Genomic DNA, 100,119 nt, shown 5'->3' with positions numbered 1-100,119 from the left:
GTGAACTTAGGGTCGGGAAATCCCGTGTAATGGGTAATGTCAGCCAAATCGTTGGCCGCAATCGATGCTAGCAGTTTATCATTGTATTGAGCTGAAGGTATGGCCATCGGTTCATATTCAATATTCAGTTTTTCCTCCATCGCTTTCCATACTTCCGTTTTCTTCGGAGGATTATTGTACAGCGGGTACATCATGCTGATTTTTTGCTTTTTCTCCGGTGTAGTTGTCGTTGTTGTTCCTTCTTTTGATGCCGTTTCTTCCTTTTTACCTGTACACCCCATCACCGAACCTGCGAGTAACACAACGGCAAGGATACCCGCCATCGTCTTGAATCGTTTCTTACTCATGTTCAACTTCCCCTTTGTCTATGTAGATTTTTTGAAATATAGACAAGAACGATATCATGGCGAACACCGTTCCATATCCTGAATCTGGATTGAACACGTCTGCTTAGCCTTTAACAGAACCAAGCATAACGCCTTGGGCGAAATGTTTTTGCAAGAACGGATAGACAATCAGAATCGGTACGGTAGATACGACGATGGCTGCCATTTGAATGGTTGTTGGTACGATTTCTACACCTGATATGATACCTGCTTGTCCAATTAAGTCCTGCGTGGAATCCTGAAATACTCTGAAAGAAATTTTTCAATATAATTAAATTAAAGGCGCTTATGGCGCCCGGTAATATGAGCGACCACATCATTTAAGCAGTACGGTCTGTTTACTTCCTCTCCTGTGGCGTAGCGGCACTTGGATTGTGCAAATCGTAATGTCTGTAACAGTGCTAAAGCATACTCCTGGGTAACCTCGTCCAACGTCAGAAACACATCGCTAAATTCAGCGATTTTATTCACCTGCTTCTCGGGTTGTGTCATTTCCTCAACCTTCTTTCGTTATTCGCGTTATTAACACAATTTATCACCTTTCCATTGAGTTGTCAACACTTATATCGAGAGACTTTTTGTGTTGACTTTGTGTCTTTTGTGTTATAAGGTAAGTGCATCTAAATATAAGGAGGTTTCTCGAGTTGTACGATCAGATTAAAACCTTAAGAGAACATTTAGGCTTGTCCCAAAGAGAGTTCGGCGAGAAGCTAGGCGTTAGTAGAGATGTCATCAGTAATCTGGAATATAATCGAGTTCAACCGAAAGAACTATTACTCAAGCACATTTGCGAACTGTACTCCGTACATGATCAATGGTTGCAAACAGGTGAAGGGGATATGTTTATAGAAGAAAGCCGTCAGAACAAGAAGCTTGATGAAGCCATTGCGATATTTAAGGATTTGCAACCAGAATTTCAAGATTACGCACTGGAACAGTTAAAAAAGCTGTCGGAGTTGCAGGCCAAGGTGCGAGGCTCCAATCATCACGAAAAACGTTCTTTGGAATATTAAATTGTCTCAGCTTGCAAGAATGTTGACATTTCGGGTAGCCAAAGCCGCTTGACCAGCGAATCTAAAACAAATGATCACGAAGGGCATGGTTGGATCCGAACATTTCTTGAAACTTCATTAAGGTCATCATTTCTTGTTGGGCCACAACTTTCATTTACGAACATTTGTTTGTGTTAATTATAGCAAACAAATGTTCGTATTCCAAGCACTTACTGAAGCAAATTGATATTCAAATTTAAAGCACAATGAACACGATATAAGGAATTCACGACCTTTTCGTTCTGCTCAAAATAGAGCATTAAATTCCAGCAAAATGGGCTATTCTCGTGATGCTTGGTTTAGTAAGTTATTTATCTTGTTTTAACTATGTTAGCAAGAGTTTGGAATTTATATAACTACTGTATAGTTGGCGAATTATAATACATGAACTTTACTTCCTAAAATAAGCGACATATAAGGCGTGAATTTGTAAAGTGGTAAGCTTTTGTGTTTTTGAGAATTTGGGCGGACGACTGGATAGACGAGAACCTCCCTAGACGAATACTAGATATTAAGCCATCCATTCTTATTAAATGGATTGAAATCGAATATAACAAAAAGAGCGAATATACAAATGAGGTCTCCCTCCTTATTTATTCGCTCTTTATTTTAATTCACCAATCTTCATCAGGTTGCTTGAAAGACACGGGGATTCAAGCCATCTTCGAATTTGCTAAACCTAAATCCTATATATGTTATTCTTCTTAATCTCTTAAAGATAATTTTGTAAAGCTTTGTTATATAATTATGGTTGTATGTTGGATATGTCAAATCATTTGGTAATCCCTTCATAAATCATCAACGCGGTTAGGTTCGCAGGATTGTCTGCTGAATCACTTCTCTAAATCGCTTCTTGCAGATCAAGGAGCGTCAGCGACATAGCGTGAATGCTGTGTTGAATGAAGTATCATGCTTCCTGAGATTCTTTCAAATTTTGGTTACTCTGGGGAAGTAAATATCTATTTGCTACCATCGAAAAGATTCCATAAATACTCATCAACAATATTAGCCCTAAAAATGAACCAGGAAAAAGCAGTATAAATTTTAGAAATCCACCTAATGATTCATAGTAGCTCTTGGATAATAACCATATATTATGGCTAATTTTCTGGTTAATTACGTATAAATATCCCAAAGTTATTATTGTCCATCTATAAATAAAACTCACTCTATCTAGTGAACCTCGGAAAAACCTATGATATGAAGATATGAAATATAGAGCACCTTCTCTATTCCATTTGTATCTGCTAGAATAAATCATTTCAATTGGTTTTTTTATTACTGTAATAAATAAAAAAATCCCTGAGACAACAATTGAATAGAACAACAAACTATATACAATAAACTCCAATATAATTTCAATACTTTTATACTTATCAAAAATCATTTTATGCAGTTCTCCGAATTTGTACGGATAAAATGATTTATAAAGAATTAATGGAATAAGTAGGATTACGAAAAACTCAAAAACTTGACCTTTGATGTTTTTAAAAAATTCTCCCATGAATTATCTCCTTTGTTTTTCCATTCAGTTTCGGTTTTTTGGACTAACGTTGTTGCATTCACGAACCATTACTGCCTTGAGCGAACAAAAGAGAGCGGTCGTGACGCAATTAGGCAGTGCAGGGTTGCCCCCTGAAATCCCTTCTCTGCTTCATGCTCCTCGGCGACCGAGAGCGCGATAGCAATCGATGCGGGAATGCGGTGTTATGTGATGGGGACGCCTTCGTTGAATTACAATACAAATCCTTTCTTATCTTCTTCAATACAATTATTTAACCAATTAATTAAAACACCATCGCTTGACATCTCTTTAATAAATTTTTTTTGGTTTTGTGATAGATGTGAAAGATGCCGATTCCTAAGTCTGATAAAACGGTTTGTAACAGAGGCTAAATAAATAATGGTAACTTCTAATGAAATGAACAAAAGATTATTCCAACTTAAATACGCAGGACTCGAGATACTATTTGTAAAGTTTCGAAGACCTAATGGAAAGGAATGTCCACTATTCGACAACATATTATATATTCCAGATTCAATGGTTTCATCTATAGGTTTAATAATGTTCTTAGCTCTGTCCTTAAAATAGTAAGCCCTCGAGCCTTCTCTTATCTTATTCTGCTTTTTATAATCCAGTGTCTTAAATTCTTCAGTATTAATAAAACGATTGAGAATACTATATTTAGCAATACATTCATACGAATTTATTATATGATCCGAGTCAGAGAATCCTAACTTCCTTAATATAGTGATATAATCATTAACACTATGATATTCCATTAATTTTATTCTAAAAGTTTGTTCATTCTTGGAGGTAAAAGGTTCACAAATATATTGGAAGATATCATGCAATTCAATAATATTTCTTGCAATGCTTGCCAGTGTACCAGCATCAATATTATCCTGCTTGTCTTACGATTCATAGAGAGGCCAAAGCCTAATAAAACTAATTGAATGTAGAGTGATCTTATTAAATAGTATATCAGCGATAACAATTCTTTCATTAGTTGAATTAGTACCTTTTGTAGCTTCCAATATTGTTTTGCAAATTGATGTCAGTTCCAATAAGTGTTGAGGTCTAAAATTATCCGCTTCCATGAAATCACCTTCGTATAATTATTATGTCCCTTTCACATAACGTTTTTGTATCTACGAATCCGTGAGGCTTTAGGGAGCGAATGCGGCTGGGTCCGACGGACTTTGCCTCGCAGGGGGTGTCTGCTAGAATCACTTCTTCGAAAAGCCTCTGGCAGACCAATGGACGTAAGTTCCGAAGCGTAGATACGGTGTTAAGCGATGTCCATGACTCCTTAGAAATACCAGAAATAAATTAATCTACTTGAAGAATTTGTTTCATTAAATCTTCTTTACTTATAAATCTAAATTTGTTACTTGAATTCAAATACGGTTCGTTACCTAAATAAAACATAGATTCATTGATTGGGTGAAATAAATACCATTTAACTCCACCATCTTCAAAATAAACTGGTTTATTGTTTTGAAGATTAGAATTTATTTTATCGAAATTCAAAAATCTGTATATAATTCTTGATATAGGGATCAATGTTGTATAAGTAATCATTCCATACATGATCAAAACAGCTATCAATACTCCAAACAATTCAGTTATTGATATATTTTCTCTATAAACTTCAGAATATATTTGTGTTCCAATAAAATAAATGGGTAATAAATAATATCCAAGTGAAGTTATAACACAACCAATAAAAATTATTATTTTTGATTTATTCGACAGATGGCCAAACAAATCAATAAATGTCTTTTCTTTTAATTCTAATAATGTCATTACAAACATTAATAGAACAATTAATAGTATCGTAATAGCTAAGGCAATCCAACCATAATATAAATTCTTATATTTAAATAAACTCTCAGTAATTAAGAACATTAAAATTACAGTAACTAACCCTTCGAGTAATAATTTAAAAACTTTGATTGAAAAAGCTTTTTCTTTCGATAATATTTTTTGTTCGATTGTTGACGATGTAAATAATGTGATTGGTTTTATTCTTATAACAAACAAAAATATGGATACTACTAAGCTAGGAATTCCAACTTTTGATAACAAATCACTCATTATTGTTTCCATCTTTTTCTCCTTCATTGGTTTTCATGGATTTCGCCTAACGTTCTTGTATCTATGAACCCGAGAGACTTAAGGGCGATCCGCGCCGGGTCCGACGGACTTAGCCTCGCAGGGATGTCTGCTTGGAATCGACTTCATCGAAAAGCCTCGAGCAGACCATGAGAGAATTATACGAAGCCACTTCCTTTATGATAATCTTCTCAATCAAATCAACCTCTCCTCACTTAAAAAATATTATCGTTACTATAACTTACAAAGATTCACTCGCTCTCAACAATTTTCCACATTAATATACATAATTCTACAGACCTATTCCCATCCCCTGCTAAAGAACTATCAAATATGGAGATAGATGGATCATAAAGCAAAAAAAGCCGCAAACGGATACTATCCGAAGCGACTTAATGCTATGTCTATGTTAATTTATCGCTTTCCCCACTACACTCGCCTTCAACAATCCACTAGCACTACTCGGCGTATCTTTCAAACATTGAAGCTCTCCGAATACAAAGAAGTGATCTTTCGCTCTGGACACGGCAACGTTCATGAGACTCTTGTTCATATCGATAAAGAAACAACCATCCTTTTCCCCATACACAGTTGATAATATAATGATATTGCGTTCAGCACCTTGAAAGGTATGAACCGTTCCAACGCTAATTTTTGATTGCAAGTTTGGGGCTCGCTTTCGAATTTCCGCTTGGATGCAACGAACCTGCGCCTTGAAAGGAGTAATGATTCCAATGAGATTTTTCTCAGCTTCGCTTGGATATGCCGCTTGAATATGTTCATAATGTTCGCTTAACCATTCTGCGATCTGAGAAGCCTCCTGACGATTGAATCTACTTGTCCCTTGCTTGCTGGAGTTCTCAGAATCAATCTGCCGATATCCCATTTGAGGCCATTCTTTCATAGCGCGCCCCTTATGTTCCACACCTTTGCCCCGCTTCGGCTCCAGATTCCCTTTGTAGACCAACTTGTTACAATAGTCAATAATTTCGTCATAACATCGGCGATGCTCCGATAGGAACAATCCCCTCTCTTCATATTTTTGATAATTACAACTTTTCGCAGCAACTTTCATTACGCTGGATCCGTATCCATTTAGTCCACACTGTTCCAATTGCTCATACTCGTTCAACTGTTTTATGACCTTACTGGATAGTGCTAACGCTTTATCCATAGCCCGATTTATCCCCCATACAGGCTCAATCTGATAGACATCCCCAACGATCACTGCTTTTTTCGCAAGAGAAAACGCCCCTGCAGCGATTTCTGGAGATACCTGACCCGCTTCATCCACAATAAGCAAATCAATATAGTTATAGAGGTAAAATCTACTTTGATCACCATACGCTAAAAATTGTTTGGGAAGCATGAAGAATGTCATAACCAAACAAGGTGTAATCATAGCTAGCCTACTATAGAACTTCTCTAAAACATTTTTGAAAGAAGTACCACATTGCTTCTCCGTTAATGCATCTTCTCCACTTGCCCATCTGCATTCGAAATAATGGACGGCTAGCCAGAAATCCACATAGCGAATCTTTTTATCTAACAAGTCATTCATTTTGCCTGTTGCAATATCATAGAGGGCTACTTCATCGTCATGCAATACGATTCCATGATCACTTAATAGCGCCAACTCGTTCTCGTACCGCTGGATCCATTTCTTTATCGCGGCTTGTTTATTCGTGAGTTCGGCAAATTTTCGATTCCCATCCGCATAACGAAGGCTATAGATATCCTCTATTTCTTTATACTTCATCGAATCCTTCAGAAATTCCAACTCTTCTACATTCATAAATAATCTGAATTTCGTTTGGACTCGTCTAGCGAACCATCTTAAGAAAAAAGGAATTTTCTTATAGTAATCGTGCCACTCTTTCAATCTCACCTGAATATCTTGATTCGCCTTATGTAGATTCTTAATTTCTACTTCCAGCACACTGAAATAGATATCGATTTGCTTTCCACTACATTCGAATTGATCGGCCTCTTCACACAAAGTAAGCAAGGCTTGTTTCCGCTCTTCGAAAAACATTAATTCATCGTGTAACCTTGCTTGGCAATCACTCAGCTGTACGTAATCTGTCCCAAAATACGTATTGCAACAATGCAATAGTTTGGCCATCGAATTTTCCAAGTTTTCCTTCGTCTCTACATCCGTAACAAAATTGTCTCCTCTGGAATTTGTGAATTGAAATCCATTGTTCCGAGCTTCTTTTATTTTTTGTCCTGAAGGGAAATACGTAGCAAAACTCTGTACCCCTTCAATCCATCGTTCCTCTAGATTGGAGATTCCAACTTTATTAATGTTCCCGAATGAAGCAATGATGTTCGTAACTGCTTGATTATTCGTCGAAGTCGCCACAATAAGAGGTGCTTTTTCTTTTAATAACGCCCTTTTTACGAATAAATCTGCGACAATAGATTGCAAGAGAGTCGTCTTTCCTGTACCTGGTGGACCATTTACAGCCAATATTTCTCCATCTTTCATTTGATTGAAATGGTTAACGGCCTCCCTTTGCGATGGAGACAACGAATATTCTCCACCCATCTGTCCCGCATGCAATTGCATTTTCGACGTACTATTTTCTATTAATGAACGTAGATTCGAGGGCTCGTTTGAAATAAACTGTTCATATAGTGCTTTAGGTTTATTTTCCTTCAGCAAATGATTGTACAAATTCATGATATGAAATGTGGAATTAACGGTGTTATCGATGAATAGATAAACGTTATTCTCCAACTCAAGCGGGGAATCCTCACCCTCTCGATTTGGTATCTCAATCCCCTCGAATGAAGCTCCAGTTATAGACTCATACAACGCTTTGAAAAATTCAACATAATCGGACCACGTCTTGAGTTGTTCCATACGATCCACATGATTGCTAATGAATTGGTCAACGTCATCCAGGTAACCAACAGACAATTTGGGTTCTACCATAGGCTGAAGATATTCTCTAGGGAACCAAGGTATTTTCTTATCATCCTTATCGTATGTAAGCTTTCCACCTCGATGAAGAATCGCTGGAATAAAGTACACTCCCGTCAATTCATCCACTTCGTCTTGGGTTTTCTCGTATGCATCGAAGATGGTTTTTACCGTTTTTGCGCTAATAATGACATTTAGAACGTTCTTCGGTAACTTGTTCTCCTCATCCGAGTTCTTCTTGATTGCTTCTGAAAAAACCTTTGCACTAATCTCTGCATCAATCTGTCCGTTGATTAATTCGGCTGAATCAAGGATATAAAATGGATCCGTCTTAAAATTAATTCCCGTATGCGTTTGCGCCGCGACTGCACTCCTGAAATATCGCGTAATTTTTTCGCCTATTTCCTTCATGTTAGTCTCCTAATCGTATGTATAGTCAATAAAAAAAGAAGGCTAAAAAACTGCCTTCCCTACGACTATCATAATACAATTTTTCCTTATTTTCCAATTAACACTTACTTCTTAGCTGTTCCTTCCATTGCTCATGAAATCCCAATCGTCTAATGTCCACTTCGCTATACTTTTCTATAATAGCCTCTAATTCTATAACCCATGTATTCCAAATTGAAGAATCTATAACAAGATACTTCAAGTTAAAGATCATAGCATATAACTGATGTTCATTAATACAATTAACTTTATCTGATTCCCTGAACTTTACGCTAACAGGAAGCTTTTGATTAAACAACCTACTATAATGCGCGCAACGATTTCTAATTATTGTTAAGACATGAAGCCAATTAGATATTTCTTCGTATCGTAAGTTATATTGCTTCGATATTTCTTTCTTGTCTTTATTCCTAAGATTCTTAAAAAGCTTGGAAAGCCAACTGAAGGTTAGCACCTCCACAGCTACCCATATAGGGAATTTCCCTGAATATTTTGCAATATGATGGACTACAAACGAATCTTTTTTCGATTTCGCTATGCATTTACCGAGTTCTTCATTAAATTCTTTACACCAAGCAGTATTAAAAAACATGATTTCATCTTTATAACCATCAGGACCGTAATTATGGGCAATCGTATATGCAGTATGTGTTCTAAATGCGATTTCAACATATTCAATCACTTTCATTAAGTGCTGTCTTAAAAGAGAATCAAATTCATAATGTCTATGTATCTGTTCAAAGGTTGTATTCGTAAAAAACACATCATCTTGTTTGAATGTTAGAGCATAGGCAGTAAATCGGTAATAGTTAACTCGCTTTAATACGGAGAGGGCGCTGGCTTCATCAGATATGACTAAGCCTCTAGAACGAAGTATTTCAATCTGTTTTTCATATGTAGTAGGAGGTTTCAATACGACAGCATTTGTGGTCATGAAAAATCACCCGTATTTAAAAATGTCCGGCCCTCTTTACGCTTCCATTGGAGAGGCGCGGGCCGGATCTGTTACCACAATGATATGACAGGTGCATGATAAAGTCAACAATCAGTTTACTTTTAATGGATTAAGGAAAGTAGAGAACTAACCCCAATTCATCCCAGTTATTGGTCTTTTCTTACCAACACCGTCACACTCTCCACATGTGTGGACTGCTCAATAAAGACTTAATTAAAGATGTGACAGTATTCGCTTATAATATTAGATTAAAATATGACTACACTAGTATAATTGGAATCAAAGCATCTTCCAATTATTCACTTTATTGAATTAGCTACTACAGCAACAGATGGTAAACCCAATGGAGTTTTAACCCTACATTATTAGATTCATCGAACATCTAACGCTATTTTTGTAATAGAATCTTCAATATCTTGAATTTGATTAGTCCATATGTTCTTTCTTTGCATTTCTGCTTTCATCACTTGATAGTCAGGCGCGTTTAACAATACTGTTGCAACTGTTGCACTGTATATACCTACTTCAGTACCCTTTTTTAACGTCGACTTTACTTTTCGAATAACTTTCGCTTTCTCTAAGGAATCATTTGCTGTTTCGATATAATTATCTATGATTACTAGAATCTCTTCTAACTTCTCATAAATCCCATTTCCGATCTGAAATCGTGGTGTTGCTATTTCAGTAGTGTTATTTAAATCTAATACTTCAACAGTCAATTTCCCAATTGTGTCTTTACCCAAAATACGATATTTATGAAAGAGTAAGTGATCTTTAGGATTTTTTATAGTTGGGTCAATTATTTCGTTTTCATATGTGTCATGATCTAACTTGTGTGTATTGCATCTTATACATATTGGCAAGAGATTACTCCAATCAACAACTTCATCTTCATAACTATTTTTGTGATGGAAATGCTCTACTTGCATATACTTTCCTTCCTCTACTAATTTACATTCACAAAAAGCACATTTTTCATATGACATTTTCAATAAAGGTTCAGTAATAAATTTTTTCTTCCAAACAGATTTTTTAGTTACCTTGTAATCATCTGTTAGTTCTTTCTTTCTTAGCTCGAGTTCTCTAGGACAGTCAGGGCGGCTTAATTTTATCATTCTTCATCTTCCTCTAAAAATTCTGATGCTTGGATTTTCAACAATGCTTGAAGAGGATTCCTGTAATAGAGCATTGCACTTAATGATTTAAAAGCTTCAACGACCTGATCTTTATCTTCTGTCGCGAGACCTCTTTCAAATATCACTAACTTTTCACGAAATAGCTTGGACATTGGACTACTCAAGCCCATTACATGAACAAGTATTTCTTCAATATTCCACCCTTGAAACCCATATTCAGAACTCTCTGGTAAATCTCTAACATAGACGTTTTTTTCACTGTCTACTCCAAGAGGAATAATCTCACCTGCTTGAGCAGATTGGATTACATGTGGACTATGAGTTGTCACTATGATTTGAGCCTTTGGTATTAACCATTTAATAATAGCAGTTATTTTAGTCTGCCATTCAGGATGGAGATGAAGATCAATTTCATCAATTAAGACAATACCTTCAAAATCTTGCACTTCATTATTTGTTTGCCTTTCTAACTGCCTTATCAGGTCAATTAATATAGTAAAACATGCTTTATAACCAGAAGAAAGGTATCCAATATCCATTATTCCGTATGGGGTTGACACAAGAACATCAACCGTTCTGTACTCTCGTTTATTATGTGAAGACAATTTACTTAAACGAGATGAAACTTTCACCTCCAGAAAAGACATGTTATTATCTATTCTATTAATGCAATCTTGAATCAAGTTTAAGTTAATGGATTTAACTTCCGTTACATCCCTAGGTTCAAAATAATTTCTGTATAACCATCTTTTCACTGCATCTAATGGAGACATAGGAGGCCTATCAATATCGTAATCATGATCAATACGTCGCGAACTACTTCTGTGAGATGTATTATAATAAATTAACTCTTCTTCAGAAATGCTTCTAATAGATTTTTCTGCGTAATCTGGTTGAATGTGTACTTTATTATGTAGTATTTCTCCATTGTTATTAATAAGTGTATTTATTTCACCAAAATCACACGATACTGAATTTCTGACATTAATCCTGCCATATATAGAACAAGCAATACATTCTAAAATTGTAGTTTTACCAACACCGTTTGTACCACATAAGATATTAAGCCCTTCATTGAATTTCAGTTTTAGATTAGATATAGAGTTAATATTATTTATCTCAATTTCATTTAGTCTTAGCAATACATTACCTCCATCTCTTGTAAGAAAAATTGCACTTTCCTATTATTATTTCCTATTAATATTCACTCTAATATAAAAATATATATTTACCGCTTAAAATTACTTTTTCCATCTTTCTGATATTTTATCGAAGTCAACCTCGAGCCACTGTTTTTTCCATTCTTGTAGGTAATCAATATCATTAGATGAAGGTTCGGGACTGCATCTTTCCATTAAGACCAAAGAAGGCATTATAATGGCATCACCAATAATTATAGCTTCACCTTCTCGTAAAGTAGGAAGCGACTCCGTTAGTGGTCCTAAATTGTCAGGTAACAGTCGACGCACGTAATTTTGGTCATCTGGATTAGTTAATCTCATAGATACAAAATTATTGCACTGTGAGAAAATTGATTCTGATATTTCGGAGGGTCTTTGGCTTACTATCATAGCAGTTACACCATATTTCCTACCCTCCTTTGCAATCCTCTCAATTGATATTCTAGACGAATTAAACTTAGCCGCTTGATTTTTCGGGACATATTTATGCGCTTCCTCGTAAACAAGTAACAAGGGAGTATGCGATTTCTTCGTTACTTCCATGTGCTTTTTATAATAATATCCGTATTCAAACATTAATCTTGAAATTAATGAAACAGTTATACTTAAAACTTCAAAGGGAACTCCGCTTAAATCGATAATGGTAACATTAGCATTCTCATTTTCTCTATGACCAAGGAGATGAATTAGTGTATCTTCAAAAGATACACCATTTACTTTTTCACCTAGAAGAAAATCAAGCCTTTTGTCTGTTAGCTTACTTTTGAGCCTTGAAATGAACTTTTCTAATGTTCCATCATTATAAGTCCCTTTGTTTATTGACTGTGCCTTAGTTTCTTCAAAATCAAATTCTTTTTCAAAATACAAATCAAACTTTTCTTCATCATTTGAAAATTCTTTTTCGCCTTCTTTGATGCACATTGATTTGGGATTCTTCGCATTTCTAGTTTCTTTACTTAGATTTACAATACAGTTTGCCACTTCATCTATAGAAAATTGCACGGGTGTATCAAACATTACTTTTTCAGATTCGGATTTTATTTGTTTATTTCTAGTTATAAGCCTTCTTAATAGTGAAGTTTGATTGTATGCTTGATTTTCTCCCGATTCCACTAACAATTCTTCTAATTCTTCACCATTCATTAACCAATAAGGTAGAACCAAACTATCGACGTCGATGTAATTAGCATCTGGAAAAGCTTGCTTGTACTCCGAATGAATATCAAAAATTATTATGTGGGAGTTATTTAGTCCCTCGTATTTCCCTTCTTTTACGACTGTTACCTCTTGAATAATCTTAGCAACAGTGTGCGATTTTCCTGAACCAGTAGAACCGACAACTGCAATATGTTTGTTGAAAAATTTATCACCATTAACAGGAATTTTAATAGAAGTATCTTGAGCTAATGATGAAAAACAAAACATCTTTTTATCTTCAATAGCATTATATATTGACTGAATTTCCTCTTTTTTAGCAGGTTGAACACCAGTAGGGGGAATAGCAATATTGTTACCGCCGCGAATAAACTTTTTATCGCTATCCAAAAAACCTATCGGCACAGCCTCAAGAATATATTGGCTCTTTTTTTCTTCATTTTTTTCAATCGTAAAATTTTCTATGATACAAATAAGAGCGCAGTCTTGACTATCAGACACCCTAAGATACGAGCCTACTGAAAAACTTTCTGTATTTTCTTTGAAAGCTTCAATGTCTGTCACTTGAATTTTAATTTTATTTGGTAAAACTGAAACAACTTGTGCAACTTCTTCTTTTGTAATTATAGTCGACACTTAAAATCCCCTTTACTAAAGTATATTCGTTATTTGTTGTGTTTCCTTAATCTGAATATGTATGTTCTTATACTCCGTTTCAATCTTATGTGGGGTGTCCATGAAGAAATGGTAATGTTCTTTAAATCTAACCCCACTACAAACTTCTTCAATTTGATCTTCATTTATTATCTTAACAACTACCTGATTTTCCTTAGTTGAGGGGCTAACTAAATAATCAAGTCTAAATCTATCACCATTAAAATAAGTTCCATCCGTAAAGGTAATTTCCAAGTCTATTAAATCTTGTTTAATTCGATTATATTGGAATAATGAAATATTCCTTAAGCAAATATAAGGTGCAGGAGATTTACCTAACTTAAAATATGTTGTAATTATTTTCCCTATAATTTTGTAAATATCGACCATATTTATTGTAGTGTCAACATCAATAACAAATAGCCTTTCAACATTACGTAAATTCACAGTTTTTTGAGTGAAAAATTCCCTTTTCAAAAGAGATTCATACTTAACATTTTCAAGATACTTTGAATAAGAGAGATAGAAAATTGTTTTATCAGTCGTGCTTATATATTCATCTAAATCGGCCTTTCTAAGAAATCTCTGCTCTCTCTCTTTTATAGCAAGTTGGAATAATCGAGTTCTAATAATTGAATGGTAGTAAATCGCTGAGTTTCTATCAGGCAAGGAATAAATCTCCTTAATAATTTCGATTACAGTTGAAAATTGTTCTTCATAATTATTTGAAAACTCAAGAATGAACTTTCCAATGAACTTTTCTTTAATTTGTAAAGTGTAATCGTTTTTTTTCGCACCTAATATTTTATCTAGTTCAGCAACATTTAAAACTTTTTGACATAATTCCATATCTTTAAAATGACAGTATAGAATAAACTTCTTATTTTGGTCTTTAGCAAATAAATCAATCAGTTGTAAAATAGGTTTTGAAATTTTACTATTATAAAATTCTTGTGTTTCCTTATGTTTTATTTGAATGACATAATCTTCATAATCAATATCTTGTGTTTGTTCGAATTTTATCTCGGAATCCGGATTGTTTAATATTTCAAGTATAGTTTTATCATATTGATACAAGAAACCTTTAACGGCATAATAGCCTCCATCTTCTTGGATAGTCTTTGTCGGCATTGTCTGCACTTGGTCACCCCCAGTAAACAATTACTATTAGGACAACTATAGCATGTAACTGAGTTCAATTGTATAAATTTGTAACAAAACGGCTGTATATGTCTGGTTTTAGGATTAATGAGCGAGAGGCTTACGTTTCATTTAGAGGACTGTACGTACAACCCAATTCAGAAAAATTTGGTACGCGGAATACGAGAGTAAACTCCACAGAGACAACAAGACGCGATTCATTCGTCACCCGGTATACCTCTGTAAGCCATTCTAAGGGCTTACAAAAGAAAAAATGTGCCACCTTATGAAGAAAGGAGACACAATTGTTAACAGTCCTTATAAAGCCCGTTGATGACACATAATCTCCTTGCAACATCATGCCTGATTGTTTTCAATCCCTGTATTTAGCGGTAGAGAGGAAATAAAAAAAGCGTCATCGAAGTTAGATGGACGCAATGGATTTAGTCTTGATAAAGCCATTCAATGGCTCTTAGTTTGTCTTCCTCTGTGGGCTTGGAGTAGCGCAATATCATGTCCGCTGAACTATGACCACTAAGAGATTGAATGACCGCTATATCTTGATTGGTTCTAACAAGCCCTGTAATAAACGTATGGCGGAGTTGGTGAGCGTGGAGGTCATGTTGCTCTAAAAGGTGCTGAACGCTCCTAACACTAATACGCTTGTCTCTGTTGCTGATAAATAGGGCTTCGTGGTCGTCCGTCCGTTCCTCAACATATTTTCTAATTGCCCACCTTGTATCAGCGTCTAGGGGTAATGTACGGGCTTTGTTTCCTTTACCTGCTCTAACCCTCAACTCGCCCTTACGTTCACTGAGATCTACGTCAGACTTGTCTAGGGCTATAAGTTCAGATACCCTTAATCCCGTATAAAGTAAAGTCTTGACAATAGCGTAATCACGCTTGTTGCCGCTTCTGTCTACCTCTCGCTCAAGCCGCTTCCGCTCAAGTTTATTTAGGGCTTTCGGGGCGGTCTGTTTGTAGTCGGGGGCTTTGATGATATGAACGTCCTCGATGCACTCCAACTTCTTAGCCCACCTACAGAACTTCTTAATGGCGTTATAGACCTTGTTAATTGTAGCGGCTGTCTTTTTCTTGCTTGCCATGTATGTAACGTACTGCTGAACGTCTGTGCGGCTGAAATGCTCAAGGGTAGTTCCACAACCGTCAAGCCACTTGCTGAACTGTTGAAGAGCGTGGCGGTAGGTCTTTACCGTAGCATCGCTCTTACCTCGTAAACCTTCACTAATGAACTTGTCTAACATACTCATCTCTCCCCGTAAAAAGGGCATAAATAATTCTACGCAATAATTTCAGCCCGTTATTTACCTGATTAGCCGTGATATGAGGCAACCAGTAGAGAAATAATAGCATAGAATTACTATTCTACGCCATAATTCCACGCAATATTTATTAAAGAAATTATAAGATTGGCAGGGCGGTGCGGCGCGAAAACGCCGTCTCTTTGTCAGAGAAACATATTAATCAATACTCAACCAAAAGGAAAGATTCTCTCACTTTATCTGCGAAGCACAGTTTATAAGCTTTATTTTATATCTTTATTTTTATTTATTTGTCATCTGAAAACCCTTACGGTACTTGGTATTTATCTATATTTCGATGTACACTAATTCATTTTCAATGTACATAGGGACATTTGATAATGAACTGTCGTTCACTTATTCATGTATTCGGGGGCAACACAAAACAGAAAAAAAGCGCATATTCTGCGCTTTTTAGATGGTGTAGATTTTTTTCTTTTGCGACTCTTCTCTTTCATACTCTGATTCAAGTACTCCATGTTTCATGTAGATTTGAACTTGATAGATATTCTCATCATTCCCAACAAGCATGACTTTAGGGGCATAATTGTCCTTCCCAGTGTACGCTTTGAAGAAAGCGTCAATATGTGCCCTTATTTTATCATCACTGTCATAATACTTTCTCAGCTTGTATACGCAATCCTCGGCAGTCTTCATCTTAATTCTTGGATGGGTTTCAGCTGTCATTTGCTGATATTTCATGAAGAAATAATCAACAAAGTTTCGGTCAGACCATCTGACGTTTTCCGGTGGGAGTCCACTTGCTTTCCGGGGTGACCTTTGAACGGTTTGGATATTGGCTAACCTCATAGTTATTATCTTATTAGCATCCTCTAAAGTTGAGACACTATTCAATACTTCCTCTTGAGTAATGCTGAATAGTATCTCCCATGCTTCGTTCTCCGACTTTTTTGTAAAGCGCTTTTCCTTTGGATTCAAGGCCTCCAAGACTGCACTTGTGTACAAGATTAATGGGTTAGCCTCCCATTTAGAAAGTTCTACGTAGTAATCATGGTTTGACTCTCCAAAGTTCTCGATAAACAACTTTGGTTTGAGTTTTTCATTGGCGATTTTGATTATTCCACGTGACTTCATCCCCATATACATTTGAAGTCTACCTTTACTAAGCGTAAATTCATTACTTTTAGAACGGTAGATGTTCTTTTGGTTTACTAAAAAACGGACAGTAATATTTTTTCCTGCTTCTCCAAGAATGGACACCCGAGTATCACCATAGGAATCTTTGCGTATGCATCGAACATTTTCATCTTTCTTTTACCCCTCCTTTAATAAAATAACCTTTGCGCCATAACCATCGTCGCGTGTAGATGTTTAGTTGCGAAGGGAAGTGCTTATAATAAAGGCACGTCCTTTCTTCAAGCCCCTGCCTTCACTCAGCAGGGGCTTTTTCTTTGTTCATTACCATCCGGGCGGCTAATCATTGTCAGGAAAGAGTCTGTCAAAGTCATATCCCATCTCGGTTAATACATCCTTCAAATGCGATTCCTGAACCCAATATGGATACTTGCCTACACCCCTGATATTCCCGGGGATTCGTTCGGCCTTCAACTTGCCTTGTCTTACCCATCCATAGACTGCATCCTCGCTTACCAGTCGGCTACGGCTGTGAACAGACAGTCTATGTGCGATTTGTGAGACAGTGTAGTTTCTCTCCATGATTAACGTCTCCCTTCTTCTAGTGCTTGCAGGATAAAGTAATTCAAGTCCTTCTCACGTATACGCCAAAGCGTACCGCCTAATTTCATCGCAGTTAGCTTGTCTTCTTTTACCCATCTATCAACGGTTTTACGGTCAACTTTTAGCATGTTGCTGACTTCGTCAATAGAGTAAAGCTTACCTAGCAATTCCATGTTACTGACCTCCTGAGGTGTTATTGAGAATAAAGTTCCTGAGACTTTCCTGAGGAATTCGAATCGAACCCCCAACTTTACAGCTTGGCAACCCTCCGTTGTTACACAGCCCGTAAACCGTTGTATAAGATAGCTGTAGAATGTCCATTGCTTCTTTGATTGTGAATAAGCGTTCCATGTAGACCGCCCCTTTCGGTTGTGAATTAGTTACATACACAATATAAGAATGAAATTTGTAAACTTAACAAAAAGGACGTAGAAATATCGTGAAATCTATAATTATCCGATAAGTACAGGCATTTGGTTCGGGAAGGGGGGAGGGAACGAAGGTCACCTTTTTCAAAGATAAAATGTGCGTTACGGTAACTTCATTGCTATTTAATCCATTGATTTCAACTGCACAAAATCAAAAATGCGGCTGTCATGTAATTGGAGGAATTAGGTTATACCAATTGCAGAAAAATATTAAGCACTCCACCGCAATTATTTAAGACCTTGGCACGATGATTACTGCGAAAACGCCAAGGGGGTAGACGTAATGAAAGTAACTTGTAAATTCTCCACCGAAAACAACATACAAAACCTTATACTTGAACTCTTGAAATCTCGTGTTGACACGTTGATCGAGCAGTCATACGATAATAAGCAAGCGAATACTGTCACATCTCAAAAACAGGACTCCAAAGGGGGAGAATGTGCATGAGATGTGCAATCTATGCAAGGGTAAGTACAGGACTAGATAGTCAGAAGGATAGCCTTGAAAGTCAGGTATCGTTCTTTGAAAACCATATAAAAGAAAAAGGTTGGGAACTTGTAGACGTTTATGCTGATGAAGGTATTACTGGAACAAGCACCGCCCAACGCGAGGAATTAAAACGCCTTATGAGGGATGCAGAACGAGGGCGCTTCGATGTAGTTCTTATAAAGGCATTGTCTAGGCTTTCAAGGGATACCTCGGATAGCTTGAACCTCGTTAGGACTCTCAACAGTTGCAACGTAAAGTTGTATTCTTCCAGAGAGGGCGAGATTAAAGATGAATTACAACTGACCGTTATTTCAGCCGTAAACCAACGGCAGAGTGAGGACACTTCTTACAATGTTAGTTGGGGAATTGCAGTGAAATCTCGCAACGGCATTTTTCACGGTACGCCGCCCTTCGGGTACGACAAAGTAAAACCGGGGAAATTAGTCCCCAATGTTACTCACACTCACACTATCCAGTTAATATTCGACCTCTATCTAAACAAAGGAATGGGCGTTCAAGCGATAGCCAATTACCTGAATGATGAACTGGGTGTACTTCCTTCAAGGAAGAACACTAAGAAGTGGTATGATTCCTCCATCCGCTTGATTCTAGCGAACCGTCATTATGTAGGCGATTTGGTTCAAGGGCGCTCTAAAGTTGATAGCAAGGATAAAATACATCTTCAAAAGAAGGGCTACAAGAAGTGGCATAAGATTGACGAGAATGACTGGATAGTCATTCCTAACCAACACGAACCGCTTATTACCCGTGAGCAGTTTGAAGCCGTTCAGGAGAAAATGAAACAAAAAGCTGTTCGCGTGTTCAGGGGTAGAGGGAAGAAGTCGTTATTCGCGAGGGTGGCGTTCTGTGCAGATTGCGGAGCAGGTATGAACTATAAGAATGACCGTCATTCTTACGTATGTTCAACGTATCAGAAAAACGGCTCAAAAAATTGTTCTTCTCATATCTTCAAGCATGATACTCTAAAGCATGTTGTCCTATCCAACCTGAAAGACCTGATTAATAATTCACTTAACATGCAATCATTAGTTGATGCAACCATCCAACGAGCAGGGATAAAGAAGAACACCGCTGTTAAGGAACTTGAAAAGGTAAAGCATGAAATTAGCAAACTAGATAAAGAACTTGTTCAGCTTACGAGGAAATGGACAAGCGACGATATTGATAAGGAGATGTTCAACGCTTGCTGTGGGGCGGTCAAGAACGAACGTCAATTATTAGAGGAAAGAACGGCTCGACTTCAAACTGAAATCGCTCAAGAACACGATACAGAATCACGAGTATCTGCGTTTAAGGCGGAGTTAATGAAGTTCGCCGCTCTAGACGTAAGTAACGAGGAAATTCTAAGGGATATGATTCACAAGATGATTAACCGTGTGGAAGTTCATAAAGACGGTTCAATCGAAATCAGTTACAACTTTCAAAACCCACTAAAACAAGGGGCGTAGCCTATTTAGGCTCGCCCCTCCATTCCATCAATAATACACACTCCACATGCAACGTATGCGGGAACATGTAGGGTTAATGGAGACTGTTTAGTTGGCTAATGGGGCTATCTCCCAAATCATCAGCCATCGATGGCAATTCACACTACATATAGGATTGTCTATGAGAGATCTCCCTTCTTAATAATGGTTCATTTTTCCACATTGAACATCATGTATAGTCTCACATTGGTATTTTACTTGAATGTAACAGATGTCAATCTTCTACTAAATAGCAACCACTAATTTTGAGTTTGAGCCTTAATATAATTATACAATTTATGCTCTACCGCATGCTCCATAATCATATCCATATGGACCACAGGAACTTCTTTATCGTTCTTGCCTGTCATGAAGGTTTGTTGAACTGATGATTTATTCGGAGTCGCGCAACCTAAATAGTAGAAATCGCTACCTTCATCGTCATCTTTTTTCACAAAAATATGAATATCGATGTTGTTTTCTTCCGCCATGATGATTTTCTGAACTTCTTCAGACTGTAGCGTTCGGTTACTTCTCGTAAACCATTTAAAAATAGAAGGCGATACAAACTCATCTCCATAAGCGATACTAGACTCGACCTCATCATGTTTATGATACGTTACAAATATAGGACAAGTATCATGTTTCGATTTATACCCATACATAGTCGAACTTTCATCACTTTCCCAATTTAGAAGCTTACAAGCGTCTTTACGAGTATATTTTTGATAGAGCGTCAGTGGACTATTTTTCACATAATCCTTTGCCTTTTCTCTTGCGCTCACGAGAAGATCAAGGACCAACTCTTTAAAATAGGCATTAGCATTCATACTTGTTGAGAGATCGCTATTTAATAAAATCATTTGGTTATCTTTCAGAATACAGATCGGTTGATCTCCATACTTTGCTCTCTGAGCATGTACAAAAAAAGATAAATCCATTACTCGAATAACGGAAGTGATTGTTTTTTCATCAGACATGTAATTCATTTGTTCTAGTGTACATCTATATTCCTCGTAGGAAGTTGACCCTTGATGAACCAACATATCTAGGAGTATCACTTCATGCTCCCTTTTACCCGCAAGCAACTCTGCCGACAACATAACTAATACCTTTTGTTCGTATAATGATAAGGTTGGCACATCTTCCTTAATTCGAATCAGAAATTCATAGTAACTCGGGAACGTTTTGGTAATCACAACGGGATCAATTGAATTGTGTACGATAAAATCAGATAACTGTGGGCTTCGACCTATTCTATTTTTCAGTTCAAAATATGCTTCTCTTAGCTTCTTCAGCTCTGTCAGATTGCTATCATTGATTGACTTGTAAATCTGTTCTTTCGCGATTTCCTCGAAGTTAATAGTTGATAAGCCATTGATATAGCTGTTATCTTTCATTTTTCTACGAATATTATCTTTATTCAGAGACTGATCCCCTGATAGAGCAATCGGAATTAAATAGTTATTCTTATAGTTACCAATGAAATCAATGATGGTTACGAACTCTTTATCATCATGTTTACGTAGACCACGGCCCAGCTGCTGTATGAATACGATACTTGATTGCGTTTGGCGTAGCATAACCACTTGGTTCACACTTGGAATATCAATACCCTCATTGAAAATATCTACCGTAATGATATATTCCAATTCCCCTTTTTCGAGAGCCTGAATCTGCACCTCTCTCTTGTCAACGGCGTCGTCACCTGTAAGAGCAACCGTACGATACCCTCTACCATTCAAAGCTGAAGATAACTGTTGAGCTTCTTCTTTTCGACTGCAAAAGATTAATCCCTTGACCTTACTGCCAGAGAATCCGTAGTATTCGATTTTATCAATTAGGTGGTCTACACGTTCATCTGTCAGTAGCTTAGCTAGTACCGTTGCATTATCAATAACTTCCCCATCGAGAACCAGGTCGGTTACGCCAAAATAGTGAAAAGGACAGAGCATGTCCTCCTCGAGTGCCGCTTGCAATCGAATCTCGTATGCCACGTTGTAATCAAATAATTGATAGATGTTAAACTCGTCTGTTCTTTCAGGCGTAGCTGTCATCCCTAGCAAAAATTTTGGTTTAAAGTAGTCGATGACTTTACGGTAAGAGTTCGCTCCTGCCTTATGTACTTCATCAATTAAAATATAATCAAATGCTTCTGGGTCGAATTGCGTCAACACATCATTTTTAGACATCATTTGAATAGTTGAGAACAAATATTTTGCGCTTGTTGTCTTTCCAGTACTGGATAATAGTCCGTAATCTGATTTATGCCCACCGATGACGTTAAAGTAATCAGATTTCGCCTTTAATAAGATTTGTTCGCGATGCGCAATAAATAACATTCGTGAGGGATTGTGGTTCTTTACATCAAACGCAGATAGGTATGTTTTCCCTGTTCCAGTTGCAGAGATCACAAGTGCTTTTTGTTGTTCGGCGAGCCGAACGCTCTCTAGGTTTTGCAGAGCATATTGTTGCATTTTATTCGGTTTAATGGCTGAGATGATAAGCTGTTCCGTTGGTTCCGATGTTAAAGCAGCTACCTCTTCCTCGATAATTTTTTTGGCTGTATATTGTACAAAGGTTTTCTCATAATTAGTGATCCACTCATTTGTTAACGAATTCGCGCTGTTCCATACTTCTTCGAACTGATTACGAATCTGAATCAAGAGCTTATCGTTTGGGTTAAGCATCAGCTTCACATTCCACTCATAATTCAACTTCAACGCTTGTGCGGTCAAGTTAGAACTTCCAATAATAAGTGCATGATGTTCATCGTTATTGAAAATATACCCTTTGGAATGGAATCCCTTCAAATCCGTGAGTCTAACATCCATATTTTCAATTTTTAAAAGTTCGCGAAATACTTTCGGATGATTAAAATATAAATACGTCGATGTGAGCAAACGCCCCCGAATACCTTTTCGTTTCAGATCATAAAAATGAGATTTTAGCGTCGCAAGACCACTTTCCGTCACGAAAGCTACAATAAACATGAAGGACTGACACTGCGATAATTGCTCCAAAACGGAGGAAAGAATATTTTCATTTTTTGAAGGATTATTGATTAAAAGTTGTGGGGAGTAATATATCAGATTCTCATCTAGTGAGGATAAATTACCGTTATATGTCGGAGGATCAAAATTAAGCGTTCCGTTTGTCATTTCAGTGCCACTCACCTTAATTTTTAGCCTAATTGTAGTATGACTGGATAGATAATACAATCAAATATCTGGAAAAAAACAAAGAAGGACAACCAGCACCATGTGCTGATTACCCCATTATGTTTGATCATATTTTGTTCTGGATGATGTTACACTCCACTGTTTTCGTGTTGATTCATAATTTTATGGATCGCTGGCACGTCAGCTGGAGCCCAATCAAGCGTGTCTAATTCCGAATGTGTTAACCACTGAATTGCTTCGTGCTCCGTTAACGTTGGCGTTCCTTCGATCAATTTGCAATAAAATGTCGTCAAATGCACGATACCAAAATCGTACTCGTGCGCTGTTGTCTCAATGTGCTCACCGATCTCAACGGTACAATGCATCTCTTCTTGAATCTCTCGTTGTAGTGCTTCTTGCGGTGTTTCACCCGCTTCTATTTTCCCACCCGGGAACTCCCACTTAAGAGCTAAGGAACTATTCGCACCTCGTTGTGCACAAAGGATCTTTCCGTCTTTCTTAATAACCGCACCAACAACATAAATATTTTTCTTCATAGCAACCACCTGTCCAAATGTTTTACTGATAATATCATACTTGGCGTGGAGGGACGGGGCAAGTTTTAGTCAATAAAATGAAATCCTTCTACTCCTTCCCCCTTCAACAACACACACTCTCCACTAGTGACGAGTAGATAGTGAGAATAAACATGGATATCCAATATTAGAAGGATTGCTTAGAACAGCAATCCCTTTTCAATCCCAATTTTGACAATGTTTCTATGCATTAGTCTTGGCTATGGTTGGTAACTACAAACCCCCTTAGTGGACTTTCACCATCTAATTAATCGCCATGCGTGGCATACAAAAAGGAATAGCTGTACTGTTGATCAGCTACTCCAAACGGCATTTATTTCTTTTGGAAAAATATATCACGCCAACAATTCCAATGATTACTACGATAAGTAATTTTGAAAACAGATAAGTAATAAAGAAGTACAATGTTTGCTATTCTTGCTAGTTTTGTATGTATTTGACCTACCCCTGTGTTTAGAAGACGTGTCCTTAACAAGATTGATGATAGGTCACTACCTTTCCTTCCCTCTGCCGACATTACTCAGTTTCATCGGTAGTACGCAGTGATCCGACTCCCTGTTCGTCATTTGACGTTCTTCCTTTTGATCGGTTGTTTGTCATACTCCCCATCGGGAGAACAGACACTTTCAGGCCTACTATCTGGCTGGCTACGCTTAACGTCTGAGATTACTCTCCGCCGTCCAAGCCCCCAAACTCGGTAATCGTAACTGGTTTGTTATATTTTAGACATTGTGAAATTAATCACTATATCAAGAGCGATAGTATATTAAAATGAAGTGAACCTAAAGAGGCTAACGATGCAGACCAGGGAGGTAACCGTGAAAGATATGAAGTTCGGAGCATAAAGGCGCATCTCACGCTTCTCCACTTCTAGTTTTCTCCATTACTCTCACCTTTTTTGTCTGGCTCTTAATGTTCATCTAAATAACAACATAGAATATCGGAGGGGTTAAACATGAAGAAGAAAGTTGCAGCAACGCTTATTCTCGTTCTCACTTTCATGCTCGTGATCGTAGGATGCGGCAGCGAGAACAAGAACCAGAGTCAGGACAATGCAAAAAAAGATGAGGCCAAAGAAACGGAAGCTGTTTCGGGAGCGTCTCAAACCAGCTATACACCGTTCGATCAACTACAAGATAAATATGATGTCATCATTGTCGGTGCAGGTGGTGCCGGTATGACTGCTGCACTTGAAGCCAAAGGAAAAGGCATGAACCCGGTTATTTTCGAAAAAATGCCGGTTGCCGGCGGGAATACATTAAAATCATCTTCGGGAATGAATGCTTCTGAAACCAAGTTCCAAAAAGAGCAAAGCATACAAGACAGCAATGATTTATTTTATGATGAGACCTTAAAAGGCGGTCATGATACAAACGACAAGGACATGCTTCGTTTCTTCGTTGACCATTCGGCAAGTGCGATTGATTGGCTGGATTCCAAAGGGATTCGCTTGAACAATATCACGATTACAGGCGGCATGAACGAGAAGCGCACACACCGTCCTGAAGATGGTTCAGCGGTAGGTCAATACCTTGTTAGCGGTTTGGTGAAAAATGTACAAGAACAAGAAATTCCGCTTTTTGTAAATGCTAACGTGAAGGAAATTACGGAAAAAGACGGCAAAGTAAACGGCGTCAAAGTCATCTTCAACGAGAAAGACGAGAAAAATATTGCAGCGGATGCCGTCATTGTGACAACCGGCGGTTTCGGCGCCAATATGGACTTGATTTCCGAAGTTAGACCCGATTTGAAAGGGTATGTAACAACGAACCAAGAAGGCAGCACCGGTGACGGCATTCAGATGATTGAACAACTCGGTGGTACAACGGTGGATATGGACCAAATCCAAGTTCACCCAACGGTGCAGCAAGAGAAATCCTATCTCATTGGAGAAGTTGTTCGTGGAGAAGGATCGATCCTCGTGTCCAGTGACGGCAAACGTTTCACCAACGAACTGAATACTCGTGACAATGTCACCGCCGCAATCAATAAACTTCCTGAAAAATCGGCTTATCTTGTATTCGATTCTGGCGTAAAATCCCGCGCGAAAGCGATCCAGCAATATGAGAAAATGGGCTTTGTCATTCAAGGGGATTCGATCGAGGCTTTAGCCAAAGAAATGGGCGTTCCGGCAGATCAGCTTACAACCACGCTGGATACATGGAACAGCGCAGTGAAGAATAAAAAGGATGCCGAATTCGGCAGAACAACAGCAATGGACAATGACTTGTCCAGCGCACCATACTATGCAATCAAAATCGGTCCAGGGATTCACTACACGATGGGTGGCGTGAAAATCAATACGAACACAGAAGTTCTAAATAAAGACGGCAAAGCTATTCCGGGACTGTTCGCAGCAGGCGAAGTTACAGGCGGATTGCACGGTCAGAACCGGATCGGCGGTAACTCCGTTGCGGAGATCGTTATTTTCGGTCACCAAGCTGGTATTAAATCGGCTGAATTCGTACAAGCACAATAAGGTATCAGCTTCCTCTCTTCACTCAACAAACAACAACGCTTGGGCTAATCATAGTCCAAGCGTTTGTTGTTTTATTTTGTTTCGCTCGCCCTAACCGCCTTCAGCGAAGGGCTTTTTGCGGTGGGGATACGCTTCCCGCTCCTTAGACCGGCCTCCTCCCCGACCTAGGTCCAGTCGCAAAAACCATCGCAGGTCCGATTTGAGAATCTGGGAATCACTTACAATAAGAACATAATGACAAGAGGAACAACGGAGACGATAAAACAAAAATGAAGGTAAACAGAGGCACCGGTCTCGCCTATCGTGTTCGGCAAGTTGTCCGGACTGAAAAATCGCGTCAATCCAAGCTTCAAAAATACGATACGAGGAGATGTAATACGTGAAAAAGTTAATCGAATTCAAAAAAGTAACGAAAGAATACAAAATAGGAGAAGTGACGATCAAGGCTCTTGATGGTGTTGATTTATCCATCTCAGAGGGAGAATTCGTCGTTATTTTGGGTGCAAGTGGTGCAGGTAAAAGTACGATTTTGAATATACTTGGCGGTATGGACACGGCTACCTCAGGTCAAGTGTTTGTTGGTGATCAAGAAATCACAAGATTGGGCGAAAAAAAATTAACAGAATATCGCGGTGAGAAAGTTGGCTTTGTATTTCAATTCTATAACTTAATTCCGAATTTAAATGCGCTAGAAAATGTTGAATTTGCCACGGAAGTATGTAAAAACCATCTGGATGCTAAAGATATTTTACATAAAGTTGGATTAGAAGATCGTATCAAAAACTTCCCTTCCCAGCTCTCTGGAGGAGAACAACAAAGAGTGGCTATCGCTAGAGCTGTTGCAAAAAATCCTTTACTTCTACTTTGTGATGAACCAACCGGAGCTTTGGATTATGTGACAGGCAAGTCCGTCTTAAAGCTTCTTCAAGATTTGAACAGGGACACGAAAAAATGCATCGTTTTGGTCACACATAACACCGCTATCGCTCCTATGGCTGATAAAGTGATTAAGGTTAAAAGCGGAATGATTGAAAGCGGAATGATGAATCATGAAAAACAAAGTGTTGAAGGGATTGAGTGGTGATTATGAAGCTTTTTTTGAAGCTACTGAGGGATATTAAACAATCGATCGGGCAATTTATAGCTTTAGTTCTGATTGTTGCAGTAGGAGCATTTTTCTATACGGGGCTGGTAACTTATACCGATAAGCTTAGTTCTTTTACGAAGGATTACTTTAGTGAACATCATTTAAGCGACTTGAATGTATATTACAGTCAAATTACCAAAGATGATGTGGCTGGATTAAGCGTAGTGGAAGGTATAAGGAAAATAGAAGGGCGGTATACCTTTGATGCCACGCAGGTCTTTGAAGATTATAAAGCTTCATTAAAAATCCATTCGATCCCTGAAAAAAATGAAATTAATACGCTTTCTATGATTGAGGGTCGTATCCCGACAAAAAAGGAAGAGATCTTAGTAGATTCCCATTATGCTAAGGAACATCATTATCGTGTCGGTGATCAAATCCGTATAAGTGCGAATGAAAGAAATTTTACGTTTACAATTAGCGGCTTGGGTGAAAATGTTGAACATGTTAAAAAGAACGAAACACAAGACCATAAAACCTACGGGGCAGCTTATATTGCCGAAGAGGCAATCCCCCAAATCGCAGACGGTTTTTCCTATAACGAAATCATCATTGATGCTAAAGAAGGCTACGATATTGACAAATTAGGTAAATCCATTGAGGCCCAATCCAAGCATCTTTCCTATTTGGATCAAGTAAGTAAAGAACGGAGCTTCGGTTACTCCAAACTCAAGCAAACGATCTATAATAATGGGATGATGAGTAAGGTTATCCCTTTCGTTCTCTTTTTGATTTCAGCTGTCATCCTGTTTCTTACCATGTCGATGATGATCGATTCGCAACGAAATCAAGTAGGGATTATGAAAGCTTTGGGTGTTAAGAATAGAAGCATTATGTTTCATTACATGGGATTCCCTATACTGGTAGGGATCATAGGCTCAATCCTAGGTTCTGTCATTGCTGCAGCTGTATTTATTCCATTTGTAACCGTGTCGAGTGCAAGATCCTTCTCTCTGCCAGACGTAACCTACTCACTTTCATTATTTTCGATCATTCCTCCCATCCTTATCTCAAGCGCTTTTGGAGTCCTGTCCTGTTATTTAAGCGGTAGAAATATATTAAAAGAACGAGCAGCTCAGGCTATGCGCCCTAAACCGCCAAAGACGATGAAAAAGCTATTCATAGAAAAAATCCCGGGTTTATGGAGTCATATTTCCTATAGTTACAAGCTCATTTTGAGAAATATATTTTTAAATAAACAAAAAGCAATAGCGAGCTCAATTGGTGTTGTTGTAAGCGCGAGTTTATTGATAACCGCTTTGGGTACTCAATCATCCTTGCTCAAAGTAGCTAGCCAAGTTGAAGATGTTTTTACCTATGATTTACGAATAGATTATACGATGGGAATGTCTTCTGATGCGATAAAATTACCAACCGGTATTAAACATAGTTATGATTTATCCTCCTTGCCTGTTGAATTCATAAAAGACGATAAAAAAGAAAATGCCACATTAGTGGTTACCGAAAAAGACAACAATCTCATTCATTTCTTTGACGAAAATGACACCAGGATATCACTGGAAAACGATGGTGTGCTGGTACCCAAATCTTACGCCGACACCCATCAGATTTCAGAAGGGGATATCATTCAACTAAAGTTCACAGCACCCGAGTTTATGAATAAATCTGTACACATGAAGGTTTCAAAAATATCTACACAGTATTCGAATCCCTCGATTTATATCACACCAACGTATTTAAAAAGCTTTGACATCGACTACAGTCCAACCTCACTTTTAGTTGAAGCCAACAGCTCTGCGGATCTGATAAACATTCGCAGCTTCTTTGAACAAGATCAACATGTAGAGACAATTGCAGATAAGACGGATCTAAGGAAAGAAGCTCAATATATTGTGAAACAAAATAGTTTTGTATTTATTATGTTTATCATTTGCGCCATCATACTCTCCTTTGGCGCCATTTATACCATATCATCCATAAACATTTATGAAAGGAATCGTGAGCTTGCCACACTCAAGGTATTAGGCTATCAAAAAAATAAAATAAACCGACTTATATTTTTTGAAAATATCATCCTAACCACATTTGCGGTACTAGTAGCTTTACCGTTAAGTGGCTATATGTTTTCGATGATTGTAAAGGCGTTGTCCAGTGCTCATCAACAAATCCCCGACAAATTAAGTATTTTTGTAATATTGATATCCGTTATTCTTGCATTTTTACTTACCATTCTATCTAACCTACTGCTTCGAAGAAAAGTAACCAAAATCAATATGATTGAATCATTAAAAAGTATAGACTAATGGAGAAATAGCCTTAAGTTCTTGGAACTTAAGGCTTTGTTTTCTTCCTTCAGACACCGATTTATTGTTCTTCGTATTTCGCCAATATTCTTCGAATATAGTTTTGAAAAGCTTCTCGAATTTCGGAAGGCTCTATGATCTCGCATTTATCTCCAAACCTCAAAAGTACATCATAACCGGATTCATTATTGATAATTGGAAATGTAGCCAGACAGCTATTCCCTTCTACACGAATAATGTTCTCCTCGCCGTATCTTTCAATCACTTTATCCTTTATAGATAAGGCAATTCGGATCGTGACTGGGACCCATTCCCGACTCATCCAATCTGATCCATCCATTGCAAGAGGAGAAAAGTCGCGGGGCACAAACGTTTCTGGCAACACATCAAGCTTGCTTATCCGAGCCAATTTAAATATTCGGTAATCCTCTTTTAAGGTGCAGAAAGCTTGCAGATACCAACTGCTTTCTTTAAAAACTACTTGATACGGCTCTATTTTTCTGGAGGTAATATTCCCGTCCTTATCGATATAATCAAAAACCATATATCGCTCTTTGTTTATGGCGGTTTCTATGCTGCTTAAAAGAGAACGCAAAGATCGATTCCCTTGATTTAAGGATAAATCGACAGCGTATCTGCTTTCTTTTTCAGATTGCCCGCCTTCACGTCTTATACCGTTTAGCTTTTCCAGAACATGAACGATTTCTTTATGATTGTATAACTGTCTGTAGCTTTCTAGACTCGTTGACAGTGTTTGAACATCCTTGAGCGTGAACAGTCTTTTATCGATTTTATATGACTTCATTAAACCGACTCCACCTGCAACTCCTTGTGTGGTGAAAATTGGCAGGCCCGCCATCGTTAAGGTATCGATATCTCTATAAATGGTTCTATTGCTGACCTCAAGTTTTTTGGCAAGTGCTCCGGCATTTATAACTTCGTTCTCCAAAAGAATCATGATCATGGCGATCAGACGATCGATTTTCATAACGTCACCTCAGCTCTAAGTATGCCATACTGTTGTCATATTTAGTATGCTAAGTTATTTATGTATCGACAAAAAAATATGCAGGAGGAAATTGAAATGAGTAACTTTAGAGTTGAAAGAAAAGAAAGTTTCCGTTTGGTTGGTTATAAAACGGCTTTAGAGGGATCGAGCAACGCACATTCCCCTCAATTTACCAAACAAAAAACGACATTTTTCATAAGAGCCATTGAAAATGGGCAAATGGCGCTCCTTCGTCCACTTGCTGAAGGTTCGTATGGCTATGCCGCGATAGCTGTGGAAAAAGGGAATGTCTTCTATTATGCGGGAGTCAAAACGTCGCAGCCTTCATTGGATCAAACCGAAGAGGTTCTGTTTCCGGAAAGCGATTATCTAGTCCTTACAGGAAACGGCGGATTGTCGCGTTTAGCCTTTGACAGGTTGGAGGATCAGGCATTTAACGATCTGTTAAATGAAGATTATGAATGGATCTATACAGGTGCTCCTATCGCTGAAATTCTACTGAATGGAAATCCGTCCGATGCCCAGGTTGAAGTATGGGTACCCGTAAAGAAACGAAATGACCGTTAAAGAGAAGCGCACCGATAAACTGGACAAGCGAGCATGACCAGTATGGAGTTCTGGGACAACTTGGTGGATGCATTTACTCAAATAATGAACGACGAACAACAGCCCTTCACCACCTTATTCCGTGGTGAAGGGCTGTTGTTAAGGGAATCTTTCGTTCATGTTACGTCGTTACCGATCTATGTAACCAGCTTCGTCTGGGAGCCTCCCCTAGCTTCTAAGATTACCCCGTTTACTTCAAGCCATATCGAAGAATAGGAAGGATTAAAGACGAAATCCATCGATGCCGAAAATCGTAAGCGCCGATAGCCGTTCACGTAGTCCGCGATTTCCATGTTCGTCGCATACCATATGTCATCGCGGCCGCCGATCGTCTCGCAAAAGCTTTCGATGAGTCCCCAATTGTTATCCCGATCGAACTCATAACTGTGGCCCCAAACATACATCAAATAAAGATATTGTCTTTTGTTCAGTCCTTTGAAGGTCTCCGCCAGTTCCAACAGGTTTCCGTTATGATGGCAGGTCGGACGCCACTCCATGAAATCGTCCGGCATGCGGAAGTCTCCATGACTCTCGACCGTTCTGGCATATTCGATGCCGAGAAACGGCAGCATCTCTTTGATTTGCCGGTTGAAGGAACCGTTCGGATAAGAAAATCCTCTGACCGAATACCCGACGGCGCTCTCCAATCGTTTCCTGTCGCCTATGATTTCTTCGATGATTTGCTCCTTGGAACATCTCGCCATGGTCGGGTGAGTAACCGTATGAGCAGATACTTCATGGTCAAGAAAGATGTCCGCCATTTCCTCCAACGGTATTCGATCGCCCTGACCGGCCAGTCCGGAGTTAACATGGAACGTCCCTTTAATGCCGTGTTCGTTAAACAATCCGATCAATCTTCTGTCTGCCGCTCTTCCGTCGTCATAGCTCATGGTCAACGCTTTATGCTTCCCTCCGGGAAACGTCAACAGTACATTCGACATCTTACTTATCCTCTCCTATCCTTGATCGCAAGCGAAAGCAATATTAGCGTCAACCCTTGCCCGTAAAGCGTCGGATAACATTGTCGACTGTCCTCTCTGCTATTGAATGGCTCAATAAGATATTTGGTCTAGTGGCAGTTTGCTGTCCTCGCTTCCTGCAGCAACTTCCCTGACTGGGGTCAAAACTGGTCCTGATCCTATTTCAATAGGACTTTTATTAATAGTTACTAATATGCTGGCAGTAAAGGGGCCATATGATACTTGGATCACTGCACTACCTTCGTTAATTGCCCGCATATCGCCATTAGTGGTTACAGTAGCGACTGATGAATTAGATGTTGTCCATGTTACATTTTCCAACAAATCCACTGATCCGTTCGAGATCAAGCCTTTCGCTCGCAAAGACTGCGTTTGTCCCACTGTCATAAATATTTGCTGAGCGACTGCTTCTATTCCATTCAGCATCCATAGTTTACCGTATTCAGAAGGTTTTTTTTCTTTGCCGATCCCGCTGCTCCATTCCAGCCAGCCAATTCGTCCGTTGCCATTATTGTTATTCACTAGCAGAGACAATCTAAGCGGAGCTTTTGGATCATGCACGTACGGATACAGCTCAGAAGAATCAACATGTATATAATAAGTAGTTTCACCTGATACAGATTGGTCCATTTTGACGAAACCATATTGGACTACACTGCTCCTGGGAGTCCAATTCGTTGGGATGTCCCCTCCAACATACGGCGCTAAATGTTTATAAAGCACGGGTCCCTGAGAAGTTTTGGATGCCTGAAATTCCACCTGGTCCGACGGAAAGCCTTGACCAAAGGTATCAATTGCGAACTGCACACTATCCCCTTGCCAGAAACTGTCCGGCTGATTATTCTGAAAAAACGTTTCGTCCTTCACTCTTATAACGAGATCTAATCCAGCATCAGAATATCCAGCCGCAAATGCAGCTTCGAAATCATCAGGCTTTGTCAGCTGATCAGCGCTTTGAAAATTCCAATTATCCGCGATCCACGATGCTCCTTCTGCAACCTCCAAGGTAGAAGGATTGAACAATTCCCCGCTATATCCCTTTGCCTCTGCAACAGACTGATTATCAACATTACGGTCAAAATCAGATACAAGAAATGGTTGTGACAGCGGCAAGGCTTGAACAGCCCGTTCATCTGCCCCGCTTATCCAATACACCTTTCCTGGCTCAATAGTCAAGTCATTGACGACATTCAACGGTTTTCCTTCCCAATCCGTAATAATAGTCTCTGTAGAGAATACTGCAGCAAGACGGGCATCCATCGCCGCTTCGTTAGCTTCATCCGTCCATAGCGCTATTAACGGCTCTCCGTCGTTATCAAAAACAACTGCTTTCTGTCCATTATCAAGAGCATGCTCCCCTTTGTATTGAATAGATTGGCCTGCCAGATTCAAAAAGTTATGCATAACTGATGCGGCTAGCCTTGGCTCAATTCGCGGTTTAGAGCGGAACAAGCCCGCAGCGTGTGTAAATTTTCCTATACTTTTTGCGTATGGCAAAGTTTCTGCTTCAGATAAATTTAACATATGAAAAAAAGCTATTTTTTCAGCTTTCCATTTGATTTGCTTCATAAAATCGATGATCATTCGTTTTGCAAGCTCTGACTCTGATGGAATCGTTGCTGAATTGGAGCTAACCAAAAGAGCGTGACTTTCCGAGTTAACCCATAGTTTAGAGGGTTTCCCAACGATTTGGTCAATACGCTCATACTCTCGCGGATCAGCATCATAACCATGTATCGCAAGTTTGTCATAATAAGAGTCGGCTCCCAAATTGAGTATTTCTTTATAAAAAGACAGATAATTACGTCCTGCCAGCCCTCCAACCCATACTTCCGAATCGGTCTGCTCCGCTTTGATCGTCTGATAGGCGGTCTTTAACAGTTCAACAAATCGTTTTGGCGTATCCATCCAAAAAGCACTTATTTTCGGTATGTTTGGTTCATTCCAAATTTCCCATGTCTTTATTTGATTTCCATAGCGCGTGACTACTGCTCGAACGAAATTTTCCCAATCCGTCATATTTTCGGGCGCATAAGCGGAATATTGCAAAATACTTATATTCGTTTGCGTTTCTTCTGGATGAAGAGACGCCCATTGCGGTGTAAATAACAGATTGCCAACCATATCAAATCCATATTGTTCAAGCAGATTGATCTGATTATCAAATTTGGTCCATTGATAATCTCCCCGCGAAGGTTCAATTGCCCAGCTGGAATCTCTGAAGAGGGGCCCCCATGATAATGCATGTATTCTTGCAAATTGAAATCCTATCAAATCCGCCATCTTTATTGAGGTCTCGCCTTCATTCGGTTGAAAACTAAAGCCAGCAGTTTTCCATCTTTCTGAAATCGGTTTTGTTGGTCCAGGACTTACAACGATTGAATAACGTTCTCGCAAAAACTCTTTTAAATCTGTCTGCGAATACGTATATTTAACAGGCAAGTCTGTTAATTCTGATCCACTCTGCTGGTAGGCAAAAGCGACCTCGTAATACCCGGGTTCTCCCGGGGTCCATATCCAGCCTTGATCTAAAAATGTGTGCCGCGGCACTATTACTTGTTCAACCACCTCATTCTCGGAATTGTATACGCTGCCAATTACATTCGTGACTGATTCCGGGACTGCACCTTTATCAAGTTGAAAAGTTACAATCTCCCCCATTTTCCACCAATTCGCAAACTTTGTACCTTTTAGTGAAAAAGCAATGGGAGCAAACGATTCGTCAGAGGCTTCAATTTTCACATCATCATAATACAAGGTACCGCTTACATTAGCGGCTGAAGATACTTTCGTTGTTGTCAAATTTAAAACCACTTTGTTCGTGCCTGCTGGAAATTGGCTTCGATCTACGATAAATGATACCTCGTGCCAATCCTCAATAATAAGACCTTCTGTTTTGTCTGTTGTAAATTGTCCCAAAAAAGATCCATTATTATAATACGTAAGAAATATCCGCGGTTTATTTCCTTTGTAATCTAATGACGACTTGACCTTAGAAGTGATTTTGAATGAGGACATTTCTGAAGGAAGGGCTACCCCTTCCGACACCCAGCCTGCGGAACCGGCATTGACGCTTTTAATATACACCGATCTCTCTCCGTCACTTTTTTCATCTTCAGAATACCCTGCTAGGGTAGGCGGATCACCTGCCGGCTTCTCCCACCAAAAGGTACTCCATTCCTTCGGAGCAAGGACACCGTTTTTTTCAACCAACGTCTCAAAGCTCTGGTTTCTAACCGTTAGTTCCTGTACGTTTGCTGCATAACCTGTTCTTTCATCCATAACCATAAAAAGAATAATCAAACTGAACAAACATATTAGTACCCTATACCTTCTCATTATTTCCCCTCCAAAGAGTTAAATGGTTTCTCACCATCATCATAAAAAAAACTCTCTGGCCATATAACCCCCTAAACTACATATTTACTGGAAATAGCTATACAAATGGCAATATAACATCAAATTGCGTGCCAAAATTCAGCTTGTATACAGTCAAACCATATTCCGCCCCAAAATAAAGCTTAATCCTCTCATTCACATTACGAATTCCAAATTGAGAGTTGTTGTTAGCGTGTACGGATTGTTCAAGTAATTTTGAAACATAATCAAAATCCAGATTGCGCCCATTATCAATAATAGAAATAATCGTTCGATCATCCTTTGTGCGGTGGCCCGCGATTTCGATCCGATTTCCTCCAGACTGCCGATTCATGCCATGCATAATCGCATTCTCAACAAGCGGCTGAAGTGAAACTTTTACAATACTTTGTTGCAATACTTCCTCTGAAATGTTGATATGTATGGAAAACTGATCCTGATAACGTATTTTTTGCAAATCGATATAGCTTTTCAAATGCTTCAATTCCTCTTCTATCGTTACGATATCCTGTTGATTTAAGCCATGCCTTAAAAAGAAGCTTAAATTCCGAATCATTTCACTCAGCTCTTTATCTCTATGCTCGACTGCTTTCCATTGTATTGAGTCGAGTGAATTATAAAGAAAATGAGGATTAATCTGATATTGCAGCATACGCAGCCGATACTCCTGCTTCTGGATCTGCTCCAGCTTTATTTCATGCAGCAAATCACGAATCCCATCGTATAAGAAACGAATTTCATCATTGCGTTTCAAACGCGGGATCACAATATCTGCTCCTTGGTTTTTCTTTTTAAAGATAAGTGACGCAAGAAATTGGATGGGACGAGAGAAGCTTCTTGCAAGCCATATCGCCAAGCAGGAGGTTAGAACAATTTGTCCAATCGTAATTAACATCGTCCACCTTTGTAAATTTTTAAGCGGCGACAAAATTTCTGCTTTTGGAATTTCTCCTATGAGTGTCCAATCTTCGCCAATTTGCCGATGATAATAAGATATATCCAGAGCTGAAGCTGGCTGTTCCATCGCTTGTCCAATGTACTCGGCTTTTGGATGAATGATATAGGTCCCATTTCCATCTACCATGGACAATTGCATATGGCCTCCATCATTCATAATTTTATCGATTGAGCTGAAAGGAACTTGTATAACGAGCAACCCTATCGACCTTCGATTAACGATATCGCCTAGCGGAACAATCCACTGCAATACGCGGCTGCCATTTCTTTCAGCAACAAAGAACAAGCGTTGAAACCGGCCACCTCCTTTTTCCATCACCTGCTTTATGAAAGGCTGGTTTACCTTAACAGGCAAGCCATAAGCTGAAAAATAGTGAGGTTCTGTGACAAACACCGTTACATTGACATTTGAATTAATATATTTGACATTCCCTAAAAAAGTATAAAAACGGTTGGACGCTTCAATTTGTGTAAGGATACGATCCGTCGGTACATTTAATTTTCCAAGAAGACCTTCATTTTTCAAAAACTGATTTTCTACGGTTTCTAAATCCTGATATAATTTCTCCGCCTGATTAGCCGTTTGAGCAAATAGTCTTTCGGCCCCTTGCTCCAGTTGATTGGACATAAGCTTGGAAGTTAGCAGCATGTTTACGACGCCAACAGTAACAGCAGGCAAAAACATTAGAAAGACCAATATAAGAATCAGCTTATGATGCAAATGCCGGAACGCAAATGAGGTACCAACGGTGCCAAAACGCTTCATCTTTACACGACAGCTCCCCTATATTCTGATGGTGTCATACCATAATATTTCTTAAACAGCTTAACGAAATGCTCAACTTTATTGTAGCCTACGAGATAAGAAACCTCATAAACTTTAACAGTAGGATCTTTCAGCTTTTCCGCAGCTTCCGTCATCCGAATACGCATAACGTATTCTCGAAAAGTTATGTTTGTTTCCTTCTTGAACAGCTCGCTCAAATACACCGTCGAAATCCCTAATTCTTCGGCTACACTGGAGAGCTTAATATCCTGATCATATTTATGTTGAATAATTTCCTTCGCCTTTTTAATTGAATGATGAGTGATATCCCCATTTCGTAGTCTTATAATTTGATGGAGCTGCTGATTGAAGTATTGCAGCAGCTCCTTGTTCTGATATTGACCCATAATTTGCGCGCGCAATTGATGGCGGATTTCTACAGATTCTTCTTTGGCTGCCTGCTGTGGAAGCATATGATCTCTCAGGGAGATTAGCCATTCGAAACACCAGCGCCTTGCGGATGTCAGATCCCAGTTCAAAAAAGCCTTTTCCATCTGGCCCTGCCACTGATAGATCTGCTGCATCTCCCCTTGAGCGATCCAGTCCATCAACTCCTGCATCGGCTTCAGCCAGCGGTCATAAGCCACGTCCTTATCAGCACGGGTTATAAAACGGATTGGACAGTTCGTATCCTGTCCCTCGTATTCAGCTGTTTTTTCTACCTCCCAGTACAATTTGCTGCATTCTAGATAATGGTCACCTAATTCAGATACGGTAATATGTAAAGAGACCTTTGTATTCAGAATAACAATGTCAAACAAACTGCGTGTAAACTCTTGTAATTCCTTGTCCATAAGTTGATTGCCAAGCGTCAATACCCATTTCCCCCTAGAAATGCGAACGAGACACATCGAATCATAACCTTCGATAGTCTCAATTAAAACATTTTGAATAGCAAACTGCATGACTTCCAAAGTTTTGCGGTCCTGATGAAGAAGGAGATGCGGCATAGAGATGTAAAACAATCTGATCCTTCCTGCCGCAATCCAGCTTAACCCTACATTCGCAGCTTCCTCCTCCCACCCGTAGCCCGGATGGTTACCTGCGAGCAGTTCAAGTATTGCCTGTGATCTCACTGTATCCAAGTGATTGTACAAATGCTGAATCTGAACTTGTGATTTGCGGGAATGTTCAAGCTCATCAATAATTCGCATCAGCGTTTGAAGCAATTCGTCTGGCTGAGTCGGTTTTAACAGATATTCTGTAACACCTAGCCTGATCGCTTCCCTAGCATACTCAAATTCTCCGAAACCGCTTAATATGATGATCTTAACATCCTGCTTCTGGCGCTGCATGGCCATAATCATTTCAAGACCTGTCATGCCGGGCATACGGATATCAGTAATTATGATATCCGGTTTAAGCTCTTCCAGCAGTTCCAACGCGCGTACCCCGTCCTCAGCTAACCCGACTACTTGCATCCCGTACTCCGCCCAAGGGATTGCTCCCTTCAGCCTCTCTCTAATAAAATTCTCGTCATCGACGATAAGTACCTTATATTTGGCCATTACCCTTTCACAGCTCCTTGTGATAAACCCTCGACAATCTGCCTATTCATAACTACAAAAACGATAAGCACTGGTATGATAGATATCGAAGAACCCGTCATCAATAAGTTCCAAGCCGCAGCTCCGTCTCCCATGCTTCTCATTTCAACAACCGCAACGGTAATTGTTTTAAGTTGCGGATTTCCGATTGTCATAACCAGCGGAAATATGTAGTTGTTCCACTCCGCTACAAATTCTATTATAAAGAATGTTGAAATAATAGGGATCATAAGAGGCAAGAAAATGCTAAAATAACGTTTATAATAACCTGCACCATCAACAACGGCAGCTTCATCTATTTCTCTGCCAAGCGATTTTATATAACCTTCATAAAGAAACAGACTCGCCCCCAAACCAGTCGCCGTTAAAAGTGGCAGCGTGAAAATGTTCGAATTGAGCCCCCAATTAACCGCCATTTCAAACTTTGGAAATAATGTCATTGGGCCTAAACTAATAAATAAAAGTCCGATCACAAGTGCATATAATAATCTTTTACCAGGAAAATCGGATCTCGCAAACACATATCCCCCCATCGATCCTAGCAAGGCAGACAATATGGCTGCAATACATGCAAATACAAACGAATTAAAGAAGTAGAAAGAAAAGTCCATTCCCCCCCATACTTCTGCATAGTTACTCACCATCCATTTTTTGGGTAGCAAGCCTCCACCCGCAATCAGTTCTTGATTTGTCTTAAACGATCCTAACACAACAAATAAAATTGGCCATATTGTCACAGTCGCTGCAATTGTTAAAAATATATACTTGAATACATTTACTATTTTCACCAAAACCAACTCACTCCAGTCTCTTGATAATGTCTAATGATAATCCATTCGTTTCGTCAAGCGGAAATAGATGATCGATACGATAAGCAAGAATACTGCCGTTACAACCGCAACTGTTGCACCGTACCCATAATTCACGCTTGATCTCCCGCCAAAAAACTGGTGGAATATGTACAGAAAGGTTACTTCAGTTGCATGATTCGGTCCTCCATCTGTTAAAACAAGATACGGGCCCATCGATTTCAACGTGTTCAACATGGATAAAAACAAAATAACTTGCAAAATCCGTCCCATCATAGGCAGCGCAATATACCGTACGCGTTTAAATCCAGTTGCTCCGTCTATATCTGCGCTTTCATATACGTCCTTAGGGATACTACTTAGACCAACAAGGAAGAACAGCATGTTTACACCAAAAAATTGCCAAGCGTCAATCATCATTCCACTAAGAAAAGCGAGTCGGTCATCTGTTAGAAACTGCACCGGTTTATCAATCCAGCCTAGCGACAGAAGCATACGATTGAGTTCTCCATTATATGGGTTTAGCAAAACGTAAAATATTAAGGCCATTGTTGAGCCTGGAATGATATAAGGCATAATAAAAATCGCACGAAAAAAGTTTTTACCACGCATCCGGGTATGGAGAATCAAGGCCAGCGTAAAGGCCAGCGGCAATTCTATAAAAATCTTAAGAGAGAATATGGCTTGCTTACCTAAGCTTTTCCAAAACACGGTATCATTTAGCAGTCGTTTAAAATTAGTCAAACCAGTATAATGAAGCTCGTATCCATCGTAGTAGTAAAAAACATATTTCAACGCCCAAATGACTGGATATACAGAGAACAACGCAAAAAATATAACCGGCACAAGCAACATTAAATAGGCGTGTCCATGCTTTTTAAAAAAACGAGGGGCGATTTGCGTCCAGCGCATTCGGTTTGGATCGTCACTTCTATTAGAAGCGGGTATAGCAGATGGTTTCATAAACAACAGCGACCTCCCATTACGGAATTAGTATTTTTATAAAGTATAAAATCAAGCACCAAATACCCACAACCCCCGTAACTTAAGGTTTATTGCACGATTCCGAAATGGTTAGCCAAGGGATTATTATAATAAAAGGCATACTCGCTATTTGGTTAATTGAAATTCAATAAATACTAAATTTGAGGGGTTACCCTTAATAATAGAAGCGGTTAGCATAATCATTGGAAAACAAAAATTGTTAAGGGGAGTCCATAAATGAACATGAAACAAAAAGGCAAGTCGGTGCTTATTTTATCCTGTCTTCTTCTAACGTTGGGAGGGATAGTAGGCTGTTCCAAACCAGATAATTCGCCGAAAGAACCAACCGTTTCACCTTCGGCATCAAAGGTCAAAATTGAGATTTGGAACAGTGCAAGGCATGATCAAGCTACTAGAGAAGCATTGATCAAGCAGTTTAATGAGACAAATAAGGATAATATCGAAATTGAGTACAAAGTATTTACAGATAATTATCCGGATCAACTCAGATTAGCTTTCAATGCAAATAAACTTCCGGATCTGATGTTCGAGCCCCCCCAGGAGCTTTATGCAGCCGGCTCGATTTTAAACATTAACGACATGATCACAGAGGAAACTAAGAAACGCTTTGTTGAACCAGCCTTCTATAAGCCTTCTTTCGCAAAGAAAGATGAATTCTATCAAATAAGAGAAAATGTAACTAACTATAAGCTTGTGTACAACAAAGATCTATTCGAGGCATCAGGCCTCGATCCTGAGAAACCACCTGCAACTTGGCAGGAAATGAGGGATTACGCCAAAACCATTACTGAAAAAGGCGACGGAAAAAAATACGGTCTGGGACTCCCAATCAAACAAACTGTATTCTGGCAATACTATGCTCTTATTCCTTCCGCTCGTTCTGGCGATTACTGGGGAGGCGGCGGTTGGGATGCCAAAGCAGGAAAATTCGATTATACACGTTACAGTAAGTACATCCAGTGGTGGCATGATGTGAACAAGGAAGGAAGTGTGTTCCCTGGAGTTGGTTCATATGATAATGATATGATTCGAGCACAGTTCTCGGAAGGCAACGTTGGCATGCTTAGTGCAGCAACATGGGATATTGGGGTGTTTAACGATCAATTCCCTGCCAAGATCAATTGGGGAGTAGCAGATTTCCCAACATGGGATGGTGAAGTAAAAGGCTCCTCACCTTACAATACCGGAAATGGAATAACTATTAATAAAAATACAAAGCATCTGAAGGAAACGAAAATAGTTTGGGAATTCTTCACCTCTGATGATATGTATACGGAATTAGCTAAAGCTGGACTGGGAAGCTTCACAAATATTGCCGCCCAGGACAAATCTCTGCCGCCTCAGGAACGGAAAGGATTGGCTGACTTTATCATCACGCAACCAGCCAAACAATATATAGCTGCACCATCGGTTGATTATAAGTTATTAAATCCTCCGCCTAAAATAGGTGATATTGATTTTGGCGGCGGTTATGGAGTCTGGGAAGTCTTCACTGACGCATTTACAAAAGGCGGCGAAGATATCGACAAACTGATGCAAGAACTTAGTGAAGTGCAAAACAAATTTTTCGAAGAATCAGTCAAAGCTGGGTCAGTAGATCTAGACCTGGTAAAAGTGCCTGATTTCAATCCTATGACCAACTAATTCAATCAATATAGAGCAAGGGTCAGGCATGCCTGGCCCTTGCTGTTATTTACATTGTAACAATTAAAATCATTTCTAAAAAAGGAGCAGGAAATTGAAAAAAAATTGGTCAGCCTCTTGGATTATGGATAAGGCATTTGAAGAATTACAACCTATCGAACCTTTTCACAAAGAAACAATAGTTAAGACATTGCCAGAGCACAAGGAAAATTTAATAAATCACCATATACTAGTAAGAAAAACATTTTGCTTAAACTCTGCTCATATTGAAAGAGCAATTCTGGATATCACAGCGGATGACTACTATAAGCTATATGTAAACGGTATTTTTGTCGGGCAAGGTCCAGCACAAGGCCCTTATGACCACTATCCCTATAACCAGTACGACGTTGCTGCATATTTAACAGAAGGATTAAACGTAATGGCTGTTCACGTCTATTATCAAGGGCTAATTTGCCGAGCCTTCAACAGCGGCGATTATCGCCAAGGTCTAATCGCCGAGCTAAGCGTGAACGGGAAATTGACAGCCGCAACTGATTCCAACTGGAAGTTGCACAGGGCACTTGAATACGGAAATGGCGGAATCATTGGATACAACACTCAGTTTTTAGAAAATATAGACAATCGCTTGAAGCAAAATGGCTGGAAAGAAGCTCTCTTTGATGACTCAGAATGGGATCACCCCGTTGTTCACCATTACAATGATCATCGATTATTTCTTCAGCCTACCCCTCCATTGTCGGTATACACTATTAAACCCAGTCGAATTATATCTATTGAAGGCGAGGGCTTTCTACTCGATTTTGGCAAAGAAATAACAGGCCAATTTACAATGAGAGCGCATGGTTCCGAAGGACAAACCATTGAGATTCGATGTGGTGAAGAACTGCAGGACAGCGGACGTGTTCGTTACGAGCTGCGATGCAATTGTATCTATAAGGAGATTTGGACTCTTTCCGGTCAGGAAGACGAACTGGATTTTTATGATTATAAAGCGTTTCGTTATGTTGAGGTATTGGCTCCACCAAGTATGACTCTGAATACGGACAGCTTCGCAGCATTAGTACGCCATTACCCGCTTGATGAGGAAGCTTGTCTGTTCGAATCTTCCGATCCCATGTTGAATGAAATTTGGTCCATTTGCCGCAACGGGGTCAAGTATGGCTCACAAGAAAATTATGTCGATTGTCCATCCCGTGAGAAAGGACAATATTTAGGAGACAATACGGTGATTGCCCATGCACACGTCTATTTGTCGGGCGATTTAAGGCTATTTCGCAAATCGCTTTATGATTTTTCCTTGTCTGCACGAACATGTCCAGGATTAATGGCAGTAGCTCCCGGCCATTTCATGCAGGAAATTGCTGACTATTCTCTGCAATGGCCGATGCAGCTTCTCGAATATTACAAGCAAAGCGGTGACAAAGCGTTTGTCAGTGAAATGTTACCAGTAGCAGCGGGCATTATTAGGCATTTTGACAAGTACCGCAGAAATGACGGCTTGCTTACACAAGTATCCGACAAATGGAACCTCGTCGATTGGCCAGAGGGACTGCGTGATGGTTACGATTTTCAGCTGGAAAATCCGCTTGGTCCAGGCTGTCATAACGTCATCAATGCATTCTATTATGGGGCAATGAGCGTTATTGGAGAGTTAGAGGATATACTTGGTTTAATAGAGAAAACAATATCTGAAGAGCGTTTAGCAGCATTTCGGAACGCCTTTCTCAAGGTATTCCGAAATGAAGAAACAAGACTATTTATAGATGCTGAGGGCTCCAAGCATTCGTCACTTCATGCGAATGCACTCCCACTTTTATTCGGTTTAACGGATGAGAAAGACCAGGCAGAATCCATCGAATTCCTACGCACAAAGCGGTTGAACTGCGGTGTCTATATGGCATATTTTGTACTGAAAGCACTTGCTCTTGTAGGAGAACATGAATTTGTTTATGAGCTTATTCGTTCAGAAAATCTACACTCCTGGGGCAATATGGTTAAAGAAGGCGCAACTGCATGTTTCGAAGCTTGGTCGAAGGATTTGAAGTGGAATACAAGCCTATGCCATCCATGGGCAAGCGCCCCTATTCCATTACTTATCGAGGAAGTGATCGGCTTGAAGCCCGCAGCCCCGGGATGGAAAACAGTGTCCTTTCAACCACAAATTCCAAAATCACTCAAACAAATTGAACTGGAGTTTCAAATCCCAGCTGGACGAGTCAACTTCTCCTATAAGAATGGCGAGACTAATCTGTCACTTCCGAAGGGTGTCCTTCTTATCCAAACCTGATAATAATACGAAGAGGCGGCCCGTCCTATGGCCGCCTTCGCCTTTTATTTGCTCTACTTAATTGCACAGTTCAAAAAAAGTTTCTATTTGTTTACCAGCGTACAACAACAGACTCATCTCACTTTACTTTTCTTTCATAATACAACAAACCCAGTACCATTAAGGCACTGGGTTTCATTTTATAGATACTGTATTCATTTTGAAGGGCTCTCGATTGGAGGTAAATGAGTTATTTATTTTCATAACGTACTACGCCGTAGTTCATAAAAATACTGCACAATTGGATGCTTTAACTTCATCTTCTCGGTCATGTTTAAAATTCGTTTTTTTCCTACCCGTCTGTCCACCAAAGCTAGAATATTCAATAAGATATCATTGCTCTCTATGCTTTCCTCTATAGAAATAGATAAAAACTTAGTAGCTACAACGATAAAATTTGATTTACTTAATGATGCCTGAGCTGACAAAATCTCCTTTGCATATCCTGATATTTTTCTACTTCTTGCAATTACTTTTAGACGATCCTCCGGAACTGTCCCCTTGGTTTCTTTTCTGACCGCTTCAATTTCTTCATTGTTGATAGGAATTTGGATATCTGAATCATTCTTAATTTCCAGCTCCGTCTGATACCATCTGATTAAGGTAGTTATATCACTCATATTGAGTACGTTCTTTTTATCTACGGCAATATAACAAATCCCTGATTTATCAGGTAAATAGCGGTAACCGGTTGCGCGGTATTCAACCCTTCCATATAACGCTGGACAGAGAAAACTCTCCAGTTGTTGCTTCAATTTGCTCCAGGACATGTAATCCTCCTATGTTTTCAAAGCCTACTACTAGTATTTGAGGCTGTCAGGACAAGTAACTTTTGCAATATGAACCTCTCCCGAATACTTGTTCTTAATATGATTATATCTAGAATATGAGAAGGTATCAAATATCAATATTATTCTTTTCCGTTTACTCCACAATTACGCCCGATTTTATTTGAATAAGTTCATTTTAAAGTTTTTTCTATATAATCCCAATTAAATATTTTTTTCATTTCCTCATTTGCTTCTTGCTCACTAATATTACTTCCTTCATTCACCCACCAATTGAGTACGCCTAATGATGCCCCGGAAAAGGCAGCTAAAGCGATCTCTGAAGAGAATGATAGGCTTTGATTACTATTTTGATCTTGAATAACATTTTTAACCCCTTTATTCATCTCTTTCATAATGATATACCTTAAAGAATCTTTTTCTTCTGTTAACAATTGTGAAAAAAGTGCTTTGTACTTCAATGACATATTGAATAATTTAATCAGGTTTTCACGAATATTACCCTCAATAAATTGAAATTCCTTGGCTATATTTTGTAATCCATAAGCCATTAAATCATATTTATCATCAAAATGCGTATAAAACGTTGTGCGATGAACCATAGCTTCTTCACAAATTTCCTTTACAGAAATAGTATGAAATGAATGACGTTCTAGTAAAGTAAATAATGATTGAACTAAGAGTTTTCTAGTTCTCATGACGCGTAAGTCTTCTTTCTTTTTGTTATCCATTCAGCAAAATCTCCTTCGTGTCTAGTTAATCGACATTTTCGAAATACTGTTCGTTGCCTATATAAGTTATACACTATAACATATAAACTATAGCAGTACAAAAAAATATACACGTGTATAAAACAGGCTGTTAAGTATATTTTAAGGGAGTGTAGCTAATATGAAGGATGATTTAAAGGTAGTTATTATTGGCGGTGGGCTTGGCGGAGCAGCAACAGCAACAGCGTTATACAAACGTGGTATTCAAGCGCATATATATGAGCAAGCACCAGAGTTAACTGAAGTAGGTGCTGGAATTGTTATGCATCCACCAACGCAACATTTATTATATAAATGGGGTTTAGGCGAGTTATGTGAAGAAAAAGGGAAAACTGTTAAAAAACTTGATATGTTAACAGCAAAAGGTGAATTAATAGCAGATGGCCCGAAAAGTGGATTAGATTTATTGACTTTAGATAGTTTAGAAGGGTACAAGCCACGTGTTATCCATCGTGCACATTTATTAGATACCCTATTAACACCGTTATCAAGTGAATATATTCATTTAGATCATAAATGTGAGTCTATGATTGAGCATGAAGATCATGTAGAGATTCGGTTTACAAATGGGAAAGTTGTACAGGCAGATGTCGTGATTGCAGCGGACGGTATTCACTCAAATACACGTAAAATCTTTAGTAATGATGAACCGATCTTTTGTGGGGCCCATTCAATTCGTACTATTTTCAGTTATGAGGAAACCAAACATCTGGTGGAAGAAAAACGTGTTGTCATGTACCAAGAGGGTGATATAATTGCGTTCCTTATTCCAGTCGCCAATGGTGTTGCATTAGATATGATCTATCCGACGCAAGATGCATCATGGTCAAAACCTGTAGATAAAGAGCTAATTCTATCACACGTAGGACATTTTGAAGAAGGATTTGTGCGATTATTTGATTCATTCGAATATCCAGTAATGTCTCGCGCGTTATATTTTAGACAACCACTTGAGAAATGGAGTACAAGACGTATTACATTACTTGGTGATTCAGCACATGCAATGTTGCCAACGCTAGGTCAAGGTGCAAACTCTGCTATTCAAGATGCTGAAGCAATCGCTGATGCATTAGCTTCATGTGAGACGATTACTGAGGCATTTGAACAATATGAACAAGAACGCCGACCAGTTACAACTGCTATTCAAACACAATCTCAAAATCCTGAATTGCTAAAGGCATAGTAATACTGACGTGTCACTAAGATGGGTGACACGTTTTTCTGTTTTATTCTTCCTGTTGCTTATAAGTCATATAACTATCTGCATCTAACCGAATCCCTCTTTTGGCTAACGTGACTGTTTATTCTTAAGTGAGTTTGCTAAAAAAGCAGTGCAGACCCAAAATTCTGGTCTGTCACTGCTTGTATCATGCATGAGTTGCTATAAGAATTAGTTAAGTGTCTTTAGTGCCTCCGTCGTAAAAGGAATCAGCTCATCCGTCCGGCCGTCACGAATTTTGGCTACCCAATCAGGATCAACCAACAGGGCACGGCCTATGGCCACCAAGTCAAACTCTTCTCGTTCGAGCTTTTGGATTAATCCATCAATCCCAACATGGTTTGCTCCCTTTCCTTCGGTGAAAACACTCATAAATTCACTGTCAAGGCCAACGGACCCAACCGTAATGGTCGGTTTGCCTGTTAGCTTTTTGGTCCAGCCGGCAAGATTCAGCTCAGAGCCCTCGAATTCAGGCTCCCAGAAACGGCGAGTGGAACAGTGGAAAATATCTACGCCCGCATCAACCAGTTGCGCCAGGAACTGCTCCAGCTGTGCCGGCATTTCAACCAACTTCGCTGTATAATCGCTTCCTTTCCATTGTGATAAACGCAGTACAATCGGGAATTCTGGTCCAACGGCCTGACGGCAGGCCTCGATGACCTCCACTGCAAAGCGTGTGCGTGCAAGCATATTACCGCCATAACGATCAGTACGCTGATTGGTTTTTTCCCAGAAGAATTGATCGATCAAATATCCATGAGCACCATGTAGCTCAATACCATCGAACCCAATTCGCTTGGCTTCCGCTGCTGCCTGTGCGAAGGCTTGGACGATCTCTGCAATTTCCGCTTCCGAATAATCACCAACTTGGCCTCGTGTTCCCATATGCCACAATTGTGGGATGATCTTTCCGCCTGCCTCATGTACCTCAGTCACCACATTTGCCCAGCCGTTTAGTGCAGCTTCACCATAAAAGTGCGGAACATCGGCTTGATTGGACGCGTCCGGGTGATTGATCACCGTTCCTTCGGTCACAATAAGTCCCACACCATTCTCAGCTCTGCGGCGGTAGTAGGCAGCTACATTTGCACCAGGCACACCATCCGGAGAAAATTGACGGGTCATCGGTGCCATCACGATACGATTAGATAATTTCAAGTTGCCTAATTCAAAAGATTTATACAAGGGTTCTACGGATTGAGTATGGTTCATAATAGCCTCCAAATTTAATGTTTTATATAAAAAACTTAAGTAGTATCACAGACCGTGTGCCTGCGTTTAAGATCAGTTTTACTTCAATTCAAACTTTGCCCAAAATGAATCTCGATATACAACACCTCCTTTAATGTAGTAATGGTGATCTACTCTTCCCAGTGATGACGCTTTATTGACTATACAGTCAATAACTTGGCAAAAAAAAGATCAAGGCGAAATCATTGAAAAAGACACGAGTTAGACTGCCTTGATCTGTTCCCTGGACTGGTCTACTCTTCCCAGTAATGACGCTTTATTGACTATACAGTCAATAACTTGGCAAAAAAAAGATCAAGGCAAAATCATTGAAAAAGACACGCGTAAGACTGCCTTGATCTGTTCCCTGGACGCACCGGATTTCTCCTGAATTCGCGTGCCGAGAATAGCGTTGTTCAGATAAGATGCAAGCTCTCTGCTGGAAAAACGGGTCGTAATCAACTGCTGTTCCTGGCCGCTGATGACGATTTTCTCCAGTATTTGTTCGGCTTCAGCGAACATCAGCTCTATTTCGCGTGTGACCTGATCATCTTCTGTTCCGAACTCCAGAGCGGAATTTACCATCAGGCAACCTCGGTAAGTGGCTTCTTCGTTCAGCAGAGAGTCGCGTAAAGACTCCAGCTTGTCCACTGGAGACATTTCCTGCGCTTCCAACTTTTCAAGTATCTCTATATATTGTTCACGATAGTGTACTAACGCCTTCAAGAACAACGCTCGCTTGTCGTTAAATATACAATACAAACTTTGCTTCTTAACCCCCGTCGTGCGAGTTAGATCCTCATAGGAGGTTGACTTGAATCCCTTGTTCCAGAATACTTCCATAGACTGGTGCAACACACGATCAACATCAAATTCTCTTGGTCTACTCATACACTTACTTTATCAATTGTTGACTACGAAGTCAACAACCCTATCATTGGTAAAATTAATTCTTCCTGCTTTTCAACATATACCAATTAAGGACATCAAACCTCTTCACATTGTCGATTTTCTAGGCAAGTTGGAAAAGGAAAATAGTCGAGGTGATAAAAAAAGCGGTGGGCTTTCTTCTGGAACAATTGAAATCGACCATCGCAGCCAAAAACTAAAAAATCCGTTCGGAAAGTAGCCCTTCCTTCTTCGGTACTCGAAGAACTAAGGGAATACCATAGCTATAGGAATCAGGAACGGAATGACATAGGGGAGCTTTGGCGCGGAGGAGAATGGGGTTTTTCTACTCTCCCACCCCGACGGACAACCTTTCCATCATGAAGCACCGTACCAGTGGTTCAGAAATTTCATCTTAAAAAATAAACAAGATTCAGTATTTGAAATTTCAAAGGGAGGAGGATTAAGGTTCCCCCTTTTACTCTATCGTGTCCCCAGAAACCTATTACCGTACACAATACTGACCTACAAGCATCCTTTAAAATTAGTCGTTAATAATCAGTTCATTAAATGGGAATAATCCGCATCGTGGATGGGTAACTGCTGGTTACGACTGCTCTGCGCCTTGTCTGCCGGCATAATAAGGTTCTCCCGGATCTATATCGATGACAGCCCGGTGCGGTGCGGCCAGCCCATATTGGTGTTCGCAGCGCCAGCGCATCTCTTCGGTGAAACCGATTGTTTCCCCGTCGGCAATAACGTCACCGCGGTCGAATAAATAATAGGCGATATTGAGCAAATTCCCGGCTACTTCATCAGGCTCCAGATCGTAATAATGACACTGAACATCCGGAATGCCAAGCGCGGCGAGTCCCAATGAATCCATCAGACCTTCAGGGCGGTCGCTGCCTGTGCCTTCAACATTATAAAACCGAATGTTCAGCGCACCATATAACAGTTGTCCTTCTTCAATCGCCGCCAGATAAGCGCTAGGTTCGACGAGTTTGTCGCTTTCCCGGAAATAGATGGCGTCGCAAGGAGCCGTTTCCAGCACCGCCCGCAGCGAGCCGGTGAACAGCTGCAGCCGCGATTTGGGATCGAGTCCCGATGCCATCATGTCGATCAACAACAGCGAGTGCTCGCAATCATTCACGACTTGAGCGGCTTCCTGCCAGTGCCAGGACTGCTGAATGGCAGTCTCGTAGTCCGTATCCGGGCGGCTTTCTGTATCCATCAGGCTGGTTTGCGCCGGCATTTCGCCTTCCGTAAATTCAACCATATAATTCAAATGAAAAAAATGCAGTAAATTCTGATCTTCCTGATTGTTCGCTTCCCACACAGCAAGTCCCGCGGCATCCGGATGATGCTCTCCGCGATCAACCTTACCCGTGTAAAGTTCCATCTTCTCGTAAAGCATGTTTCGGTCCAGCTTCGGTAACTGCTTGTATTTTAGCTCCACAGCGTACACCCGGGCAAAACCAAAGTCCTTTTCCTGTTCAACTATCTCATTCGTCTCCAGTCTAAACGCCTCCTCATTTATTGCTATTGCTAATATTGCTCTTACATCTTCATCAGCCTGAAAAAGGCGAACAATAGGTGCGGTCAAAGCGACATGCGAGCAAATCCTCCTTGCGGATACATCTAAACCTAGTTTTTATCACTTTAAATAGATTGATTAGTTCCATTGGAACAAGACCAAAATCTAGAAAAACCTCGTCTTTCCATTTAGTTCTCGTAACACCGTTCTTTAATTGATACTCACACAAGCTATTCCAATACTCATCCCTCTCTAAATCAGAAATAGCCTTTGTTAATAGTTTGTGTTTCAAATCGATCTTCAAGCATCAAACCCGGATACAGCCACAGTTTGTCCTCAGATCAATCCAATTCAGCGCGGGAGAATAAATCCCTGATTATGGCGTCATCCTCGCAAGCATCTTTAAATCCAATCGCAAAAATTTGCATGGCCTCTCTATCATCTGAATAAGCGCAGAACATATCAGCTTCCGGGTCAAAATGTACGATATTTTCTAGTTTAGGCATTTTTTCCTCAAGAAAGACTACTGCTAAGGATCCCCAATCGTAACCGTTGCCTTCAAATCCCTCGTCTGCCCGAGTCTGAAAAATTTCATCCTTATAAATACCAACATTCAAAATGATCGATACACTGCCGCTATCATGCTCTATGTACTGAAATGGTTTGATTCTTTCTTTAAAACTCATGAGCTCAGTAATGCTTCATCATAACGTTCCAGATTGTTAAATGCTCTCGCTAAATGGCCGACTAAATCACAGTCTCTGTCCTGTTCGGGAATTTCCGTAATCCTGCCTACTATTTTTTCAAATTCATCATCTTCATACCATAGGTTTAGCTGTTCCAACAGGTCTTTTTCCATAACACTACCTCCTTAGTTTCCAAAGGCCTCTTAGATACTTTTCTAGTTTTATATCGGAAAACCTCCTAACTTCGCTAATAGAAAACCAACAATGGCCGACATTTAATGCGTAATTAGTAAATGAGAACCGATACGCCAGCATGAAAAAGGAATCTTACACTGGTTTACGTCAGAAGTAACAAACAGCATCATGGAAGCTATAAACGGCCTCATTCAAAGTGCCAAACGACGAGAGCGCGGCTACAGGTCGGATAAAAATTACTGCCGAGGGATTTAAAGATAATCCTGAATTTCAGTTGTGGGGAGAGGAGTTTCTGTTCTCTTAATTTCCGTGAACGCAAAAAAATTAAAAAGGTACTATTTTAAATAGCACCTTTTTAAATCATTATTCTATTTGTGTTCCCACACTCTTGCACTTGGAATTAAGGATTTCCAGCCTTATTGTCTTTGTAGCAGTGTAACCGACTCCACATGCACCGTATGTGGAAACATATCCACCGGCTGCACTTCCTTCACGCGATATCCGCCATCTTCGAGCACCCGCAAATCCCGTGCCAACGTCGCGGGGTTGCACGACACGTACACGATGCGCTCCGGCTGCATCGTAAGCAGCGTCTCGAGCAGGCGCTCGTCGCAGCCTTTGCGCGGCGGATCAACGACGACGACGTCGGGCGATACGCCCTGCTCGAGCCATTGCGGCATGACGTCCTCGGCTGCGCCGACTGCGAACTCCGCGTTCACGATCCCGTTCAGCGCCGCGTTCGCGCGCGCGTCCTCGATCGCCTCTGGGACGATCTCGACGCCGTAGACACGCTGCGCGTGCTGCGCCAAGAACAGCGAGATCGTGCCGATCCCGCAGTAGGCGTCGATGACCGTCTCAGATCCGGTCAAGCCCGCATACTCAAGCGTCTTCCCGTACAGCACTTCGGTCTGTACCGGATTAACTTGATAGAAGGAGCGTGCCGAGATTGCGAACTTCACGTCGCCAATATAATCATAGATGACATCCCGTCCCCACAGGGTCTTCGTCACATCACCGAAAATGACATTCGTCCGCTTGGTATTAATGTTCTGGCAGATGCTCTCCACGCCAGGTACCTGCGCACGAATGGCTTCAACCCAAGCGTCTACGCGAGGAAGCTTCGACCCATTGGTCACAAGGACGACCATCAGCTCGCCTGTACGGAATCCAACACGTACGACGACATGGCGAAGCAGTCCTTCACCCGTCTCTTCGTTGTATGCAGCTACGCCTAAGTCACGGCCGATCGCCTTCACGTGACGCACGATTTCATCGTTCTGGTCATGCTGAATGAGACAGGCATCCATATCGATGATACGGTGCGAGTTGCGCGCATAGAATCCACCAATGAGTCCGCCTTCTTCGGACATGCCCATCGGCACCTGCGCTTTGTTCCGGTATCCCCAAGGGTCCGTCATCCCTAGCGTAGAGTGAACCGTGATTCCTTCTGCTTCGCCAACCTGCAGCTTCCCAATCCGCTCGAGATTGTCCACGACATGCTGCCGTTTCCAATCCAACTGCGCTTCATAGGACCAGTGCTGCAGCTGACAGCCACCGCACTGCTTATAAATCTCGCAAGGTGGCGCAATGCGATCCGAACTTGCTGTCACAAGCTCTGTCAGCTTTGCATAACCATATTGCTTCTTCACTTTGAGAACCTTCGCACGTACGCGTTCACCCGGCAAAGCCCCGCCAATGAACAAGGTATAGCCGTCCACACGACCGACGCCTTCCCCCTCATGCGTTAATCCGATAATATCTACTTCCACGTCTTCGTTCTTCGATACCGGCAGATTCAACAGTGCTTCCTGTTGACCCTTATTGTGCGGCTTCGGTCCGCGATTTCTACCTCTACTCATGTGTCTAACCCGCTCCAACCTTCTATAGAATAATGCTTCCCGCCGCCTCGAATTAGAATAACGTGGAAGCTTGCTTGTCCATCATCATTAAAAAGAGGATCGCTGTGCCCATTCCAGAGCCAATCGCAATCCCCCATGCTTACGCTCACTTCAATTCGATCTTCATACCTGATCCATCCTGATTAACTTCCGAACGCTTACTATTTCGCAAAAATCTCAATATGCGAAGGCAGCACCGAGAAATTACAAGGCAACGTGCCTCCCAACTCGCCATCCAGATTTAACTGTACATACTCCGGCGATGTCACTTCCAAGTTACTCGTCCGGAAATGTACGACATTCGGATTATTGAGATGCTCCCCACGTAACGCCATACTAGCCACGCGAATAAATTCCGCGAGATTACATTTTTTCACGAGTAACACATCGAACAATCCATCATCGATCAGCGCATCAGGTGCGAGTTTATCCATCCCACCGATGGAATTGCTGTTCGCGATCAAGAAGAGCATGAACTCTTCATGGAACTCGCCCACGCCATCTGCGCGAATGATCAGTTCGGAAGGACGCAACCGCGCCATCTTCTCAAGACCCTTCACGTAGTAAGCCAGTTGTCCAATCATCGTCTTCAGCTTAATCGGCACCTCATAAGACAGCTCCGTTAAGGAACCGCCGCCAGCAATATTGATGAAATACCGGTCCCCGGCAAGCCCGATGTCGATCGGACGTTTATGCTGCTCAATAATCAGATCGCAAGCATCGCTCCAGTTCCGCGGAATATTCATCGCCCGGGCGAAATCATTCGTCGTCCCGACTGGAAGAATCCCTAACGGAGGTCGATTCGGTAACGGCGCCATGCCGTTAATCACCTCATAGAGCGTTCCGTCTCCGCCTGCTGCGATAATCAGATCAACGCCGCGCTCTACAGCATCAATCGCACAAGCCGTTGCGTCACCTTCGCCGACCGTCGCATGCGTCGTCGCCTCAATACCTGCCAAGTCCAACTTCTGGAGAATATCCGGCAACCGCCGGCGCATTTCCTCCCGGCCCGAGGTTGGATTATAGATGAGCCTCGCTTTTTTCACAATTCGATCCATTATCATGCCACCTATTTACGATTCATTACGTGTTCTTCCTAGCGCTCTGCAACGCGGTCCGAGCCTGACGTTCAAGCCATCTCGAGACCAGCGGATGCGGGAGAAGCGCCTGCCCGTTATATTTACACACAGCCTGCCCCATACGCTTCGGAATGACACGATTAGTAAAATACCCCGAACTCAAAAATAACGGTACCAACCTTACAGTGTAGTCCGTTTCATTCTGCCATCGTATTATTTTATCATACATTTGATCTGGAAGCAGTAGAGCCGTGTCGACCTCCACAAATTTGTCTTGTTTCCGTACCTCATCTGCAATGCGCTGAATCCCCTGCACCCATCGTTCATAGAATACAGGATGATCGCTCCCATGGGCGACCAGCAATAGCACTTCTGGATCCTTCGATTCCTCTGCGCTCAGGTTCTCATGATGTTTCTCTATTATAATCTTAGCCAATTCTTCCGGTTCTGAATCCATCGGTTGCCCAAAATAGACGTTGGCCCGCACACGAAAAGGACCTAAGTCCGTCTCGATGGCAGGCTCCGCCTTGACTCCCAGCGCATAAGCGATCTCATCCAGATGCGTACTTCCGCCAGACACAAAGAAAGGAATCACGAGCAAATCCGTAACTCCCTTTGCTTCTAAGCGATCAATCCCATCTTGAATGAGTCGTCCCTCGACAATTTCTAGAAAAACAACCTCAACAGGCAATCCTTCTGGAAGAACTGCCTGCTGAACCGCTTCATCCACGAGCACAACCCACGAGGCGTCCCGCGAACCGTGGCATATCACCAGAAATCCTGGGTTCATCGTCTATTGTTCCAAACGCTCTAATGCCATGGTATAGCCGTCATTCCCATAATTAAGACAACGTTTCACCCGCGAAATCGTCGCAGTACTTGCGCCCGTCTCCGCTTCGATCTGATTATAAGTGCAGCCTTTTCCTAACATACGAGCTACTTCCAGACGTTGTGACAACGACTGAATTTCATTCACCGTACATAAGTCATCGAAAAATATATAGCATTCTTCTACAGACTTCAATGTGAGCACGGCTTCGAATAATTGATCGATCGTTTTATCATTAAGCTTCTTTAATTGCACTGATCCTCAACCCCTAGTTCCTGGTAGTTACTCCCCCATTGTAACGTAGACTGTAAAACTTTTTCAAGCATTACCGTTTTCCTGCACTACAGAACTAAATAAATGCCTATGAAATTCAATAAAAACGGGCATTCGTCCAATCATGTTGTTCGCCTAACACATACAGTAACCTATACCATTCATATGTAAAGGAAGTGAACTATCCATGACGCAACGCCTACACACACGCTCACAACCGCTCTCACCCTACCCCGGCGTGCGAAATCCATATAACAATCAACCGTTCCGTGACCCGCAGTCTATCCCAGAGACGACACCGGCTGATTTTGAACCCGTGATGGGACAATCGAATTCGCTGATGTCATTCTTGTCACCGAATGAGACACCTGTTACGCCTATCGCCCCGAGCACCGGCAAAAGCAGCTTCAGCATGAATGACATCAAGGGCTTCATCGACCGCATGGGCGGCATCGACGGCATCGTGAGCACGCTGAGCAAAGTGCAAAAAGTGATGCAGAGCGTATCCCAAATGGCACCGATGGTGAAATTGATGGCCGATACCTTGCTCCCTCGCAAAAAGAAAAAGAAAGGCGATGACGACGATGATTTCCCGACCAAGCGTCGGCGTCGGCGGAAGCGCAGTACCAATCCGAAGTCTTCGCCGAAGGGAAAGGCGCGTAAACGTCCTTCCGCCCCTTATAAGAAATAACCCATTAACCATGAATCTCGCTTCCATAATAAATAGGCTGAAGCAAATGCTTCAGCCCCATTTGTTATGTCTATGCTGGTTTCCCCCTAATTCGCTACGTCTATGCTGGTTGCCCGATGGTAGCCCTTTACTCAGTCTTTGTAGTATAGCGGGCGAATTCACAATGCCCGCCTTCTAGTCCTGCCACCCCATTGTGGCGGGAATAGAGGGTGTCCCCGTGAACGCTAGCAGCGTCTGTATTTGTACTCTATCTTTGTATTGTGTCTTTGTACTGGTCTATCTGGTATAGCGGGCGAGTTCACGATGCCCGCTTCTATTGCTGCCACCCCATTGTGGCGGGAATAGAGGGTGTGTCCCCATAGATGCCAGCAGCGTAGGTGGGGAATCTCCTGTAGGAGTTTACGTCCCCTCTTTGGTAGCCCCTTGCATCCTTCCCATCCAATCAAAGCAAGGGGCGGACAAGAAGGGGCCGAAAGGAGATCCCCACCGAAGCTGCAACCCACAGCATCCATACCTCTCTTCATCTGTTCTTCCCCGAATCCTCTCACCCTTTATTCTTCGCCACAATCAACACATCCATGTGTCGCGCTCTCCGCAACAACCCCTGAACCACCGTCCCTCTCACCAGACGCGTCATCCAAGGGCGTGCCGATTGGCCAATAATAATCTGCGTGCTCTGCACCGCATTGGCTTCCTTCAGGAAGGCATCGACGACAGGTCTCGACTTGGGCGTAAAGACGACCTTAAACGTCCCGCCGAACCGATCCACCAACGTCTCAATCGCCTGCGCCCGCTCCTGCTGCTCCAAGGTAAGTGTCTCGCCGGGATGCACATACGCGATATACAGGGATGCCTTTAACCGATGCGCAATCCGGAACCCACGTCGGATCAAGCGTTCCGCATTCGGGCTTAAGGTCACCCCGACGAAGATCACTTCTTGTCTGCGCCACGGTCCCCGAAGCGAGGGGCTCCGTTCCCAGGATTCCAACCGCTCATCCACATCATCCGCCAGCTCGCGGAGGGCAAGCTCACGCAGGGCAATCAGATTCCCGGTCTTAAAAAAATGATTCAACGACTGCTCCACCTTGTCCCGCCGATAAATATGTCCGTCCCGCAATCGCTGCTGGAGGGTCTTAGGCGCCACATCGATGAGCTCTAATTCGTTCGCTAGACGCATTACATGGTCGGGTACCGTCTCTCGGACGCGTACGCCCGTTATTTGTTCAACCGCATCGTTCAAGCTCTCCAAATGCTGCACATTCATCGTCGAGATCACGGAAATGCCCGCTTCAAGCAGCCGCTCCACATCTTCGTAACGTTTCTTGAACGGGCTGCCCGGTACATTCGTATGGGCTAGCTCATCGACGAGCACGACTTCCGGATTACGGCGAATAATCTCGTCTGTATCCATCTCTTCCATCGATACGCCTTTATAGTCGATCGTTCTTCTTGGAACCACGTCCAATTCGCCGATTTGTCTCTCTGTCTCGGCTCGACCATGCGTCTCCAAGTATCCGATGCAGATATCGACGCCTTTGCGCAGCAGCTCGTTCCCCTCGCGCAGCATCGTATACGTCTTGCCCACGCCCGGCGCGGCACCGATATACACCGTGAACCTTCCGCGCTTCATATTTTGAATTTCTTGTTCCATCTCTTCCGGGCTTAATCGTTTGTAATGCCCCTTCTCGGAGTCCGCCCGACGCCCTTTGCGCCGTGATTTTGTCGGCAAGATCCGTTCCCCATCGTTCTCGGCTCGATCTGCAACGACGAAGATATCCACATTATTCATGCGGGCAATCAACGCGTTCAGGACGGAACCCTTCATCACGTCCTGCCAACGCGTTTGCTTCGAATGTCCAATCACAATACGCGTCACGTGATGTTCTAAGGCATACTTCATTAAGGAAGCAGGCAGCAGGCGTTTAGAGGATAGTGGCAGCTCTTCAAGGGAAGCGCCAATTTTCTCGACAAGCTTCAGCATGGAGCGCTTGAAGGCCGCCCTCTCTCTTGTAAGCTCCACATTAGGTTTGACGAACGTGACGACATGTAAGTCCCCATTCAACCGTTTGGCTATCTGTTGTCCCCGACGAATATAGATGGATCCATTCCAATGATACTGGGCAGCGACTAAGATGCGCTCCGCAGCCCACGAAGGACCTACCAAGCCCAGGCTTTCCCGATGCCGCTCCAGCGAGTCATTCACGCCTTCGGCGACAAGCCGCAGGGCTAGCTCCCGCAGCACCGCTAGGTTACCATGCTGGAACAAGGAGCTGTCGGAGGGCAGCCGAAGTCCGCCAAGCTGCCCATCTGCGAACCGTTTCAACATCGTCTCCGGCGATACGTCAATGAGACGCACCTCATCAGCCATCTCCAAGGTATCTGTGGGCACGGTCTCTTCGACCTTGAAGCCCACGTATTTCTGCGCGAGTCCCGCGACCTCCTGCAGTTCGTAGACGTTCACCGTCGTCATCACACTGATACCCTTTTTGAGCAGCATCTGGATATCTTCAAGCCGCGTCGCATGCTGGGCACCTTGGCGATTTCGATGAGCCAGACCATCTACGAGCAAAGCTTCCGGATTTCTCGATAGCAGCGCGTCTAGATCTAAATCCTTCTGCTCTACCCCATCCTTCATCCAGTGAATGCTCGGAATTCGCTCCAGATCCCCCATCTGCTCCATCGTCTCCGGACGCTGCTGCGTCGAAATGGCACTCATCACCACATCGACGCCCTGAATCTTCAACTGCTGTCCTTCGCGCAGCATATGATACGTCTTCCCGGAGCCGCTCACCGCACCAATCAATACTTTGAAATATCCTCGGGATAATCTTGTGATGGACTCTAATATTTCTTCCGGTGTCTTTCGTCGAAACTGCTCCATGCCCGTGCCTCTTCCCCTTTGCCCTTCCATCTTTTCACGCTATCGTTACTTGATTAATGGTTGTAAATCGATGTTCAACTTCAACACATTCACGCGCGGCTCGCCGAAAATCCCTAGGTCGCGACCTTCTGTATGCTTTTCCACAAGATTTTGCAATATTTCGGTGCTCACACCTGTAAGTTTACTGATGCGCGGAATTTGCACCTCTGCACTCTTCGGTGAGATCTGCGGATCCAAGCCGGACGCTGAATTCGTTAGCAACTGAATCGGCACTTCACGCAATGGCACATCAGGATTGTTCTTCACCCAGGCTGCGGCCGCTTCTTTGGTCCGTGCTAACATGTCTGGATTCGATGGTGCATAGTTGTTGGAGCCGGAAGAGGCTGCGTTATAATCGATGCTTGAGATCCGACCTTGGAAATACTTCTGATCCTTGAAATTCTGACCGATCACCGAGGAGCCAATCACCGTCCCCTGAGCATCTTTTATTAAACTCCCATTCGCCTGTGCTGGCATGACAAGTTGTGCGATCCCTGTGCAGACAAGCGGATAGATCAACCCGCATAAGATAATAAATACAATACTAATCCGAATGGATACGGATATCATGTTGCCGATCGAAGGTTTGGTGGGTGCCTCAGCACGCGCATTTGTCTGAAGATTCATATTCATATTCATGTTCATCCTTTCTTTCTCTATCCCATCCCGTTAAATCCATAAATGAACGACAAGGTCAATGATTTTGATCCCGATAAAAGGCGCAATCACGCCGCCCAGACCATACAGTACCAAGTTACGGCTCAACAGCTTGCTCGCACTCATAGGCTTATAGGCCACACCTTTCATCGCAAGTGGGATTAAGAGTGGAATAATAACCGCATTAAATATTAATGCCGATAATATCGCAGACATCGGAGAACCGAGTCCCATCACGTTCAACACATGCATTTCAGGGATCGCCAACATGAACATCGCCGGTATAATCGCAAAATATTTTGCCACATCATTCGCAATACTGAACGTGGTGAGCGCCCCGCGCGTCATGAGCAGCTGCTTCCCGATCGATACCACTTCGATAATTTTCGAGGGGTCTGAATCCAGGTCCACCATGTTCGCGGCTTCCTTCGCAGCAATCGTACCGCTGTTCATCGCTAACCCAACATCGGCTTGGGCTAGGGCAGGTGCGTCATTCGTACCGTCCCCTGTCATCGCAACCAGCTTGCCTTCCGCTTGTTCCCGGCGAATGACTGCGATTTTATCCTCCGGTTTGCTCTCTGCGATAAAATCATCCACGCCGGCTTCTCTAGCAATCGTTGCTGCGGTTAAGGGGTTATCCCCCGTACACATAATGGTTTTGATCCCCATTTTGCGCAGCTGCTCGAACCGTTCACGCATCCCAGGTTTTACTGTATCCTTCAGATAGATCAATCCCAGCATTTGATCATTCACGGCAACCGCAAGCGGTGTACCGCCTTCCGATGCAATGTGGTTCCCTTTATCCGTGAGATCTGCTGGAATTGTACCTCCTTGAGTTGTAACCCATTGTTTGACTGCATCGATTGCGCCTTTCCGCACTTTCCAGCCATTTTTCAGATCCATTCCGCTCATACGTGTCTCTGCTTTGAACTCAATAAACTCCGCATCGCGAGCCTTCGACTCATCGAAGGTATAGCCATTTTTCCGAACCCACTCCATCACGGAACGTCCTTCGGGCGTCTCATCTTGAATGGAGCTTATCGCTGCCCAGGAAGCAACGTCTGCCACATTCGCTTGACCGACAGGCATGATATCGCTGGCCATCCGATTCCCGAAGGTGATTGTTCCTGTTTTGTCGAGAATCATCGTGTTGATATCCCCTGCCGCTTCCACGGCTTTCCCGGACATCGCAAGGACATTGAACTGTGTGACTCGGTCCATCCCCGCAATCCCGATCGCAGATAATAATCCCCCGATGGTTGTCGGAATTAAGCAGACCAGCAAGGAAATCAGAACAGGAATCTCTAAGTTCACGCCTACATATTTCGCAATCGGTGCGAGGGTGACTACAACAATTAAGAAGATAACCGTTAAGGTAATGAGCAAAATATTCAATGCAATTTCATTCGGGGTTTTCTGACGTTTCGCCCCTTCGACCAGCGAGATCATCCGATCCAAGAAGGATTCCCCCGGATCACTTGTAATTCGTACTTTAATCTGGTCACTCACGACCCGAGTTCCTCCAGTAACCGAACAGAAGTCACCGCCCGCTTCTTTCATCACCGGAGCCGATTCCCCAGTAATCGCGGACTCGTCAACTGTCGCAATCCCGGCAATGACCTCACCGTCTCCCGGAATCATCTCCCCTTGTGCCACGATGACAATATCGCCTTTGCGAAGTTCTGTCGCAGGGACGCTTTTCACCCCGCCGCCCGATTGCACTTTATTAGCCGTGACATCGGTTTTGGTCTGTTTTAACGCATTGGCTTGCGCCTTGCCGCGTCCTTCTGCAATCGCTTCGGCAAGGTTCGCGAACAACACCGTAAACAACAGCACAATGAATACCGTTAAGTTAAATCCGAAATTCGCTTCCGCCCCGAACGACGATGGAAACAACGTCAGCAAAAGTACGATGAATGTTCCCAGCTCGACCACGAACATGACTGGATTTTTGATCATCACCATCGGGTTTAATTTCACGAAGCTTTGACCTAATGCATATTTCACAATCTCGGAAGTTATTAATTTTTTACGTTTATTTGTTGAATCCATTTCCATTCACCCCATCATTAACCCAAAGTTAGGTACTCCGCAATCGGCCCTAATACAAGCACCGGCAAGAACGTCAACGCCCCGATCAGAATCACGGTACCGAGCAATACGCCCGCGAATAATTTGTTATCCGTCCGGAACGTCCCAATGGTCTCAGGAACCCATTTTTTGTGGGATAACGAACCCGCAACGCCGAGCAATGCGATGATAGACACGTAACGGCCCAAGAACATGACCACGCCGGTCATAATATTCCAGAACGGTGTATTATCCGCTAATCCCTCAAACCCGGAACCGTTATTCGCAGCCGAAGACGTGTATTCGTACAGCACCTGAGAAATCCCGTGAAACCCTGGATTGGTAATTGCTCCTGATCCCAGATTCGTTAAGAACGATATCGCGGTTGGTCCTAAAATGATCAACGGATGAGCAAGGATCGCAATCGCGATCAGCTTCATGTCATGCGGTTCTATTTTCCGTCCCAAAAACTCAGGTGTACGCCCGACCATCAATCCCGCCAAAAATACCGCAAGGATCGCGTACATCAGCATATTGACCAAGCCGACCCCGTCACCGCCAAAGACGACATTCAGCATCATCAGAGACATCGGAACAAGTCCGCCAAGCGGTGTCAGCGTGTCATGCATGTTGTTCACCGAACCGGTCGTCGCCGAAGTCGTAACCGTGGTGAAGAGTGCCGATTGTGCGATACCGAAGCGTGTTTCCTTCCCTTCCATACTGCCTTGGGATACATCAGCGCCGACAGAATTCAGAACCGGATTCCCGTTACTTTCTGAGATATACACGAGGCTTAAGAAGGCTACGAACAGAATGCTCATGACCGAAAAGACGATCCAACCCTGCTTCTGATTTTTCGCAAACCGTCCGAACGTATATGTTAATGACGCTGGAATCGCCCACATGGACAAGATCTCGATCACGTTCGTCAAAGGATTCGGATTCTCAAATGGATGCGAAGAGTTAACTCCAAAGAATCCGCCACCGTTCGTTCCTAAGTGCTTAATGGACTCTAGTGAAGCTACAGGACCAATGGCAATTTGCTGCGTCTCGCCTGTAATCGTCTGTGCTTGAATCGTCGAATCTAGTGTTTGAGGAACTTTCAATCCCACCAATACGAGGGTGACGACGATAGCCAGCGGAATGAGCAGCCGTGTGTGGGCTTTGACAAAGTCCGTAAAAAAGTTCCCCAGCGTGCCGCCCTTCTTCGTAATCCCGCGGATAAAAGCAATCGCCACCACGATCCCGGTCGCCGCCGACGTGAACATCATCATCATGATGACGATCATTTGGGAGAAATACGAGAGCCCCGTCTCCCCGCTGTAATGCTGCAGGTTCGTATTCGTCATGAAGCTGATGATCGTATTGAACGACAACGTCGTCCCCATGTTATCGATCCCGTTCGGGTTAAGCGGCAGCCACTTCTGTATGCGAAGGATCGTAAAACCGATTACCGTCAGCACGGCATTCGTCAACAGCAAGCTAAGCGCGTATCTTTTCCAAGACATTTCGGATCGGTTCTTTAACCCCGTTAACCAAAATATGAATTTCTCAACCGGATGAAAAATCCTATCCGTCTTATTCGGTTCATTCGAGAACACATGATATATATAAGTGCCGAGTGGCTTAACGATGAGCAATAACAGCCCGATAACCACCGCAATTTGCAGTACATCCATTCCTACGTTCATGAATAAATCTCCTCTTTTCTGAAAAATAGGCAACAAAAAAGAAGCCTGCGGGCAGAGGTAACCTAAGCCCGTGGCTTCTACAATGCCATGGCGAATCGCCATGTTTCACTGCAAAACACGTTCAAGTTGCCTCTCTCGAGACGCTTACGAGGTTAGCTGTCGGATTCGGGCGTTGAGAGTCGCCCTACCTTTTTGCCGTCTCTAGACGGTTCAAGGATTCACCCCGTGGTTCGCATTAGATACTCGCTATGCTCACCGTTGGTTCCCCCGCTCCTGACTTCTAGGTCAGGACTCAGCGTTTAAGACATCAAGCAGTTCCATATATTTTTCCATAAAAAAACCTCGGAGAAACGGCTCCGTGGTCATCTGTCGGTCACAAGGTCATTCATCCTCTCTCCTACACTTACGAGGTTAGCTGTCGGATTCGGATGGTGAGAGTCATCCTACCTTAGCGCCACACGCGTTGTGGTCTAAGGATTCACCCCACATGAATCAGGTCTCGCTCTCACACGAGCGCACGTCATCATGATGTATTGGGTCCCCCGTTCCTTGCTTTTGCAAGGACTCAGTGATATTCATGAATCGTATCTTACTCCAGATATTAGAAGTTGTCGAACGCGAATTAACCGATCCAATTGCCAATTAATGACTGCGTGTATGAATAAAGCGCTTGCAATGAAATGAATCTCCATAAATCTCTCTTTTTCTCGGGTTATCTCGAGATATCTATGTTTGCGGGACATCCATTTAGAAGATTGGGGATTGTATTGATATGGATTTTGGAGGGTAGAACCGACTGTCTAAAATACTCATTTAGTCACTTGGATCTTAGCTCATCTTAGCTCATCTTAGCTCATCTTAGCTCATCTTAGATCATCGCATCGATACTCGGTTGGATACATTTAACATATAAGCAGCTAAGAAGATAAGCTGTATCAAGTTTCATGTACCTTGGCATGCGTATCTATATTGGATTTTCCCACTCTCATCTACCTCGGAACACACGCCTATACTGGATTTTTCCACGATAGGGAGCTAATTTAGCCCCATTTCACCTAAATCACCATTTTTCATTGGATTTATCCAATATAGCCGGCCTAGAGCCTCACATTCCCACTCCTGTATTGGAAATATCCATTATAGCGACGCTACCCGTCCGGACACCTCACCCTACATTCAGAAATCCACTATTGCCGGGCTATGTACATTGTAACTATCACTCCTGACACAGCAGATTGAGCACTTAGCGACATGTTCCCCCGTATCGCTCCACCCCAACAACTCCCCCCCGAAACAACAAAAAAGCCAACCCCATACTGCTAAGGTCAGCTTCCCATCCACTCTATTTTATATAAAAGATATCTAATAGCTTAAAAATAATCATCGCGAGTCCGAACGAAATCGGAATCGTCACGATCCAGGATACGATGATGCGTCCTGCCATTCCCCATTTGACCGCGGAGAAACGTTTGGCTGAACCTACACCGAGAATCGCGGACGTAATCGCATGCGTCGTACTTACAGGCAAATGCAATAGCGTTGCCGTCATAATAATAGAAGCTGACGATATATCCGCTGCGAAACCGTTAATCGGTTCGATTTTGAAGATTTTCGTACCCATCGTTTTGATAATTTTCCAACCGCCGACCGATGTACCCAATGCCATCGCTGTCGCAGCGGACAATTTAACCCATAGCGGAACTTCCAAGTGGTCTTGTACACCTGCTGCAACCAAAGCGAACGTAATAATACCCATCGCCTTCTGTGCATCGTTCGTACCATGTGTAAACGATTGAAGTGCTGCCGTCATGATCTGACCTGTGCGGAAGCCTTTATTCACGCTGTGCGGACTCATGCGTCCGAAGATAATCTTCAGAATCCACATCACGACATAACCGACAGCAAACGCAATTAATGGAGAGAAAATTAATCCTTCTACAATTTTCGTAAATCCGGAATAATTGATGCTCGACGACCCTGCTCCTATGAAGACGGCACCCGCGAGTGCGCCAATCAAGGCATGTGATGAAGAGGAAGGAATCCCCAACCACCACGTAACAAGGTTCCATATAATTGCTGCAATCAATGTCGCAATAACAATTTCAACCCCGTTGTCCAGCTTAGCTGGGTCTGCGACGCTTCCCCCGATGGTCTTCGCTACACCCGTAAACGATAACGCACCAAGGAAGTTCATGGATGCTGCCATAAGAATCGCTACACGCGGTTTAAGCGCCCGTGTGGAGACCGATGTCGCAATGGCATTTGCCGTATCATGAAATCCGTTAATAAAATCAAAGGCTAATGCTAAAAAGATAACGAAACCTAAAACGATCATCATATGATCCATAGCTTTGTATTGCACAGAACGGCATAAAGGTGTTCCCGCGCAACTCTGTCCTCCTTTATCTCACTCGAGTTCACGCGACCTTAGGAGTTGCGCATAATAATAGTTTCAAGAATATTGGCAACATCTTCACAAGCATCCGTAGTTTCTTCAAGACGCTCATAGATTTCTTTTTTCTTAATCAGTTCAATTGGGTCTTTTACAGTTACGAACAATTCCTTCACACTCTTACGAAGAATGTCGTCAGCTTGGTTTTCCAGGTCATTAATACGGATAGAATGTTCACGAATCGCAAGTAATTTTTTCTGGGACAACAGGCGAATCGCTTTTTGAATCTCAAACGCGCTATCCAATAGAACTTTACCGAATTGGTCAATCGACTCGTCATACTCTTTTACATGATACATATCAAAACGTGACGCGCAAGCTTCCAAACCGTCCAAAACATCGTCTAGCGAAGTGGCAAGCGACATGATATCTTCACGCTCAATCGGCGTAATAAACGTCTTGTTCAACTCTTTAATAATGGTATGGGTGAATACGTCACACTTCGACTCCAGTTCTTTCATCTGCTTCGTGAAAGTGGCTGTATCGCCAGGATTCGCTACATACTTCGCAAATACATCTGCACCTTGTACAATTGCATCAGCCATGTTCTGCAAATTTTGGAAAAATACATCATTCTTCTTAAACATATGCTGTCCCCTCTGCTTCAAATTACTTAGACTACCTTAATAATGATGAAATATACCTTTGTTATCTTATCATAAAAAACACTCTTGTTGTAAAGGAATTGTAAAGCAAATTCTTGAATTTCTTTTTACAGTTTGCCGAATTTCCAGTTCATTTATCCAACTTTTCCAGCACAAAAAATCCGACGAACACCCTTCGCCGGATTCTATCAACTATTCGACTTTCACATGACTTCCAAAGGTTGGTTGATTAGGCACAATATTGTAATAAGTTTTTCCAGCATACAATGGTAATTCTTGTCCATCTTTGTAAAGTCGAATGACATCATTCGGGTTTGTTCGCTGCCATGTGCATATGATTTCTTTGCCCCGTTGAAACAAGATGGCTTCGCCGCCTTTATGTAAATCTACGGATAGTCGCCCGACATCATCTAATGTACGATGGTCCGCACCCAAAACGACAACGTTCGTGGCAGATAATTGCTCCTTGGAATTGAGATCGATATGCGGTTCGCCATTAATAGAACGTTTGTAGAGTTTGCTCTCTGTGTCATAGTCATACGTTACGGTGTAATTTTTCAACAAAAAATTCAGTGTGATCTTCGATGCGTCTGTCCCGATTGGCACGTCATCCTCTTTGGCAAAAGGATATGTCGTAAGAGGCTCGTCCTTCTTATACTTCTTCTTGTCCGCCCCTTCACGCAGCTTCTCAAGATTGGAATAAAGGTTATGCGGCGCCTTACGCGATTTATCTCGCCAGAAGTACGTCCCTGCATTCGTAATTTCATCTAAGTGCTCTTTGCGCTGTTTCTGGAGAATCGCATACGCATCATTGCTTGCTCCGGCATGTACCAACACCCCGTGATAGCTCTCCCCCAAATCAATGAGATAAGGCCGAATGCTCCGAATAGGACCAATGGCATCCTGGAAACGATCACTCTGAAAAATGGCTACCAATCTCGTGATCCCGCCCTCTGCGAGCACTTCATACACGATATCGGCATGGGTTAATCCGGATTGAGGTCTTGCCTTGGCCATATTGTTAATCATGACAGCGATCGGGCGATCTGTAACAGGTTGATCTGTTGGGAGACCCGTTAGCGGTGCGATATAACCACTAGGCTGAGATTCTACTTCCGTCTCAGGTGTCGTTTCAAGTTGCTCAGAAGCGTTCGGATCCGCCCCTTGCTCTGTCTTTGACTGTCCGCAGGCACTTAGTAGCAGAGATAATAGAATCAATGGAATTAGGCAGGTTTTGTAAAAGGTATTCGACTTCATAACGTCCCCTTTCGATAGGTAGCATTCAAATTTTGGAAACTCGTTCTTATTATTTAAGCACAAAATCCTTCCTTTGTCTGTTATCCATCCTGTTCATCCCGTTGGAAGCCTTGGAAAAATGTTTTAAGGGGGCCTGTGACCAATGTAATTGTGAAAATGTGAACAAAGTATGTACTTCAAATTTAAAATATTCAATTTTTGTGTAAGAATGTGATATATATCACAATGAATGGTTAAATCTGGCGGTATGATTAAGCCATAAAGAGAAACAAAACAAATGGAAATGGAGTTGGTCAATATGTTCACACATTGGCTAAGAGAAAATGTAGTTGCAAGATGGTTACTGACAATTATCCGAGTATATCTTGGTTATCAATGGATCACAGGCGGTTGGGGCAAGATCACAGGTGGCGGTTTCGATGCCGGCGGATTCATGACAGGCGCGATTGAAAAAGCAACAGGCGATCATCCCGCAGTCCAAACTTGGTTCGCGAACTTCCTAGAACACTTTGCATTACCGAACGTCAAATTGTTCAACGTACTTGTACCTTGGGGTGAATTTCTCGTCGGACTTGGGTTAATTCTCGGTACCTTCACCACCTTCGCAGTTCTCATGGGTATGGTGATGAACTTCGCCTTCCTTATGGCAGGAACAGTAAGCACCAATGCACAAATGATAGCCCTTGAGATCTTCATCGTCGTCGCTGGCTTCAATGCAGGTCGCATCGGTCTTGACTACTACGTCATCCCTTACCTTCGCCGTATCATCGGACGGAAACCTCGGGAGCTGACAATAGATAAATGATTCACCTATCCATCTATTGGTTAAATATGGATGTATGAAAACATCCACAGAATCAACATTAAGTATTAAATGGATTTGGAGATGATCTCTATGTTCACACATTGGCTAAGGCACAATATCGTAGCCACTTGGCTGCTCACCATCATTCGGGTTTACTTAGGGTATCAATGGATCACAGGCGGTTGGGGCAAAATTACAGGCGGATTTGACGCAGGGGGCTTCTTAACCGGAGCCATTGCTAAGGCAAGCGGAGACCACCCGGCAGTTCAGACGTGGTTCGCGAACTTCCTAGAGAATTTCGCACTTCCTAACGTGAAGCTCTTCAACATCCTCGTTCCATGGGGGGAATTCCTTGTCGGACTTGGGTTGATCCTCGGTACCTTCACCACCTTCGCCGTTCTTATGGGTATAGTGATGAACTTCGCCTTCCTGATGGCAGGTACCGTAAGCACCAACGCACAGATGCTCGTGCTTGAAATCTTCATCGTCGTCGCTGGCTTCAATGCAGGCCGCATCGGTCTTGACTACTTCGTTATCCCTTACATTCGCCGAATGTTCGGATATGGGGATCGGGCAGAACGATGAGGGTGCTAGTTGAAAAATTAACAAACACAAAGAATCCACTTGCAGATGTGAGTGGATTTTTTGTTGATGAAACCCATTTGCTGATGTGATCGGGTTCTTGTTGATGGATCCCATTTACCTCCCCCACCGACGATCCGTATGCATATACATGCTGCGAAACGCTGTCGGCGTCATACCTTCGGCCTGCTTAAATACTTTGATGAAATAGCTTGGATGCTCGTACCCCGTGCGTCTCGCAATCTCTTTGATTTCCATAGAAGCTTCCTGCATCAGCAATTCCTTGGCTTTGCTTAAGCGATAATTCGTAATATATTCGAACGGACGCATCCCGAGTGTCATTTGGAAGAGTTGGCAGGTGTATTGCTGCGAAATACCTAACTTTTCCGCCAACATAGATAACGTAATGACCTCATTGTAATGATCCTCAATGTAATGCAACCCTGGCGAAAGCTGCTCATAGTTCTGCTGCTTCGTCCGCAGTTCAGAGACCGAGGAATAGGTGAATAAATCGAGCAGAATTTGATAGACCAGTGAAGAACATGTGTAAAGACGCATGGGATGTTTGGATTGCAACAGATTAATGATCTGAGCTAACTTAGTTAGAATCACCTCAGGATCGGATAGATTCAATACCTGGGTCTCTGTAAAATGCATCGCAGCCAGCAATTCCCCGGCATGCTTCCCGTTAAATGCAATCCACCGAACCTCCCATGGTTCTTGCAGCGCATAATAATGATGACCTTCATCCGGAAATAATAACATCCCCTGCCCTGCCGTAAGCGTAAACTCTTTCCCGCCTGCCCAGAGATATCCCTTTCCTTGCAGCACTTGAATCCATTGATAGTCCCCATACCCCTCACGCCGATACATTCGCTCTTGATGATCCCATCCTCCCGCACAGGTTAAATAGAATGGAAGCTGTCTGCCCTCCTCCAACACCGGCGGAAAAATACATTCATTCATCCCACACCCTCCTATTGACTTGAATATTGTTATATCTATTCCGAATATCCTTTGATTGAACCTACTATACCACAGGCATATGATATTCATATAGTTATATAATCTATTCAGATTCGAGGAGGAACACAGAACATGACTTCGCTGAAATTCCCTAATAAACTCTGTTACGGCGGGGACTATAACCCCGAACAATGGCCTGAGGAAGTCTGGCTCGACGATATGCGTCTTATGCGCAAGGCAGGCGTGAACTTCGTAAGTATCGGTATTTTCAGCTGGGCTCTACTTCAGCCCAATGCGGATACGTATGATTTTGCTTGGTTAGACCGCTTGATGGACTTGCTCGCAGAAAATGGTATTTATGCGGATTTAGCAACAGCGACAGCATCACCACCCGCTTGGATGGCCGTAAATCATCCTGATATTTTACCGGTTGATGAGAATGGAGCACAGTTCCAGCACGGATCTCGCCAACACTATTGCCCGAACAGCCGGACTTATCGCGAATATAGCAAAAAGCTTGTCACCTTGTTGGCGGAACGCTACCAGAACCATCCTGCCTTGACGATGTGGCATGTCAACAATGAATACGGCTGTCATATCAACCGTTGTTATTGTGATCAATGTGCAGATGCATTTCGTGTATGGCTCGAAGCTCGTTACCAGACGATCGATGAATTAAATGCGCGTTGGGGCACGAACTTCTGGAGTCAGAAATACTACCGTTGGGAAGAAATCGGCCTTCCATCGAAAACGCCGACTTATGCGAACCCTGGTCAGCTCTTGGATTATCAACGATTTATGTCCGACAGTCTCTTAGATTGCTATTTAAGTGAATATCACGTGTTAAAAGAAATGACCCCGGAGATCCCGGTCTTAACGAACTTCATGCCGCATCACAAGCCGTTGGATCATTTCAAATGGGCACAACATCTCGATATCGTCACATGGGACAGCTATCCGGAACCAACAAAGGGCATCCCGGTGGATCAAGCATTCGATCATGATCTGATGCGCAGCTTGCGTCACGGACAACCCTTCTTGCTCATGGAGCAAGTGACAAGCAACGTGAACTGGCGTGAACATAATCCAATGAAGCGCCCTGGCGTGATGCGTCTATGGAGTTACCAAGCGGTAGCCCATGGCGGCGATGGCGTCATGTTCTTCCAATGGCGTGCTTCCCAAGCAGGTGCCGAGAAATACCACGGCGCTATGGTGACACATACAGGCGATGAACACAGTCGTGTCTACCGTGAAGTGGCGCAGCTAGGCAACGAGCTGAAGAAGCTCGATTCCGTTGTCGGTTCCCGTATTCAAGCGAAAACCGCGATTATTTTCGACTACGATAACTGGTGGGCGCTAGAACTGCCTTCCAAACCGAATAATGATCTGAAGTATATCGAGCAGGTCATGCAATATTACAGCCCGCTATTCCATCACAATATCGCGGTCGACATCGTGCAACCATCCCAAGATTTAAGCGCATACGATCTTGTCATTGCTCCAGCGCTTTATATGGTGAAGCCTGGGGTAGCGGAGAACTTGGAACAATTCGTTGAACGTGGAGGTACGTTAGTAACGACGTTCTTCAGCGGCATTGTAGATGAGAATGATCGGATTCATATGGGCGGTTACCCCGCGCCACTCCGTAAATTATTAGGAATCTGCGTAGAAGAATTCGATGCCATGCTGCAAGATCAACACAATGCTATAACAGCTGCCGAAGGCAGCAGTACGCTTCAAGGTACGTATCGTTGCAGCTTATGGGCCGACGTCATCCGCCTTGAAGGGGCGCAGGCACTTGCACACTTTGGGCAAGATTTCTTTGCAGGGTCCCCTGCGGTGACCGTCAATACCTTTGGCCAAGGTAGAGCCTATTATGTGGGAACACAAGCAGATGAGCAGTTCGTTACGAAGCTGATTCAGCATATACTGACGGAGACGGGCATCCAAGCTCCGATCGACGCACCGAAAGGTGTGGAAGTCACGTGCCGTGAGCAAGGTTCAGATCGTACCTTATTTTTACTGAACCATCACGCGGAGGCTGTTACCGTGCTGTTGAAGGACAAGATGATCTATCAGGACCTATTACAAGATACTTCGATACAAAGTCAGATCGAACTTCCTGCGAACGGCGTCGCTGTCCTGCGGTTTCAGATCTAACTAGTTCGCCTATGTTCACGCAAAAGAACCTTCCGAATCCTGCCCCGTAGAGGTGTAGGTTCAGAAGGTTCTTTACCACAATAGAATTTATAAAGTTTCGACTTATTGAAACTATAAAATTCTATTTGGCGATAAAAACTACCTCTATACGCGGTCGCTCATCTTCGAAAGTACCTCGATAGAGGTTTTTCTCACTCCACCAGAATTAATAAATGTTTCGACTTATTGAAACTAAAAAATTCTATTTGGCGATGAAACTGCCTCTAAACGCGGCCGCTCAACTTGGAATGGACTTCGATAGAGGTTTTAATATTCTAGAATTTATAGCTTTTCGAGGGATAGCCGAAATCAAATTAGGGTGCAGGGAACGGAGCGAGAAATGATCGGACACAGGAGACCTTAATTATGCCAAAAGCACTCAAAATGCAGGGTGAACGGACACAGCAGCTCTTATTATGCTAAACATAAGCTATATACTCATGATTCGAATGGAATAAGGTTATCTGAGTCCGCAAAACGGCTAATCTATGAGAATAACAAACAATAAGGTCTCTCATGTCCGTTATGCACAAAGAGCTTATTTAATTTGTCAAAATTCCGTATACACGACAGCTGAACTGAAACACCAATCCATCGCTCCTATCCACCAACGTATCTCACCTATCCACCAACGTATAGGTTCACACAATAAAGGACCGTCGAGTAATCCCCTGACGGTTTTTCACACTTAACAAATGCACAATACAAAAAAAATAACCTGCTGCCCAGGGATCAGGTTATAAACTAGCTTGCTTTCGAAGCGAGTTTTGCAAGCAAAACTTGTAGGTCGCTCATCTTCGAAACTACCTCGATAAAGGTTTTTCTCATTTTCATACTAAACTTCACTTATTTCTGCTGCTGCTTCATGCGTTCGATTTCTTCGGTCACCACGCAAGCCAAATCATCATTGTTATATGCCGCTAGCATGCCGAGCACAATCTCCTCCGCAATGGGTCCCGCTTCCTCTTTGGATACCGTGAGCTTAAGGGCTTCCCGAAGTTCCACATTATCCACTTGCTGCGGGTAGGCTTTCAAGTACAATACTTCCGGATCTAATCCGTTATTGATGCACCACTGTGCGAAGACAAGAATCATCATCCGCTCATCGCGTTGGAATTGTTCAATCATTTGACGCTCTAATTCATTATTGTTCATTGTCAGGCTCCTCTATACTTCATTCCCCTTATTGTACAAGGAATGCCGCATAAAATCAGCCCTTTTATATCATCCAATGCTGCCATTCGGCCTGACGCTCTTCCAGGTCCCTTAACCATGTCTTGGTCTTGCTGATCACTTGAGCCTGATGCGTGCCTGTCGAATACGTATGATCCGCTTGGAAAATAATCTCCTTATCGCAACGGCCGTCGCTGCGCAGCCAGAATGTCTTCTCATATAAAAAGCTGTAATCAACCGGAATCACATCATCACTCGTTCCATGCACAAGGAGCACATCCCCTGTAAAACGGTTCGTCTCTTGGAACGGTTGATAAAGTCCTAACGAATCAAAGTATTTCGGTGTGAAGCCGTATCCCGCATAGTCGGTCTTCCCTTTCAACTTCGATTCATCATACCCTTTGCGTCCGATAATCTTCACGATATCATTGAACGGATAACCAACGGCAGACCACAGGACCAATCGTTTGACTCGGCGATCCTTAACCGCAGTTAACAATGCAACCGCACCACCGAGACTATGACCAAGTAACGTGATTTTGGAAGGATCGACATCACTGCAGCTCATGCCGTAATCAAGCACCGTGCGCGTCTGCGCGATCATGGATTCCAGTCCGAGGTCTCCATACTCCCCCGTACTTTCGCCGCAGCCGCCATAATCAAAACGAAGCACCAAGTTCCCTGCTAATGCAAGCTCACGAGCTGTCTTTACGAATAAGCGATCGACACCAATTCGGTTGCCCACAAAGCCATGGCAAATTACAACAAGCGGGACTCGAAACCCGTCATTCCCCTCAGATCCTGCGCAACCCACGCCTTCCGGATAATGTATTGTACCTGCAAGCTGCAAGTCTTCGTGTTTTATGATAATATGACGTTCCATCATTTCATTCCCCCAAGCCATCAATTCACGTTAACCATTAATTGCGATAAGTTTACTAAGATTTATGTATCCTATATTATCATGATCGGAATATGCTGTCAATCGATGATCTTGAGGGATTTTGAAGCTATTCGTTAGTCATACATTCCGTAAAACTGTTTAAGCAAAAAGTAGGTTTCGTTATGCTCCTCTTCTGCTAACGAAGTTGCTTGATTCGTCTGCTCTTCTACGGATTGTGGCGCATCATCTATTGCTCTTGCTGCGTTGACTTCTTCTTGTTCTCCATAGTTAATGTCATAGCGTTCCATTGTAATCACCTCTTTGCTTGTTTGTGGAATGTATCCTTCTCAACCGTAGTGTTACGATAGAATGCCATTTTCTATGCATCCAAAACATAAAAAAAGCTCAGGCATACGCCCAAGCTTCATGAAAATGTTAACTTTGTCCCACATATTCCATTGTCGAGATGGTTACACTAGGGGCAATTTCCAGTACCTTATATTCGAGAAAGGACGGATTCATCCCTATGGCATTTCTTTATTTTCTTCGTCAATACTGGCAACCAATTATCTTAATTATTGCTGTATGCTGGGCTGCATTTTATATTTATCACAACCGTGCGCAGTTGTTTCGTAAAGAATAATGTTATTTGGAGACCACATAAATTCGGCTTGTCTCTTCCCACAACTCATGAGGGGCTAGAGCAAATAGACCCATTTCTTCAGATGGCAAATCCACATTCGGGGCATTCACCAAATTCACTTGCGGTTCTGGGCAGAAGAACCCTTCTGTCGCGCCATTATTCCAGATCATCCACTGTTTATACGAGGTTCCCGCATCATATACCAGCTTCACATCCGCTTTGGTATCCGTTAATTCCATTCGGTTACTCCCGTTCTGCGTCTGAATCGTATAGTGATTATCTAATGCTTCGTAGAACGGATAAATGCCTTCCCCTTGAAGCTTCTCTTCATTGGCTGTTAACGGTTGGAATTGGCCTGTCGGCAGCATGCGTTCATTTAACTCCCAGCGTTTACCTAACGTTAGCTTCACGCGATAGTCTTGAGGTGAACTTCCTTGAACGAACGGCGCATTAATCGCGGTATGAAAGGCAAGCAGGCACGGCATGATCTCTTCGCCATTGTTACGCACGGTCACGTGTTGGACAAGTCCGTCTTGGCTCAAGCTATATTTCAATCGCAAAGTGAATCTGAACGGCAAAAATTCGAAAACCGGATGTTGTTCATCCACAGTTACAGATACGATGACAAAGCTCTCATGCTGCGTTGTGCCGTATTCATCCACTTGCCAAGGTATGCTGTGTACAAACCCATGCAGATGATTCCCTGTCGCTGGTTCATTCACGGGGAATTGTAGTGTTCTACCCTTCCACGGCATACGGCCATCTTCATATCGATTCGGTGGGAATAATACGGGGATCCCATGAATCGTTGGACTTGCTTTGAAGGATCCCATTTCCTCCATGGTTGGCTCGCGAAGGATGCGATAGTTATTGACGGTATCCCGGAATGCAATCAGGTTGCCCCCGATTTTTGGAAGTAATGCAGCTTCATATTGCCCTGCTTGTAACCAAATGGCTTTTTCCCCTTGGAATTCGCCTTCAAATGCCTTGAAGTTAGTCATGTTCACGCTTCCCTTCCTGCTCCAAAAATGAACTTGTATGAGAACTTGTATGTACAACTTATTTCCACATTAGAACAGAGCAACCGAAGAGTCAAGGCCTATCCTCATATATTTCGGTTGTGCTAAATTGATGCCCCCAATCCAGGCTGATGTAGATCCTTTTCTTCAAACACACCTACCCGCTCCCCTCTTAATTTTGAACGTAGACGAAGGCTACTCTAGCCCCACCTCTTGATCCTTGGAGAAAACACTTTACCCCCACCTCCTAATCCTAGAAAACTACCCCATGCACCCATATCCTAGACGTACGCACTCTACCCCATCCCCCTAATCTTAAAAAAGGTACTCTACCCATCCCACCTATATTGGATTTTTGTAGTATAGAGTACATTTTCAGGCTAATTCTCAGGCTATATTGGATTTTTACAGGATACATGGCACTTTTGTGGCCAAAACAGGCTATTATCGCGTATTTGATTGGATTTATCCAGTATAGCGTTCAAAAGATAGCTCGAATGAGTAAAGTTGGTGGATTTATCCAATATAGAGGTGGAAGTGAGCTTGGAACACGGTTTAGCGGTGAGTGTTACTGGTTCATTTAGTTTTGAGGTTTGAAGTTTGAGGTAACAGTTAATATAAAAAAAGACCCCGCCATCCCCTGGCAGGGTCCCTCATCCAATCCTCTATCTAATCCTCTATACCAATGCTTTATTCGCAATATCGGTACGATTTTGTTTGCCTTCAAAATGAATCCGCTCCGCATCGGCATACGCTTTGGCACGCGCCTCAGCGATCGTCGCACCCAAGCCTACGATGCCTAGAACGCGTCCGCCGTTCGTCACAACTTGCCCTTCCCCATTCAGCGCAGTTCCCGCATGGAACACGATAGCCTCTTGCACTTCATCCAGTCCGCTGATCGGCAGACCTTTTGGATAAGATGCCGGATATCCGCCCGAAGCGACAATGACGCATACTGCCGCTTCGTCACTCCACTCAATTTCAAGCTCGTGCAGCGTTCCGTTCACAGCGGCCAAGAAAATATCTACAAGGTCTGTTTTCAACCGCGGCAATACGACTTGTGTCTCTGGGTCTCCAAACCGTGCATTGAATTCCACCGTCTTTGGCTTGCCGTCCGGCGTGATCATCAACCCGGCGAACAATACGCCGCGGAAAGGACGACCTTCTGCCACCATCGCTTTTGCCGTCGGCACAACAATCGTCTCGATCGCTTCATCGATAATCGACTGCGGGATATGCGGCAATGGCGAATACGTGCCCATGCCCCCTGTATTCGGACCTTTATCACCATCGAATACCGGCTTATGGTCTTGTGCCGGACTCATCGGACGAACGGTCTCGCCATCGACAAAGGCTAGGATCGACATCTCTTGTCCCGCCATGAACTCCTCGATGACGACTTGGCTGCCCGCGCTGCCGAACACTTTGCTTACCATGATTTCTTGAAGCGCTTGTTCCGCTTCTTCCATCGTCTGCGCTACCGTTACCCCTTTGCCGGCTGCTAATCCATCAGCTTTGATGACGATTGGCGCTGACTGTTGACGCAAGTAAGCAAGCGCATCTTCATAGTTATCGAATTTCTCGTAGGCTGCTGTTGGAATGTTATATTTGCGCAACAAATCCTTCATGAACGTCTTGCTGCCCTCAATGATTGCAGCATTTTTCCGAGGTCCGAATACCGGAATCTGCTTCGCTTCGAATACATCGACGATGCCATCCGCTAACGGGTCATCCGGGCCGATAACAACCAAATCTATCGCTTGATCCACCGCATATTGTGCAAGCTCTTCGAATTGACTCTCGGCAATATCTACACATTCTGCCAATTGTGCAATGCCGGCATTCCCGGGTGCGCATATGATATGCTTCACTTTTTCGCTTTTCCGAAGTGCCCATACAATCGCATGCTCGCGTCCGCCGCGGCCAACGACTAAAATACGCATCTGAGTGCCTCCTCTATCTTAGGTAATATCTTAGTGTTTGAAATGACGTACGCCCGTGAAAACCATGGCAATCCCGTGCTCGTTCGCTACGCGGATCGATTCTTCGTCTTTAATCGAACCGCCAGGTTGGATGATTGCTGTCACACCTGCTTGTACCGCCAATTCCACCGTATCGCTCATCGGGAAGAACGCATCCGAGGCCAATACGGAACCTGTTGCTTTCTCTCCTGCTTGTTCAATGGCAATTCGCGCCGAGCCAACACGGTTCATCTGACCCGCACCAACGCCGATGGTCATATCGTCTTTTACAAGCACAATCGCATTCGATTTCACGTGCTTCACGACTTTCCAGCCGAATAAAAGCTGCTTCAACTCTTCTTCCGAAGGCTGACGGTTCGTTACCACTTTCAAGTCGGATGCTTCTAATTGACGGATGTCTGTCTCTTGTACCAACATCCCGCCGTTTACGGAAGTTACAGCGAATTCCGTTGTACGCTCTGCTGATGCTGAGAACTCACCCAACTTCAACAAGCGGATATTTTTCTTTTTCGATAAGATTTCGAGCGCTTCTGGTGTAAAATCCGGTGCCATCACGATTTCTAGGAAAATCTCGCTTAACAACGTCGCTGTGTCCGCACCAATCACGCGGTTCGCTGCTACAATGCCGCCGAAAATGGAAGTAGGGTCCGCTGCGTACGCTTTTTGATAGGCTTCATGGATCGTTGCTCCAATCCCTACGCCGCAAGGATTCATATGTTTAATCGCGACAACCGCTGGCTCGTCAAATTCTTTGACAATCGCTAATGCAGCGTTCGCATCGTTAATGTTGTTGTAGGATAGTTCTTTGCCGTGAAGTTGCTCAGCTGTCGTAATGTTACCTGCTCCAGCAAGCGGTTTACGGTAAAATGCAGCAGTTTGATGAGGATTTTCACCGTAGCGAAGATCTTGAACCTTCTCATACGTGACAGTGTAGGTTTCAGGCAATGGCTCGCCCAATTGCTTGGACAAGTAATCGGAGATTAATGCATCATACGATGCCGTGTGACGGAATACTTTGGCCGCAAGGCGTTTTCTCGTCTCAAGTGTGGTATCTCCGCCTGCGCGCACTTCTTCCAATACATTTGCGTAATCCCCAGCGTCAACAACGACTGTTACGAACGCATGGTTTTTCGCCGCTGAACGAAGCATGGTCGGTCCGCCGATATCGATGTTCTCGATCGCCTCTTCGTACGAAACGTCTGGTTTTGCAATTGTCTGTTTGAACGGATACAAGTTAACAACGACGATATCGATGTAGTCCAAGCCTAATTCTTTCATTTGCGCCGTATGCTCTTCATTATCACGAACAGCTAACAAGCCGCTGTGAACCGCCGGATGCAACGTTTTAACACGGCCATCCATAATTTCGGGGAACCCTGTCACTTCGGAAATGCCGATGACTGGAACATCCTCTTTCTCTAACAAGCTTTTCGTTCCGCCAGTTGAGATGATTTCAACACCCAATTTTGCAAGTTCACGCGAAAATTCTACAATGCCTGTTTTGTCCGATACGCTAATCAGTGCTCTACGTATAGCCACGATGATAATTCCTCCTTGGTTCCATGGTATTTATGAAATGTTATGAATGAATAATCTGAACTTTTCGCTCTACTAATTGGACCTGGCCTTTGGCAATCCACTGCACAACCTGAGGATAAAGCTTCATCTCTACGGCATGAATGGACTCTGTTACGCTAGCTTCCGTCGCTTCTTCCTCAATTTCAACCGCTCGTTGTGCAATGATCGGCCCCGTATCCATCCCGCCATCTACAAAATGTACCGTGACCCCTGTCAGCTTCACACCCAGCTCCATCGCCTGTCGAATTGCATTCACACCTGGAAAAGCCGGCAGTAATGAAGGATGAATATTGATCATGCGCCCGTAATACGGCGTAACCAAGGTATCCGTAATAATTCGCATATAGCCTGCCAACACGATCAAATCCACTTTTTTTTCAGTTAAACGCTGTAAGATCTCTGCCTCGTAAACTTCACGGGACGCATAACGTTTCGGCTCAAAAATAAAGGGTTCGACGCCCGCCAACTTCGCACGCTCCACGACCTTCGCTTTAGGTTTATCGCACACAAGAAGCTCGATGGTCGCATCGAGCTCTCCCGCCTGTACCGCATCTGCCAGCGCCTGAAAGTTGCTCCCGTTCCCGGAAGCGAACACCGCAATGCGCAATGGCTGCTGCATTACACATCCGCTCCTGTGAAGGTAACCACTTTATCACCTGGTGTTACGGTACCTAATCTATACGCTTGTTCACCTTGTGCTGCCAAAGATGCAATCGCTTGTTCCGCTTGCTCTGCAGGCACAACGATGACCATCCCAATACCCATGTTAAAAGTCGTGAACATATCGCGGTTCGAAATGCCGCCCTTCTCTTGCATCAATTGGAAGATCGGGAGAATCGGCCAGGAGCCGTATTCGATATTCACGTTCACGTTCTCCGGAAGCATCCGCGGAATGTTCTCAATAAAGCCGCCGCCCGTAATGTGCGCCATGCCTTTCACTTGTACATCCTCAATCAATTTCAACACAGGCTTCACATACAGCTTGGTTGGTACAAGCAGCGTCGCCCCCAGCGTTGCGCCTTGAAGTTCAGGCAAAGCATCCGTCAATTGATATCCTTGTTTCTCAAGCAACAATTTGCGAACAAGGGAGAATCCGTTGCTGTGTACACCGCTCGATGCCAGACCAAGCACGACATCCCCTGGCGCGATGGTAGACCCGTCGATGATTTTCTTTTTGTCCACGATCCCGACCGTAAAGCCTGCGATATCATACTCGCCTTCAGCATACATGCCCGGCATTTCAGCGGTCTCGCCGCCGATTAAAGCACAACCCGATTCCGCGCAGCCATCCGCAATCCCTTTGACAATCGCTTCGATTTTCTCAGGCACAACTTTATCGCATGCTAAGTAATCAAGGAAGAACAACGGCTCCGCGCCTTGCACAATAATATCATTCACACACATCGCGACCGCATCAATCCCAATCGTATCGTGTTGATCCATTGCAAAGGCAATTTTGAGCTTCGTGCCCACACCATCGGTGCCAGAGACGAGAACAGGCTCCTCGTATTTATCTTTGTTCAAGCCGAACAATCCGCCGAATCCCCCTAAATCCGTAAGAACTTCGGGACGGAACGTTTTTTTCACGTGCTTCTTCATGCGCTCTACGGCTTCATTCCCTGCCGCGATATCGACGCCGGCTTCTTTGTATGCTTCTGAGGACATCCTTGCACACTCCTTTTTTTGCATATTGGGTATTGATTTATTCGCATCCGCAGCCAAACTTCTCGGTACCATGAAACTGGACTTCTGTCGGATAATCATTATCAAAACAAGCGAGACACAGTCCGCCGTTCAGTTCTTGTGTTGAATAGCTGTCGATCGCTTCGATCAAGCCATCTTTGGTCAAAAAGGCCAGCGAATCCGCATTGATCTCCTGCCGGATTTCTTCAATCGTCTTACACGAAGCAATGAGCTCCTGACGATTCGGTGTGTCGATCCCGTAGAAGCAAGGATTCTTGAAAGGCGGCGAGGTAATACGTACATGCACCTGCGTCGCTCCCGCTTCACGCAACAAGTTCACGATCCGGCGAGATGTCGTTCCGCGGACGATCGAATCGTCAATCATTACGACCCGCTTCCCTTCCACGACTTTACGAACCGCACTCAGCTTCATTTTCACACCTTGCTCGCGCAATTCTTGACTCGGCTGGATAAAGGTCCGGCCGGTATATTTATTTTTGATGAGCCCAAGCTCATAAGGAATTCCTGTCTCTTCGGCATAACCGATCGCTGCGGAAATACTTGAATCCGGTACACCTGTCACGATATCTGCGTCCACAAAAGACTCTTGCGCCATTTTTTTGCCCATACGCTTCCGCGCAGCGTGAAGATTTGCCCCATTTAAATCGGTATCTGGACGCGAAAAATAAATATATTCCATCGCACAGAGCGAGCGCCGCTGCATCTCGGAATATCGATCTTCCACCACACCGTTCTCATCAAAAATGAGCATTTCACCCGGTTGAATGTCTCTTACCAGTTCCGCACCCACGACTTCAAACGCACAGGTCTCGGAGGCGAATAAATACGCATCACCCAACCGCCCCATCGTAAGCGGACGAAGCCCGTTCGGATCCGATGCTGCGATCAACTTGTTGTTGGTCATAATCAGGAATGCGAAGCCGCCCACAAGTTGTTGCAAAGCTTCTTTCGTAGCAGCTACGAAATCCTTGCTCGACCGTGCGATTAAATGGGCTAATACTTCGGTATCGCTGGACGTTTGGAAGATCGAACCCTTAGCTTCGAGCTCCTTACGAATTTGATTGGCATTTACGATATTTCCGTTCGTTGCAATCGCTAGATCGCCGTCCCGATATTTGAACACAAGGGGCTGCGCATTTGCGAGCTTACTCTCACCTGACGTGGAGTAACGCACATGTCCGATGGAATTCGAACCGATTAAGGAACCTAAGCGATCCTTGTCGAACACTTCCTTAACGAGGCCCATGCCGCGATGATAGTTGAAGTCGCCGCCATCGGTTGTACAAATCCCCGCGCTCTCTTCGCCACGATGCTGAAGTGCATGCAGCCCATAGTAAGAAAGAGAAGCCGCGTCGGGATGACCGAACACCCCGAACACGCCGCATTCTTCTTTTAACTTGTCAAAAACACCTTCATGGCTGATACCTTCGTTATAATAATCACCCGTCCACAACTTCGGTGTGCGCTCTTCAGCGACCCGGGATGGTGTTATTTCATGAGACATGGAATCGCATCCTTCCAAACCTTCGCAAGTTGTGATACCGGTGCTGCAATGGCTGGTTTGCTGTTTACTAAGATGTTAAGGTCGTTCCCTTGAACGGTTCCGATTTGTTGTACAGGCACGCCTTGCTCACGAACATATGCCGCCAAACGTTCTGCATTTTCAGGCGTTGATGTCAATACAATACGCGATTGGCTCTCGCTGAATAACGCGAAGTCCGGACGTAAGTCCGCCGTAAAGTTCACGGATGCGCCTACGTTGCCACTAATGCAGCTTTCTGCTAAAGCTGTTGCAAGACCGCCATCAGACAAGTCATGTGCGGAAGCGACAAGTCCTTGTTGAATCGCGCTAAGTACGGTTTGAAGCAATGTGCGCTCTGTTGCAAGGTCGAGCTGCGGAGGTCTTCCTTCCGTTACTCCATGTACAACATATTGGAACTCACTGCCGCCAAGCTCTGCTTGCGTGTTACCAAGAAGCAGGATGACATCCCCTTCTTTTTTGAAAGCTTGCGTTGTAATGTGATCTGTATCGTGTACAAGTCCGACCATCCCTACAACCGGTGTAGGATAGATCGCGCCTTTGCGATTTTCATTATATAAGCTGACGTTACCGCCAATAACAGGTGTATTCAATTCACGGCAAGCTTCTGCCATACCGTCCACGGATTTCTCCATTTGCCAGAAAATATCCGGTTTCTCCGGACTGCCGAAGTTCAAATTATCGGTAATCGCGAGCGGTTCTGCACCGGAACATACGATATTACGAGCTGCTTCACTTACTGCGATACGTCCGCCAACTTCAGGATCCAAATAGACATAACGACCATTACAATCCGTCGTCATGGCAAGACCTTTACGTGTACCGTCTACAAGAACGACTGCCGCATCCGAACCCGGTTGAACCGCCGTGCTCGTGCGAACCATGTAATCGTATTGGCTGTAGACCCACTCTTTGCTAGCAACGGTCGGGGAAGCGAGTACCTTCTCCAATGCGCCTGTTAAGTCTGTCACTTCCGCATAACGCGTCGTGTCAACTTTTTCATTTTCGATATAGTAAGCAGGAACCGCGGATGGTTTGTTATAGATCGGACATTCATCCACAAGGGCTTGAACCGGCATATCTCCAACAACTTCACCTTGATGGATCAGACGAAGACGTCCGTCATCCGTTACTTTACCAACTTTGGCACAAATAACGCCCCAACGTTCGAAAATTTCTCTCGCTTGCGCTTCATCCTTCGGCTCAACCACGAACAACATCCGTTCTTGAGACTCGGATAACATCATTTCATAAGCGGTCATGTTCGGCTCGCGTTGCGGTACTTCGTCTAAGTACAACTCCAGACCGTTACCCGCTTTACTTGCCATCTCTGCACTGGAACACGTTAATCCGGCTGCGCCCATATCTTGAATACCGACGACAATTCCCGAATTAATCAGCTCTAGCGTAGACTCCATCACCAACTTCTCCATAAATGGATCGCCGACTTGTACCGCAGACCGTTTCGCTTCCGTTTCTGCTGTCAATTCTTCCGATGCAAACGTAGCGCCGTGAATTCCGTCGCGTCCTGTTGCAGGCCCCACGTAGAACACCGGGTTCCCGATTCCTTTTGCGACACCGCGCTGGATTTTATCATGATCGATTAATCCCACGCACATGGCATTAACAAGCGGATTTCCTTCATAACTTTCATCGAACATCACCTCGCCGCCAACCGTCGGAATCCCGATACAGTTCCCATAACCAGCAATCCCCGAAACCACATGTTCGAACAAATATTTCGCACGCTCTGACTCTAATTTACCAAAACGAAGGGAATTTAGAGACGCAATCGGTCTTGCCCCCATCGAGAAAATATCACGGATAATTCCGCCCACCCCTGTTGCAGCACCTTGATAAGGCTCTACTGCGGAAGGATGGTTATGGCTTTCGATTTTGAATACAACCGCTTGGTTATCGCCAATATCGACGATCCCTGCGCCTTCGCCCGGTCCCATCAGGACGCGTTCTCCGGTGACCGGAAAGCGGCGAAGCAGCGGTTTTGAGTTCTTGTATGCGCAGTGTTCTGACCACATGACGCTAAATACACCAATCTCGGTGTAGTTCGGCTGACGGCCTAAAAATCCGCAAATCAATTCGTACTCTTGCTCAGATACCCCAAATTGCTTGTAAATTTGCTGATCAGCGATTTGTTCCGCTGTTGGCTCCTTAGCCGATACTTGCTGCGCCATGTTGTTCCCTCCATGCATTCAAAATCGATGTAAACATCTTCTTGCCGTCTTCTGAACCTAACAGTTGGTTCACTGCACGTTCAGGATGTGGCATCATGCCTACAACGTTGCCCTGTTCATTACAGACTCCTGCGATATCTTCAACCGATCCGTTGGGATTATCCGCATAACGGAATACGATTTGATTGTTCTGCTTCAATTGTGCAAGGGTTGCCTCGTCACAGTAATAGTTGCCTTCACCATGCGCGATTGGAATATCGATCAACTCGCCTACTTCATATTGCGTGGTAAAAGGTGTTTTGTTGTTCTCTACACGCAAAATGGATGAATGGCAACGGAATTTCAAGGACGTGTTCCGACGCAATGCGCCTGGAAGCAGACCCGCTTCCGTCAAGATTTGGAATCCGTTACAGATCCCGATAACGTATTTGCCTGCAGCTGCTGCCTTGGCTACTTCAGCCATTACAGGAGCAAAACGGGCGATCGCACCGCTGCGAAGATAGTCTCCGTAAGAGAAACCGCCTGGCACGATAATGCAATCATATTTGGATAAGTCAGTTGCGGTATGCCATACGTAGTCAACGGGCTGGCCTACTGTTTGTTCAACGGCTTTGTAGCAGTCGATATCACAGTTGGAGCCTGGAAATACGAGAACTGCAAAATTCATGCTCTTAGCCCTCCAATTCAAAGCGATAGTCTTCAACCACCGTGTTCGCCAACAGCTTTTCGCACATTTGACGTACGCGCTCTTCGGCTTCTGCGCGATTTGTTGCATCGACTTCCAATTCCATGTACTTCCCGATACGAACTTTACCTACTTCGTTAAAACCCATCGAATGAAGTGCACCTTGCACTGCGACACCTTGGGGATCCAATACGTTTTGTTTCACAGTGACATAAACGGTTGCTTTGAACATTGACTATTTCCTCCTAGAGTGAAAAAATTTTATAAAAGTGCGTTTTAACCCTTCGGCAGGGGGCCATCCTTAATATCTAATTACACATCCCCCTAAATCCCCCTTCACTCCTGAAGAGGGACCCCAGGGACTTCGCCCCTGGACCCCGAAATGGTTCGGTTGAGCTGCAATTGGACTTCTCTAGTTGACTGACTTCAATGATCGCTTTCGTGCGCCGCGGTATTCCCTACGGGAACACCTTGCTTACACGCTTCCTGCTAGTTGAACCTAGTAACTTACAATCTAGCACACATCCCCCTAAATCCCCCTTCACTCCTGAAGAGGGACCCCAGGGACTTCGCCCCTGGACCCCGAAATGGATCGTTTGAGCTACAATTGGACTTCTCTAGTTGGCTGATTGCAATGATTGCTTTCGTGCGATCGTTATTGTACTGGCAATAACGGCACACACGCTTTACTATCCATCGAATTCTTGTGTTCGTTATGGCTGAGCCAATAACAAACCCACGCTATCCTCACACCGTTCGTGCCTGTGGCTGAACGGTTCCAAACTACTACTCTCTTACGACAGAGGAGATTGTGAGATTTACGATGAGATAATATTAGAAAGGAAAAGTGGGTGGGTCGGCTGAAGAGCGTTAGCGATCGCCTTTGAAATCGGGAATACCCATTTAACATTCCAATCCATATTCCTGATTTCAACAGCGACGGAAGCCGATTCACCTACGTTCCACACCCTACTTTTATCACAATTGCGTTACTTCGCAAGGTTACTCTGTCAATCTTCTATAAATATCTTGATATCTTCTCGTCGTCTCCGCCACAACCTCAGCTGGCAACGGATCCGGCACACTGTTCTTATCCCATTCGCTATGCGCCAAATAACTGCGCACAGGCTCTTTGTCCATACTATCAATCTCAATATTGAGCGCGTATTTCTCTTTCGCCCAGAAACGTGAGGAATCCGGGGTGAACAACTCGTCGATGAGAATCACTTGGCCATCGATAAGACCGAACTCGAACTTGCAATCCGCAAGAATGATGCCGCGTTCCGCGCAATACGCATGTGCGAATTCATAGAGCTTAATACTCTTCTCTTGCAATTCAAGCGTCAGCGCTTCGCCGACAAGCTCTTTCATACGATCAATGGAAATATCCTCATCATGACCGACATCATTTTTCGCAGCCGGGGTGAAGAGCGGCGTCGCAAAACGCTCGTTTTTCTTCATCCCTGCCGGCAGCGAAATGCCGTTGATGGACTGCGATTGCTGATATTGTCTCCAGCCGCCGCCGGTAATGTAGCCGCGCACGACACATTCGATGTCGATACGTTCTGCTTTCTTCGTCACCATGATGCGGTCTTTCAGCAAGGATGGATCTGTTACCAAATCCCCCAGCTTCTCCACATCGGTATGCACCACATGGTTCGGCTGCATCGCTGCGGTTTGTTCGAACCAATACGTGGAAAGGCGGTTCAACACATTGCCCTTCTCAGGTACCGCTGGCTCCAATACATAGTCAAAAGCGGAAATACGGTCCGTCACAACAATCAAATAATGTTCCCCTAGATCGTACAGCTCGCGCACTTTTCCTTTATAGATTAATGGCGCTTTTACAAGTTCGACAGCAGATGAAATGGCTTTCCCCGACACGTTGTTCCTCCCCTTCTACCCTGTTCTATTTCAATCCTAGGTTTTCAAAAATCGTATCCACATGCTTCAAATGCCATGCAGGATTGAATGCATCCGCAATCTCTTCCGCACTCAATACTTCCGTAATCGCAGGTGTTCCTTCAATAATGTCACGGAAGCTGCGTTGTTCTTCCCATGCTTGCATCGCACGCGGCTGCACCGTATCGTAAGCTTGCTCACGGCTGAAGCCTTTATCAATCAGCTTCGTCATGACACGACCGGAGAAAGGTACGCCATACGTACTTTGCATGTTGCGTTTCATGTTCTCTGGGAATACCGTTAGATTCTTCAAGATGTTGCCCAAGCGGTTCAACATATAGTTCAACAGCATCGTTGCATCTGGCAAAATAATACGTTCTACCGAAGAGTGCGAGATGTCGCGCTCATGCCACAATGGTACATTTTCATAAGCCGAGAACATATGGCCGCGAATGACGCGAGCCAAACCGGAAATATTCTCGCAACCGATTGGGTTACGTTTATGCGGCATCGCAGATGATCCTTTTTGACCTTTGCCAAATGGCTCTTCCACTTCACGGAATTCACTCTTTTGCAGTGCACGAATTTCCGTAGCGAATTTATCCAAGCTAGTTGCGATAAGTGCCAATACGGACATATATTCCGCATGACGGTCACGTTGCAACGTTTGTGTAGAGATTGGCGCCGCTGTCGTGCCTAACTTCGCACATACGAATTTTTCAACGGATGGATCGATGTTGGCATATGTTCCTACAGCACCGGACATTTTACCGTATTGCACACGGTCTGCAGCATTGCGGAAACGCTCCAAGTTCCGTTTCATTTCTTCATACCATAACGCCATTTTCAGACCAAATGTCGTTGGCTCCGCATGTACCCCGTGCGTACGTCCCATCATCGGCGTATCTTTGTATTGAATGGCTTGGTTTTTCAAAATTTCGATGAAGTTCAGAATGTCCTTCTCCAAAATTTCATTCGCCTGAAGCAGCAGGTAGCCAAGCGCCGTATCCACGACGTCTGTGGACGTTAATCCATAATGAACCCATTTACGCTCATCACCAAGGGATTCAGATACCGCACGTGTAAAGGCAATCACGTCATGACGCGTTTCTTGTTCAATTTCATAAATACGGTCGATATCGAAGCTTGCATTCTTACGCAATGCCACAACATCTTCTTTCGGAATAACGCCAAGCTCAGCCCATGCTTCGCAAGCGCAAAGTTCAACTTCCAACCAAGCCTTGAATTTATTTTCTTCTGTCCAAATCGCTCTCATTTCCGGTCTGCTGTAACGTTCTAACATTTATTTCTTCCTCCAAATGTTTGTTTTTTCAACCCAAGTCAATGCATCGTCCAAATGATCCGCTAAGATATTCACATGTCCCATCTTGCGCTTTTCTTTGGCTTCTTGTTTTCCATATAAATGAACTTTCGGGGCTACATTTAAGCTTGATGCTTCTGTATCGATCTGCGCCATACGCGCAACCAAAGGTTCTACATGCTCACCGAGCACATTCACCATCACAACAGGCGTGATTAAAGAGGTATCCCCGAGAGGTAAATTACATACGGCACGAACATGCTGTTCGAACTGCGACGTCCGGCATGCTTCCATCGTATAATGCCCCGAATTATGCGGTCTTGGCGCTACTTCATTCACAAAAAGTTCTCCGTCTTCCGTCAAAAACATCTCCACGGCGATAAGTCCTACCACGTTCATCGACTCCGCAATTCGGATAGCCAACGCTTCCGCATGATCCTGCGTATCAAAAGGCACACGAGCAGGTACAATGGATAGATGCAGAATATTATCCACGTGAATGTTCTCAGCTACTGGGAAAGCTTTGACTTCACCGCGCGGGCTGCGCGCTGCAATGACGGACAATTCCTTCGTAAAACGAATGAACTGTTCGAGCACCAACTCTGTTTTGGCTTGAGCCAGTGTCTCGTAAGCTTCTTGAATCTCGTCGAGTGAACGAATCACCCACTGCCCTTTGCCATCATAACCGCCTGTCGCGGTCTTCAATACACAAGGTAAGCCAAAGCGCTCAACCGCTTGTCTTAAATCTTCCACACATGTAATTTCTGCATATGGTGCAACTTTTACCCCTGCGGCTTCAATCGCACGCTTCTCACGTAACCGGTGCTGTGTCGTATAGAGCAGTTCACTGCCTTGCGGGACGTACGATTCTGTCATTAACATCGCAGCCACTCCGGCATCGACATTCTCGAACTCGTAAGTTATAACATCTGCCTTCGCCGCTAATTGCCTTGCAGCCTCAACATCGTCATATCCCGCCGTAATCTGTTCCGCAATTTGACCACACGGTGCATCCGGTGTTGGATCTAATGTGACAAATCGATAACCAAGGTTACTACCCGAGAGCGCCATCATTCGTCCAAGCTGTCCGCCACCCAAGATGCCAATCGTTGACCCGGGTAAAATAACTTTCTCTTGCATCATAGCGAATCACTGCTTTCTAAGACTTGTTCCCGAATCGCATCACGACGCGCTTGTACACGCGCTTGCACCTCGGCATCAAAAGCTCCTAGAATTTGTCCTGCTAAAAGTCCTGCATTCGTCGCGCCAGCGGTACCGATAGCTACCGTTGCAACCGGAATGCCTCCCGGCATTTGCACGATCGACAATAATGAATCAAGTCCGTTCAAAGTAGACGACTTCACCGGCACACCAATGACGGGAACAAGCGTCTTCGCTGCGACCATGCCCGGAAGATGGGCTGCGCCCCCCGCACCCGCGATGATGACTTTTAAGCCGCGTTCTGCTGCATGCTCTGCATAGTCGAACATTAAATCCGGTGTGCGATGTGCAGATACGACTTTCTTTTCATAAGGGATGGATAATTCATCAAGCACATTGCATGCATGCTTCATGGTCTCCCAATCGGACTGGCTGCCCATAATGACGCCTACTTGAACTGACATGTTATGACCCACTTTCATAAGATGGATGGATAGCTATATGATCAATAAAGTTCTTACAATTCATGTATCGACAAAAAAAGATCCCAAGATAGGTGTACCCCGTACACAAAGTTCTATCTTCGGACCATTGTTGGAATGCTGAAATGAAAGAGTGGCTCAAGCTGCGTCATCTACCATCATAGACGGCGATACTACACAGTCGACTCGACAAGTTCCGCATCATCTCCGACGTGATTCGACAGTCAGAGGCAGAAGCTAATCCCTGTCCTAGCAAGAAGCATCACTTTCACTCGTAGTCCAAAAATTTAAGGTCTTTGGGTAGAAACTTCGGGCCGTATCCCCATAATTATACGAGTTCTTATATTTCGTGGCTCGCCACTTAACATCCCTAGTTTAACAGTCCATTACATTGTATGTCAACTTAAAGACGAACATTAACAATATTCTGATAATTAAAAGTTCGTTTTTAAGCTGTTTATTATTGTTTCCCTTTTTGCTCAAGCGCTGCCTTTAACGCATCCCCTAAACTGGACCCCATACTTTCGGATTTCTCATATTGCTTCACCAACCGCTGCTGCTCCCGTTTGTTCACGCGGCCGCCGCCTTCTCCATCAAGCATCTCAATGATATTACAGCCTAAGCATTGAACATATTTACCCGCTTTCCCTGTCTTCAATTCCATCTTCTTATGGCATTGCAGGCAACGTCGGTTGGAGAGTTGTTTCTCACCGGAACGACGGTAGCTGCAATCGCTGCTCGAACATACGAGCATTTTACCGCGTTTTCCCTTCTTCTCCATCAGCTTCTCTCCGCATTCAGGACAACGGGAATTCAGAAGGTTATGCGGTTTATATTCTGCATCACTTTGTTTTACACCGCGGACCAGACTATCTGCCATCTCCCGAATGCCTTTCATGAACGGTTCTGTACCACCTTGTCCACGTGCAATCTTCTCAAGCTCCTGTTCCCATTTCGCGGTTAGTTCAGGGGTTCTCAATTCACTGGCAACAAGCTCAATCAATTGTGTTCCTTTTCCTGTGGGATGCAAGCTGGAACCTTGACGTTCAATCGTATCACTCGAGACGAGTTTCTCAATAATATCTGCCCGCGTCGCTGGTGTTCCAAGACCGTACTTCTCCATTTGTCCTAACAAAGAAGCTTCCGTGTATCGTTTAGGCGGTTGCGTCCGATCTTTGCGGAGAGCCGCACGCTTCAATTCAACCGCTGCCCCTTCACGTAGGCTTGGCAACAATTGCGTAGCTCCTCTATCTTCTCGCGCGCCTGTATTTGTATCTTCATCTTCATCGTCCCAATCGTCATCTTGTCCATAAACTTCTTTCCATCCGGATTGAAGAACGGTTTTACCGCGCGTCGTGAACGTCTCCCCTTCGACCTCGATCGTGAGGGCCGTCATTTCATAGCGGGCTGCAGGATAGAATAACGCGAGAAATCTTCTGACTATCAGGTCGTACAATTTACGTTCCTCATTAGATAGCGCAGATAGAATCACCGTCTGATCCGTCGGAATAATCGCATGGTGATCCGATACCTTGGAATCATCCACGACACGACGTGTTATTGGAAGCTTACCACGTAATAACGGCTTCGCAATGGAAGCATAGGGTCCTACAGCAACTGACCGAATGCGCTCTGGTAGCGTATCCGTCATATCGCTGGATAAATACCGAGAATCTGTGCGCGGATACGTCACAAGCTTATGCTGTTCATACAGCTTTTGAAGCACATTAGACGTCTGCTTCGCCGAAAAGCCGTAACGTTTATTCGCATCTCGCTGCAATTCCGTGAGATCATACGCCAATGGATGGGGTTCGTTCTTCTCATTCTTTTTCACCGAGAGGACTTTCCCTTTCTTCCCATCGACTTTGCTGCGTAACACCTCTGCCTGCTTCTCATCAAAAATCCGCCCATCTCCTTGGCCGCCTTTCGGTCGCCATTGTGCCTGGAATTCTCCGAATTCGCCTTGAAGCGTATGGTATTCGGCAGAGCGGAAATTACGGATTTCATGCTCACGATCCATAATCATCCCTAAGGATGGGGTTTGGACGCGACCCGCAGATAATTGTGCGTTATATTTCGTAGTCAACGCTCGTGTCACATTCAGACCGATCAGCCAATCGGCTTCGGCACGACAGCGTGCGGATTCATACAGCCGATTATATTGGGAACCTGGCTTGAGATTCGCAAATCCTTCACGTATGGCTTTGTCCGTCTGCGAAGAAATCCATAGCCGATGGAACGGCTTCTTCCACTTCACCATGGTCATGATCCACCGTGCGAGTAATTCTCCCTCGCGTGCGGCATCGGTTGCGATAATTAATTCACCGATATCTTGACGCCCAGCCAAATGCTGGACCGCCTTGAACTGATGCGACGTTTCGCGCAGCACCTTGAGTTTCATTTTCTCCGGCATAATGGGTAAATGTTCGAGTTCCCATGTCCGGTATTTCACATCATAATCTTCAGGCTCTGCGAGTCCGACGAGATGTCCTAGCGCCCATGTCACAACATATTTTGGTCCTTCAAAATAGCTCTTATGTTTCTGATGACTGCCCATCACGCGGGCAATCTCCCTCGCGACCGAGGGCTTTTCCGCTAATACTAATGATTTCATGCTGCACTCCTTTGCTTTTATAGCGACATTATTCCCCATAATTATACCATTGGTAACCCTATATACGTAACAAGCTGGTGCCTGAAATCAGACACCAGCTTGTGGGTTACATGTATTGTAATCTAGTTATTTAACGACCAATACCGGCACACGAGCATGCTGTACCACATTATGGCTGACACTGCCCAATACCATTTCACCAATCGCCCCTAATCCGCGGCAACCGATAACGATAAAGTCACATTTCACTTCTTTTGCATAGTCCAAAATCGTTTTGGCTGGAGAGCCTTGACGCATTTCAACATGTGTCTCGTTGCTTACCGTTGCGACAAGCTTCCGCGCATCTTCGGTCATTTGCTCAGCGAGTTCAAATTGCTCCATATTCACACTGCTAGGTACCGTCAGCATGGAATCTGCCATGTACATACGCATATAATCGTACACATGTAAAACTTCCAGCTTCGCATTCGGATTCAGTTGTATCAATTCTTTAGCCGTTTCTAACGCTTTTTTGGATTGTGGTGAACCGTCATAGGGTACTAATACTTTAGAGAATAGCATTGAAATCACTCGCTTCCCTTGTTGTAGTGAGCAGATCCGATTCGGGTTATTTCAGAAGTGTATAGATGTAACTATACGTAACGATATTAACAATCAATAACAATGGCATTCCGATGCGAAAGCTGAGATGTTTTGTCTTGTGCCGCTTGCGTTGCATCGCCACGATAGAACCTAACCCGCCGCCTAAGGCTGCTAGCGTAAAAAGTCTGCGCTCCGGCACTCTGCGCCGATGCTGCTTTGCGAGTCTTTTATCGGTGGTCATGACGGTATATCCGATGATATTCATAAGGACATAAATAACACACCATACGAGTTGTAACGAATTCATTGGTACCCCCAAATCTCGATAACTGCTACTTCTATTATAGTAGATAACGAGTTTCGAAACAAATCAGCCCTTGGAACCCGTTATTTACTTAGATTCAATATACAAGATACTAGATTCTTAGGTTCTCCAATTCCGAAGCTGGGCTTGAATGGGAACAAATTTATGATGGAAGAACTGCTGGTACGCCTCATGTTCTTGCTCCTCGTAACTGATGCGGCGAAGTTGCCCCTCCTGCTGCACCGCTGAGACTGCTTCAGACGCATTGGCATAGTGCTGAGCACCGATCGCTGCGACCATCGCCGCTCCAAGCAATGCTGCTTCGTCGATGTTAGGTAGTAAGAATTCAACCCCAGAGATCGCGGCCTTAATTCGAAGCCAAGCTTCCAAACGAGCTCCCCCACCAATGACACGTACGTGATGGATCGGCTGTCGCGTGATCTCTTCCGCTCGGCGCCGAATATACTCTTGCTGATATGCCGTTCCTTCAAGGATAGCCTTAAGTAGCTGCGGTCGTTTATGATTTTTCGCTAATCCGATAAAAGACGCCCTCGCATGCGTATCTGGTGTGGGTGCGCCGCAACCTGCTAAATAGGGATAATAAAGAATGCCTGTTGGTCCGGGTTCGCAAGACTCAACTTCTTGTTTGACGGTATCATAGTTCAAGGTGTCACGGCCCACGATATCGCGAATCCACTCCACCGAGCCTCCGGACGCAGAATTACCACCCATCCAAAAATAGCAACCAGGCACCACATGAATGCCATAACCTAATCCCGATTGATATTCTTGTTCACCCAATTTCTGTTCACGCACAATGCCAACTAACGTTTCCGCCGTACCCATCGAGTTATACACATCGCCTGGAGCTATCGCACCTACAGCAAGTGCTGCACTTACGTGATCATGCCCTGCTATCGCAACACTCACGTGCGGTGGTAATCCCAAAGCCTGACCAACAGCCGTTACTGATCCAAGCGGCGTACCGCTAGGAACTACTTGTGGAAATACATCCGGATCGATGCCAAAATGACGTATAAAGTCTGTATCCCAAGCCTTCTTCTCCATATCAAATGCAAAAGTTCTCGTGGCTAGCGTATAATCACAAGCCATCACACCTGTAAGTCGATACGCAATATACCCGGATACACTTACCCACTTTCCATCCTTTAATGCCTCTGGATCACGATCTCGTATCCATAATATTTTGGAGAGGCCCATTTTGAAAGAGATCTTTAATCCCGTCTTTGTAAATCGTTCTAGCGCATCCGATCCTGTCGCAATCCGATCTGATTGCTCCTCCGAGCAAGTATCGAACCAAGGCATGAAAAACGATTGGGGCTGACCTGTCACTTGATGAAGGATAACGCCGCTTTCCGCCATACTTGTGATCCCAATCGAAGTAATCTGACTAGCATCCACTTCTGAAGTCACTTCTTGAAGCATATTTGCAATATGTCCCCATATTTCTTCAGGTTCATAGTAAGAAAAACCTTCTTTATGTACGTGGGAAACCGTAGGTCGGCTTTTCAAGGTCACCATGCGACCATGTGCGTCCACGATTCCCACTTTACTATTCGTTGTGCCAATATCAATCCCAATAAACAACATTTATGTACACCTCTTCAATATAATGAAATTATATACAAATATACCTATATACTATTGCTTCTATATTAATACCCATAGAATAGCTTAATTCCTCATTCGATGCATCTAAAATACATAAATAATCTTGAAATCGTGACCTGTGGATGAATTTTTGTTGGTGAGCCAGACTCATACACAATCGGTGTACAAACCTGTGCATGATGTGGACGAAGATGTGGATGTTGTGAATGAATTTTTATATACCAACTCGAAAGTTGTGTACAATCGAATAAATCAGGGGGTTATTACATGAATGAAGCTCAGAAACCTGTGGATAGTCTTTTTTTAGAAATTGGGGTTGTTGATAATTTTTCGAAAAATATTGTGGAAAACGGGATTATCCACAATAAAAAACCGCTATCGAGATTTACATCTCAACAGCGGTCTCTATTGCTTGGCATCGTCCTACTCTCCCAGGACCCTGCGGTCCAAGTACCATCGGCGCTAGAGGGCTTAACGGTCGTGTTCGGGATGGGTACGCGTGGAACCCCTCCGCTATCGACACCAAACGTATGCTTTTGTCAGGTTACAGCATTACCACATGCTATAAGCAACAAGCTTAACATCATTGCACTTGGCAATTATGCTTCAGCGTTTTGCTCCCTGAAAACTAGATACGAAACAACTTTTTGCGAATTAATATTAGGATAAGCCCTCGACCGATTAGTATTGGTCAGCTCCACACATTGCTGCGCTTCCACCTCCAACCTATCAACCTCGTCGTCTTCAAGGGGTCTTACTAATTGGGAAATCTCATCTTGAGGGGGGCTTCACGCTTAGATGCTTTCAGCGCTTATCCCGTCCATACTTGGCTACCCAGCGGTGCTCCTGGCGGAACAACTGGTACACCAGCGGTATGTCCATCCCGGTCCTCTCGTACTAAGGACAGCTCCTCTCAAATTTCCTACGCCCACGACAGATAGGGACCGAACTGTCTCACGACGTTCTGAACCCAGCTCGCGTACCGCTTTAATGGGCGAACAGCCCAACCCTTGGGACCTACTTCAGCCCCAGGATGCGATGAGCCGACATCGAGGTGCCAAACCTCCCCGTCGATGTGGACTCTTGGGGGAGATAAGCCTGTTATCCCCAGGGTAGCTTTTATCCGTTGAGCGATGGCCCTTCCATGCGGTACCACCGGATCACTAAGCCCGACTTTCGTCCCTGCTCGACCTGTATGTCTCGCAGTCAAGCTCCCTTATGCCTTTGCACTCTTCGAATGATTTCCAACCATTCTGAGGGAACCTTGGGGCGCCTCCGTTACTCTTTAGGAGGCGACCGCCCCAGTCAAACTGCCCACCTGACACTGTCCCCGAACCGGGTTACGGTCCTAGGTTAGAACTCCGATACGATCAGGGTGGTATCCCAACGTCGCCTCCACACAAGCTGGCGCTCATGCTTCAAAGGCTCCCACCTATCCTGTACAGATCGTACCAAAGTCCAATATCAAGCTGCAGTAAAGCTCCATGGGGTCTTTCCGTCTTGTCGCGGGTAACCTGCATCTTCACAGGTATTAAAATTTCACCGGATCTCTCGTTGAGACAGCGCCCAAGTCGTTACGCCATTCGTGCGGGTCAGAATTTACCTGACAAGGAATTTCGCTACCTTAGGACCGTTATAGTTACGGCCGCCGTTTACTGGGGCTTCGGTTCATAGCTTCGGGTTACCCCTAACCACTCCCCTTAACCTTCCAGCACCGGGCAGGCGTCAGCCCGTATACTTCGCCTTACGGCTTCGCACAGACCTGTGTTTTTGCTAAACAGTCGCTTGGGCCTTTTCACTGCGGCCCCCTCGTGCTATTCACACTACCGGGGCACCCCTTCTCCCGAAGTTACGGGGTCATTTTGCCGAGTTCCTTAACGAGAGTTCTTCCGCGCGCCTTAGAATTCTCTTCTCGCCTACCTGTGTCGGTTTGCGGTACGGGCACCATCACCTGGCTAGAGGCTTTTCTTGGCAGTGTGAAATCATGACCTTCGGTACTGCAATTTTCCCTCCCCATCACAGCCTAGCCTTATCGATGTGCGGATTTGCCTACACATCAGCCTCACTGCTTGGACAGACATCCATCAGTCTGCGTCACTATCCTACTGCGTCACCCCATTGCTCATAACGGCTTACGGTGGTACAGGAATTTCAACCTGTTGTCCTTCGACTACGCCTTTCGGCCTCGCCTTAGGTCCCGACTTACCCTGAGCGGACGAACCTTCCTCAGGAACCCTTAGGCTTTCGGCGGACATGATTCTCACATGTCTTTTCGTTACTCATACCGGCATTCTCACTTGTATGCTGTCCAGCGCTCCTTACGGTACACCTTCAACCTACATACAACGCTCCCCTACCCCTGATACATACGTATCAAGCCATAGCTTCGGTGGTGTGTTTAGCCCCGTTACATTTTCGGCGCAGAGTCACTCGACCAGTGAGCTATTACGCACTCTTTAAATGATGGCTGCTTCTAAGCCAACATCCTGGTTGTCTTTGCAACTCCACATCCTTTCCCACTTAACACACACTTGGGGACCTTAGCTGATGGTCTGGGCTGTTTCCCTTTTGACAATGGATCTTAGCACTCACTGTCTGACTCCCGGTTATAAGTCTATGGCATTCGGAGTTTGACTGAGCTTGGTAACCCTTGGCGGGCCCCGCACCCAATCAGTGCTCTACCTCCACGACTCTTAACACCGAGGCTAGCCCTAAAGCTATTTCGGGGAGAACCAGCTATCTCCGAGTTCGATTGGAATTTCTCCGCTACCCCCACCTCATCCCCGCATTTTTCAACATGCGTGGGTTCGGGCCTCCAGTGCGTGTTACCGCACCTTCACCCTGGACAGGGGTAGATCACACGGTTTCGGGTCTACGTCCACGTACTAAGTCGCCCTATTCAGACTCGCTTTCGCTGCGGCTACGGCTCTTCACCTTAACCTTGCACGGGAACGTAACTCGCCGGTTCATTCTACAAAAGGCACGCCATCACCCATAGATCGGGCTCTGACTTCTTGTAAGCACACGGTTTCAGGTTCTATTTCACTCCCCTCCCGGGGTGCTTTTCACCTTTCCCTCACGGTACTGCTTCACTATCGGTCGCTAGGTAGTATTTAGCCTTACCAGATGGTCCTGGCGGATTCATACGGGATTTCACGTGCCCCGCACTACTCGGGATCCGTCTCGGAGAGAACAGACTTTCAATTACAGGGCTTTTACCTTCTATGGCGGGCCTTTCCAGACCTCTTCGTTTAATCGGTTCCTTTGTAACTCCATGTGAGACGTCCCACAACCCCAACCAGCAAGCTGATTGGTTTAGGCTATTCCGCTTTCGCTCGCCGCTACTGACGGAATCACTTTTGTTTTCTCTTCCTGAGGGTACTTAGATGTTTCAGTTCCCCTCGTCTGTCTCTTCACACCCTATGTATTCAGATGTGAGTGACTGGCTATTACACCAGCCGGGTTTCCCCATTCGGACATCCCCGGATCAAAGCTTGCTTACAGCTCCCCGAAGCATTTCGTTGTTCGCCACGTCCTTCGTCGACTCCTAGCGCCTAGGCATCCTCCGTGTGCTCTTAGTAGCTTAACCAHGCTNDGRYANAGTATHNATSSGYAS

General features: G+C 43.6%; 78 protein-coding genes, 2 rRNA genes, 2 pseudogenes and 3 riboswitches. Of the genes and pseudogenes, 15 read left to right on the top strand and 67 right to left on the bottom strand.

Translation table 11 applies throughout. From position 1 onward, the window contains the following. The 3 genes and pseudogenes from BVG16_RS28875 to BVG16_RS28870 form a co-directional block, all read right to left on the bottom strand. Window positions 1-347, bottom strand: a pseudogene (locus BVG16_RS28875) (extracellular solute-binding protein); the annotation flags it as partial. Between the two features lie 103 nt (window positions 348-450). Continuing rightward, window positions 451-567 (bottom strand): annotated as a pseudogene (locus BVG16_RS34140) (ABC transporter permease); the annotation flags it as partial. A gap of 95 nt (window positions 568-662) precedes the next feature. Then, window positions 663-878, bottom strand: a complete 216-nt coding sequence (locus BVG16_RS28870; protein ID WP_078502660.1) for a hypothetical protein — start codon at window positions 876-878, stop codon at window positions 663-665. Between the two features lie 152 nt (window positions 879-1,030). Between BVG16_RS28870 and BVG16_RS28865 the strand changes: the two genes are divergently transcribed. Further along, complete coding sequence (locus BVG16_RS28865) at window positions 1,031-1,399, top strand: helix-turn-helix domain-containing protein (RefSeq protein WP_078502659.1); 369 nt, start codon at window positions 1,031-1,033, stop codon at window positions 1,397-1,399. Between the two features lie 946 nt (window positions 1,400-2,345). Here the strand turns inward: BVG16_RS28865 and BVG16_RS28855 are convergent. The 14 genes from BVG16_RS28855 to BVG16_RS34135 all read right to left on the bottom strand — a co-directional run bounded on the left by BVG16_RS28855 (window position 2,346) and on the right by BVG16_RS34135 (window position 18,028). Beyond that, window positions 2,346-2,942 carry a hypothetical protein gene (locus BVG16_RS28855; RefSeq protein WP_078502657.1) on the bottom strand — a complete coding sequence of 199 codons (597 nt, stop codon included), beginning with the start codon at window positions 2,940-2,942 and terminating at the stop codon, window positions 2,346-2,348. 230 nt (window positions 2,943-3,172) lie between these two features. Continuing rightward, window positions 3,173-3,721, bottom strand: coding sequence for a hypothetical protein (locus BVG16_RS28850; protein ID WP_144027531.1), 549 nt, complete (start codon window positions 3,719-3,721; stop codon window positions 3,173-3,175). Between the two features lie 550 nt (window positions 3,722-4,271). Next, window positions 4,272-5,051 carry a hypothetical protein gene (locus tag BVG16_RS28845; protein ID WP_078502655.1) on the bottom strand — a complete coding sequence of 260 codons (780 nt, stop codon included), beginning with the start codon at window positions 5,049-5,051 and terminating at the stop codon, window positions 4,272-4,274. Window positions 5,052-5,466: 415 nt separating this feature from the next. Then, entirely contained in the window at window positions 5,467-8,397 is a 2,931-nt protein-coding gene (locus BVG16_RS28840; RefSeq protein ID WP_078502654.1) for a DEAD/DEAH box helicase family protein, read from the bottom strand. Between the two features lie 97 nt (window positions 8,398-8,494). Continuing rightward, the gene (locus tag BVG16_RS28835; protein ID WP_078502653.1) at window positions 8,495-9,370 is read right to left on the bottom strand and encodes an Abi family protein; all 876 of its coding nucleotides are present in this window, start codon (window positions 9,368-9,370) and stop codon (window positions 8,495-8,497) included. Between the two features lie 392 nt (window positions 9,371-9,762). After that, window positions 9,763-10,506 carry an HNH endonuclease family protein gene (locus BVG16_RS28830; RefSeq protein WP_078502652.1) on the bottom strand — a complete coding sequence of 248 codons (744 nt, stop codon included), beginning with the start codon at window positions 10,504-10,506 and terminating at the stop codon, window positions 9,763-9,765. Continuing rightward, a complete protein-coding gene (locus BVG16_RS28825) occupies window positions 10,503-11,669 on the bottom strand; it encodes an AAA family ATPase (RefSeq protein WP_158081829.1) in 1,167 nt (388 codons plus the stop codon). The genes BVG16_RS28830 and BVG16_RS28825 overlap by 4 nt, the downstream gene beginning before the upstream one ends. A gap of 99 nt (window positions 11,670-11,768) precedes the next feature. Then, window positions 11,769-13,499: an anti-phage-associated helicase HerA gene (herA, locus tag BVG16_RS28820; protein ID WP_233147200.1), complete on the bottom strand. Its 1,731-nt coding sequence runs from the start codon at window positions 13,497-13,499 to the stop codon at window positions 11,769-11,771. A 15-nt stretch (window positions 13,500-13,514) separates the two neighbouring features. Further along, window positions 13,515-14,657 carry a hypothetical protein gene (locus BVG16_RS28815; protein ID WP_078502650.1) on the bottom strand — a complete coding sequence of 381 codons (1,143 nt, stop codon included), beginning with the start codon at window positions 14,655-14,657 and terminating at the stop codon, window positions 13,515-13,517. 443 nt (window positions 14,658-15,100) lie between these two features. Then, entirely contained in the window at window positions 15,101-15,922 is an 822-nt protein-coding gene (locus BVG16_RS28810; RefSeq protein WP_078502649.1) for a tyrosine-type recombinase/integrase, read from the bottom strand. Between the two features lie 471 nt (window positions 15,923-16,393). Then, on the bottom strand, window positions 16,394-17,200 hold the full coding sequence (locus tag BVG16_RS28805) for a hypothetical protein (RefSeq protein WP_144027530.1): 807 nt from the start codon (window positions 17,198-17,200) through the stop codon (window positions 16,394-16,396). Window positions 17,201-17,413: 213 nt separating this feature from the next. Beyond that, window positions 17,414-17,656 (bottom strand): MerR family transcriptional regulator, encoded by a 243-nt coding sequence (locus BVG16_RS28800; RefSeq protein ID WP_078502647.1) that lies wholly within the window; start codon window positions 17,654-17,656, stop codon window positions 17,414-17,416. A 2-nt stretch (window positions 17,657-17,658) separates the two neighbouring features. Then, on the bottom strand, window positions 17,659-17,850 hold the full coding sequence (locus tag BVG16_RS28795) for a helix-turn-helix domain-containing protein (protein ID WP_078502646.1): 192 nt from the start codon (window positions 17,848-17,850) through the stop codon (window positions 17,659-17,661). Between the two features lies 1 nt (window position 17,851). After that, complete coding sequence (locus BVG16_RS34135; protein WP_078502645.1) at window positions 17,852-18,028, bottom strand: helix-turn-helix domain-containing protein; 177 nt, start codon at window positions 18,026-18,028, stop codon at window positions 17,852-17,854. Window positions 18,029-18,549: 521 nt separating this feature from the next. Here BVG16_RS34135 and BVG16_RS28785 point away from each other — a divergent pair. After that, window positions 18,550-20,064: a recombinase family protein gene (locus BVG16_RS28785; protein ID WP_158081828.1), complete on the top strand. Its 1,515-nt coding sequence runs from the start codon at window positions 18,550-18,552 to the stop codon at window positions 20,062-20,064. A gap of 278 nt (window positions 20,065-20,342) precedes the next feature. Here the strand turns inward: BVG16_RS28785 and BVG16_RS28780 are convergent, their stop codons facing one another. Beyond that, entirely contained in the window at window positions 20,343-23,243 is a 2,901-nt protein-coding gene (locus BVG16_RS28780) for a DEAD/DEAH box helicase (protein ID WP_078502643.1), read from the bottom strand. Between the two features lie 149 nt (window positions 23,244-23,392). Further along, window positions 23,393-23,800, bottom strand: a complete 408-nt coding sequence (locus BVG16_RS28775) for a (deoxy)nucleoside triphosphate pyrophosphohydrolase (RefSeq protein ID WP_078502642.1) — start codon at window positions 23,798-23,800, stop codon at window positions 23,393-23,395. Window positions 23,801-24,794: 994 nt separating this feature from the next. Here BVG16_RS28775 and BVG16_RS28770 point away from each other — a divergent pair. From BVG16_RS28770 to BVG16_RS28760, 3 genes are all read left to right on the top strand, one after another. After that, window positions 24,795-26,318 carry a flavocytochrome c gene (locus BVG16_RS28770; protein ID WP_078502641.1) on the top strand — a complete coding sequence of 508 codons (1,524 nt, stop codon included), beginning with the start codon at window positions 24,795-24,797 and terminating at the stop codon, window positions 26,316-26,318. 379 nt (window positions 26,319-26,697) lie between these two features. Further along, window positions 26,698-27,402: an ABC transporter ATP-binding protein gene (locus BVG16_RS28765; RefSeq protein ID WP_078502640.1), complete on the top strand. Its 705-nt coding sequence runs from the start codon at window positions 26,698-26,700 to the stop codon at window positions 27,400-27,402. 2 nt (window positions 27,403-27,404) lie between these two features. Then, on the top strand, window positions 27,405-29,729 hold the full coding sequence (locus BVG16_RS28760) for an ABC transporter permease (protein ID WP_078502668.1): 2,325 nt from the start codon (window positions 27,405-27,407) through the stop codon (window positions 29,727-29,729). Between the two features lie 61 nt (window positions 29,730-29,790). On the opposite strand, the gene BVG16_RS28755 is transcribed toward BVG16_RS28760, so the two are convergent. Further along, on the bottom strand, window positions 29,791-30,717 hold the full coding sequence (locus tag BVG16_RS28755) for a helix-turn-helix transcriptional regulator (RefSeq protein WP_078502639.1): 927 nt from the start codon (window positions 30,715-30,717) through the stop codon (window positions 29,791-29,793). Between the two features lie 96 nt (window positions 30,718-30,813). On the opposite strand from BVG16_RS28755, the gene BVG16_RS28750 reads away from it, so the two are divergent. Then, window positions 30,814-31,305: a GyrI-like domain-containing protein gene (locus BVG16_RS28750; RefSeq protein WP_078502638.1), complete on the top strand. Its 492-nt coding sequence runs from the start codon at window positions 30,814-30,816 to the stop codon at window positions 31,303-31,305. 176 nt (window positions 31,306-31,481) lie between these two features. Here the strand turns inward: BVG16_RS28750 and BVG16_RS28745 are convergent, their stop codons facing one another. The 6 genes from BVG16_RS28745 to BVG16_RS28720 all read right to left on the bottom strand — a co-directional run bounded on the left by BVG16_RS28745 (window position 31,482) and on the right by BVG16_RS28720 (window position 40,804). After that, window positions 31,482-32,285, bottom strand: a complete 804-nt coding sequence (locus BVG16_RS28745) for a polysaccharide deacetylase family protein (protein ID WP_078502637.1) — start codon at window positions 32,283-32,285, stop codon at window positions 31,482-31,484. 111 nt (window positions 32,286-32,396) lie between these two features. Further along, entirely contained in the window at window positions 32,397-35,411 is a 3,015-nt protein-coding gene (locus BVG16_RS28740) for an Ig-like domain-containing protein (protein ID WP_158081827.1), read from the bottom strand. Window positions 35,412-35,760: 349 nt separating this feature from the next. After that, entirely contained in the window at window positions 35,761-37,425 is a 1,665-nt protein-coding gene (locus BVG16_RS28735; RefSeq protein ID WP_078502635.1) for a cache domain-containing sensor histidine kinase, read from the bottom strand. A gap of 2 nt (window positions 37,426-37,427) precedes the next feature. Further along, window positions 37,428-38,993 (bottom strand): response regulator, encoded by a 1,566-nt coding sequence (locus BVG16_RS28730; protein WP_078502634.1) that lies wholly within the window; start codon window positions 38,991-38,993, stop codon window positions 37,428-37,430. Further along, entirely contained in the window at window positions 38,993-39,823 is an 831-nt protein-coding gene (locus BVG16_RS28725) for a carbohydrate ABC transporter permease (RefSeq protein WP_144027529.1), read from the bottom strand. Before BVG16_RS28725 ends, BVG16_RS28730 begins: the two co-directional genes overlap by 1 nt. Before the next feature lie 30 nt (window positions 39,824-39,853). Then, window positions 39,854-40,804 (bottom strand): carbohydrate ABC transporter permease, encoded by a 951-nt coding sequence (locus BVG16_RS28720; RefSeq protein ID WP_078502632.1) that lies wholly within the window; start codon window positions 40,802-40,804, stop codon window positions 39,854-39,856. Between the two features lie 258 nt (window positions 40,805-41,062). On the opposite strand from BVG16_RS28720, the gene BVG16_RS28715 reads away from it, so the two are divergent. Both BVG16_RS28715 and BVG16_RS28710 read left to right on the top strand, forming a co-directional pair. After that, on the top strand, window positions 41,063-42,490 hold the full coding sequence (locus BVG16_RS28715) for an ABC transporter substrate-binding protein (RefSeq protein ID WP_078502631.1): 1,428 nt from the start codon (window positions 41,063-41,065) through the stop codon (window positions 42,488-42,490). A 94-nt stretch (window positions 42,491-42,584) separates the two neighbouring features. Then, window positions 42,585-44,780 carry a family 78 glycoside hydrolase catalytic domain gene (locus BVG16_RS28710; RefSeq protein WP_078502630.1) on the top strand — a complete coding sequence of 732 codons (2,196 nt, stop codon included), beginning with the start codon at window positions 42,585-42,587 and terminating at the stop codon, window positions 44,778-44,780. A 239-nt stretch (window positions 44,781-45,019) separates the two neighbouring features. On the opposite strand, the gene BVG16_RS28705 is transcribed toward BVG16_RS28710, so the two are convergent. Further along, entirely contained in the window at window positions 45,020-45,589 is a 570-nt protein-coding gene (locus BVG16_RS28705) for an SF0329 family protein (protein ID WP_078502629.1), read from the bottom strand. A 191-nt stretch (window positions 45,590-45,780) separates the two neighbouring features. Then, window positions 45,781-46,338, bottom strand: a complete 558-nt coding sequence (locus tag BVG16_RS28700) for a TetR/AcrR family transcriptional regulator (RefSeq protein WP_078502628.1) — start codon at window positions 46,336-46,338, stop codon at window positions 45,781-45,783. A gap of 160 nt (window positions 46,339-46,498) precedes the next feature. On the opposite strand from BVG16_RS28700, the gene BVG16_RS28695 reads away from it, so the two are divergent. Then, on the top strand, window positions 46,499-47,560 hold the full coding sequence (locus BVG16_RS28695; protein WP_078502627.1) for an FAD-dependent oxidoreductase: 1,062 nt from the start codon (window positions 46,499-46,501) through the stop codon (window positions 47,558-47,560). A gap of 207 nt (window positions 47,561-47,767) precedes the next feature. On the opposite strand, the gene BVG16_RS28690 is transcribed toward BVG16_RS28695, so the two are convergent. Both BVG16_RS28690 and BVG16_RS28685 read right to left on the bottom strand, forming a co-directional pair. After that, window positions 47,768-48,808 carry an NADH:flavin oxidoreductase gene (locus BVG16_RS28690; RefSeq protein WP_198957550.1) on the bottom strand — a complete coding sequence of 347 codons (1,041 nt, stop codon included), beginning with the start codon at window positions 48,806-48,808 and terminating at the stop codon, window positions 47,768-47,770. Window positions 48,809-49,141: 333 nt separating this feature from the next. Further along, complete coding sequence (locus tag BVG16_RS28685; protein ID WP_078502626.1) at window positions 49,142-49,717, bottom strand: TetR/AcrR family transcriptional regulator; 576 nt, start codon at window positions 49,715-49,717, stop codon at window positions 49,142-49,144. Here BVG16_RS28685 and BVG16_RS34130 point away from each other — a divergent pair. Then, window positions 49,641-49,955, top strand: coding sequence for a tyrosine-type recombinase/integrase (locus BVG16_RS34130; protein ID WP_144027527.1), 315 nt, complete (start codon window positions 49,641-49,643; stop codon window positions 49,953-49,955). The two genes, BVG16_RS28685 and BVG16_RS34130, sit on opposite strands and share 77 nt — an antisense overlap. Before the next feature lie 366 nt (window positions 49,956-50,321). Here BVG16_RS34130 and BVG16_RS28680 read toward each other — a convergent pair whose 3' ends face one another. From BVG16_RS28680 to BVG16_RS32590, 3 genes are all read right to left on the bottom strand, one after another. Then, window positions 50,322-51,233 (bottom strand): DUF4261 domain-containing protein, encoded by a 912-nt coding sequence (locus tag BVG16_RS28680; protein WP_078502666.1) that lies wholly within the window; start codon window positions 51,231-51,233, stop codon window positions 50,322-50,324. Window positions 51,234-51,592: 359 nt separating this feature from the next. Beyond that, a complete protein-coding gene (locus BVG16_RS28675) occupies window positions 51,593-51,937 on the bottom strand; it encodes an immunity 51 family protein (RefSeq protein WP_078502625.1) in 345 nt (114 codons plus the stop codon). Then, window positions 51,934-52,110 carry a hypothetical protein gene (locus tag BVG16_RS32590; RefSeq protein ID WP_198957549.1) on the bottom strand — a complete coding sequence of 59 codons (177 nt, stop codon included), beginning with the start codon at window positions 52,108-52,110 and terminating at the stop codon, window positions 51,934-51,936. The genes BVG16_RS28675 and BVG16_RS32590 overlap by 4 nt, the downstream gene beginning before the upstream one ends. Before the next feature lie 130 nt (window positions 52,111-52,240). Between BVG16_RS32590 and BVG16_RS34125 the strand changes: the two genes are divergently transcribed. Then, on the top strand, window positions 52,241-52,387 hold the full coding sequence (locus BVG16_RS34125) for a transposase (RefSeq protein WP_078502624.1): 147 nt from the start codon (window positions 52,241-52,243) through the stop codon (window positions 52,385-52,387). A 161-nt stretch (window positions 52,388-52,548) separates the two neighbouring features. On the opposite strand, the gene rlmD is transcribed toward BVG16_RS34125, so the two are convergent. From rlmD to BVG16_RS28650, 4 genes are all read right to left on the bottom strand, one after another. Further along, window positions 52,549-53,991 carry a 23S rRNA (uracil(1939)-C(5))-methyltransferase RlmD gene (gene rlmD, locus BVG16_RS28665; RefSeq protein WP_078502623.1) on the bottom strand — a complete coding sequence of 481 codons (1,443 nt, stop codon included), beginning with the start codon at window positions 53,989-53,991 and terminating at the stop codon, window positions 52,549-52,551. A 200-nt stretch (window positions 53,992-54,191) separates the two neighbouring features. After that, window positions 54,192-55,076: a diacylglycerol kinase gene (locus BVG16_RS28660; RefSeq protein WP_078502665.1), complete on the bottom strand. Its 885-nt coding sequence runs from the start codon at window positions 55,074-55,076 to the stop codon at window positions 54,192-54,194. A 37-nt stretch (window positions 55,077-55,113) separates the two neighbouring features. Continuing rightward, complete coding sequence (locus BVG16_RS28655; RefSeq protein ID WP_078502622.1) at window positions 55,114-55,899, bottom strand: sirohydrochlorin chelatase; 786 nt, start codon at window positions 55,897-55,899, stop codon at window positions 55,114-55,116. 3 nt (window positions 55,900-55,902) lie between these two features. Then, window positions 55,903-56,193, bottom strand: coding sequence for a YerC/YecD family TrpR-related protein (locus BVG16_RS28650; RefSeq protein ID WP_078502621.1), 291 nt, complete (start codon window positions 56,191-56,193; stop codon window positions 55,903-55,905). Window positions 56,194-56,449: 256 nt separating this feature from the next. Between BVG16_RS28650 and BVG16_RS28645 the strand changes: the two genes are divergently transcribed. Beyond that, window positions 56,450-56,902 (top strand): hypothetical protein, encoded by a 453-nt coding sequence (locus BVG16_RS28645; RefSeq protein WP_144027526.1) that lies wholly within the window; start codon window positions 56,450-56,452, stop codon window positions 56,900-56,902. Window positions 56,903-57,446: 544 nt separating this feature from the next. Here the strand turns inward: BVG16_RS28645 and BVG16_RS28640 are convergent. From BVG16_RS28640 to BVG16_RS28610, 7 genes are all read right to left on the bottom strand, one after another. Continuing rightward, window positions 57,447-59,783: a universal stress protein gene (locus BVG16_RS28640; RefSeq protein WP_078502619.1), complete on the bottom strand. Its 2,337-nt coding sequence runs from the start codon at window positions 59,781-59,783 to the stop codon at window positions 57,447-57,449. Between the two features lie 45 nt (window positions 59,784-59,828). Next, on the bottom strand, window positions 59,829-60,455 hold the full coding sequence (kdpC, locus tag BVG16_RS28635; RefSeq protein ID WP_078502664.1) for a potassium-transporting ATPase subunit KdpC: 627 nt from the start codon (window positions 60,453-60,455) through the stop codon (window positions 59,829-59,831). Window positions 60,456-60,491: 36 nt separating this feature from the next. After that, entirely contained in the window at window positions 60,492-62,531 is a 2,040-nt protein-coding gene (kdpB, locus tag BVG16_RS28630; RefSeq protein WP_078502618.1) for a potassium-transporting ATPase subunit KdpB, read from the bottom strand. Window positions 62,532-62,548: 17 nt separating this feature from the next. Continuing rightward, a complete protein-coding gene (gene kdpA, locus BVG16_RS28625; RefSeq protein ID WP_078502663.1) occupies window positions 62,549-64,228 on the bottom strand; it encodes a potassium-transporting ATPase subunit KdpA in 1,680 nt (559 codons plus the stop codon). Window positions 64,229-64,365: 137 nt separating this feature from the next. Next, window positions 64,366-64,548: riboswitch (cyclic di-AMP (ydaO/yuaA leader) on the bottom strand. 77 nt (window positions 64,549-64,625) lie between these two features. Then, window positions 64,626-64,821, bottom strand: a riboswitch (cyclic di-AMP (ydaO/yuaA leader). A 761-nt stretch (window positions 64,822-65,582) separates the two neighbouring features. Then, on the bottom strand, window positions 65,583-66,587 hold the full coding sequence (locus BVG16_RS28620; RefSeq protein ID WP_078502662.1) for an inorganic phosphate transporter: 1,005 nt from the start codon (window positions 66,585-66,587) through the stop codon (window positions 65,583-65,585). Window positions 66,588-66,667: 80 nt separating this feature from the next. Further along, window positions 66,668-67,279, bottom strand: coding sequence for a DUF47 domain-containing protein (locus tag BVG16_RS28615; protein ID WP_078502617.1), 612 nt, complete (start codon window positions 67,277-67,279; stop codon window positions 66,668-66,670). Window positions 67,280-67,489: 210 nt separating this feature from the next. Then, entirely contained in the window at window positions 67,490-68,554 is a 1,065-nt protein-coding gene (locus BVG16_RS28610; RefSeq protein ID WP_078502616.1) for a DUF3048 domain-containing protein, read from the bottom strand. Between the two features lie 298 nt (window positions 68,555-68,852). Between BVG16_RS28610 and BVG16_RS28605 the strand changes: the two genes are divergently transcribed. After that, window positions 68,853-69,359 (top strand): DoxX family protein, encoded by a 507-nt coding sequence (locus BVG16_RS28605; protein WP_078502661.1) that lies wholly within the window; start codon window positions 68,853-68,855, stop codon window positions 69,357-69,359. Window positions 69,360-69,449: 90 nt separating this feature from the next. After that, window positions 69,450-69,944 (top strand): DoxX family protein, encoded by a 495-nt coding sequence (locus BVG16_RS28600; RefSeq protein WP_078502615.1) that lies wholly within the window; start codon window positions 69,450-69,452, stop codon window positions 69,942-69,944. Between the two features lie 114 nt (window positions 69,945-70,058). On the opposite strand, the gene BVG16_RS28595 is transcribed toward BVG16_RS28600, so the two are convergent. Beyond that, the gene (locus BVG16_RS28595) at window positions 70,059-70,907 is read right to left on the bottom strand and encodes an AraC family transcriptional regulator (protein ID WP_158081825.1); all 849 of its coding nucleotides are present in this window, start codon (window positions 70,905-70,907) and stop codon (window positions 70,059-70,061) included. A gap of 132 nt (window positions 70,908-71,039) precedes the next feature. Here BVG16_RS28595 and BVG16_RS28590 point away from each other — a divergent pair, with 132 nt between their 5' ends. Then, window positions 71,040-73,067: a beta-galactosidase gene (locus tag BVG16_RS28590; RefSeq protein WP_078502613.1), complete on the top strand. Its 2,028-nt coding sequence runs from the start codon at window positions 71,040-71,042 to the stop codon at window positions 73,065-73,067. Window positions 73,068-73,952: 885 nt separating this feature from the next. Here the strand turns inward: BVG16_RS28590 and BVG16_RS28585 are convergent. From BVG16_RS28585 to BVG16_RS28485, 22 genes are all read right to left on the bottom strand, one after another. Beyond that, on the bottom strand, window positions 73,953-74,261 hold the full coding sequence (locus BVG16_RS28585; RefSeq protein ID WP_078502612.1) for a hypothetical protein: 309 nt from the start codon (window positions 74,259-74,261) through the stop codon (window positions 73,953-73,955). 64 nt (window positions 74,262-74,325) lie between these two features. Next, on the bottom strand, window positions 74,326-75,162 hold the full coding sequence (locus tag BVG16_RS28580) for an alpha/beta hydrolase (RefSeq protein WP_078502611.1): 837 nt from the start codon (window positions 75,160-75,162) through the stop codon (window positions 74,326-74,328). Between the two features lie 134 nt (window positions 75,163-75,296). Continuing rightward, entirely contained in the window at window positions 75,297-75,470 is a 174-nt protein-coding gene (locus tag BVG16_RS32975) for a hypothetical protein (RefSeq protein WP_158081824.1), read from the bottom strand. A gap of 337 nt (window positions 75,471-75,807) precedes the next feature. Next, the gene (locus BVG16_RS28575) at window positions 75,808-76,806 is read right to left on the bottom strand and encodes an aldose 1-epimerase (RefSeq protein ID WP_078502610.1); all 999 of its coding nucleotides are present in this window, start codon (window positions 76,804-76,806) and stop codon (window positions 75,808-75,810) included. Window positions 76,807-77,501: 695 nt separating this feature from the next. Continuing rightward, window positions 77,502-78,767 carry a phosphoribosylamine--glycine ligase gene (gene purD, locus BVG16_RS28570; RefSeq protein WP_078502609.1) on the bottom strand — a complete coding sequence of 422 codons (1,266 nt, stop codon included), beginning with the start codon at window positions 78,765-78,767 and terminating at the stop codon, window positions 77,502-77,504. A 30-nt stretch (window positions 78,768-78,797) separates the two neighbouring features. Next, window positions 78,798-80,345: a bifunctional phosphoribosylaminoimidazolecarboxamide formyltransferase/IMP cyclohydrolase gene (gene purH / locus BVG16_RS28565; protein ID WP_078502608.1), complete on the bottom strand. Its 1,548-nt coding sequence runs from the start codon at window positions 80,343-80,345 to the stop codon at window positions 78,798-78,800. 40 nt (window positions 80,346-80,385) lie between these two features. Next, window positions 80,386-81,003 carry a phosphoribosylglycinamide formyltransferase gene (gene purN, locus BVG16_RS28560; protein ID WP_078502607.1) on the bottom strand — a complete coding sequence of 206 codons (618 nt, stop codon included), beginning with the start codon at window positions 81,001-81,003 and terminating at the stop codon, window positions 80,386-80,388. Beyond that, on the bottom strand, window positions 81,003-82,049 hold the full coding sequence (purM, locus tag BVG16_RS28555; protein WP_078502606.1) for a phosphoribosylformylglycinamidine cyclo-ligase: 1,047 nt from the start codon (window positions 82,047-82,049) through the stop codon (window positions 81,003-81,005). Before purM ends, purN begins: the two co-directional genes overlap by 1 nt. A gap of 37 nt (window positions 82,050-82,086) precedes the next feature. Then, window positions 82,087-83,592, bottom strand: coding sequence for an amidophosphoribosyltransferase (gene purF / locus BVG16_RS28550; protein WP_078502605.1), 1,506 nt, complete (start codon window positions 83,590-83,592; stop codon window positions 82,087-82,089). Then, on the bottom strand, window positions 83,577-85,820 hold the full coding sequence (gene purL / locus BVG16_RS28545) for a phosphoribosylformylglycinamidine synthase subunit PurL (protein ID WP_078502604.1): 2,244 nt from the start codon (window positions 85,818-85,820) through the stop codon (window positions 83,577-83,579). Before purL ends, purF begins: the two co-directional genes overlap by 16 nt. After that, the gene (purQ, locus tag BVG16_RS28540) at window positions 85,798-86,487 is read right to left on the bottom strand and encodes a phosphoribosylformylglycinamidine synthase subunit PurQ (protein ID WP_078502603.1); all 690 of its coding nucleotides are present in this window, start codon (window positions 86,485-86,487) and stop codon (window positions 85,798-85,800) included. The genes purL and purQ overlap by 23 nt, the downstream gene beginning before the upstream one ends. A 4-nt stretch (window positions 86,488-86,491) precedes the next feature. Then, the gene (gene purS / locus BVG16_RS28535; RefSeq protein ID WP_078502602.1) at window positions 86,492-86,737 is read right to left on the bottom strand and encodes a phosphoribosylformylglycinamidine synthase subunit PurS; all 246 of its coding nucleotides are present in this window, start codon (window positions 86,735-86,737) and stop codon (window positions 86,492-86,494) included. Between the two features lie 770 nt (window positions 86,738-87,507). Beyond that, complete coding sequence (locus BVG16_RS28530; protein ID WP_078502601.1) at window positions 87,508-88,389, bottom strand: phosphoribosylaminoimidazolesuccinocarboxamide synthase; 882 nt, start codon at window positions 88,387-88,389, stop codon at window positions 87,508-87,510. A 25-nt stretch (window positions 88,390-88,414) separates the two neighbouring features. Further along, the gene (gene purB, locus BVG16_RS28525; protein ID WP_078502600.1) at window positions 88,415-89,710 is read right to left on the bottom strand and encodes an adenylosuccinate lyase; all 1,296 of its coding nucleotides are present in this window, start codon (window positions 89,708-89,710) and stop codon (window positions 88,415-88,417) included. After that, window positions 89,711-90,871: a 5-(carboxyamino)imidazole ribonucleotide synthase gene (purK, locus tag BVG16_RS28520; protein ID WP_078502599.1), complete on the bottom strand. Its 1,161-nt coding sequence runs from the start codon at window positions 90,869-90,871 to the stop codon at window positions 89,711-89,713. Continuing rightward, window positions 90,868-91,353, bottom strand: a complete 486-nt coding sequence (purE, locus tag BVG16_RS28515; protein ID WP_078502598.1) for a 5-(carboxyamino)imidazole ribonucleotide mutase — start codon at window positions 91,351-91,353, stop codon at window positions 90,868-90,870. The genes purK and purE overlap by 4 nt, the downstream gene beginning before the upstream one ends. Window positions 91,354-91,626: 273 nt before the next feature. Continuing rightward, a riboswitch (purine riboswitch) is annotated at window positions 91,627-91,727 on the bottom strand. A 104-nt stretch (window positions 91,728-91,831) separates the two neighbouring features. Further along, entirely contained in the window at window positions 91,832-93,985 is a 2,154-nt protein-coding gene (locus BVG16_RS28510; RefSeq protein WP_078502597.1) for a DNA topoisomerase III, read from the bottom strand. 126 nt (window positions 93,986-94,111) lie between these two features. Further along, window positions 94,112-94,546 carry a universal stress protein gene (locus BVG16_RS28505; RefSeq protein ID WP_078502596.1) on the bottom strand — a complete coding sequence of 145 codons (435 nt, stop codon included), beginning with the start codon at window positions 94,544-94,546 and terminating at the stop codon, window positions 94,112-94,114. 46 nt (window positions 94,547-94,592) lie between these two features. Then, entirely contained in the window at window positions 94,593-94,874 is a 282-nt protein-coding gene (locus tag BVG16_RS28500; RefSeq protein ID WP_078502595.1) for a DUF1294 domain-containing protein, read from the bottom strand. Between the two features lie 117 nt (window positions 94,875-94,991). Continuing rightward, window positions 94,992-96,482, bottom strand: a complete 1,491-nt coding sequence (locus BVG16_RS28495) for an FGGY-family carbohydrate kinase (RefSeq protein WP_078502594.1) — start codon at window positions 96,480-96,482, stop codon at window positions 94,992-94,994. 431 nt (window positions 96,483-96,913) lie between these two features. Continuing rightward, window positions 96,914-97,030: ribosomal RNA gene (rrf, locus tag BVG16_RS28490) — 5S ribosomal RNA — on the bottom strand. Between the two features lie 134 nt (window positions 97,031-97,164). Continuing rightward, a 23S ribosomal RNA gene (locus tag BVG16_RS28485) occupies window positions 97,165-100,092 on the bottom strand. Window positions 100,093-100,119: the final 27 nt, after the last annotated feature.

Origin of the sequence: Paenibacillus selenitireducens (assembly GCF_002021565.1) — a bacterium.
Classification (GTDB): Bacteria; Bacillota; Bacilli; order Paenibacillales; family Paenibacillaceae; genus Paenibacillus_K; species Paenibacillus_K selenitireducens.
This window is presented reverse-complemented; position numbering and strand designations above follow the sequence as displayed.

Excerpts from the sequence above, each read along its gene's own strand:
- BVG16_RS28500 (WP_078502595.1), bottom strand. The coding sequence starts at position 94,874 with ATGAATTCGTTACAACTCGTATGGTGTGTTATTTATGTCCTTATGAAT.
- BVG16_RS28720 (WP_078502632.1), bottom strand. The coding sequence starts at position 40,804 with ATGAAACCATCTGCTATACCCGCTTCTAATAGAAGTGACGATCCAAAC.
- BVG16_RS28795 (WP_078502646.1), bottom strand. The coding sequence starts at position 17,850 with ATGGAATTGCTAGGTAAGCTTTACTCTATTGACGAAGTCAGCAACATG.
- BVG16_RS28745 (WP_078502637.1), bottom strand. The coding sequence starts at position 32,285 with ATGTCGAATGTACTGTTGACGTTTCCCGGAGGGAAGCATAAAGCGTTG.
- BVG16_RS28730 (WP_078502634.1), bottom strand. The coding sequence starts at position 38,993 with ATGGCCAAATATAAGGTACTTATCGTCGATGACGAGAATTTTATTAGA.
- BVG16_RS28835 (WP_078502653.1), bottom strand. The coding sequence starts at position 9,370 with ATGACCACAAATGCTGTCGTATTGAAACCTCCTACTACATATGAAAAA.
- BVG16_RS28840 (WP_078502654.1), bottom strand. The coding sequence starts at position 8,397 with ATGAAGGAAATAGGCGAAAAAATTACGCGATATTTCAGGAGTGCAGTC.
- BVG16_RS28705 (WP_078502629.1), bottom strand. The coding sequence starts at position 45,589 with ATGTCCTGGAGCAAATTGAAGCAACAACTGGAGAGTTTTCTCTGTCCA.
- BVG16_RS28750 (WP_078502638.1), top strand. The coding sequence starts at position 30,814 with ATGAGTAACTTTAGAGTTGAAAGAAAAGAAAGTTTCCGTTTGGTTGGT.
- purD (WP_078502609.1), bottom strand. The coding sequence starts at position 78,767 with ATGCGTATTTTAGTCGTTGGCCGCGGCGGACGCGAGCATGCGATTGTA.
- BVG16_RS28780 (WP_078502643.1), bottom strand. The coding sequence starts at position 23,243 with ATGACAAACGGAACGCTTAATTTTGATCCTCCGACATATAACGGTAAT.
- kdpB (WP_078502618.1), bottom strand. The coding sequence starts at position 62,531 with ATGGATTCAACAAATAAACGTAAAAAATTAATAACTTCCGAGATTGTG.
- BVG16_RS28585 (WP_078502612.1), bottom strand. The coding sequence starts at position 74,261 with ATGAACAATAATGAATTAGAGCGTCAAATGATTGAACAATTCCAACGC.
- BVG16_RS28595 (WP_158081825.1), bottom strand. The coding sequence starts at position 70,907 with ATGAATGAATGTATTTTTCCGCCGGTGTTGGAGGAGGGCAGACAGCTT.
- kdpC (WP_078502664.1), bottom strand. The coding sequence starts at position 60,455 with ATGAATATGAATCTTCAGACAAATGCGCGTGCTGAGGCACCCACCAAA.
- BVG16_RS28590 (WP_078502613.1), top strand. The coding sequence starts at position 71,040 with ATGACTTCGCTGAAATTCCCTAATAAACTCTGTTACGGCGGGGACTAT.
- BVG16_RS28715 (WP_078502631.1), top strand. The coding sequence starts at position 41,063 with ATGAACATGAAACAAAAAGGCAAGTCGGTGCTTATTTTATCCTGTCTT.
- BVG16_RS28810 (WP_078502649.1), bottom strand. The coding sequence starts at position 15,922 with ATGTTAGACAAGTTCATTAGTGAAGGTTTACGAGGTAAGAGCGATGCT.
- rlmD (WP_078502623.1), bottom strand. The coding sequence starts at position 53,991 with ATGAGTAGAGGTAGAAATCGCGGACCGAAGCCGCACAATAAGGGTCAA.
- BVG16_RS28850 (WP_144027531.1), bottom strand. The coding sequence starts at position 3,721 with ATGGAATATCATAGTGTTAATGATTATATCACTATATTAAGGAAGTTA.
- purS (WP_078502602.1), bottom strand. The coding sequence starts at position 86,737 with ATGTTCAAAGCAACCGTTTATGTCACTGTGAAACAAAACGTATTGGAT.
- BVG16_RS28830 (WP_078502652.1), bottom strand. The coding sequence starts at position 10,506 with ATGATAAAATTAAGCCGCCCTGACTGTCCTAGAGAACTCGAGCTAAGA.
- BVG16_RS28685 (WP_078502626.1), bottom strand. The coding sequence starts at position 49,717 with ATGAGTAGACCAAGAGAATTTGATGTTGATCGTGTGTTGCACCAGTCT.
- BVG16_RS28855 (WP_078502657.1), bottom strand. The coding sequence starts at position 2,942 with ATGGGAGAATTTTTTAAAAACATCAAAGGTCAAGTTTTTGAGTTTTTC.
- purN (WP_078502607.1), bottom strand. The coding sequence starts at position 81,003 with ATGCAGCAGCCATTGCGCATTGCGGTGTTCGCTTCCGGGAACGGGAGC.
- BVG16_RS28640 (WP_078502619.1), bottom strand. The coding sequence starts at position 59,783 with ATGGAGCAGTTTCGACGAAAGACACCGGAAGAAATATTAGAGTCCATC.
- BVG16_RS28675 (WP_078502625.1), bottom strand. The coding sequence starts at position 51,937 with ATGAGTTTTAAAGAAAGAATCAAACCATTTCAGTACATAGAGCATGAT.
- BVG16_RS28580 (WP_078502611.1), bottom strand. The coding sequence starts at position 75,162 with ATGGAACGTCATATTATCATAAAACACGAAGACTTGCAGCTTGCAGGT.
- purF (WP_078502605.1), bottom strand. The coding sequence starts at position 83,592 with ATGTCTCATGAAATAACACCATCCCGGGTCGCTGAAGAGCGCACACCG.
- BVG16_RS28600 (WP_078502615.1), top strand. The coding sequence starts at position 69,450 with ATGTTCACACATTGGCTAAGGCACAATATCGTAGCCACTTGGCTGCTC.
- BVG16_RS28495 (WP_078502594.1), bottom strand. The coding sequence starts at position 96,482 with ATGTTGTTTATTGGGATTGATATTGGCACAACGAATAGTAAAGTGGGA.
- BVG16_RS28620 (WP_078502662.1), bottom strand. The coding sequence starts at position 66,587 with ATGGATCATATGATGATCGTTTTAGGTTTCGTTATCTTTTTAGCATTA.
- BVG16_RS28800 (WP_078502647.1), bottom strand. The coding sequence starts at position 17,656 with ATGGAGAGAAACTACACTGTCTCACAAATCGCACATAGACTGTCTGTT.
- BVG16_RS28655 (WP_078502622.1), bottom strand. The coding sequence starts at position 55,899 with ATGAACCCAGGATTTCTGGTGATATGCCACGGTTCGCGGGACGCCTCG.
- BVG16_RS28775 (WP_078502642.1), bottom strand. The coding sequence starts at position 23,800 with ATGAAGAAAAATATTTATGTTGTTGGTGCGGTTATTAAGAAAGACGGA.
- BVG16_RS28510 (WP_078502597.1), bottom strand. The coding sequence starts at position 93,985 with ATGAAATCATTAGTATTAGCGGAAAAGCCCTCGGTCGCGAGGGAGATT.
- BVG16_RS28610 (WP_078502616.1), bottom strand. The coding sequence starts at position 68,554 with ATGAAGTCGAATACCTTTTACAAAACCTGCCTAATTCCATTGATTCTA.
- BVG16_RS28615 (WP_078502617.1), bottom strand. The coding sequence starts at position 67,279 with ATGTTTAAGAAGAATGATGTATTTTTCCAAAATTTGCAGAACATGGCT.
- BVG16_RS28695 (WP_078502627.1), top strand. The coding sequence starts at position 46,499 with ATGAAGGATGATTTAAAGGTAGTTATTATTGGCGGTGGGCTTGGCGGA.
- BVG16_RS28605 (WP_078502661.1), top strand. The coding sequence starts at position 68,853 with ATGTTCACACATTGGCTAAGAGAAAATGTAGTTGCAAGATGGTTACTG.
- BVG16_RS28575 (WP_078502610.1), bottom strand. The coding sequence starts at position 76,806 with ATGACTAACTTCAAGGCATTTGAAGGCGAATTCCAAGGGGAAAAAGCC.
- BVG16_RS32975 (WP_158081824.1), bottom strand. The coding sequence starts at position 75,470 with ATGGAACGCTATGACATTAACTATGGAGAACAAGAAGAAGTCAACGCA.
- BVG16_RS28735 (WP_078502635.1), bottom strand. The coding sequence starts at position 37,425 with ATGAAGCGTTTTGGCACCGTTGGTACCTCATTTGCGTTCCGGCATTTG.
- purB (WP_078502600.1), bottom strand. The coding sequence starts at position 89,710 with ATGTTAGAACGTTACAGCAGACCGGAAATGAGAGCGATTTGGACAGAA.
- purL (WP_078502604.1), bottom strand. The coding sequence starts at position 85,820 with ATGGCGCAGCAAGTATCGGCTAAGGAGCCAACAGCGGAACAAATCGCT.
- purQ (WP_078502603.1), bottom strand. The coding sequence starts at position 86,487 with ATGAATTTTGCAGTTCTCGTATTTCCAGGCTCCAACTGTGATATCGAC.
- BVG16_RS28755 (WP_078502639.1), bottom strand. The coding sequence starts at position 30,717 with ATGAAAATCGATCGTCTGATCGCCATGATCATGATTCTTTTGGAGAAC.
- BVG16_RS28505 (WP_078502596.1), bottom strand. The coding sequence starts at position 94,546 with ATGCTATTCTCTAAAGTATTAGTACCCTATGACGGTTCACCACAATCC.
- purK (WP_078502599.1), bottom strand. The coding sequence starts at position 90,871 with ATGATGCAAGAGAAAGTTATTTTACCCGGGTCAACGATTGGCATCTTG.
- BVG16_RS34135 (WP_078502645.1), bottom strand. The coding sequence starts at position 18,028 with ATGGAACGCTTATTCACAATCAAAGAAGCAATGGACATTCTACAGCTA.
- BVG16_RS28845 (WP_078502655.1), bottom strand. The coding sequence starts at position 5,051 with ATGGAAACAATAATGAGTGATTTGTTATCAAAAGTTGGAATTCCTAGC.
- BVG16_RS28690 (WP_198957550.1), bottom strand. The coding sequence starts at position 48,808 with ATGAACCATACTCAATCCGTAGAACCCTTGTATAAATCTTTTGAATTA.
- purE (WP_078502598.1), bottom strand. The coding sequence starts at position 91,353 with ATGTCAGTTCAAGTAGGCGTCATTATGGGCAGCCAGTCCGATTGGGAG.
- BVG16_RS28770 (WP_078502641.1), top strand. The coding sequence starts at position 24,795 with ATGAAGAAGAAAGTTGCAGCAACGCTTATTCTCGTTCTCACTTTCATG.
- purM (WP_078502606.1), bottom strand. The coding sequence starts at position 82,049 with ATGTCCTCAGAAGCATACAAAGAAGCCGGCGTCGATATCGCGGCAGGG.
- BVG16_RS32590 (WP_198957549.1), bottom strand. The coding sequence starts at position 52,110 with ATGGAAAAAGACCTGTTGGAACAGCTAAACCTATGGTATGAAGATGAT.
- BVG16_RS28870 (WP_078502660.1), bottom strand. The coding sequence starts at position 878 with ATGACACAACCCGAGAAGCAGGTGAATAAAATCGCTGAATTTAGCGAT.
- BVG16_RS28700 (WP_078502628.1), bottom strand. The coding sequence starts at position 46,338 with ATGGATAACAAAAAGAAAGAAGACTTACGCGTCATGAGAACTAGAAAA.
- BVG16_RS28785 (WP_158081828.1), top strand. The coding sequence starts at position 18,550 with ATGAGATGTGCAATCTATGCAAGGGTAAGTACAGGACTAGATAGTCAG.
- BVG16_RS28760 (WP_078502668.1), top strand. The coding sequence starts at position 27,405 with ATGAAGCTTTTTTTGAAGCTACTGAGGGATATTAAACAATCGATCGGG.
- kdpA (WP_078502663.1), bottom strand. The coding sequence starts at position 64,228 with ATGGATGTACTGCAAATTGCGGTGGTTATCGGGCTGTTATTGCTCATC.